The organism is Bartonella australis AUST/NH1 (genome assembly GCF_000341355.1).
Lineage (GTDB): Bacteria > Pseudomonadota > Alphaproteobacteria > Rhizobiales > Rhizobiaceae > Bartonella > Bartonella australis.
Map to the genome: position 1 here is coordinate 1252501 of NC_020300.1, position 100000 is coordinate 1352500.

74 protein-coding genes, 2 tRNA genes, 2 rRNA genes and 2 pseudogenes (2 of these 80 running past the window's edge) are annotated in these 100000 nt (G+C 42.6%); 47 read left to right on the top strand and 33 right to left on the bottom strand.

The window, feature by feature from the left end:
* Both BANH1_RS05425 and BANH1_RS05430 read left to right on the top strand, forming a co-directional pair.
* Positions 1 to 1019, top strand: the 3' portion of a protein-coding gene (locus tag BANH1_RS05425; protein ID WP_015398375.1) for an HlyD family secretion protein. 67 nt of this gene lie to the left of the window's left edge; only the last 1019 of its 1086 coding nucleotides appear in the window; the start codon falls outside the window, past its left edge; its stop codon occupies positions 1017 to 1019.
* Positions 1020 to 1045: 26 nt separating this feature from the next.
* Positions 1046 to 2617: a DHA2 family efflux MFS transporter permease subunit gene (locus tag BANH1_RS05430; RefSeq protein ID WP_015398376.1), complete on the top strand. Its 1572-nt coding sequence runs from the start codon at positions 1046 to 1048 to the stop codon at positions 2615 to 2617.
* 542 nt (positions 2618 to 3159) lie between these two features.
* Here BANH1_RS05430 and BANH1_RS05440 read toward each other — a convergent pair.
* From BANH1_RS05440 to BANH1_RS05455, 4 genes are all read right to left on the bottom strand, one after another.
* Positions 3160 to 3762, bottom strand: a complete 603-nt coding sequence (locus BANH1_RS05440) for a GNAT family N-acetyltransferase (RefSeq protein ID WP_015398377.1) — start codon at positions 3760 to 3762, stop codon at positions 3160 to 3162.
* Between the two features lie 62 nt (positions 3763 to 3824).
* Complete coding sequence (locus tag BANH1_RS05445; protein ID WP_015398378.1) at positions 3825 to 4958, bottom strand: type III PLP-dependent enzyme; 1134 nt, start codon at positions 4956 to 4958, stop codon at positions 3825 to 3827.
* A 599-nt stretch (positions 4959 to 5557) separates the two neighbouring features.
* Positions 5558 to 6475: an oxygen-dependent tRNA uridine(34) hydroxylase TrhO gene (gene trhO / locus BANH1_RS05450; protein ID WP_015398379.1), complete on the bottom strand. Its 918-nt coding sequence runs from the start codon at positions 6473 to 6475 to the stop codon at positions 5558 to 5560.
* Positions 6476 to 6607: 132 nt separating this feature from the next.
* Positions 6608 to 7438, bottom strand: coding sequence for a ferredoxin--NADP reductase (locus BANH1_RS05455; RefSeq protein WP_015398380.1), 831 nt, complete (start codon positions 7436 to 7438; stop codon positions 6608 to 6610).
* Between the two features lie 785 nt (positions 7439 to 8223).
* Here BANH1_RS05455 and alr point away from each other — a divergent pair.
* Positions 8224 to 9372, top strand: a complete 1149-nt coding sequence (gene alr / locus BANH1_RS05460) for an alanine racemase (protein ID WP_015398381.1) — start codon at positions 8224 to 8226, stop codon at positions 9370 to 9372.
* 294 nt (positions 9373 to 9666) lie between these two features.
* On the opposite strand, the gene gcvP is transcribed toward alr, so the two are convergent.
* Genes gcvP through gcvT form a run of 3 tightly spaced genes read right to left on the bottom strand, consistent with a single transcriptional unit; the run spans position 9667 to position 13967 of the window.
* On the bottom strand, positions 9667 to 12465 hold the full coding sequence (gcvP, locus tag BANH1_RS05470; RefSeq protein ID WP_015398382.1) for an aminomethyl-transferring glycine dehydrogenase: 2799 nt from the start codon (positions 12463 to 12465) through the stop codon (positions 9667 to 9669).
* 5 nt (positions 12466 to 12470) lie between these two features.
* Complete coding sequence (gene gcvH / locus BANH1_RS05475; RefSeq protein ID WP_015398383.1) at positions 12471 to 12839, bottom strand: glycine cleavage system protein GcvH; 369 nt, start codon at positions 12837 to 12839, stop codon at positions 12471 to 12473.
* 6 nt (positions 12840 to 12845) lie between these two features.
* Positions 12846 to 13967, bottom strand: coding sequence for a glycine cleavage system aminomethyltransferase GcvT (gene gcvT, locus BANH1_RS05480; RefSeq protein ID WP_015398384.1), 1122 nt, complete (start codon positions 13965 to 13967; stop codon positions 12846 to 12848).
* Positions 13968 to 14754: 787 nt separating this feature from the next.
* Between gcvT and BANH1_RS05485 the strand changes: the two genes are divergently transcribed.
* From BANH1_RS05485 to BANH1_RS05495, 3 genes are all read left to right on the top strand, one after another.
* On the top strand, positions 14755 to 15420 hold the full coding sequence (locus BANH1_RS05485) for an LON peptidase substrate-binding domain-containing protein (protein WP_015398385.1): 666 nt from the start codon (positions 14755 to 14757) through the stop codon (positions 15418 to 15420).
* A gap of 13 nt (positions 15421 to 15433) precedes the next feature.
* Positions 15434 to 15625 carry a Trm112 family protein gene (locus tag BANH1_RS05490; RefSeq protein WP_015398386.1) on the top strand — a complete coding sequence of 64 codons (192 nt, stop codon included), beginning with the start codon at positions 15434 to 15436 and terminating at the stop codon, positions 15623 to 15625.
* A gap of 1027 nt (positions 15626 to 16652) precedes the next feature.
* Positions 16653 to 17684: an aspartate-semialdehyde dehydrogenase gene (locus BANH1_RS05495; protein ID WP_015398387.1), complete on the top strand. Its 1032-nt coding sequence runs from the start codon at positions 16653 to 16655 to the stop codon at positions 17682 to 17684.
* A gap of 78 nt (positions 17685 to 17762) precedes the next feature.
* Here the strand turns inward: BANH1_RS05495 and BANH1_RS05500 are convergent, their stop codons facing one another.
* Positions 17763 to 18371, bottom strand: coding sequence for an SH3 domain-containing protein (locus BANH1_RS05500; RefSeq protein WP_015398388.1), 609 nt, complete (start codon positions 18369 to 18371; stop codon positions 17763 to 17765).
* 546 nt (positions 18372 to 18917) lie between these two features.
* Between BANH1_RS05500 and BANH1_RS05505 the strand changes: the two genes are divergently transcribed.
* From BANH1_RS05505 to BANH1_RS05515, 3 genes are read left to right on the top strand one after another with little or no spacing between them, the layout of a single operon-like run.
* Entirely contained in the window at positions 18918 to 19736 is an 819-nt protein-coding gene (locus BANH1_RS05505; protein WP_015398389.1) for a MetQ/NlpA family ABC transporter substrate-binding protein, read from the top strand.
* A gap of 6 nt (positions 19737 to 19742) precedes the next feature.
* Positions 19743 to 20777: a methionine ABC transporter ATP-binding protein gene (locus BANH1_RS05510; protein WP_015398390.1), complete on the top strand. Its 1035-nt coding sequence runs from the start codon at positions 19743 to 19745 to the stop codon at positions 20775 to 20777.
* Positions 20770 to 21429 (top strand): methionine ABC transporter permease, encoded by a 660-nt coding sequence (locus BANH1_RS05515; protein ID WP_015398391.1) that lies wholly within the window; start codon positions 20770 to 20772, stop codon positions 21427 to 21429. Before BANH1_RS05510 ends, BANH1_RS05515 begins: the two co-directional genes overlap by 8 nt.
* Here BANH1_RS05515 and BANH1_RS05520 read toward each other — a convergent pair.
* Positions 21426 to 21914 (bottom strand): MaoC family dehydratase, encoded by a 489-nt coding sequence (locus BANH1_RS05520; protein WP_015398392.1) that lies wholly within the window; start codon positions 21912 to 21914, stop codon positions 21426 to 21428. The genes BANH1_RS05515 and BANH1_RS05520 overlap by 4 nt on opposite strands.
* Positions 21915 to 22080: 166 nt before the next feature.
* Here BANH1_RS05520 and BANH1_RS05525 point away from each other — a divergent pair, with 166 nt between their 5' ends.
* The 3 genes and pseudogenes from BANH1_RS05525 to BANH1_RS07635 all read left to right on the top strand — a co-directional run.
* On the top strand, positions 22081 to 23397 hold the full coding sequence (locus tag BANH1_RS05525) for an NAD(P)H-dependent oxidoreductase (RefSeq protein ID WP_015398393.1): 1317 nt from the start codon (positions 22081 to 22083) through the stop codon (positions 23395 to 23397).
* A 550-nt stretch (positions 23398 to 23947) separates the two neighbouring features.
* Positions 23948 to 24691, top strand: a complete 744-nt coding sequence (locus tag BANH1_RS05530; RefSeq protein ID WP_015398394.1) for a creatininase family protein — start codon at positions 23948 to 23950, stop codon at positions 24689 to 24691.
* Positions 24692 to 24709: 18 nt separating this feature from the next.
* Positions 24710 to 25171 (top strand): annotated as a pseudogene (locus tag BANH1_RS07635) (GTP-binding protein); the annotation flags it as partial.
* 236 nt (positions 25172 to 25407) lie between these two features.
* Here the strand turns inward: BANH1_RS07635 and BANH1_RS05540 are convergent.
* The 7 genes from BANH1_RS05540 to BANH1_RS07420 form a co-directional block, all read right to left on the bottom strand.
* The gene (locus tag BANH1_RS05540) at positions 25408 to 28248 is read right to left on the bottom strand and encodes an autotransporter outer membrane beta-barrel domain-containing protein (RefSeq protein ID WP_015398395.1); all 2841 of its coding nucleotides are present in this window, start codon (positions 28246 to 28248) and stop codon (positions 25408 to 25410) included.
* A 169-nt stretch (positions 28249 to 28417) separates the two neighbouring features.
* A complete protein-coding gene (locus BANH1_RS05545; RefSeq protein WP_015398396.1) occupies positions 28418 to 31318 on the bottom strand; it encodes an autotransporter outer membrane beta-barrel domain-containing protein in 2901 nt (966 codons plus the stop codon).
* A gap of 169 nt (positions 31319 to 31487) precedes the next feature.
* The gene (locus BANH1_RS07080; RefSeq protein ID WP_083878132.1) at positions 31488 to 34547 is read right to left on the bottom strand and encodes an autotransporter outer membrane beta-barrel domain-containing protein; all 3060 of its coding nucleotides are present in this window, start codon (positions 34545 to 34547) and stop codon (positions 31488 to 31490) included.
* Positions 34548 to 34716: 169 nt separating this feature from the next.
* Positions 34717 to 37689, bottom strand: a complete 2973-nt coding sequence (locus BANH1_RS07085) for an autotransporter outer membrane beta-barrel domain-containing protein (RefSeq protein WP_015398398.1) — start codon at positions 37687 to 37689, stop codon at positions 34717 to 34719.
* 159 nt (positions 37690 to 37848) lie between these two features.
* Positions 37849 to 40863, bottom strand: a complete 3015-nt coding sequence (locus BANH1_RS05560; RefSeq protein ID WP_015398399.1) for an autotransporter outer membrane beta-barrel domain-containing protein — start codon at positions 40861 to 40863, stop codon at positions 37849 to 37851.
* Positions 40864 to 41402: 539 nt separating this feature from the next.
* Complete coding sequence (locus BANH1_RS05570; RefSeq protein WP_041583078.1) at positions 41403 to 41708, bottom strand: hypothetical protein; 306 nt, start codon at positions 41706 to 41708, stop codon at positions 41403 to 41405.
* A 223-nt stretch (positions 41709 to 41931) separates the two neighbouring features.
* Positions 41932 to 42075 carry a hypothetical protein gene (locus BANH1_RS07420; RefSeq protein ID WP_187287492.1) on the bottom strand — a complete coding sequence of 48 codons (144 nt, stop codon included), beginning with the start codon at positions 42073 to 42075 and terminating at the stop codon, positions 41932 to 41934.
* Positions 42076 to 42462: 387 nt separating this feature from the next.
* Between BANH1_RS07420 and BANH1_RS05575 the strand changes: the two genes are divergently transcribed.
* The 10 genes from BANH1_RS05575 (at position 42463) to BANH1_RS05630 (ending at position 56921) form a co-directional block, all read left to right on the top strand.
* Entirely contained in the window at positions 42463 to 43383 is a 921-nt protein-coding gene (locus BANH1_RS05575; protein ID WP_015398400.1) for a siderophore ABC transporter substrate-binding protein, read from the top strand.
* An 89-nt stretch (positions 43384 to 43472) separates the two neighbouring features.
* Entirely contained in the window at positions 43473 to 44429 is a 957-nt protein-coding gene (locus BANH1_RS05580) for an ABC transporter permease (RefSeq protein ID WP_015398401.1), read from the top strand.
* Positions 44422 to 45372 carry an iron chelate uptake ABC transporter family permease subunit gene (locus BANH1_RS05585; protein ID WP_015398402.1) on the top strand — a complete coding sequence of 317 codons (951 nt, stop codon included), beginning with the start codon at positions 44422 to 44424 and terminating at the stop codon, positions 45370 to 45372. Before BANH1_RS05580 ends, BANH1_RS05585 begins: the two co-directional genes overlap by 8 nt.
* Complete coding sequence (locus tag BANH1_RS05590; protein ID WP_015398403.1) at positions 45369 to 46127, top strand: iron ABC transporter ATP-binding protein; 759 nt, start codon at positions 45369 to 45371, stop codon at positions 46125 to 46127. Before BANH1_RS05585 ends, BANH1_RS05590 begins: the two co-directional genes overlap by 4 nt.
* Positions 46128 to 46194: 67 nt before the next feature.
* A tRNA-Gln gene (locus BANH1_RS05595) sits at positions 46195 to 46268 on the top strand.
* Between the two features lie 1675 nt (positions 46269 to 47943).
* The gene (locus BANH1_RS05610) at positions 47944 to 50241 is read left to right on the top strand and encodes an autotransporter outer membrane beta-barrel domain-containing protein (protein ID WP_015398404.1); all 2298 of its coding nucleotides are present in this window, start codon (positions 47944 to 47946) and stop codon (positions 50239 to 50241) included.
* A 732-nt stretch (positions 50242 to 50973) separates the two neighbouring features.
* Positions 50974 to 51222: a hypothetical protein gene (locus tag BANH1_RS07425; RefSeq protein WP_187287493.1), complete on the top strand. Its 249-nt coding sequence runs from the start codon at positions 50974 to 50976 to the stop codon at positions 51220 to 51222.
* The gene (locus BANH1_RS07090) at positions 51201 to 53534 is read left to right on the top strand and encodes an autotransporter outer membrane beta-barrel domain-containing protein (RefSeq protein ID WP_051039105.1); all 2334 of its coding nucleotides are present in this window, start codon (positions 51201 to 51203) and stop codon (positions 53532 to 53534) included. Before BANH1_RS07425 ends, BANH1_RS07090 begins: the two co-directional genes overlap by 22 nt.
* Complete coding sequence (locus tag BANH1_RS07095) at positions 53510 to 54133, top strand: autotransporter domain-containing protein (protein WP_051039106.1); 624 nt, start codon at positions 53510 to 53512, stop codon at positions 54131 to 54133. The genes BANH1_RS07090 and BANH1_RS07095 overlap by 25 nt, the downstream gene beginning before the upstream one ends.
* Before the next feature lie 283 nt (positions 54134 to 54416).
* Positions 54417 to 56921 carry an autotransporter outer membrane beta-barrel domain-containing protein gene (locus BANH1_RS05630; protein ID WP_015398406.1) on the top strand — a complete coding sequence of 835 codons (2505 nt, stop codon included), beginning with the start codon at positions 54417 to 54419 and terminating at the stop codon, positions 56919 to 56921.
* 692 nt (positions 56922 to 57613) lie between these two features.
* On the opposite strand, the gene BANH1_RS05635 is transcribed toward BANH1_RS05630, so the two are convergent.
* The 3 genes from BANH1_RS05635 to BANH1_RS05645 form a co-directional block, all read right to left on the bottom strand.
* Positions 57614 to 58024 carry a hypothetical protein gene (locus tag BANH1_RS05635; protein WP_015398407.1) on the bottom strand — a complete coding sequence of 137 codons (411 nt, stop codon included), beginning with the start codon at positions 58022 to 58024 and terminating at the stop codon, positions 57614 to 57616.
* 1133 nt (positions 58025 to 59157) lie between these two features.
* The gene (locus tag BANH1_RS05640) at positions 59158 to 60159 is read right to left on the bottom strand and encodes a bifunctional riboflavin kinase/FAD synthetase (protein ID WP_015398408.1); all 1002 of its coding nucleotides are present in this window, start codon (positions 60157 to 60159) and stop codon (positions 59158 to 59160) included.
* Complete coding sequence (locus BANH1_RS05645; protein ID WP_015398409.1) at positions 60159 to 61004, bottom strand: TIGR01459 family HAD-type hydrolase; 846 nt, start codon at positions 61002 to 61004, stop codon at positions 60159 to 60161. The genes BANH1_RS05640 and BANH1_RS05645 overlap by 1 nt, the downstream gene beginning before the upstream one ends.
* Before the next feature lie 1055 nt (positions 61005 to 62059).
* Between BANH1_RS05645 and BANH1_RS05650 the strand changes: the two genes are divergently transcribed.
* From BANH1_RS05650 to BANH1_RS07100, 6 genes are all read left to right on the top strand, one after another.
* Positions 62060 to 63112, top strand: coding sequence for a metallophosphoesterase (locus tag BANH1_RS05650; protein ID WP_244427675.1), 1053 nt, complete (start codon positions 62060 to 62062; stop codon positions 63110 to 63112).
* A 773-nt stretch (positions 63113 to 63885) separates the two neighbouring features.
* Positions 63886 to 65448: a murein biosynthesis integral membrane protein MurJ gene (murJ, locus tag BANH1_RS05655; protein ID WP_015398411.1), complete on the top strand. Its 1563-nt coding sequence runs from the start codon at positions 63886 to 63888 to the stop codon at positions 65446 to 65448.
* Positions 65449 to 65521: 73 nt separating this feature from the next.
* Positions 65522 to 66592 carry a tryptophan--tRNA ligase gene (gene trpS / locus BANH1_RS05660; RefSeq protein ID WP_015398412.1) on the top strand — a complete coding sequence of 357 codons (1071 nt, stop codon included), beginning with the start codon at positions 65522 to 65524 and terminating at the stop codon, positions 66590 to 66592.
* 42 nt (positions 66593 to 66634) lie between these two features.
* The gene (locus BANH1_RS05665) at positions 66635 to 67126 is read left to right on the top strand and encodes a universal stress protein (RefSeq protein ID WP_015398413.1); all 492 of its coding nucleotides are present in this window, start codon (positions 66635 to 66637) and stop codon (positions 67124 to 67126) included.
* 46 nt (positions 67127 to 67172) lie between these two features.
* Positions 67173 to 67751 carry a NifU family protein gene (locus BANH1_RS05670; protein WP_015398414.1) on the top strand — a complete coding sequence of 193 codons (579 nt, stop codon included), beginning with the start codon at positions 67173 to 67175 and terminating at the stop codon, positions 67749 to 67751.
* A 339-nt stretch (positions 67752 to 68090) separates the two neighbouring features.
* Complete coding sequence (locus BANH1_RS07100) at positions 68091 to 68453, top strand: tetratricopeptide repeat protein (protein ID WP_144050550.1); 363 nt, start codon at positions 68091 to 68093, stop codon at positions 68451 to 68453.
* A 262-nt stretch (positions 68454 to 68715) separates the two neighbouring features.
* Here BANH1_RS07100 and BANH1_RS07255 read toward each other — a convergent pair.
* The 4 genes and pseudogenes from BANH1_RS07255 to groES form a co-directional block, all read right to left on the bottom strand.
* A pseudogene (locus BANH1_RS07255) lies at positions 68716 to 68998 on the bottom strand (PhnA domain-containing protein).
* 145 nt (positions 68999 to 69143) lie between these two features.
* A complete protein-coding gene (locus BANH1_RS05685; RefSeq protein ID WP_015398417.1) occupies positions 69144 to 69749 on the bottom strand; it encodes a leucine-rich repeat domain-containing protein in 606 nt (201 codons plus the stop codon).
* Between the two features lie 421 nt (positions 69750 to 70170).
* Entirely contained in the window at positions 70171 to 71814 is a 1644-nt protein-coding gene (gene groL, locus BANH1_RS05690) for a chaperonin GroEL (protein ID WP_015398418.1), read from the bottom strand.
* A 59-nt stretch (positions 71815 to 71873) separates the two neighbouring features.
* Positions 71874 to 72170 (bottom strand): co-chaperone GroES, encoded by a 297-nt coding sequence (gene groES / locus BANH1_RS05695; RefSeq protein WP_015398419.1) that lies wholly within the window; start codon positions 72168 to 72170, stop codon positions 71874 to 71876.
* A gap of 237 nt (positions 72171 to 72407) precedes the next feature.
* On the opposite strand from groES, the gene fumC reads away from it, so the two are divergent.
* Positions 72408 to 73796: a class II fumarate hydratase gene (gene fumC / locus BANH1_RS05700; protein ID WP_015398420.1), complete on the top strand. Its 1389-nt coding sequence runs from the start codon at positions 72408 to 72410 to the stop codon at positions 73794 to 73796.
* Between the two features lie 8 nt (positions 73797 to 73804).
* Here fumC and BANH1_RS05705 read toward each other — a convergent pair whose 3' ends face one another.
* Positions 73805 to 75433 (bottom strand): alpha-D-glucose phosphate-specific phosphoglucomutase, encoded by a 1629-nt coding sequence (locus BANH1_RS05705; RefSeq protein WP_015398421.1) that lies wholly within the window; start codon positions 75431 to 75433, stop codon positions 73805 to 73807.
* A gap of 216 nt (positions 75434 to 75649) precedes the next feature.
* On the opposite strand from BANH1_RS05705, the gene BANH1_RS05710 reads away from it, so the two are divergent.
* Positions 75650 to 76174 carry a peroxiredoxin gene (locus tag BANH1_RS05710; protein ID WP_015398422.1) on the top strand — a complete coding sequence of 175 codons (525 nt, stop codon included), beginning with the start codon at positions 75650 to 75652 and terminating at the stop codon, positions 76172 to 76174.
* Positions 76175 to 76286: 112 nt separating this feature from the next.
* Here BANH1_RS05710 and hisS read toward each other — a convergent pair whose 3' ends face one another.
* Positions 76287 to 77783 (bottom strand): histidine--tRNA ligase, encoded by a 1497-nt coding sequence (gene hisS, locus BANH1_RS05715; RefSeq protein ID WP_015398423.1) that lies wholly within the window; start codon positions 77781 to 77783, stop codon positions 76287 to 76289.
* A gap of 561 nt (positions 77784 to 78344) precedes the next feature.
* Between hisS and BANH1_RS05720 the strand changes: the two genes are divergently transcribed.
* Positions 78345 to 79400, top strand: a complete 1056-nt coding sequence (locus BANH1_RS05720) for a TIGR04086 family membrane protein (protein WP_015398424.1) — start codon at positions 78345 to 78347, stop codon at positions 79398 to 79400.
* Between the two features lie 225 nt (positions 79401 to 79625).
* Here the strand turns inward: BANH1_RS05720 and BANH1_RS05725 are convergent, their stop codons facing one another.
* From BANH1_RS05725 to BANH1_RS05735, 3 genes are all read right to left on the bottom strand, one after another.
* A complete protein-coding gene (locus BANH1_RS05725; protein ID WP_015398425.1) occupies positions 79626 to 80864 on the bottom strand; it encodes a type II toxin-antitoxin system HipA family toxin in 1239 nt (412 codons plus the stop codon).
* Entirely contained in the window at positions 80861 to 81073 is a 213-nt protein-coding gene (locus tag BANH1_RS05730) for a type II toxin-antitoxin system Y4mF family antitoxin (protein WP_015398426.1), read from the bottom strand. The genes BANH1_RS05725 and BANH1_RS05730 overlap by 4 nt, the downstream gene beginning before the upstream one ends.
* A 1127-nt stretch (positions 81074 to 82200) precedes the next feature.
* Entirely contained in the window at positions 82201 to 82908 is a 708-nt protein-coding gene (locus tag BANH1_RS05735; protein WP_015398427.1) for a nuclease (SNase-like), read from the bottom strand.
* Positions 82909 to 83045: 137 nt separating this feature from the next.
* Between BANH1_RS05735 and BANH1_RS05740 the strand changes: the two genes are divergently transcribed.
* The 16 genes from BANH1_RS05740 to BANH1_RS05810 all read left to right on the top strand — a co-directional run bounded on the left by BANH1_RS05740 (position 83046) and on the right by BANH1_RS05810 (position 94527).
* Complete coding sequence (locus BANH1_RS05740; protein WP_015398428.1) at positions 83046 to 83366, top strand: TrbC/VirB2 family protein; 321 nt, start codon at positions 83046 to 83048, stop codon at positions 83364 to 83366.
* A gap of 13 nt (positions 83367 to 83379) precedes the next feature.
* Positions 83380 to 83706, top strand: a complete 327-nt coding sequence (locus BANH1_RS05745; RefSeq protein WP_015398429.1) for a VirB3 family type IV secretion system protein — start codon at positions 83380 to 83382, stop codon at positions 83704 to 83706.
* Between the two features lie 2 nt (positions 83707 to 83708).
* The gene (locus tag BANH1_RS05750; protein ID WP_187287507.1) at positions 83709 to 86066 is read left to right on the top strand and encodes a VirB4 family type IV secretion/conjugal transfer ATPase; all 2358 of its coding nucleotides are present in this window, start codon (positions 83709 to 83711) and stop codon (positions 86064 to 86066) included.
* On the top strand, positions 86063 to 86770 hold the full coding sequence (locus BANH1_RS05755; RefSeq protein WP_015398431.1) for a type IV secretion system protein: 708 nt from the start codon (positions 86063 to 86065) through the stop codon (positions 86768 to 86770). Before BANH1_RS05750 ends, BANH1_RS05755 begins: the two co-directional genes overlap by 4 nt.
* A 3-nt stretch (positions 86771 to 86773) precedes the next feature.
* Positions 86774 to 86959 (top strand): EexN family lipoprotein, encoded by a 186-nt coding sequence (locus BANH1_RS07260; RefSeq protein WP_244427661.1) that lies wholly within the window; start codon positions 86774 to 86776, stop codon positions 86957 to 86959.
* A gap of 188 nt (positions 86960 to 87147) precedes the next feature.
* Complete coding sequence (locus BANH1_RS05760; RefSeq protein ID WP_015398432.1) at positions 87148 to 87420, top strand: EexN family lipoprotein; 273 nt, start codon at positions 87148 to 87150, stop codon at positions 87418 to 87420.
* A gap of 323 nt (positions 87421 to 87743) precedes the next feature.
* A complete protein-coding gene (locus BANH1_RS05765) occupies positions 87744 to 88013 on the top strand; it encodes an EexN family lipoprotein (RefSeq protein WP_051039107.1) in 270 nt (89 codons plus the stop codon).
* 330 nt (positions 88014 to 88343) lie between these two features.
* On the top strand, positions 88344 to 88565 hold the full coding sequence (locus BANH1_RS05770; RefSeq protein WP_015398433.1) for an EexN family lipoprotein: 222 nt from the start codon (positions 88344 to 88346) through the stop codon (positions 88563 to 88565).
* Between the two features lie 375 nt (positions 88566 to 88940).
* Entirely contained in the window at positions 88941 to 89162 is a 222-nt protein-coding gene (locus BANH1_RS05775) for an EexN family lipoprotein (protein ID WP_015398434.1), read from the top strand.
* A 47-nt stretch (positions 89163 to 89209) separates the two neighbouring features.
* A complete protein-coding gene (locus tag BANH1_RS05780) occupies positions 89210 to 90118 on the top strand; it encodes a TrbL/VirB6 family protein (RefSeq protein ID WP_015398435.1) in 909 nt (302 codons plus the stop codon).
* 3 nt (positions 90119 to 90121) lie between these two features.
* Complete coding sequence (locus BANH1_RS05785; protein ID WP_015398436.1) at positions 90122 to 90433, top strand: hypothetical protein; 312 nt, start codon at positions 90122 to 90124, stop codon at positions 90431 to 90433.
* Positions 90414 to 91085, top strand: coding sequence for a VirB8 family type IV secretion system protein (locus BANH1_RS05790; RefSeq protein ID WP_015398437.1), 672 nt, complete (start codon positions 90414 to 90416; stop codon positions 91083 to 91085). The genes BANH1_RS05785 and BANH1_RS05790 overlap by 20 nt, the downstream gene beginning before the upstream one ends.
* Positions 91085 to 91948: a P-type conjugative transfer protein VirB9 gene (gene virB9 / locus BANH1_RS05795; RefSeq protein WP_015398438.1), complete on the top strand. Its 864-nt coding sequence runs from the start codon at positions 91085 to 91087 to the stop codon at positions 91946 to 91948. The genes BANH1_RS05790 and virB9 overlap by 1 nt, the downstream gene beginning before the upstream one ends.
* Before the next feature lie 4 nt (positions 91949 to 91952).
* On the top strand, positions 91953 to 93116 hold the full coding sequence (gene virB10 / locus BANH1_RS05800) for a type IV secretion system protein VirB10 (protein ID WP_015398439.1): 1164 nt from the start codon (positions 91953 to 91955) through the stop codon (positions 93114 to 93116).
* A gap of 6 nt (positions 93117 to 93122) precedes the next feature.
* Positions 93123 to 94175 carry a P-type DNA transfer ATPase VirB11 gene (gene virB11, locus BANH1_RS05805; RefSeq protein ID WP_015398440.1) on the top strand — a complete coding sequence of 351 codons (1053 nt, stop codon included), beginning with the start codon at positions 93123 to 93125 and terminating at the stop codon, positions 94173 to 94175.
* On the top strand, positions 94144 to 94527 hold the full coding sequence (locus BANH1_RS05810) for a hypothetical protein (RefSeq protein ID WP_041583091.1): 384 nt from the start codon (positions 94144 to 94146) through the stop codon (positions 94525 to 94527). Before virB11 ends, BANH1_RS05810 begins: the two co-directional genes overlap by 32 nt.
* 383 nt (positions 94528 to 94910) lie before the next feature.
* On the opposite strand, the gene BANH1_RS05815 is transcribed toward BANH1_RS05810, so the two are convergent.
* From BANH1_RS05815 to BANH1_RS05835, 5 genes are all read right to left on the bottom strand, one after another.
* Positions 94911 to 95114: a 2-hydroxymuconate tautomerase family protein gene (locus BANH1_RS05815; protein ID WP_015398441.1), complete on the bottom strand. Its 204-nt coding sequence runs from the start codon at positions 95112 to 95114 to the stop codon at positions 94911 to 94913.
* A gap of 386 nt (positions 95115 to 95500) precedes the next feature.
* A complete protein-coding gene (locus BANH1_RS05820; protein WP_015398442.1) occupies positions 95501 to 96673 on the bottom strand; it encodes a YbfB/YjiJ family MFS transporter in 1173 nt (390 codons plus the stop codon).
* A gap of 1165 nt (positions 96674 to 97838) precedes the next feature.
* Positions 97839 to 97915 (bottom strand) — tRNA-Met (locus BANH1_RS05825).
* A gap of 122 nt (positions 97916 to 98037) precedes the next feature.
* Positions 98038 to 98152, bottom strand: a 5S ribosomal RNA gene (rrf, locus tag BANH1_RS05830).
* A 70-nt stretch (positions 98153 to 98222) separates the two neighbouring features.
* Positions 98223 to 100000, bottom strand: a 23S ribosomal RNA gene (locus BANH1_RS05835) (it continues 1034 nt past the right edge of the window).

The following is a 100000-nucleotide window of genomic DNA, read 5'->3' on the forward strand; positions in this document are numbered from 1 at the left end:
TCCGTCTACTTCTTATCATTCTTGCGCTTTTAGTGCTTTGGTTCGGCTATAAGTGGCTGACACACTGGCGCTATATGCTTACCACCGACGACGCTTACGTGCAGGGAGATATAGCCGCTATAGCCCCTAAATTAAGCGGATATATCGAAGAAGTTTCCGTTAGAGCTAACCAACCTGTTAAAAAAGGTGATATTTTATTCCGCTTAGAAAGTGGTGATTACCAAATAGCCTTGGAGCAAACAACAGCTCACCTCGACACCCAGCAAAAAACTCTTCTGCGCATTGATGCGCAAATTACAGCAGCCCACAGTGTTTTAGACGAAGCTCAAACTCAGAAATCCGCTGCCGCTGCCGTAGCAACCAAGACGCAATTAACTCTAAAACGCGTCACAGAGCTTAAAGCTAACCGTTATGTTTCTCAATCCGATGTTGATGACGCCCAATTAGCCTATGAGCAAGCTATTGCCAATGTCGCTCGTGTAAACGCACAAATAGCCACAGCACGCGCTAATATTCAAGTGCTGGAAGCGCAACGAGACGAAATAAAAAGCCAGACTCAGAGCCTCGAGCTCACGCGTGATAAAGCAAAACGTGATCTTGATGCGACTATCCTACATGCTCCGTTTGACGGAACTATTGGGAATTTAACAGCAAAAATCGGCGATTTTGTTGTTAATGGCCAACGCCTCGCAGCATTAGTACCTATCCACGCGCTCTACGTCGAAGCAAACTATAAAGAAACACAGTTGCAAGATATTTACAGCGGGCAAACAGCTTATATTTCCCTCGATACCTTTAAAAAGGATATTTTGAAGGGAACAGTGCTTTCCATCGCGCCCGCAACAGGGGCCGTTTTCTCTCTCTTGCCACCACAAAATGCCACAGGTAATTTCACTAAAATCGTCCAACGCGTACCGGTACGCATTTCTATTCCTGAAGACGCGCTAAAAAGTGGGCGCATCAGAGCCGGAATGAGTGTTTCCGTAGAAATAGATACACGCCAAAAATCCACACAATAAAAGTCTTTAACAATAACGGCCCTATCATGCCCCCTCCTACACATCCACCTTCCTCTCCCCAAGAACGCGTAACAATGCGCAAAATCATAGTTTTTATCGCTATGACCTTCGGCATGTTCATGGCTATTTTAGATATCCAAATTGTTTCATCATCTTTGGCTGAAATTCAAGCTGGCCTATCAGCCAGTTCCACCGAAATTTCACAGGTCCAAACCTCTTACCTTATAGCCGAAGTTATCATGTTACCACTTTCCGGCTTTTTGGGGCGTATGCTCTCAACACGAGTCTTCTTCAGCTTATCTGCTGCCGGATTTACCATTACATCCGTTCTTTGTGCAACGGCAACATCCCTTGGAGAAATGACTTTTTACCGAGCTCTTCAAGGTTTTATAGGAGGTGGCATCATTCCCAGCGTCTTCGTCGTCTCTTACACGATTTTTCCCCCTTCTAAACAGTCAATTGTTTCTCCTGTCGTTGGGCTAGTAGCAACGTTAGCACCTACTATCGGCCCAACAGTGGGAGGCTATCTTAGTCACGCTTTATCATGGCACTGGCTCTTTCTCATCAATGTACCATTCGGGATCATTATCTCGATCATCACTTGGAAATTGATTGATTTCGACAAAGCTGATCGATCCCTAATGGCCAAATTTGACTGGTTTGGCTTTATCTCTATGGCAGTCTTTTTGGGATCTTTAGAATATGTTCTAGAAGAGGGCGCCCAGCATGATTGGTTACAAGATAATCTGATATTTAGCTTTTTTATTATTACAATTCTATCTGCCAGTCTGTTTTTTTGGCGCGTCTTTACTGCAAAAGAGCCAATTGTTGACCTCTCTACTTTTTCCGATGGCAATTTTTCAATTTCATCAATTTTTTCTTTTATGCTTGGAATAGGTCTGTACGGCCTCACCTACCTTTATCCTTTTTATCTTAGCCAAATCCGTCATTATGATGCACTCATGATTGGAGAAACGCTCTTTATTTCAGGGTTAGCTATGTTTGTTGCTGCTCCTCTCGCCGGATTTCTTTCAACACGAATTGACCTACGTCTCATGATCGCGATAGGATTTATCGGTTTTGCATGGGGCACTTGGCTAGCTACCGGTATTACAGACGATTGGGGTTTTCGGGAGCTTTTGTGGCCTCAGATTTTCCGTGGCGTTTCTATTATGTTATGTATGGTTCCTATTAATAATATTGCCTTAGGATCATTACCACCAGAACGAATAAAAAACGCCTCTGGGCTTTTTAATCTAACACGTAATCTTGGAGGCGCAGTAGGACTCGCTATTATAAGCACTCTTATGACGCAGCGTGCAGACCTCCATTATGGACGAATAGCTGAGACCGTCCAGGAAGGAAATGCCCAAGCGACTGAATTTCTTTCGAACCTTACCGCATATTTCAGCTCCGTTACTTCTGATCCTTCCGCTCTCGCTTTGTTTCAACTTTTTAATATGGTTCGCGCGCAAGCAATGGTTATGGCTTTCAGCGATATATTCTTTATGATAACCACCCTCTTCAGTGCCTTAACTTTCTTAGCCATTTTTCTTAAAAAATCGGCGCCATCTACCGGTGTCCTTCATAATCACTAAGCCCAACGCCCCGAATTATGCAGAATTTTTTTCCTCCGTTTAAGTAAAAAAGTGACCTCTTTTGGTGTTATTTCGGTTGCTAACAGTACAAATATTAAAATTCAATTCGTGTATTACCTTTTATTATCATGGGCAAAAACGGTAATATCGTGCCCTCCGGAAGGGAACGACCAAATAGATAAAAGAGCGGTCTTTATTCGGGCCAAAGAAACTAATATCGGCAAACTTTTGTCTCCTCCCCCCCAATTTTCTTCCCCTCCTTATTGCTATTCTGGTGCAAGCTAGAAATAATGCGGAAATTTCTGAGAGCGCTCATCTGCCTAAGTTCAACAACAAAATTGATTAGCGCGTCGTTGATCAATGCTCATACCTAATCCTCACTATACTGGCTCTACAACTTTAACTAAAGTTATTGCTTTCCCACACTAACAGCACGTGCCATATCCATACGTGCATCCAAACTGCTGATAGCCGATGTTTCTCCCTTAGTTAACCTGTCAAAAACATCTTAGTAAAAACATAAAAAGAAGGAGATAAATTCCTTAAGCTACTTTATGAGGCTGTAAACAGCCTGAATCTCGTAGCTCTCCGCTCGGTGTCACAACACCGTGGCATGAAGTAAGGTATCTAGGGATTAGTTCCAATGCTTGAAAACGGTGTTTTTCATAAGGGCCGGGCATTGCCAAATTTTCTGTTAAACGGCTTGAAAAACCAAAACGTGCATAAAACTCAGAATCGCCCACGAGTAAAATAGCACCATGACCCAATCTCTTAGCACTTTCAATCGCGTGCCACATGAGGACCGATCCTATACCTATGCCAGAATATTGGCTTGAAATAGCGAGAGGTCCTAGGAGTAAAGCATTTTGAGTTCCATTTTTCCCTTTATGAAAAGTAACGTGCCAAAGACGCACACTACCTACAAGCTCGCCAGACGCATTTTTGACAATGAAGGAAAGCCCGTCGGCTGCAAATCGGCCACAACGTAAAAATTCTGATGATTTACGCTTCCGCCCCTTTCCTAAAACCGAATCAAGCAAATTTTCCCGGTGAAACCCGTCGGCTTCTTGCTCAGATGCGAGTGTAAAAAATGTACCATTTTTTGCCTGAAAACGAACCATATTCATCACTGTCAAAAATCCCATTGTAAGCCCGTCATTAAAGGGGAAAAAAAGATGTAGATACCGCCGCATTTAAAAGGAAAAACTCAGATCACATAAGACCGTAAAGGCTCAAAGCCATTAAATGCAACAGACGCATAACTCATTGTGTAGGCGCCGGTCCCGTGAATCAGCAACTCGTCACCCACCGTTAAAGATAACGGTAAAAGATAAGGCATTTTTTCGTACATAATATCTGCTGAATCACATGTCGGCCCCGCCAAAATACAAGGCTCCATCGTCTTATCATCATGAGTTGTCTCAATAGGGTAACGGATGGCTTCATCCATAGTTTCGACAAGACCATTAAACTTTCCCACATCAAGATAAACCCATCGCACGTTATCGTTATTTGCCTTTTTCGAAATAAGGACAACTTCTGTGCGAATGACACCAGCATTACCGACCATCGCGCGCCCTGGCTCAATGATCGTTTCAGGAATATGATTACCAAAGTGCTTTTTTAATGAATCAAAGATTGCCGTACCATAAGCTTGCGTCGTAGGAACGTCCTTCAAATAACGCGTCGGAAAACCGCCCCCCATATTAACTAATTTTAACTGAATCCCCTCTTTGCCCAAACATTCAAAAATTTTTGCGGCATCCGACAAAGCGCGGTCCCAGGCATTCAAATCTGTCTGCTGAGATCCTACGTGGAAAGAAACGCCGTGTGCCTGCAAGCCTAATTGATGTGCCCGACGCAACACATCAACGGCCATAGCGGGAACACAACCAAATTTGCGCGATAATGGCCACTCCGCGCCTCTTCCATCAGTCAAAATCCGGCAAAAAACACGAGATCCTGGCGCAGAACGGGCAATTTTTTCTACTTCTTCGATGCAATCGACCGCGTAAAGCGAAACGCCGAGCGCATACGCACGCATAATGTCACGTTCTTTCTTGATAGTATTTCCAAAAGAAATACACTCAGATATTGCCCCTGCTTTCAGAGCCATCTCAATTTCTGCTACAGAAGCTGCGTCAAAAGACGACCCTAAAGAAACAAGTAAACGCAAAATTTCAGGAGCCGGATTCGCCTTTATCGCGTAAAAAATACGCGACTGAAGAAAAGTCTTCTCAAAATTTAAATAATTTTCACGGACAACATCAAGATCCACGACTAAACATGGACTTTCAGAACAATGCGTCGCAAGAAAATTGCGAATACGTTGCGTTGCCATCTGCAATTCTCCTCGGAAAATAAAATCTTCCTGACTTTATGCCGGCAAATAGAACAAAGCTGCCAACAACTCAAGAACAGAATACATACAACCACTACCGGTAACCCGATCCTCCGATGATTAAGGAGAAATCAGCGTTGCATGCAGCGAAAGAACACCGCGGAAACCGCGTGCTCTGCTTGTCTGCCTTTTTGATTGGAGTCGAAAAACATTCCGCACTGAAGGCAATGAGGTGTGCCTCTATAGTTACTCCGGCATTTGGAGAGCCCGGAGACACCAGAAAGGCCCGCACCGTCGTTGCTTCAAGATGCCCTCACTCTTTCGGTTGGCCGTAAGAATGACTGGAGTGGTTAGTTCCAGGTACCATACCGGTTAATCTCACCATTCGAGAACCGGCGGACACCCACAGGCACGTGCGACTTTGGGCAGTACCGCATATAAGACCAATTCTTGGCTATTTCAATCATTTTTTTAATTTTAAACATAAAATGGTGAGAAAGAGGCGCGCGCAAATATATGGACCGTTTTATGCTTCCGCTTCTATAAACAAAACAACAAGAAAATACTGCCCAGCCTCTCAAAGGCAAAAAAACAGCGCCTCACTGCTCTTGATAAGAGTGAGCCGTGCACGATCTTAATAATTGAAATTGCTTATGGCGCTCCCGGAAACGCTCCCTGTCAGCTTCACTACGCGTGCTATAACAAGAATCGCAAGAGACACCCTCTTCATAATAAGGCGATAATTTACTTCCAGCGCCAAGAGGGTAACGACACGCCCGACATAATTCACGCCCAAATTCTTCAAGACCATGGCCTACAGAAACACGCTCATCAAAAACGAAGCACTCGCCCTGCCACAAACTTTCCTCTTTTGGAATTATTTCCAGATATTTAAGGATACCACCTTTTAAGTGATAAACCTCATTATAACCAAGCCCACGTACATAAGCTGTTGATTTTTCACACCGAATACCACCTGTGCAAAACATAGCGATTCTTTTTTTCTTTTTCAAATCGCCTTCACGCTCAGCCACCCATTTTGGAAATTCACGAAATGTTTTAATATGAGGATCAACTGCTCCCCGAAAACTGCCAAGTGCATATTCATAATCATTGCGCGTATCAATTAAAAGCGTGTCTTCATCTTGAATAAGCGCATTCCAATCCTCAGGAGCAACATAAGTACCGACAATTTTTAACGGATCGACCTCTTCAATCCCCATCGTCACGATTTCTTTTTTCAGCCGTACCTTCATACGACGAAAGGGCATTTTCGAGGCCCACGAATATTTGATCTCTGATTTTTCAAACGCCGATTCTGCGGTAATAAAGTGCACTAATGCCTCAATCGCTGCACAAGAGCCAGCAACGGTCCCGTTGATTCCCTCTTTCGCCAAAAGCAGGGTACCTTTAATTTCATTTGTCTGGCATAAATCCAGCAAAGGCTTCTGTAATTGGCGATAATGTTTCAAATCTGTGAAACAATAAAGAGCAACAATTTTAAACTTCTTTTCCATAATTTTGCCATAACGCGCGTTTCATTCAATTTCAAGACTTATTCACTTTATACGTCATATATCCGATGAATAACTATACACACCACAATGATCTTACAAAAAAGCGCCATGCGCCGCAATATAACGCTCTATTTAGCCTACAAAAGCACGTTCTACAACATAAGTGGACGGCGCGTTATTGGCCCCCTCGACGAGACCAAAGGCTTCGCACATTCTTGCACAATCCTTCAACATTTCCATTGAACCGCAAATCATCGCCCGATCTTCATCGGGATTGATCTTCGGTAAGCCAGTCGCTTCAAAAAAAGCACCGCTCTCCATAGCAGTCGTAATACGGCCCACATGCTCTGAAGGTTCGCGCGTAGTCATAGGATAAAATTTTAACTGCTCTGCATACTCGCCAATTAGTGGATCTTGTCGTAAAGAAGCCACAATATCTTTTGCGTACGCAAGTTCCTTCCGTTCGCGTACCGTCTGAATAAGCACCACTTGAGAAAATTTTTCATACGTCTCAGGATCACGAATGAGGCTCACAAAAGGAGCAACACCTGTACCTGTTGAAAGAAGATAAAGGCGTTTTCCAGGGATGAGAGCATCAAGAACTAACGTTCCAGTGGACTTTTTGCGCATTAAGACTGTATCACCAATTTTGATCTTTTGGAGATGTTGAGTCAGCGGCCCTCCCGGAACCTTTATTGAAAAAAACTCGAGTCGTTCGTCCCAAAATGGACTAGCAATTGAATAAGCACGATAAATCGGTTTTTCTGCGTTTGGCAAACCGATCATAACAAATTCACCTGAACGAAAACGAAAACTCTCTGGACGGTTAAGACTAAATTTGAACAAACGGTCCGTATAATGGAAAACTTCCCGGACAGTAAGCGCAAAAACATTTTCAGGAATCAGAAAATTTGACGCGACGCCGCTGATGTTTTGTTTAACATTGGTGGCAGGTACGCTCATAAAACTCTTCCTAGTATCTTTATCAAAAATTAAATGCAGAATTTGTAAGCAATGTAACGCCTCTTCACTTACCTGCCAATATCTTTCTTAAAATATCAGGTGCTCAATGAGCACTTCTTGTGCCTAAAGTGACTGAATAGAAAAATAAGACAGGCACACACCGCACCGCAGATGCAATAGCACTTCATGATGAATCAGTCTACCCACATTGCCATCTTCAACGCACACTCAATGAGGAGGTTCCCCCTATCTCAAATAATAATCCCAATCGCAGAACGCACGTCAATAATGACTTTAAAATAAAAATATTCATTCATTTTTCACGATACGAGAATTTTATTATTTTATCGCAGCTTAAATAAATTTTTGCAAAAATAGCACGCCATCAACATTATATGAGGACAAAAACAACACAATATTTATACTAAATTTTCTCCATTATCAACTACGCAGTATGGAGAATATTTGTCCCCCAAGCATATCCCTACCGCGAGCAAATAGGCAGTAAAAAGCACCGCTTCCGCCGATTATAAATTGGCCATATATTCATCATAATACACGCGGAGAATGCGGGTTTTTATTAAAGATTAGGTTTGAGCATTTTCGTTTTATTGCAAAAACCGGCTTTGGCCCGTAATGCAGCGTAAACCGCCAATGATTAAAAAAATTAAAACATTCTTCAAATCTCTGTAGTGTACTACAGTTCTATATTATAGAGAGGCGCGCAACGAAGACAAAGTCAGAGGGGGGGCTCTGCGTTCTACCGACACAGATAGGATTTTAAAATGGATAAACCCGACAATTATGAGAAAAACGCGCTATTTTTCTACACAGCTGTAGCAACCATTGATCTTGGTGCTATCGCTGAAAATTACACGATTTTATCTCAACGCACCGCCCCAATAGAATGTTCAGCCGTCGTAAAAGCCAACGCTTATGGAATGGGTGTTGAAAAAATTGCTCCCACGCTTTATCACGCTGGTTGCCGCACTTTTTTTATCGCCCAAATTACAGAAGCGCTTCAGTTAAAAGCTATTTTACCGCCTGATGCTACCCTCGCGCTCCTTAATGATATTCCGCCCACCGCAGAAGAATTTATAGCTCAATCCGGTATCGTGCCCGTTCTCAATTCGTGGCAAACGATTGAAAGCTGGCGAACACTTTGCCAAAAAACAGGGAAAAAATTTCCGGCAATCGTTCAAATTGACACCGGTATGAACCGGTCAGGACTTAATCAAAAAGAATTACAACAGCTGATCAATGACCCCTCTCTTTTTGCAAAAGCAGATATAAAATATGTCATGAGCCATCTTGCCAATGCAGATGATGCTACACATCCCTTCAACCGCGTTCAATTAGCGGCTACAAAAACAGCACTTGCACAACTGCCCGCTTGTAAAGCTTCCCTTGCCAATTCTGGAGGCATCTTTCTGGGTCCAGATTTTTATTTTGATCTTGTCCGTCCGGGTATCGCACTTTACGGGATTGATCCTCACAAAAAATATCCTACGTCCCTCAAACCTGTTTTAAAACTTGAGGCCCAAGTCATGCAAAGCCAAAATATCGATGCAGGAATGCCAGTTGGCTACGGAGGCAGTTTCATTACCCGCCGATCAAGTGTCCTGGCAACCATTTCTGTCGGTTATGCAGATGGCTGGCTACGCGCCCTTTCCAACAAAGGAGCTGTTTATTTTAACGGACACAAACTGCCTATTACTGGACGAGTCTCTATGGACTCCATAATCGTTGACGCAACCGACCTCAAAGATAAAAAACCTGAAAGAGGCGACTGGGTGGAGCTCATTGGAACACACCAGACCATTGAAAATATTTCTGCGGATGCAAACAGCATTCCTCATGAAATTCTAGCTTCCCTTGGTTCTCGTTGTAAACGTATTTACATTGAAGCTATCCAAAAACGATCAAAGCTATAATCATCGTCCCTTCAGAAAATGGTCTTATGGGTGCCCTCTTCACAGGCATCCTAAAACGGCCAAAGAGCATCGTGAATATCTTGTTTAACCTACCCATCAATGCCGGACATAGGACATTCGATCGAAATAATGATAAGAGGAGGAATAATTGGCGCCCCCTTCATCAATGATGTTTACACATTAAAAATAGATAAAAAGCCTAACAAATTTAGCGTCATGCATCATCAACAAATAACTCCCAAAGACAAAATAAGATCTCGAATGAGCTTTTCTGATAAAATATGAGCGAATAGCTTAATAGTCGTTCACTAACGGTGGGCAAGAACAAATTAATGTTCTATCACCGGAGACATTATCAATGCGCGAAACAGGCGGCCAGTATTTATTCGCTGGATCAAGATTGCGATTAGGAAACGCAGCTTCTTGCCGCGAATAAGCATGATTCCAGTTGTCGCTCAAAGTATCTGCCAGTGTATGCGGGGCATTCACCAATGGATTATCCTCCTTCGGCCAGATACCCATACCGACTTTTTCTGCCTCTTCAGCAATAGACAATAAAGCATCACAAAAACGATCAATCTCTATCTTTGGCTCTGATTCAGTTGGCTCAATCATTAAAGTTCCAGGAACTGGAAACGACATAGTTGGCGCATGAAATCCGTAGTCAATCAAACGCTTTGCAATGTCATCGACACTCACTCCATATTGCTCCTTTAGCAAACGCGTATCTACGATGCATTCATGGGCAACACGACCATATTTACCTCTATAAAGAATAGAATAAGCTTGTGAAAGACGTACTGCGATATAGTTAGCGTTTAATATTGCCGTTTGCGTCGCATATTTTAAGCCATCAGCCCCCATCATCCGAATATACATCCACGTAACAACCAGAATAGAAGCGCTTCCGTATGGAGATGCTGAAACTGCATGTGTCGTCTTATAGTGCGCATGACCAGGCAAAAACGGCTTTAAATGCGCCTTTACCCCAATTGGACCAACGCCAGGACCGCCACCACCGTGAGGAATTGCGAATGTTTTATGCAAATTCATATGACAAACATCTGCCCCCATATCCGCTGGACGCGCGAGACCTACAAGCGCATTAAGGTTAGCCCCATCAAAATACACCTGCCCACCATTTTCGTGGACAATAGAGCAAATATCCTCAATACTTTCTTCATAAACACCGTGTGTTGAAGGATAAGTAATCATTAAAGCCGCTAAATTATCCTTATATAATTGAGCTTTTATTTTAAGATCATCCACATCAACATCGCCATCGCTTAAACATTTAACCACAACGACTTCCATACCTGCCATATGAGCTGAAGCTGGATTGGTGCCGTGCGCAGATGCAGGAATAAGACAAATATTACGTTGATGATCGCCGCGTGATTGATGATATTGGCGAATAGCTAAAAGCCCGGCATATTCACCCTGAGCACCAGAATTTGGCTGAAAAGAAACTTGCGAAAATCCTGTTATTTCACACAACCACTGGTTTAATTGCTCGATCATTTCCTTATAACCCGATACATCTTCTTCGGGAGCAAAAGGATGTACATTAGCTACCATAGGCCAACTGATGGGCATTAACTCAGCTGCTGCATTAAGTTTCATTGTACAAGATCCAAGAGGAATCATCGCGCGATCGAGTGCCAGGTCTTTGTCCGATAACCGGCGTAAAAAACGCATCATATCTGTTTCTGAATGAACCGCATGAAAAAATGGCTGCGAAAGAAAAGCCGCATCACGTTCTTTACCCAAAAATCGCACAGCTGTCGTCTGATCGTCTAATTGCGCACCAAAAAGCTGCGCTAAAGCGCAAGCATCTTCTTCCGTCGACAACTCATCAAAATTAACTGCGACTCTATCATTATCGAGGACGCGAACAAGACGCCCACTCGTTTTTGCTCGTGCGGCAATTTCTTGAGCTCTACCCTCAACTAAAACGCTAACACAATCAAAAAAGTCCTCACCTTCGAGACGCACACCTGCTGCCTCTAACCCACCGGCAAAACGGCACGCTAGATGGTGAATCCGCTTAGCAATTGCCTGTAAACCTTGCGGGCCGTGCCAAATAGCGTAAGCTGCAGCCATATTAGCCAACAAAACCTGCGCCGTACATATATTTGATGTCGCCTTATCGCGCCGAATATGCTGTTCGCGAGTTTGCAACGCTAAACGGAAACCAACGCGCCTTTTTGTGTCCATCGACTGACCAACAACACGCCCTGGAATTAAGCGCGTTAAAACAGAACTTACTGCAAGATAGCCTGCATGAGGACCGCCAAAGCCCATCGGAACACCATAACGTTGCATAGAACCCACAACAATATCAGCGCCCCATTTTGCCGGTGGTTCCATAAGGGTAAGGGCTAGAGGATCAGCAACGACAATCACCAGCGCTCCTTTTTCCTTCGCCTCTTTGATAATTTCACTATAATCGTTGAAACAGCCCCTCGTATCTGGCCAAGACAAAACAACAGCAGCCGTATCAGCGCCGATTTCATCATTTTCAGCGATACGAATGCCTTGTGTTTCAGCACGCGTTTGCGCAACATCCAAAATCTGTGGATGTAAGAGACTCTGCACCGAAATTTTTGTTTTTTTCCCACGTGAAAATCGTACTGCTACCGCATTAGCTTCAGCCAAAGCTGTCGCTTCATCAAGAAGAGAAGCAGCAGAAACAGGCAAACCAGTAAGTTCGCTCACCAATGTCTGAAAATAAAATAAAAGCTCTAAACGGCCTTGGCTAATCTCTGCCTGATAAGGCGTATAAGCGGTGTACCAAGCTGGATTTTCAAAAAGATTACGCAAAATAACAGGAGGCACATATGTTCCATAATAGCCCTGCCCGATAAAACTCTTACGCACATGATTGCGCCCCATCATCTCAGAAAGCTCTTCCAAAGCCTGTCCTTCATTCACCGCTTCCGGTAAATCGAGCGAACGCTCTAAATAAATGGACTTTGGAACAGCCTGCGAAACCAGTGTTTCAATTGAATCAAGTGCTAAAACATTCAACATTTTTTGCACTTCATCAGGGCGAGGTCCAATATGCCGAGAAAAAAAACGACGTTCTTGCATCACTCTCACCCAATCAATGCTTTATAAGCGACCCCATCCAGCAACGCGTCGAGCTGCGTCTCATCTCGCAGTTTCATTTTCCATAACCAACCTTCAGTTTCGGCTTTTTGGTTCACTAATGCGGGGTCAGCCGCCAACGCTTCATTAATTTCGACAACTTCGCCGTCGATAGGCGCATATACATCCGAAGCGGCCTTAACCGATTCTACAACGGCGGCGGAGTCCCCTTTGGAAAAAGATGTCCCCTTCTGCGGTAAATCAACAAAAACTAAATCGCCTAACTGCTCTTGAGCATAATGAGTAATACCAATAGTAGCTATATTTCCTTCAACGCTGAGCCATTCGTGATCGTGTGTAAAATAAATTTTAGGCATGAAAAATTATCCTTTAAAATAATGCTGTTCAACGAAAGGAAGTAAATGGACAGATAACGCGATTTTTTTGCCACGCACTTCAGTAAAAACTTCTGTCCCCTCACTCGTCCAATCAATAGGAACATAGCCCATAGCCACGGGTCCATCGAATGAAGGACCAAAGCCACCTGATGTCACCACCCCGATCTGATGACCTTCATCATCTAAAATCACCGAACCCGCGCGCACAGGCTGGCGAGTTTGCGGCTTTAAACCAACGCGGCGACGAGACGGCCCTTTTTCATAGGCTTCAAGAAAAGCCTTTGCTCCATAAAACTTAGCTGCTTCTCGAACATTTTTGGAGACAGCCCATGTTAACGCAGCCTCAATGGGAGTAATATCCGGTGTGATATCATTCCCATGTAGGCACAAACCTGCTTCCAGACGGAGGCTATCGCGCGCTGCGAGGCCGACCCACGCAACACGAGAATCACGGAGCAATTTTTCAGCTAAGAAAGAGGCCTGATTTTCAGGGAGCGCAATTTCAAAACCATCTTCTCCCGTATAACCGGAGCGTGTTACAAACCAGCCTTGCTGTGTCTCAAGGCCGTTCATAAACAACAGTTTATTAACGGGTAAATCTACATCAGCTGCAACAGCTGCTGCTTCCGGACCCTGGAGAGCAAGCAGCACCCTCTCAAGCGCGACCACTTGGCAATTAAAACCAGCGGCACGTCTTTTAAGTTCAGCGAGATCAGCTTGTGCATTGCCTGCATTGGCAACTAACGTAAAACGATATTCTTCTAAACGGGTAAGAATAAGATCATCAAGAATACCAGCCTTCTCATTAAGCAAGTAACTATATCGCGACTGGCCTTTTTTCAACAATGCGGCATCAACGGGCAGAGCGTAGGATAAAAATTCAACCGCTTGCGGACCCTCAATAGCGATCAATTTCATATGGGAAATATCAAAAAGACCAGCGTGAGCACGGGTATGAAGATGTTCTTTCAAAACGCCAAGAGGGTAGGTCAAAGGCATCTTCCAGCCAGAAAAGGCACCAAACTTTGCACCCGCTTTTTCATGTAATTCATGTAAGGGTAGTGTTTTTAAAGGAGATGTTTCAAGATCCTGCGGCATTACGCTCATAATTCCTCCAAAAAGCTGTGTCAACCACCGCAAGATGCGGCAGCCCCACACCTCTCTGTCATAACTCTGAGAGATTACGAGCCATCCCCCCTTCGGTAGCAGGCGCTAAAATTGGCAGTCTGCCCCCTCACGCTAAAAAAAGAGGCGACGACGCTCCTTCTTATATGTCCCAGTCTATAACTCATCTTCTTCACACTGTCATCAGTAAATTAATCATAATGTCACAAATATTGTGGACTTATACAGACTATAGTCAAAGGACGCACTGTTCCTACCTTTCAAACACCATAAAAACCGAAAATAACCCCGTACGACAAAAACAAAACAAGAAAAACTACAATGATTACAAAAATCCCGTTTTAAGGGTAATTCAAAATCTCACTAATTCAAAAATCAGAAAATGACGCTCTGTCTTATACAATTTGACCATAATGACAAAAAGAGTGAATCTTTTTGTCTAGCCAATATAGCGATCACATCAAGCAATGACTCTTAAGAGATTCCCGTAATAATTTTGGCTCAAAAACCTTGTAATCAACATTCAAAATAGCCGGTGTAACCCCAAGCTCCTTTTTGATGCAACCTACACTGTTGCGATCATTCTCATTTGTCCCTATAATAAATGTGGTGTACTTTTGTAATTTTTCTTACTTATCGGATAAATCAGAAATATCTTACAACGGCGACCCGGCCCGTGATAATATAATCTTCCCTGCGGCCGAACAATGTCGTAAACTGCAGCTGTTTTATGTGCGAAACTGCATCGGATAGAGGTTACGGAGTACTCATGAAAGCCGGCAATGTTTGCTATAATTGTGAAAACGATCTCCCTGAGAAAATCGCTCTATTTCCCTTAGAAGGTGCGTTATTACTACCGGGGGGTATTTTATCGCTTAATATTTTTGAACAAACCATACTCGAAATGATTGAAGATGCTATGGTATCCAATCGTCTGTTAGGGATTATTCAACCACTTTCGTCAAGTGTGGAAGACGACCTACCTATACAGCTTCACAAAATAGGTTGCATAGGGCGCATTACTGCCTACAGCGAAATAGGAAGTGGACGGCTTCTCATAGTATTACAAGGCGTTTGTCGTTTCACTGTAAAACAAGAATTAACACGTACAAAATCTTACCGGATTGCCGTCATCCAATCAAACATAGAGGACTTGCAAGAGCATAATATTTCGGAAAATATTAATCGAGAAAATTTATTAAATGTCATTGAGGACTATCTTAGCATACATGATGTAGAACATAACTGGAACAGCATTTTGCAAACACCTACACACGTGCTCGTTAACACCCTATCAGCTCTTATCCCTTTTACACCGGCAGAGAAGCAAGCGCTGCTGGAAGCTCCGGATACTGCGAGCCGTGCCCAGACTCTTCTCGCTTTAACTGAACGCTCACTCATGAAACAAACGGGAGCACACTACCGCTTGAATTAATGGATTTCAAAATATGGAAAAAATGAACACTGATCCTAAAATGCTCGAATTGCTCGTCTGCCCAATCACAAAAGAAACACTCTCTTTAAACCGGGAAACGCAAGAATTAATCTCACTCAAAGCGAAACTTGCTTACCCTATCCGCAGCGGTATTCCCATCATGCTAGCCTCAGAAGCCCGCCCTCTGCAGCATAATGAAACATGAACCAACTTTTCCACTTCGCCGCAAATCAATCTTAAATCGCCTAGGCAGACGCTTCCCAAAAACGGACAACACGCCACGAGGACGCGCAGCGGTAAAATTTATATGAGAGAACCCACGACAAGCTGCTTTTAAATTCCTCCCATATACATGGACGATAAAATTACCTCAGCGAAAAATACCATCTAACTATTCTGATGCAACCGAATCTCTGAATGAAATTAGATAATCAATACACCCCACCCTAATGCTAGAATTAAAAATGCGCACAAAAGATAACAGCCAATCTTAGAAGAACCTAATCCACCAAGCTTCTAAAAATTCAAATTACGCCGATCAACAATCACTTGAGCAATTTTTGTCCCAAATACCGCGATAATCTCACTGGACTGCCCGGGGAGAATCGCTTGGCACACTGCTCTCTTTACCTACCAACAAAAAACGAAATCCCATAAAACCGTATACGGCCCCTGTAGTCCAAATCCCCTGTTTTTAAAGACTCCAATAACACCACCACTCGAATCACGCCTTTAGGCATATGCGTGTGCTTTTCTCGCTGCCCCCTCATTAACAAGCCAAAAGGTGAAAAAGTGTTTTAGCAGCCCTCTATAATATCTTCCACAAGAACTAACGTGAGTAACGATAAAACGTAAAATTCGTCGGCGTGATGAATAATTCAATCACCGCGGAACTTAAAAATCTCAAAGCGTGATAATTAACAGAAGATAATGCATTCACGAGGCTAAAACCTCACCGGGAAAACGCTTATACGGCTTGACGTAAGATATTCAAGCTTTTATCAGCTCTCAAAGGCACAAGAAAACCGTGCATTGCGCGACAAGCTAATGTAGTAGTGTAATCCGCGGCCGCTGTGCGTGTGAAATCCAGTCCAAGAAAACGGCGATATTGTTTAATATTCCTTGGCCAACTTATTTTTTCCTAGATTTCGCTCGGAAAAAGCTAGGGGCGTGTGTTAGTTTTTAAGGTTGCGTATTAATTTTTTAAGTGAAGAAAGACGGGAGTGTCAAAAATGAGTTTTAAAGTTGCCGTTGTCGGTGCTACCGGGAATGTTGGTCGTGAAATGCTGACAATTCTGGAAGAGCGTGGTTTTCCCGCCAGTGAAGTAATTCCTTTAGCTTCACGGCGCTCATTAGGGCAAACTATTGCCTACGGTGACAAAACCTTAAAAGTAAGAGCGCTTGATACATATGATTTTTCCAACACAGACCTGTGCCTTATGTCTGCCGGAGGAAAAATTTCCAAAGAATACGCTCCCAAAATCAGTTCTTCTGGTTGTGTGCTAATTGATAACTCATCCACTTGGCGTTACGATGCTGACATCCCCTTGATTGTTCCTGAAGTTAACGCAGAAGCTATTAACGGCTTTTCCAAGCGCAATATTATTGCCAACCCTAATTGCTCGACAATCCAACTCGTCATGGCCTTAAAACCCCTCCACGATGCAGCAATCATCAAGCGCGTTATTGTATCTACCTATCAATCAGTTTCCGGAGCCGGTAAAGAAGGAATGGACGAGTTATTTGAACAATCACGAGCGGTTTTTGTCGCTGATCCAATTTCGTTAAAAAAATTCACCAAACGCATCGCCTTTAATATCATTCCCCACATCGACGTTTTTATGGAAGATGGCTATACAAAAGAAGAATGGAAAATAATGGCTGAGACGAAAAAAATTCTCGATCCCAAGATCAAATTAACGGCTACTGCTGTCCGCGTTCCTGTTTTTATCGGCCACGCTGAAGCCGTGAATGTTGAATTTGAAGAACCAATAAGCGCTGATGAAGCGCGTACTCTCCTACGCAATACGCCCGGCTGCCAACTGATCGATAAACATGAAGATGGCGGTTATATTACCCCTTATGAATGCACCGGAGAAGACGACACTTTTATCAGCCGTATTCGCGAGGATATTACCGTTGAAAATGGTTTAGCTTTCTGGATTGTCGCCGACAATTTAAGAAAGGGAGCGGCGTTGAATGCAGTTCAAATCGCTGAACTTCTCATTTCTAATGCTCTGATTAGACCTAAGTCATCAGCATAAATAAAATCAGCAATGAAGCGATAAACGCCTTGTCCCGTGGCATTTTCTGCTTCCTCTTAAAGCAGCGGCACGCTTCTTTTACCTCCGTGGAGCAGGATAGGTTACAACACGGTAACGCGTCTCGTTGCGCTCGGCATTTCTGAAATTAACATCATTTGGAAATAGAGGATTATAAGCAGCTACCCGATGTACAGATACAGTGCTCTCACCCAATAACGGATTCAAAATTGTTCGTTCATCGGTTTTTTTGACTCCTGTTGGCGTAATAATCACGTCTGTTCTGAAGTGTTTTTGCATCTTCGTCTTTGCAACGCCAGAAGCAATCTGATTCATTTTTCTCTTTGCTCCTGTCATTGAAGAGCTTAGCCGCGCCGGCGTAAGCGAGAGAGAAACTACGGGAACATTGCCGACGGCAAAATAATCCGCAGCTGCCCAACCAGCTATTCCATTATAGCGAAGCGAACACCAAGCTTTACCGGGTAAGCAGCCGTCAATTTGCACTTTTTCTCCGGTAGGAACTCTTGCTATAGCTTGGTAAGTCATAGCCGGTCCCTTTCGTAAAATGACATCACCGGTTTCTATACGAGCAACAACCCCAGAAATAGCACCAGAAACAGTCATTCCAAGCCCCAATCCCATCAAAGATATCCGGGTTATTGTTGTTGATAAAAAATTCTTTTTAAACATTATTTCTTTTTCCTATCCGTAATATCAGGAGCAAAATATTTGTCTTTACAAAGGTTGACAGTGTTGTACTAAAACGGCAGTCGGTTTCTCATCGTTTTAAATATCGACGACATTTCAAGAGAATGTTTCCTTATTTTCTCCCCACCGTTACGCACATAGCCTTCCCATACACACAGGCCGCTGCGCAGCCTGTTTGTCTCGACAACAGTGCTCGTCCTATAGATCATAGATTAGCGCTTCGGAGTGTAATCTGCTTCCCCACTCTCTCAGCGAATAGTCATCTAAAAAAGTTTTAAGAGCGCCATTGGTTCCACAAAAATATTCCACCACAGGATCTACAGTCTAAATTCTGTGTAAAAATTCTTAGTCAACAGAGTGTAACCATTAAAAAATAAACGCCCGTGGCATAAGATAAATTGTTTTTATTGCTTGAAGAAAAACAATTGAATATTCCGCCAAGCTTTTATATCTTTCGACCATATCAAAAATAGTGCTCGATGCATTGTCTCCTCAAAAAACTTTTTGATGTAAAGGAATATAAACGATATGGTATTAAATAAATTCTTCCAATCTATTGTCTTTGGATTGCTCTTTTCTCTCTTAGCACTTTTTTTTCATTCTTCCTTTGCAATGGCAGCAGATAAGACAAAAATCAGACTTGGTATTATGGAAGGAGAAGAAGCAACTATTTGGGGAGTTGCCGCCGAACAAGCTAAAAAAACTGGTTTAGACATCGAGCTTGTTTATTTTTCCGATTACTCTCTGCCTAATGATGCTGTTAATGCAGGAGACATCGATGCAAACGCTTTTCAACACAAGCCTTATTTCAGTAATCAAATTCAGCAGAATGGCTATAAGCTTTCAATTTGTGGAAACACATTTATCTCCCCCATTGGTGTCTATTCACACAAAATTAAAGATATAAAAGACCTGCCTGACAGAGCGGTCATTGGTATTCCCAACGACCCATCAAATGGAGGAAGAGCTTTGCTGCTTCTTCATTCCTTAGGTCTCATCAAATTAAACGATCCTAATGATTTTCTAGCATCCCCGCTTGATATCGTTGAAAATCGCAAAAATCTTACGATACGCGAATTGGATGCGGGCATTTTGGGGCGTGCAATCGATGATTTTGATATTGCGATTATCAATACAAACTGGGCTTTAGTTACTGGATTAGACGTGCACAAAGACGTCATCGCTTGGGAAAAAGCAGAAAATAACCCTTATAACAATATTATTGTCGTTCGCACCGCAGATAAAGATGAGCCATGGGTCAAAAAATTAGTTGCTGCCTACAATAGTGGACCCGTTCGCGCCAAAATTAAAGAAATTTTTGGTGCAACCGTCCAAACGTCTTGGTAATTGAGAATGGAAGATCCCGCACTTATATCTTTAAAGAATGTCAGCCGCCATTTTTCTAAAACAGCTGGCATTCCGGCGGTCGACAATTTATCTCTTGATATCCATGCCGGTGAAATTCTCGGTATTATAGGGCGCAGTGGCGCGGGAAAATCCACACTTATCCGCTGTTTAAACGGCTTAGAAAAAATTGACGAAGGATCCATATTTTTCGACGGTATCAATGTTTCAAATCTTTCGGAGGCAGAATGGGCGCCTTATCGTCAACGTATCGGGATGATTTTTCAGCATTTCAATCTGTTATCATCGCAAAACGTCATTGATAACATCGCATTACCCCTTAAATTAGCGGGTATAAATAAAAAACAACGTTGTGAGCGTGCCCTTGAACTCATTGAATTAGTGGGATTATGTGGCAAAGAAGGTCGTTACCCCGCAGAACTCTCAGGAGGACAAAAGCAACGCGTCGGTATCGCGCGCGCTTTAGCAGCTAATCCTAAAATATTATTGTCAGACGAAGCGACCTCTGCTCTTGATCCTGAAACAACACAATCTATTCTGGAACTCCTTTCCGATATTAATAACCGTCTTAATCTTACCATTGTGCTTATCACCCATGAAATGGAAGTCGTGCGCGCCATTGCACACCGCGTTGTTGTACTCAATAAAGGTCGCATTGTGGAAAAAGGATGCGTAAAAGATATTTTTACTTCACCGCAAGAAGATACAACCATTGCCATGCTCAAACTTGTAACACCACAGCTGCCTGTAGAACTTATGCAAAACCTTAAACCCACAGGCCAAGAAGCCGTCATTGAAATTAATATCGCTGGCGAAATTACTCAGCAACCTTTCCTGAATCTGCTCGAAGACGAAACAGGCTTAAGAGCACGTATTCTGCGTGGCGGCATTGACGTAGTCCAAGGAGAAATCATCGGACGACTTTTTTTAGCTCTTCCCGGACAAGACAAAATAGCTTTAGAAAAAGCTGTCAAATGGTTAACGGAAAAAAGCCGGTATTGCGAGGTTTTAGGCTATGTTTAACATCCTTTATCACGAACTTCTCACCGCGGTTTTCGACACATTATTTATGACGATTAGCGCTTCTCTGATAGCTCTTATCGTGGGGCTTCCGCTTGGTCTTCTGCTTTACACAACAGCACGCAGCGCTTTTTTTTCGTCACGCCTCATTAATCGTTCTCTGAGTATCCTTATCGACAGTATTCGCGCTATCCCTTTTATTATTCTCGCTTTTTATCTTCTCCCTATTACCCGTTTAGTCATGGGGCGCGGTGTAGGAGTTCCTGCAGTAATCTTCGTTCTTACTATTTCAGCGATCCCTTTTTATGCACGTATGGCAGAATTATCTTTCAAGACGGTTGAATACAGCTTAGTAGAAGCTGTCCGCTCTATGGGCGCCAGCCATTCTCAAATCATCAGGTACGTCCTCATTCCTGAAGCACTTCCTAGCCTTATTACTAGTTTTACAGTCATGATCATCTCGCTGATCAGCGCCACTTCCCTTGCTGGATATCTCGGCGGTGGCGGCTTAGGAGACATGGCAATCCGCTACGGCTATCAACGCTATAATACCACCATTATGACGATGGTCATTATTCTCTTGATTATCCTCAATATCATCGTTCAATGGTCTGGTGATCGGATCGCTCAAAAATTCGACAAAACAAAGCGTTAGCCCAATTCAGTAACCTGATTTTTTTCTCCGATCATGGCAATAACAAGCCACTGAGCAGTAAGAGCTGGATTCCTCAATTGTTCAACTTCTATCGTAGCTCCATAATGAAAAATAACCCGGCCAGAAGGACGAATCTTAGCATCATTTAATATAAAGCGGGCACGCACCCTCGAGCCCGTTTTCACGGGACTCATAAAACGCACTTTATCAAAGCCATAATTAATCCCCATGGTCGCACCTTCCAACTCCGGGAGCGCTTCATAAGCTAATGTGGACAAAAGCGATAACGTTAAAAACCCATGAGCGATAGTGCCACCAAAAGGCGTTCCCTTTGCTCTTTCTTCGTCTACATGAATCCACTGATTATCATCCGTCGCGCACGCAAACTGATTAACAATATCTTGCGTGATAAGGCGCCACTGCGACAAACCAATTTCTTTCCCGATAAAATTTTCTATATCTTGTACTGCTATTTTTCGCCACATAACGTTATCCCTGTTTTATTCAACAAAAGCCTCAACGCCCTCTTGCTTTTATAAAACCCATTGATTAGAGCATCAATAATAAAAGGGCAAATACCCCGCAACCGAATGCGTCTTATGAAGAAAAAACGGCCTTCCTGGGAAGGTAATTTTGAAATTGGAAGAAATAATGGCGAGCAATGTGCAACTGACGGGTCTAGCATATGATTTAAAACGGCGTGCAGAAAACCATCCGCCTATCCGTATCGGGCTTATTGGTTGCGGCGAAATGGGGACAGATTTGCTGTCAAGCATTGCTCAGATAGATGGTATAACCGTTGCTGCCGTCGCCACCCGAACACCATCACGTATTTTCGATGCTGCAGCACTAGCTTACGGTGAAGAGGGCCACGTACGCGAAGTCGAAAATGCCAATGCCTTAACCGAAACCATTGAAAAAGGCTTGATCGCTGCCACAGACGACCTCGATATCGTTTTGCACAATGAACAAATTGATATCGTCGTTGATGCAACTGGCTACCCCGAAACCGGTGCAGAAATTGGTTTCAAAGCACTCAAAAACAACAAGCATCTCGTCATGATGAATGTTGAAGCAGACACGACGATTGGTGCTTATCTCAAGTACGAAGCGGATAAACAAGGCCTCATTTATACGCTTGGTGCCGGCGATGAACCCTCTTCCTGCATGGAACTCATCGAATTTGTATCAGCACTTGGTCATAAGATTGTTGCAGCTGGAAAAGGCAAAAATAATCCGCTAATTTTTGATGCCACACCCGACGCTTATGAAGAAGAAGCATCGCGACGTAATATGAATGTTCGCATGTTGGTTGAATTTATTGATGGTTCCAAAACAATGGTCGAAATGGCAGCCATCGCCAATGCAACGGGACTTCTTCCTGATTGCCCAGGGATGCATGGCCCACAAACTGCACTTCAAGATTTAAATAAAGTACTGATTCCAAAACAGGACGGCGGTATTTTAAATAGATATGGCGTCGTGGACTACTCAACAGGTCCCGGTATTTCTCCAGGTGTTTTCGTGATTGCGGAAATAGTGCACCCACGTTTACGTGAACGTATGGAAGATTTAAAAATTGGCCAGGGGCCTTATTTCACCTTTCATCGCCCGTATCATTTAACTGCAATGGAAGTTCCACTTACATGTGCGCGTATCATGCTTTACGGCAAAACAGATATGGCACCGCTCAATCGTCCAGTGGCCGAAGTCTGCGCTGTTGCTAAAAAAGATTTACATCCTGGTGACCAATTAGATTTCATCGGCCTTTACAGCTATCGCGCTTGGACAATGAGTGCCGCGGACGCTCGTTTATATCAAGCCATTCCTTGTGGCCTCCTTGAAAACGCGAGGGTCACAGCTGAAATTAAAAAAAACGAACTTATTACAATACATAATACTGCCATTCGTGAAGACCGATGGATCGCGCGCCTGCGCGCAGAACAAGATCTGTTGTTCAATAATTAAGGTCTCGTATCATCCGGGAATTCCAATCGCCCATTTTGATATTTTTCCACTTGTGTCACATAATTCACCAAATATAACGCATTCATAAAACAGGTTATAACGAATATTCGCGACAAAACCCCTATAGTGCGTAATCAAGGACTTCTTGCAAATTGTAATGTAAAAAATATCAACCTCTTGTCGGCGATCTCACTCTCTACAAAAGTTGAATATTTTACTCAGATAACCAAAAAAATAAGTCATTCTCATAACAACTACGACGATACCGCGATTAGCGTAGATCACGATTAAGCGTTCATTTAATGTGCTTTCTAACCATAAACAACACTGCAATAATAGATAGACCTTTCATTATTGTGCTGAGGACCAACAACATATAACACTGCCTTCATTTTCACCATTTTTGACAAAATCTTAAGTTTGTCGCATACATATTTTACGCAAAAGCGCCCTCATTTGCATTTTACTCGTGTATAGACTAAAGTCGGGAAAATAGCCCATTAATATCAAGTCAATCAGCGCTTATCAGCTTTTCTTTGCAGCAATAAACATGGTATCTGACGCACCTCTCCTTGCTCTTTTGCCCTTGGGCGCACATGAATATCACGGCAATCATCTCCCCTTCGAAACTGATTGGATTATTGCTGAAGCCTTCGCAAAGGCACTTACCTCACAAACAAAGGAGCGATTTCATATTGCGCTTTTGCCCGTCGAAAAAATTGGCTATTCGATAGAACATATGGATGTCGCTGGCACACAAACACTTACTTTTTCTGACGCTATAGAACGCTGGATAAGTATAGGAGAAAATTGCTATCGTAAAGGCATTAAGCGTTTTCTTCTCCTCAATGCACATGGGGGCAATTCGCCTTTAATGAGCGTTGTTATCACCGAATTACGAAAACGTTTTTCTATGCTTGCGGTGGCGACAAGCTGGAATCGTTTTGGTTTACCGGAAGGCTTAATGGATCCTTCTCAACACCACCTTGATATTCACGGAGGATTTATTGAAACTTCCCTGATGCTTTATTTAGCACCAGAAAAAGTGCGTATGGAACAAGCAGATAATTTTCATAATAAGCAAGCTGATATGATTAACGATTATCGATATTTACGCGCCTATGGACCTCACGCCTTTGGCTGGATCATGCGTGATCTCAATGTGCGTGGAGCAGCAGGTGACGCAAGTAAAGCAACATCTCAAGCAGGGGAAGCAATTTTCTCCCATGTTCTTTGCGGGCTCTGTCATTTACTTGATGATATCAATCGGTTCCAAATAAGGACGCTACGCTGAAAAATAAAGCTACAGAATATGCCAAAACTTCCTGTTACCATTCTCACTAGTCATCTTGGATCAGGAAAAATGATATTTCTCAATCGCATTTGAAGCAAACGTCACGCAATCATTCTCAATAAATTTGACGAGTCAGCATCAACAATTATCTTATCGTTAATCCGACGAGAAAATTTATGAAATGAATAATGGCCGTGTTTTACACTGTGCGTGGCGGTTTTATTCGCATTCTAGAAAGCCTGATGATACAGCGCCCTCATCGATTTTATGCCATCGTCGTAGAAACAACAGAGCTTGCTGACCTTATTCCAGCGGTATAAACTTTTTTACGGACAGCGCCGTACATGAAAAAGCTCCCTCGACAGTGTTATTGTAGTAGTTGATGCAAAACACTCTCCATTGTGACTTAAAAAGAACCATGAAGCAGGAAATCAAATTGCTTCCTCTGATATTATTTTGCCTGATAAAATAGATCCTGTCGGTACCATCTTATTCTACCCAGACAAAAAAATCGTGGTAATAAGTCTTAATGATGGCCTAATTTTATGTGGATATTTTAACGGCGCAAAAGGAAGTCTTCTCAAAGGCTGCAGCAAAAGTGCCATTTCGGCCCTAAGTTGAAGCCAAGCGGGCCGTGATTCAGCCTCCAGCGGAGAAAGTGATGTTATAAACATCGCTACTTAAGGGAAAGTATCCTTGACAAAGGACCGCCACAGCTAAAAATGGTAGCGCAAACCACCAGAGAAATTCATTCCAGAAAATCCTGCGCTAGTCAGCCTATGCTGATAGGAAAGATCGCCGTAAAGTGCAAGCTTCGAAGATAATTGCGCATGAACACCCGCGCCAGCTTCAAGCGATGAACCAAGCGCGCCTAACTGGAAATCATCCCCGAAAGACGCGAACTGCCTATCTTTAAAACTGTTCGAAAAATACGCTTTACCATATAAAGAAGCAGAACGCGCTTTTTCAGCGAATTTAAGCCTTTTACTCAAACGACCGCCGACACGCATCGTCCACTGTTCAGGTTGCCCTATATCAATATCAAAATTATCTATATCGCGCGCCTTATCAAAGAAAATCCGTTGATAAATAAGCTGGACCTGGGGATCAAATACAAGACCTCCGGACTCTACCGCAAAAGCCTTACCACTGGTAAGCGAAGCGCTCAGAGGTTTGCCCTTTATGCTGGCAGTTTTACCTCGCGCATCAGTAGAAACATCACCCTCAAACAGACCATAAGACAAAAGTCCATTTACGTAAAAGCCCGTATTATGCTGCAAACTTCCATACACCGCGGCCGACCATTTCTCAAACTTACTCTTCTTGCTCTCTTCGACGTCTTTAGGCTGGAGGGAGAATTTTCCGTAAGTTCCCGTCGCTCCAAAGAACAATGAGGCATGCTCGCTTTCTACCGCTTTCAATGAAATACCTGCCTCTAAGGCATTATAACTGAGATTCGCACCATACCCGTATTCCATATTTGATAAATTTGAAGCATAGCCGTATTGTCCGCCGTAAGCTCGAGCGAAGGGGGCTTGTCTTTTATCTAAAAATCCACGAAAAGCGGTGCCCATTGCTTCTATCTGCCTGTTTTGATTGCTTACGTCCATCAAGCCAACCTGGAACAAAGCATTTGGGAGAAGCAGATAAGTCGGAACTTGCGGGACAACAACCTTAACTTGTTGATCAGAAAGGAAATTGGGAGAGCCAGGAGCAGGCTCGACATACTCATGCTCAAGTCGAACATCCCAAAATTCGTCTTCATACAGATTCCGCGCGTTCGCAGATAATTGCTGATCTCCATCAGCTGCTTCAATATAGGCTTTTTCAATGTAGATTTTCAAACCATAAGCGTGAAGGCGGTACTGATAAGGTAAACCGTTCAGTGTAGTATAACCGCTACCTAATATAAAGGAATCCTCCTTTGCTTTTCCAAAAACCTGAATGATCGGAATACCTTCATTATTTTCGTCATCTTTCATATTGCGTTGAGATCCTTCTGGAGTAGCTCGCACGTAAATCGTAGTGGTCCCAGAAACGTCACCATTAATTAAAAGTTGATCGGATCTTTGATCCCCAAGTAAACCCCCAATATTGAAATAAAGTCGCGCATTATCATTCGTAGTATAAACCTCTCCAATTCCAGTCCCGACGGAGAGCGTCTGGTATCCTGCGGATGTTGGCTTTTCAAAAATAATAGAACTATCAGAAAGACTTACTAATGAAATAGATGACGATAAATCACTCAAATCTGGAGCGGAATCTTGAATTTGCGAACCTCTTCGCTTCTTTTGTGTCAAAGTCCATGTTGAACCATCGCTCAAATAAAGATGAACATCAGCTTCCTCAACAACGCGGCTGCCGCCTTTGAGCGAAGAAGCAGTGGCTTGGATGAATATAGAAGATCCCTCTTCAGCTTGTACTAATAAATTACCAGAGACGCTCGCTCCTTGTGACAAACCAATATAAGCGTCAGCACCATTACTATAAATAGCCACGTTATCTGGAACAATGAGACTTGCCCGTCGTCGCAAACTAATAACCTCCGCTCCGTGCGCAATCTCTTCCTGCTTTGACTCAGACGATGCCCCTGCTTCTTCCTGGAAAAGGTATATACCATGGGCTTCGTGGCCTTTCACAGTGATAATTGAATTCTCGATATTAACCCTATTAGAGCTAAAATCCACGCCACGAATCACCGGACTTTCAATCAATAAACCATGAGAATTGAAAGCATCCACGCTTCCATTCTCAAAATGGAGATCACCCCCGTTAGATACGTTAAAAACTGCGTAATTGTATTTTCCAGCGTTATTTTCTACCCTCTGAGTATTATTTAAAGTAACGGCAGTACCATCCAAAACAATCGCTCCCCCATAACTTGCGTGAAATACGTCGGCATTCACCACATCAACCGCTCCCCCCGTCATCTTCAAAGATGCTCCCTCGGTTACCCTAGCGGCCGCGGATAAATAGTCAGTCAGCTGCGGCTGGTGGTTATCTATCTTAATTTTCACGTCATTTAAAATAACAGACGCTTCTTCCTCACGTTCTCTTGCAAGTACGCCCACCTTGGCCTCAAGCGCCCCGCCATTCACCTCAACCGTTCCACCGTAAGCTATAAAACCCACAGCCATATCCTTAAAGGTCGAATTATTCAGAATAACCTTTCCATTCTCTGAGACAAATACACCATAATCCTTCGAGACTAATAGATCGTCATCTATGTACATGTACCTGGGGTCTTTGGATGCACTGGAATCTTCTGCAAGATTTACAGTACCTATCACTTCTATGTTAGTTGCATGAATAACCGTCCCCTCCCGCGCCGCCGCTATGGCAACGGGAGGATCTGCATCTTCGCTATTAGTGGATTTTAGCTGATAAGATCCGCTTTCTAACATATGCATTTTGCCATCATCACACATACAAGGAACCCCATGTCCATTACATTGAGATGGCCCATCATTTACGTTAGCACTTACATTTGGCAAAAAAGAAAAAAGGAACGTCGTAAAAGCACATAAATAAACATGACTTCTGACTATCGGAATCATAATCTTATTCTAAACTTTCTCCCCCTCCCTATTAAAATAAGAATATATCTACAAAAGAACACATCGATAAAAATATAATCCACTATAGACCCAGTGTAAACATCAAATGCGCAATAAAGACACAATTCGCACTCCTTAGCCTTATTCTGCATCCAACCGAGAAGCCAGGTTAAAATCTATAGCGCATACCACCAGAGAAACTGGTTCCCGAAAATCCTGCACTGGTCAGCTTATGCTGGTAGGAAAGATCGCCATAAAGTGCAAACTTCGAAGATAATTGCGCATGAACACCCGCGCCAGCTTCGAGCGATGAACCAAGCGCGCCTAACTGGAAATCATCCCCAAAAGATACAAACTGTTTATTATGAAGATCATTAGAAACATATAGCTTGCCATATAAAGAAACAGAATGTGACGCACTGTTCGTCATTAATCTCTTGCTCAAACGACCGCCAACGCGCATCGTCCACTGCTCAGGTTGCCCCATATCAATATCAAAATTATCTATATCGCGCGCCTTATCAAAGAAAATCCGTTGATAAATAAGCTGGACCTGGGGATCAAATACAAGACCTTCAGACTCTACCGCGAAAGCCTTACCACTGGTAAGCGAAGCGCTCAGAGGTTTGCCCTTTATGCTAGCAGTTTTACCTCGCGCATCAGTAGAAACGTCGCCCTCAAACAGACCATAAGACAAAAGCCCATTTACATAAAGGCCTGTATTATGCTGCAAACTTCCATACACCGCAGCCGACCATTTCTCAAACTTACTCTTCTTACTTCCTTCAACATCCTCGGGCTGAAGAGAAAATTTCCCATAAGTTCCCATCGCCCCAAAAAACCCTACAACAGACCCGCTCTCCACCGCTTTCAGCGAAATACCCGCCTCTGCGGCATCATAATGAATATCGCCTCCATACCCATATTCCACTTTTGATAAATCTGACGCATAGCGCTGTCTCCCTCCGTAAGCATTCGTAAAAAAGGACGTTCTTTTATTCAAAAATTCCTGAGGAGCAGCGCGCATCGCTTCTGCCTGTTTGTTTTGATTGCTCACATCCATCAAACCACTATGGAATACAGCATTTGGCAAAAGTAAATAAGTCGAGACTTGAGGGACGACGGCCCTGACCTTCGCTTCAGAATGGGAACCAGAAGAAGACTTAACATATTCATTTTCAAGACGGAAATCCCAAAACTCCTCTCCGTCTTGGTCTCCCACATCTACAAGCAACAGCTGCTGCTCGTCGATGTCCGCTGAGAGCGACCGTCTCTTCCTCTCCGCCCCTCTTTCTCCCTCTAAAGAAAATCTCGTACCATAAGCATGAAGGCGATACTGATAGGGCGAACCATTTAGCGTAGTATAGCCACCACCTAATATAAAGGAATCCTCCTTTGCTCTTCCAGCAACCTGAATGATCGAGGCACTTTCATCATTTTCACCATCATTCATATTACCTCTGGAATCTCCTGGAGCAGCTCGCACATAAACTTTAGTAGTTCCCCAAACATCGCCGTAAATTAAAAGCCGATCAGATCTCTGATCGCCGCGCAAACCACCAGCGTTAAGATAAAGTCGCGCATCCCCTTCCGCGATGTAAACACTTTTTTCATCTCCTTTTCCGATCGAGAGTATTTGATAACCGTTAGATGCCGGCAGCTCAAAAATAATAGAACTATCAGAAAGAGTTACAAGTGAAACAAATGATTCTGAACCGCTCAAATCTTGATCTCGTGAACCTGCATGTCTTCTTTGTGTCAAAGTCCACGTCGAATTATTACTTAAAGATAATTCAGCACGAGCACCATTATCAGAGTAAATGCCGCCTTTAAGCGAAGAAGCATCAGCACGAATTGACACAAAAGAATCACCAGAATTACCTACAAGCATTAATAACAAATCGCCCGAAATATCTGAGCCCTGTGATAACTCAACATAACCGCTGGTCCACTCATTATAAATAGCGATACCATCCGGTACAGCAAGACTTGCTCGTTTCAAAATAACAAGCCCCTTTTCATATTCATCGTTCCCGCCTTGAACACCGTAACTCCGCGACTCTAACAGTCCTTCTTCTTCACCGAGGAAAAAATGTATACCATGGGCTTCATCACCCTTTATAGTGAGAGTTGAATTTTCGATACTCACCTTATTAAAGTCAGAATATTCGTCCTTCATCATCAAGTTTTCGATCAATACGCCGTCAGAGTTGATGCCACCAGCATTCCCATTCTTAAAATCAATAGTACCACCACGAGCCACGCTAAAAACCGCGCAACCTCCTCCATAAGGACCATCTTCTGATTTACAATTTAAAGTGATGGCAACGCCATCTAAAGCGACTCTCCCTGCATAACTTGTGTAAAAGACGTCAGCATTCACTACATCAATCGCTCCCCCCATCATCTTAAAGGATGCTCCTTCAATTATCTTAGCGGCTGCAGATAAATAATCAGTCAGCTCCGGCTGGTAATTCTCTATCTTAATTTTGACATTATTTAAAATAACAGACGCTTTTCTATTTAAAATAACAGGCTTTTCTGGCTCATACTCGGTTGTCGCAAGTACACCCACCTTGGCCTCAAGCGCCCCGCCATTCATCTCGGCCGTTCCGCCATAAACCATAAAACCCACGACCATATCCCTAAGAGTCGAATTGCTTAGGACAACCTTTCCATTATTTTCCACAAATACGCCGTAATCTTTTGATACTAATACGCCATCGTCTAGATACAGGTGCCTGAAATTTCGGGACTCGCCGGGATCTGCTGGGGGTTTTGCGGTGCCTATCACTTCCATATTATTCGCGTAAACAATCGTCCCCTCCTGCGCTGCCGCTATAGCAAAGGGGGGCGTAGCGTCCTTATCATCCTCAGAACTTTCAGGTTTCAACCAATAAGATCCGCTTTCTAATATATGCGTTTTACCATCATCACATTTATAAGGGATTCCATGTCCATTGCACTGAGATGACCCATCATTTACGCTAGCACTTACATTTGGCAAAAAAGAAAAAAGAGACGTCGCAAGAGCACACAAACAAATATGACTTCTGACTACCGGAATCATAATCTTATTCTAAACTTTCTCCCCCTCCCTATTAAAATAAGAATATACCTACAAAAGAACACATTGGTAAAAATATAATCCACTATAGACCCAGTGTAAACATCAAATGCGCAATAAAGACACAATTCGCACTCCTTAGCCTTATTCTGCATCCAACCGAGAAGCCAGGTTAAAATCTATAGCGCATACCACCAGAGAAACTGGTTCCCGAAAATCCTGCACTGGTCAGCTTATGCTGGTAGGAAAGATCGCCATAAAGTGCAAACTTCGAAGATAATTGCGCATGAACACCCGCGCCAGCTTCGAGCGATGAACCAAGCGCGCCTAACTGGAAATCATCCCCAAAAGATACAAACTGTTTATTATGAAGATCATTAGAAACATATAGCTTGCCATATAAAGAAACAGAATGTGACGCACTGTTCGTCATTAATCTCTTGCTCAAACGACCGCCAACGCGCATCGTCCACTGCTCAGGTTGCCCCATATCAATATCAAAATTATCTATATCGCGCGCCTTATCAAAGAAAATCCGTTGATAAATAAGCTGGACCTGGGGATCAAATACAAGACCTTCAGACTCTACCGCGAAAGCCTTACCACTGGTAAGCGAAGCGCTCAGAGGTTTGCCCTTTATGCTAGCAGTTTTACCTCGCGCATCAGTAGAAACGTCGCCCTCAAACAGACCATAAGACAAAAGCCCATTTACATAAAGGCCTGTATTATGCTGCAAACTTCCATACACCGCAGCCGACCATTTCTCAAACTTACTCTTCTTACTTCCTTCAACATCCTCGGGCTGAAGAGAAAATTTCCCATAAGTTCCCATCGCCCCAAAAAACCCTACAACAGACCCGCTCTCCACCGCTTTCAGAAAAACACCCGCCTCTGCGGCATCATAATGAATATCGCCTCCATACCCATATTTCATCTGCGATAAATTTGAAGCGTAGCAGTGTCTTCCTCCGTAAGCATTCGTAAAAAAGGACGTTCTTTTATTCAAAAATTCCTGAGAAGCAGCGCGCATCGCTTCTGCCTGTTTGTTTTGATTGCTCACATCCATCAAACCACTATGAAATATGGCATTTGGCAAAAGTAAATAAGTCGAGACTTGAGGGACGACGGCCCTGACCTTCGCTTCAGAATGGGAACCAGAAGAAGACTTAACATATTCATTTTCAAGACGGAAATCCCAAAACTCCTCTCCGTCTTGATCTCCTACATCTACAAGCAACAGCTGCTGCTCGTCGATGTCCGCTGAGAGCGACCGTCTCTTCCTCTCCGCCCCTCTTTCTCCCTCTAAAGAAAATCTCGTACCATAAGCACGGAGGTGGTAAGGATAAGGTAGACCATTCAACGTTACATAACCAGAACCCAGCCTAAAAGAATCTTCCTGTGCTTTTCCTGAAACCTGAATAAGCGAAATGACCGGGCTATCTTCCTTATTTCTCATATTCCTCTCGGAACCTTCTGGAATAGAGCGCACATGAATAGTCGTCGTTCCAAAAACATCACCATGAATGAAAAGCTGATCAGATGCCTGATTTCCAGGTAAACCACCAGCGTTTAAATAAAGCCGCGCGTCACCATCTGCGACATAAACCTCTTTAACTCCGTTTCCGATAGAGAGTGTCTGGTACCCCGTGGATGTTGGTCTTTCAAAAATAATAGAACTATCAGAAAGACTTACGAATGAAATAGATGAAAATGAGTCCCCCACATTGGAGGCCGAATATCGAACTTGCGGACCTTTCCATTTCCTTTGCGTTACAATCCACGTCGAACCATTGCTCAAAGAAAGATGGGCGCTAGCTCCTTTACCGACGCGGCTACCACCTTTAAGCGAAGAATCATCGGCGAAAATCGATACAAAAGAACCACCATTAACATCCAACAATAGATCACCAGAAATTTCTGCTCCTTGCGATAAATGGATAGAATATTCAGCATCAGAAGCATAAAGAGCTACATTATCAGGGACTGAAAGAGATGCCCGTTCTAAACGAATAAGCCATTGATCAGACGACAGTTTCTTTTTATATTCATCACCTTCCTCATCATAGCCATTATCGTATTCTTCCACATCATCTTCCTCCTCCTCTTCGTAGTCGTCATCATCATCTTCTTCCCCCTCATCGTCGTCTTCCTCATCTTTCTGCATCTGATCATCATATTCATCTAAATAATATTTTTTAAATTTTCCCGCGGAGAAATAGATACCGTAAGACTTACCGCCCTTTACAGTGATAGCTGAATTTTCGATATTGACATCATGAAATTTAATAGTACCGCCAGCGCCATCCTCTGGTTCTCGGATTAATAAGCCAACAGCGTTCGTAGCGACGGCGCTTCCATTCTTGAAATTAATCCCACCGCCTCGAAAATCAAAAAGTGAATGGAAACCGCTTTTTTCTGTTACACGGTATTCTGGTTCCTCTTCGTCATTTTGCTGCCCCTCTGCATTACTTCTCCATACCGATGCATTATTTTTCCATACCAATGCATCATTGTGCGAAGTGACGGCAACGCCATTTAAATGTAAATATCCTCCAGCATTTACATGAAACCCACCAGTATTTTTTATATCAACCAGCCCATCTTCCATCTTAACATACGCATTATCGAGCGCTGTAACAGCCGCATAAGGAAAATTTGGTTCTGGATTATTTGCTTTAATTTTTGTGCCCGTTAAAACGGCAAATGCCCCTTCCCCGCTCGCAAACACGCCGAACTTAGCCTCAATCATCCCCCTGTTGACTATAACGGATCCCCCGTCAGTTGCAATGCCTACAACTACATCCTCAAAGGCCGAATCACTCAGGACGACTGATGCCCCATTTCCTATGAACAGGCCATAATTCTTGGGCACGATCGCCGTTTTACTTCGCATCTGAAAAGGTCCGGTAAACATATTAGAATCCGCTAAATCTGCAGTACCGATGATATTTATATTCTTAGCATTAACAGAAGTGCCACGCTCCTCTACAGTCATAGCAACAAGAGATTCCGGAGAATCCTGCTGTGCTCTCGAAGCTCCATCGATGTGGTAGGATTTATTTCCCAATATATGCTTTGCGCCATCATTGCAGAAATAAGACTGCCCTTTTTCGCCACATCCAGGCGGCTCAACAGGCTCAGCGCTCATCGCAATATTGATACCTAGTAAAAAAGAAAAAAGGGACGTTGTGAGAGTACATAAATACACATGACTTCTGACTATCGGAATCATAATCTTATTCTAAACTTTCTCCCCCTCCCTATTAAAATAAGAATATACCTACAAAAGAACACATTGGTAAAAATATAACCCACTATAGACCCAGTGTAAACATCAAATGCGTAATAAAGACACAATTCGCACTCCTTAGCCTTATTCTGCATCCAACCGAGAAGCCAGGTTAAAATCTATAGCGCATACCACCAGAGAAACTGGTTCCCGAAAATCCTGCACTGGTCAGCTTATGCTGGTAGGAAAGATCGCCATAAAGTGCAAACTTCGAAGATAATTGCGCATGAACACCCGCGCCAGCTTCGAGCGATGAACCAAGCGCACCCAACTGGAAATCATCCCCAAAAGATACAAACTGTTTATTATGAAGATCATTAGAAACATATAGCTTGCCATATAAAGAAACAGAATGTGACGCACTGTTCGTCATTAATCTCTTGCTCAAACGACCGCCAACGCGCATCGTCCACTGCTCAGGTTGCCCCATATCAATATCAAAATTATCTATATCGCGCGCCTTATCAAAGAAAATCCGTTGATAAATAAGCTGGACCTGGGGATCAAATACAAGACCTTCAGACTCTACCGCGAAAGCCTTACCACTGGTAAGCGAAGCGCTCAGAGGTTTGCCCTTTATGCTAGCAGTTTTACCTCGCGCATCAGTAGAAACGTCGCCCTCAAACAGACCATAAGACAAAAGCCCATTTACATAAAGGCCTGTATTATGCTGCAAACTTCCATACACCGCAGCCGACCATTTCTCAAACTTACTCTTCTTACTTCCTTCAACATCCTCGGGCTGAAGAGAAAATTTTCCATAAGTTCCCATCGCCCCAAAAAACCCTACAACAGACCCGCTCTCCACCGCTTTCAGCGAAATACCCGCCTCTGCGGCATCATAATGAATATCGCCTCCATACCCATATTCCACTTTTGATAAATCTGACGCATAGCGCTGTCTCCCTCCGTAAGCATTCGTAAAAAAGGACGTTCTTTTATTCAAAAATTCCTGAGGAGCAGCGCGCATCGCTTCTGCCTGTTTGTTTTGATTGCTCACATCCATCAAACCACTATGGAATACAGCATTTGGCAAAAGTAAATAAGTCGAGACTTGAGGGACGACAGTCCTGACCTTCGCTTCAGAATGGGAACCAGAAGAAGACTTAATATATTCATTTTCAAGACGGAAATCCCAGAACCCTTTGTAACCTTCTCGTCCCAATAAATTGCGATCAGCCTCTGCTGGCCCTAAAGAAGAATCTGGACCATAGGCACGAAGGCGATAAGGATAAGGTAGACCATTCAGCGTTACATAACCAGAACCCAGCCTAAAAGAATCTTCCTGTGCTTTTCCTGAAACCTGAATAAGTGAAATGGCCGGGCTATCTTCCTCATTTCTCATATACCTCTCAGAACTTTCTGGAACAGAGCGCACATGAATGGTCGTCGTCCCAGAAACATCACCACGAATGAAAAGCCGATCAGATGTCTGATTTCCAGGTAAACCACCAGCATTAAAATAAAGCCGCGCGTCGCCATCCGCGACATAGACCTTTTCAACTCCGTTTCCGATAGAGAGTGTCTGATACCCCATCGATGATAGTCTTTCAAAAATAACAGAACTATCAGAAAGATTCACGACTGAAATAGATGAAAATGAGTCCCCCACATTGGAGGCCGAATATCGAACTTGCGGACCTTTCCATTTCCTTTGCGTTACAGTCCATGTTGAACCATTGCTCAAAGAAAGATGGGCGCTAGCTCCTTCACCAACGCGGCTGCCGCCTTTAAGCGAAGAACCACTAGCAAAAATGGGTATAAAAGAACCACCCTGAACATCCAACAATAGATCACCAGAAATTTCTGCTCCTTGTTCTAAACTTATAGAATATTCAGCATCAGAAGCATAAAGAGCTACATTATCGGGGACCGAAAGAGATGACCGCGCCAGACGAATAAGCCACAGCTGGGACGGGAGGTCTCCTTCATAGCCCCCGCCTTCGCCGTTTCCGTTTTCATCTTCCTCGCCTTCGTCTTCCTCTTCATCCTCTTCGCCTTCCTCATCTCTCTGCATCTCGTAATTATTTTTCCCTTTTTCCCCAGAGAAATAGATACCGTAAGACTCACTACCCTTTATAGTGATAGACGAATTTTCGAAATCGACATCATTAAGCTCAACACCTTCTTTATTATCATTCACCGGTTCTCGAATTAATAAACCGACAGCATTCTTAGCAACAGCACTTCCATTCGTGAAATTAATCTCACCCCCTCGAAAATCAAAAAGTGAATAAAAATCGCTCGGGTCTACTATACTATATTCCTGTTTTTCGTTGCCATCTTGCGACTCTGCTGCATCACTTTGCCACTCCACTACATCATTTTGCCACCCTATTGCGCCATTTGACCGTCTCACTACATCATTTTTTAAACTAATAGTGGCACCATCTAAAATGAGATGTCCTCCAGTATTGATATGAAACCCGTCAGCATTTTCTACATCAATCAATCCGTCATTTACCTTAGCATATGCGTCATTGAGCACCATAATAGCCGCATAAGGAAAATCTTGTCCTCGGTCGCCCACTATTTTAATTTTCGTATCTGTTAAAACGGTAAACGCTTCTTCCTTCTTTACGAACGCGCCTATCGCGGCCTCAATTACCCCTCTCCTGACCTTAATTGCCCCACCATCGACCAAAACGCCCACCGCTACATTCTTAATAGTTGAATCGCTGATAATGACCGATCCCCCATCTTTTGCAAATACACCGTAACTTTTCGGCGCGATAAAAGTACCCTTCGAATCAGGAGACTCTTCATACATAGCAGAACCCAATAAATCCCTAGTACCAGCAATCTTTATATTTTTAGCATCAACAGCGGTATTACTCCCCTCTACTGTCATAGCGACGAAAAATTTTGAGCCTCCCTCCCCTTGAGGAGATTCACCGAGATAGTAGGATTGATTTTCCAATATATTCTCTTTACCATTATTGCACTGATAAAACTGCTCTTTTTCACCACATATAGCTTCTTTAGCAGGCTCAGCATCCGCAGCGGCACCCATATTTGGCAAAAAAGAAAAAAGGGCGGTTGTAAAAGCATATAAACGCATACGATTTTTAAACACTGGGGTCATAACTCTGCTCTAAACTTTCTCCCCCCTATTAAACAAAAAACGCCCACCGAAGGGCGTACACTCTATAATTCATAATGAATTATATGTAAAGATCAAACGCACAATAAAAACACAATTTGTAAAATATAGCCTTATTTTGCGTTTGATCGAAAATATCAATTAAAAGTGATAACGCAAACCACCAGAGAAACTGGCTCCAGAAAATCCTGCACTTGCCAGCTTATGCTGATAGGACAAATCAGTATAAAGCGTCATCCTCGAAGATAATTGAGCGTGAACACCCACCCCTGCTTCCAAAGAGGAACCAAGCGCACCCAACTGGAAACTATCTCCTAAAGACACAAACTGTTTGTCCTTAAAACTGCTGGTAAAGTGCAACTTCCCATAAAGAGAAATAAAACGCGTTCCTTCAGCGGCGGAAAATCTCTTATTTAAACGACCGCCAACACGCATTGTCCACTGACTGGGTTCCCCTATCTCAATATCGAAGCCGTCAACATCACGTGTCTTATCAAACAGGAGACGTTGATAAATAAGCTGAATCTGAGGATCAAATACAAGACCTCCACCTCCTATCACCGAAAGCTTACCGCAAACCAGTGAAGCACTTAAAGGTTTGCCCTTTAAATGAGCTGTTTTACCCCGTGCAACGGTAGAAATATCACCCTTAAATAAACCATATGATAAAAATCCATCTACGTAGAATCCCGTATCATGCTGTATATTACCATGTGCCGCGACCGACCACTTCTCAAACGTATTTTTTTGACTATCTTCGACATCCTGAGGCTTAAGAGAGAACTTGCCGTAAGTACCCATAACCCCAAAAGATGTAGCAAAATATCCACTCTCTAACGCTTTCAACGAAATGCCCGCCTCTACAGCATCGTAATTAAAATCAGCGTTATACCCATATCGAAGGACCGATAGGTTGGAAGTATAATGGTAACTTTCTCTATGAGCGCGTACAAAAATGGCCTCCTGTTTATTATTTAAAAACCCATTAGACGCACTTCGCATTATTTCCAATTGCTTACCTTGACCGCTGATATCTATTAAACCTGCGTGGAACAAAGCATTCGGCAAGAGTAAGTAGGTTGAAACTTGTGGAACAACAGCCCTAACTCTTTCCCCAAAATGAGAACGAGAAGGAGAAAGCTGTGTGTATTTTTTCGCGAACCTAAAATCCCAGAAATCTGCATCACCTCGGTCAATTTCTTCATAAATTTGACGATTTCCATCAATCAATGCCTTCATGCCGCTAGTTGCTTTTCCCAGAGAAGAACTAGGACCATAAGCATGAAGACGATGTTGATAAGGCAAAGCATCCAGCGTCATATAACCGCCATCTAATATAAAGGAATTTTCATCTGCTTTCCCAAAAACTTGGATGACTGAAACACCCCGGCTATTTTCGCTATCACTTACCTCATCAAAACTTTCTGAGATAGATTGTATATGGACTTTAGTCGTCCCAGAAACATCACCGTAAATTAACAACTGGTCGGCTTTTTTATTATCATTTGAACGACCCACATTGAGATAAAGTCGCGCATTACCATTTGCCTCCCAACTAAGACCACCCTCATCTTCTCCAACGTAAAGCACCTGATATTTCCCAGACATTGGTCGCTCAAAAACAACCGAGCTGTCAGAAAGGCGCAGATATGAAACAAGTGACGTCGAATAATCTGAGTCTCGGAATTCTGGGTCTTCTCGTTTACTCGGTGTCAAAGTCCATTTCGAGCCATTTGTTAGAAAAAGGTTGGCAGAAGACCGCTCATCAATATGAGTTCCGCCTTTAAGCGAAGAAGAATGAGCCTGAATTAATACAAAAGAGCCCTCCGTGGCCTTTAATAATAGATCACCGGAAATCTCCGCTCCCCGCGATAAGCCGACGGAATTGCGGGCTCCATTACTATAAATGGCCGTACTATCTGGAACCGTGAAAGTCGTCTGCACCAACCGAACAACTCCCCGTTCAAATACGGTACCCGGATCTTCCTCTGTATTCTCTTCCCCCCCTTCACTCAATATTGAGGCTTCATCTGCCTGCATTTGCCTATTTGGCTCTTCCTCTATATGATGCGAAAAGAAAAACATACCATAGGCCCCACCGCCGTTCACAGTGATGGTCGAATTTTCAATATCAATCCCGTTGATTTGCTCAAATTCTGCGTCGCCGACTACTCCATTCCCGATTAATAGGCCGTGAATATTCGTAGCATCAATCTTCCCATTCTTGAAGCCAATAAAACCAGTTTGAGAAACACTCAAAACTGCATAATTCTCCTCATTTAGCACCTGTTCACCATTTGGCACTTGCGCACCATTCAGAACATGGTTACCATTTAGCACCTGTTCACCATTTGCGGTAATGGTTACACCGTCTAAAGTAGCCTTTCCTTTTGCCGTCAAAAAAACCCCGTCGGCGTTTATTATATTGATTGATCCGCCGACCATTTGGACGTTCGCGCCCATCCCCATCCTAACAGCAGCACCCAAACGATTAATCACACTATATTCCCTCAAATTTAATATCTGATTCCTCGCCTGAATTTTTGTATCGGTCAAAATAACAGATGTTTCATGCTCTGCTGCTACCTCCCGCTCTCCTTCTGCTTCTACTTCTTGCCCAGCTACTACCTCTCGTCCCATTGCAAGAATACCCGTCTCGGCCACAATTGACCCACCATTCACCTCAACGCCCCCGCCGTTAACCGCAACACCTACCATCACGCCACTTAAACTCGGGTTATTTAAGATAATCTTTCCGCCTGATAACGCAACCGCACCATAATCCCCTGACCCTGACGGCACAAATATATCCTCAATATTCAAACTACCACCAATATCTATATCTGTTGCCTCGATAACCGTACCTGCATTGCTCGCGACCATAGCAGCAAGGGAGCCTGAAATAGAAGGAGGGAGGGGAGGAACAGGCTGTGAAGAACCTCCAGGTTCCCCAAGAAAATCGAATTTGTAGGATTTACCCTCCAATGTATGTATTTTGCCATCACTACAATCATAAGGGAGCTCTTGCTTTTCACATTGAGGCGACTTAGCCGCAGACGATTCAGCCCTCACATAAATACTCGTATTTGATATAAAAGAAAAAAGAGCCGTTGTAAGGGCATACAAACGCACATGATTTCTAAACACTGGGATCATAATTCCGTTCTGAACTTTCTCCCCTCCCCATCAAAACAAAAAACACCCATAAAAGGGCACATCTAGGGCTTAGGGTATAATCCATTACGGATTTTGTGTAAAGATAAAACGCAAAATAAAGACACAATTGGCAATATTTCACCTTATTTTGCACTTTGCGTTTAACCAAAAATATCGATTAAAAATGATAACGCAAACCACTGGCAAAACTCGTTCCAGAAAGCTCTGCGTCGGTAAGCTTATATTTGGTAAGCTGAATTACCGTAAAACGCTATCTTCGAAGATAACGGAACGTGAATACCCCCCTGCTTTAAGAAAGAATCAAGTGCACCCCACTAAAATCATCCCCAAAAGATGCAAACTACTCGTCCTTAAAACCGCTGCTAAAATGCAACTTCCTATAAATGGAGGAATAAAACTATTCCTTCGGCAGCAGAAAACTCCTCATTGAAGCGCCTACCAACGCGCATTGTCCATTGATTAGGGTCTCCTATCTCAATATCAAAGCCTTCAATATCATGTGCTTTATCAAATAAAATTTATTGATAAATAAACCAAACATGCAGATCAAAATAAGATCCCTGGGCCATACCGCAAAAGCCTTGCCACTGTCGCGTGAAGCGCTCAGAAGGCTGCTCTTTGTGTAAGCCGTTTTCCCCCTGTGTGAGTAAAAACATCACCCTCGAAAGACCATAAGATAAAAGCCCATTTACATAAAACCCCGCATTTTCTACTTTCTGGTTATCCAGCACCGTTTTTTTTACCACTGCCGGTAATATTAACGCCCCCCCTGAATTAACAACTCCTTCAAAAATTGAACTGGTCCTGCTCCACTGGAAAAACAAATAGCCACCCGTCCACCGCTATTGGATCATCATAACTCGCTGACCTCCCACGACTCTCACTCCCCCACCCCAATTTCTGTAGCGGTTAAATTAACACGCGCAGTTCTTAAAGAGATCTACCCCAATAGCTACATTAAAAGCTTTGATTGCCCCGCTAATCATCTCAATCATTCCCACCTGTTTTAACCATAAACCACACTGTACAGATTGAATGGCTGAATTTTTAGGCATCCCTTCCCTGTAATGCTGCAAAAACACCATTTACTTTTTTACCAGAAGCCACCGCGCCAACGACAGCCACATTCTTTGCTCCAATAATCATACACGCCTTCTGCAAAGTTATAGCATTCTCACCGTTCTGTATCATGAAAAGAATTTATTATCGATTTTACGTGCGTTATCGTCCTCGCATAAGTAAGAAACTGCTGAATGCAGACTACACAGCTGCACCGCGCGATAAAGATGAAGGAATTTCCTCATAAATACCCATATTTTGCAGAAAGCTAAAAAGGCTCACTGTAAGAACAGGCAGCTATATATAGTTATAAAAACCTTATGCATAATCAAGTTGCTTTCCTCCATAAAATAAAGCTTGCAAAAATACCTAAATAAACCTTAATCTACTGATTAATAGCGCATTATTGAAACAATTTACAACATAACGTATTCTGTAGCATTACACGTAGATAAAAGATCTTTGTTAAGGATTCTTTGCCTGTACATTGTAATGTTTTCGAAGCAAAAGGATAAAATGATGACTACCAAATGTATAAAATGGGTGGCTTTTGTTTTAGCTGCTATAATAAGCTTTGCAACCATTTCATGGGCAAATGTAAATATCGATCATGTTTCAGGCACCACCTCTATCACTACTACTCCCAAAAAGGTCGTGGTTTTTTGTCTTGCAACACTCGATAATATGAACCGCCTTGGTATCGAGGCAGTCGTTGGGGTTCCCGAAGGAAAAAAACCCGCGTATTTGGAACAATTTGACGATGATAAATATGAAAAAATCGGCACTCTCTTTGAACCAAATTACGAAAAAATCGCCAATCTTCGGCCTGATCTCATTATCGTCTCCGCGAGGACGCAATCTAAATATAAAGAATTGTCCAAAATTGCCCCAACTATTGACCTGACAGTGAGAAATGAAAGTGCCCTCCAAGACATTGAACATAATATTACCGTCCTCGGAAAAATTTTTAATAAGGAAAAAGAAGCTCTGCAGGAAATTGAAAAACTCCGCGAAAATTTAGAAGTAGTTCGTAAAAGTGCTGAAGGAAAAGGCAAAGGACTAATTTTGATGACCTCTGGCGGAAAAATAAGCGCTTTTGGTCCTGGGTCACGTTTCGACATTTTACATTCTGGGTTTGGAATTGCTCCTGCAACCCGTGAACTAACCGTACAAAAACACGGGCAACTCGTTTCACCTGAATTTATTCTCAAAACAAATCCTGATTGGTTATTGGTTATTGATCGGGATGCCGCAATTGGGCGGGAAGGACAATCTGCAGCCCAACTACTTGACAACGATCTTATCCAGAAGACAACAGCAGGGATGAAAGGCCAGACCATTTACTTGGATTCTTGGAGTTGGTACCGTGCTAGCGGTAGTTTAACCGGACTAAATGAAGCTGCCCAACAGCTCAATGAGGCCTTCATGAAGAGCAAATAATTCTGCGAATAGGTTATTCGTTAAAACATAAAATTTGATAGCGGAGATTATTGTAAAAGATCTCTGCTATTGTTTTGAAAGAATTCAGCGTGAAAAATTACTGGGTAGCTGTATCAATTGTCGCTCTGCTCTCTGTCCTTAGCATTTTCGTTGGTTATTCTGATATAACGCCTTCCGTCCTATTGTCAGGGGATCCAGATGCGTGGCTCCTTTTCTGGCAGACGCGCCTCCCGCGCACGATGGCAGCGCTTTTGGTAGGCATGGGGCTTGCGCTTTCAGGCCTGATTATGCAACTTCTTACAAATAATCGTTTTGTTGAGCCCGCAACAACTGGAACTGTTGAATCAGCGTCTCTTGGTATTTTATTTGTCATGATTTATGTTCCAGACGTACCCGTTCTGGGAAAAATGGCCGTTGCTGCAGCTTTTGCGATGGCTGGCTCATTGCTTTTTGTGTTTTTATTGCGCCAAATCCCTTTAAAATCTACCCTCATTATACCACTCACAGGCATTATTCTTGGATATGTCATCGGCTCCTTAACCAATGCCATTGCCGACCATGAGATGCTCCTTCCTTCTCTTCAAGCTTATTTATTTGGCAGTTTTTCGATGATTCTTGAGGGAAAATATGAACTCTTGTGGTTTGCTTTCCCCTTATGTATCCTTGCCTATTTTATTGCTGATCGCTTCACAATAGCCGGGCTCGGAGAAAATTTGGCACATAATCTTGGTCTTAATTACCGTGTCATTATGTTTTTGGGCCTTTTAATTATTGCGTTAATTACCGCTGTGGTGATCTGTACCGTTGGCCGTGTTCCTTTCGTTGGACTCATTGTCCCAAACCTTGTTGCAGTCTTCGTGGGCGATAACATGCGTCGCAGTGCTCCTTGGGTAGCAATCAGCGGCGCAGGATTAGTACTGAGCTGCGATCTTTTAGGGCGAACAATTTATCATTCTGCTGAAATCCCCATTAGTACCATAATGGGCGTTATTGGTAGTTTTATTTTCATTATACTCCTTTTACGCTGGAGAAAGCGTCTTGGATAAACAGAAATCGACTAAGCTTATACTGACAATACTCATCGTCATAGCATGTGCCGTAACCGGTCTCTATATGACATGGAATGTAAATGCTTATACGTGGACCTTTCGTTTAACAAAACTTGTTTCTCTTCTGCTCATTGCCTATACAATCGCCATTTCTGCCGTTCTATTCCAGACGATTGTCAATAATCGCCTCCTTACCCCTTCTATTATGGGGTTTGATCAGCTTTATATTTTAATTAAAACCGTTATGATCTATTTTCTTGGCTCACTTTCTTTGCCATTTTTGAACGAAGAAGCGCAGTTTATTCTCGAGTGCCTTATTTTGGTCGCTTTTTCAGTGAGCCTTTTTCTATGTTTTTTCTCAGGAAATCTTAAAGGACTTCACCTCACCCTATTGATTGGTGTTGTTTTTGGCGGATTTTTTTTCAGTTTACGTATGTTTATGCAATTGCAGTTAGATCCAGACAAAGTTATGAATTTAACAGATATCATGTTCGCCAATTTTAATAAATTCAACCCATCATTAATTAGTTTTTCCGTAGTTATTATCTTGATCTTTAGCCTGATTGGTTGGCGTCTACGCTATCTTTTTGATATTCTCGCTCTTGGACGCGACTCCGCCCTCAATCTTGGAGTTAATTATCAAAAAAGCGCCATGACTATCCTCATTTTTATTTCCGTTTTTGTATCTATCTCCACATCGCTTGTTGGACCAGTCACATTTTTCGGATTGCTGGTTTCTAACCTCGCTTATGGACTTTCACCTCAAGCAAAACACAGCGTTGTTGTACCAATTGCAGTATTATTGGCCGTCATTTGCCTAGTCGGCGGACAATTTATTTTAGAGCAAATTCTTAATATGGCAGGGCGCTTGAGCTTCATTGTTGAATTTTGTGGTGGAATCGTCTTCTTAATATTGTTGACGAAGGGAAAATTAAAATGATTGAAATCAATCATCTTTCCAAAATTTATGACGCACGATTAGTGATAAACGATCTATGCCTTCGTCTCCCTAAAGGGGGAATTATTTCCCTCATTGGCCCTAACGGTTCTGGAAAATCAACACTTTTGATGATGATAAGACGTCTATTGCCGAAAAATAAAGGCACCATAAACATCGATGGCATCGATATTTACACAACACCACACGATATCTTAGCGAAGAAATTATCACTATTGCGCCAAGACAATCCTCTCTCTGTTCGTCTTACCGTCTATGATTTAGTAAGCTTTGGGCGTTACCCCTATTCTAAAGGCCGATATAATAACGAAGATAAACAATTTATCGATAGTGCTATCCGATATTTTGGCTTACAAGATTTAAAAACACGGTTTTTAGATGAGCTTTCCGGCGGACAGCGCCAGCGCGCTTTTATCGCAATGGTCATCTGTCAAGATACTGATTATTTGCTATTAGACGAACCATTGAATAATCTTGATATGAAACATTCTATCGCCATGATGAAGCAATTACGCTGCACAGCTAATGAACTGAAAAAAACCGTCCTCATTGTCATGCACGATGTCAATTTCGCCTCCTCTTATTCAGATATAATCGTCGCTCTCAAAAACGGTAAAGCAGCCTATCACGGAAGCCCTCAAGAAATTATGCAGCCAGAAATTCTCAAAGATATTTATGATGTGGATATTCAAGTCAAAACAATCGATGGCGTGCCGATCGCTATTTATTATCAATAATTCTATGTACTTCTTTTGGGGCTTGCTCGCGCTTTAAAATCTGTTAAAAACAACATAATTCGCGTGCTGGGGAATAGTTTAATGGCAGAACAGCGGACTCTGACTCCGTTAATCTTGGTTCGAATCCAGGTTCCCCAGCCAAATTTTGATTGAAGCAGCAAACATATAAAATTTAGATATCTCCGATTTTTCGCTTCTATTAACTCAGTTTTATATTTACTCTTTTTATATTTTCCCTGAGCCTTTGCTCGGTTTATCTGTATCCTTAGTCCGTTGCTCACGAACTAATTTGGTGTAAGATGATGCTCTATGATCTACATCTAAGCTAAAATATCTACCCACAAAGCTGTAGCTTTTACGTAAATTGGTGTTTTGAGGTTTAAGCACCCTTTTAGATCTCTATTAACGCGCCTTTAGAAATTGCCAAATTACCGGATTCTTGTTTTCTCCTATTTCAGCTTGGTTTATATGAATGATATTTTTGCTGAGCCTCCAGCGTCTGGGCAATAGGCGAAAATATGTTTCAAAGTTAGTGAGTTTTACGGTCCTCCAACCCAAAACAACATAAACATTCATGATCATCATATTGCAATAGTCACAGATGGAATTTGGAAAAATCACAGTGCTCTTTAAAAGTCCCCTACTGTTTGATCGTCATAATGAAACGAGAAATTATAACTTTAGGTGGTGTAGCATTAGCCATCCCAAAAGACACAAACATCGATGATCAGCGCGATTAAATAGCTAGAGCTACATATGAGTGCCACAATAATAGAAAACTTAGTTGCCTGATCTCGACGCAGAGCGATTGATCTTAAAAATTCAAATAAGAACTGTCACAAATCAATTGGGTGCTGTTGCTCTTGCCTGCCCAAAAACCCGAAACGACCACCGGCGACGCAGCGCCTATCGGTTAAATTCCGTAAAAGACGGCACCTACATAAAAATTCCCGCAGCTCAAACACTATTTTTGGAGTTAATACGGGCTATGCTCATCGATAGTTAATGAGTTAATGCAGCTCGCCGAGTATTTAACAAAAAATTTTTCCTCATTCAAGAGGGCAAGAGATGCTCTCTACAGCGCAGTAAACTTTATCAGGGCTTTTGGCGATGGTGGAATAATAAAGATGCAGGAGATTTTCCTTTAGATTCGTCCCTCCCCTTGCATTTCACGAAGTCTCTAATTGAAGATGAAATTGCCGTAAATGCGCGAGCTTTCCACAAGATCGCCTTTCACAGTAATATCAATTATTAGCGCAAAATTCAGAAATGAAGTGCGTCTAGCACAGCTGCCTTTGGAGGAGGTACTACCATTTCATATGTTTATTTTGATCGAAAAACAGTGCAATATAATATGCTCACTTTAAGCGATCAAAACTACATATTTACACTTAAAAAGTTCTTTTTTATGAAAAAAATAAAACTTTTCCGCCATTTTAGTTAATTGAGTGAAAACACCTAACACATCATAATTTCCGTTCATTGAAAAACAAATTGTATAAAAATTTTTAACGGCAACGTAAAAAAGCAGCCGAGCAATGTGCTTTCCTCGATTTCGTGAAATCCCCAATTGTGAAAAATACTGTATTAATGCGTAATAATACGCTTCACAGTCATTAGCACAAATTTCGATGATGTTTTAAGCTGCTTTTTTAAGAATGCACACCCCGTTTTCTGAAGGCATTTTTCCGTATAGCTTTTGCAATTCATAAGCACAATATGTGCTAAATTTTAGCTTTACATAAAATACGTAATGAGTTAGTAATTCGCATCAAAATTTTATTATCAATAAAAAATAAAAACTAGGAGCACGTGCATGTGCAAAAGGGGCGTTTTGTTGCGTACAGTTGCTGGATTTTTATTTTTCTCTGATTGCAGTGTCAGCTATGCAAATGGGGGTCAGGTCGTACATCCTATGTTTGAGGTTAAAAATGATACTAAGATCGTGCGCAATTTTAGTATCCGAGACAGAAATGGCGGTGTATATGCAAACGGCCAGAATGCAGTGGCCACAATCATAAACGGAGCGATTACTTCGGAATTTTTTGCACTAAATGCGTCAAATGGAGGAACCATTGATGCCATGGCAATCGATGCAAAGACGACAATAACTGGTTTGCAAAGCGCAGGCGGTACGATTAACCTTGAAGATTCGACCGTAATTGTTAAAGGCGATCATAATGCCCGTGCTATTGCTTTCCAAACGCAGAGCCAGCCTTCTCCCGATGGGGTAGTCCCTAAGAATACAGTGATTCTTACGAATACAAAGCTTCTCGTCGAAGATGGTATCGGCATTATCGGATCCTCTGCAAACAACATAATCAACCTTAAAAATTCGGCGATCCACGCTGATGTTTTATTAAAACATAGAAAAAATGCGCCTGGGTCTAACCTCACACTCACTGCAGACCGTTCTTTTTTAGAAGGCAGGACGAGACCTGCGAGTGACAGTACAATAGTTTTTAATCTAAATAACGGTAGTCAGTGGCTTTTAAAAATCAGTAAAAATGAACCAGATAATGACAAAAACCCCCTGAATTTTGCGCTTTCTTCTATTAAAGAAAGGGCGCAGTCTAAGGTTTCTGTACTTAATCTCGATGATAGTGCTCTTATTTTCGAAGAACCAAAAGAAGGTTATTATCAAACATTGCATATACACCCTGAAGACCCCGGTGCCGCAACAGTCTACACTGCAACCGGTAACGCAGAGATTTATTTAAACACTGAATGGCGGGATGCAACCATTTTAGCCGATCAGAAAATTGATCGGCTTATGATTAATGGCAATGTTTCAGGTAGTACAACGATTAATGTAAGAGCCATTAAAAAAAGAGAAGAAATAGAAAAAAACGGCCCTGTTTTAGGCCAACAGAAAATACCTTTTCCACGGAACGCACAAGGTGTTTCGGTTGTCCAAGTTTCTGGGCAAGCAGACGGAAATTCTTTCAAATTAAAACATGGTTATACAACGTTTGATTATTTGCCTTATAAATATGAACTCAATGCTTACGGGCCAACATCGAGGCACGGTGCGGCTAATGCTGAAGAAAAAGGAGCGGAGCAAACTCTCTCTTTCCCTCTTAATGAAAGAGATAGGCCTTTTTGGGATTTCCGCTTGCAAAATGCCTATCTTGATTCCGATGCGAAGATAAAAGCTCTCGTGCCACAAGTCGCCAACTATTTACTCATGCCCAATGCTTTATTCTTCGCCGGTTTCACAGATTTTAGTAATCAGAGTGCCATTTTAGCGAATATGCAAGTAGCTGAACTAGAAGCAAAAAAAGATAAAAGAGGAAGATTTTTCTTATCTTCATATGGCAGTAAAGCGACTTTATCTTCTGATCGTATTCCATCGCAATACGCTTATGAGGCAGATGCTCTCTATGCTGCGGTACAAGCAGGCACTGTATTTTCCTTACTAGAAAATCAGGATATTACTGCGCAGCTAGGTTTTGTGGGCACCTATGGCCAACTTTCTTTCTCCCCGAAGAATGTGGGGGATTCTAATAAAACCACTCTGAATAAATGGTCATCTACGGTCTATAGCGGTGTAGGGCATAGAAGCGGTTTGTATATGGATGCGCTTCTTTCCTACGATGTTGTGAGAGGAAATATTTCTAACGCTCTCGCAGGAAATACGGCAAAGTTGGATGATGGGAAGATGTTGAGGGCCTCAACCACTATTGGCCAAAAATTGATAACCGATATTGGACGACTGGTATTTGTACCGCAAGCACAGCTCATTTATCAGCGTTTAATGTTGAAGCCTATTTCAGATGCCGACAATTTCGAAGTTGATATGGGTGATCCTCAACAATGGTTAGTGCGTGTTGGTGGATATGTAACAAAAGATTTTGTCCCTGTTGGAAACGGTCAAATCCTCTCCTTTTACAGTAAATTGAATTTTATTAAAGCTTTTGGTGATGGAGGAACGATGCGTATCGGTGACGTCTTTTCCTTTGATTCCACTGGATCTTCGATTGAAGCAGGGCTTGGTATTAATGCACAGCTGTCTCAGATCGCACTTTATGGTGATTTTAGCTATCGGCGCAAAATTCAAAAATTAGGCGTATCCGGAGCCGCTATCTCAGGGGGTATGCGCTATCGTTTTTAAAAATACTTTAATGTACAGCTTTTAGAGGGCGTAAAAACGGTTATGTAACGTTTTTCGCGTTTGCATAAAATACATAATGTATCAAACTACCCTCGAAATTTCATTGCAAAGAAAAGAAATGCAAATTAGGAGCATAGGTTATGTGTAGAAAAGACCTTTTATTATGTACGGCTGCAGGAGTTTTATTTTTCCCTTATTGTGAGTTAGTTTATGCAAATTCGTATAACTCCTCCTCCCCTACGTCACCCGCACCCGAACTTCCAGAATCTCAACACACTACGAGTGCACAAGCACACACTACGGGGATGCCGCCCTCTATATTATACCCACCCAGCGCTAGTGCTAAAACCCCGTATGCAATTACAGTTTCATCAATGCAACCCACAACTATAGATACGCAGCCATATGTGTCGCACATACCAAGTGCTAATCCTGAAAACTCATATCTAATTAAAGTCTCGCAAACAACAGGAGACGGAGTTACATATCATACTGGGTCCGGAACTTGGTATGGAACAAAATACGAAAGCCTGCAGGGAAGCAGACCTGGAGCCCGATATGCATCCGGGTATACGGATGGATATGGATCTGGATACAAAATTGGGTATAGAACTGGGTTTTTGGCCGGATATGGAGCCAGATACGGGGCTGTATATTGTCCTGCTCTTAGCTCTAAACATGGATCTGGACACAAAAACGTACATGTATATTGCCCCATATCCGGATCTAGATATGGGTCCAAACTTGGGTCTATGTCCGGGTCCAGTGCCGGTATGTCCGGAACTAGCTTCACGTCTGGGGCCGCATCTGGAGCCGAATCCGACCCATTATATGGGGCTGGACCTAGAGCTTATCACGGCCCCCACTCTGATCCCATACATGGATATGATGGATATAATGGATATAACGGATTCAATGGGCACAGAGTCAGAAACGGAACCCCATATAGAACTTCATCCATGGTTGGGCATGGAGCTGTGAAAGTTACGGCCGTTTCTGGGTATGGAGCTAAATATAAAAGGGAATCCGGGGATAGACTTAATACACAGTATGGACTACAGGGAACTATGTATGGGCCGTTTGGAACTAGGTCCGTGCGCTTAAGTGGGATAACTGGAGGCAAATCTAGACTCTCTGGTATGTCTGGGAGCGGATCTGATATTCTACCTGATCTATCTGGAAATGGGTCTGTGACTCTGACTGGAATATCAGCAGGTGGTTCTGTAACTTTATCAGGAGTATCTGGTGGTGGATCTGAGATCCCACCTGATCTACCTGAAAATGAATCTATAACTCTCCCTGATCTATCTGAGGAAGTGCCTGCGGCTTCGTCACAGGTGCCCGGGGCTGCACCTGTTTCCTCATCTGTGACCAAATTTGAACCCTCAAGGGCCAGGTCTAGAAGGAGCACCGAAGAATCTCTACCCCTTGAGCCTTCTGTGTCCCCTATATCCTTACCTGTAACTCTATCTGCGCGGTCCATGCAAAATCCGCAGACCCTATCTTCACGGGAAACTACAATTGTGATGATGCCCGGACAATATGAAGCCGGTGTTATACCCCGGCCTAGAACTATAGCTATATCTGGACATCCAGTGCTCAGCGTAAATGGACAGTCTCACTTACCTGTAGAAGCACGCTACATAGTTGGAACCCAAAATAATATTTCGAATTCACCTAATCCTTACATCCATAGCGAGCATAATCAGATAATTGCAGACGGGGAGCATGTGAATCTCATTATGCCAAAAGGCTCTATTATCTCAGGTTCCTTCGCATTATACGCCATAAACGATGGAAGCATTAATGGTAAGAATGTTAACGGAGTAGTGCAATTTTACGGCTTATTGGTTGAGAAGGGTCGGATTAATCTCACAGACGCAAACATAACTGTCACAGATGACACGGGCCCTGATTCTGCTGGTATTATCTTCCAGTGGCAAGAGGAACAAAACCTTGTTGGTGCAATAGCGCCTGTCAGGGACGTAATGCTGACCAACACAAAGGTCTTTGCTGAAAAGACCGCTGGTATCGCCGGCCCTTTTTCAAGTGGTAGTATCAATCTCAAAAATTCGCAAATTCGCGCCGACGTTTTATTAAGAGGCACAGGGTTTTACCCCCATGCAGCTCAAAATGAGAACCCTGCTCCTCTTCTTACTTTAAATGCGGATCACTCTATTTTAGAGGGCGGGTCAAGGCCTTTAGAGGGAAGTAGGACAATTCTCAACCTCAATAATGGTAGTCAATGGATCTTAAAGATCAGTAAGAACGAAAAAGTAATGAAAATGGCACCACGTAATAGCGAAGAACAACCTATTTACGAAGTGATTCCTATTGAAACAAGGGCAAAATCGGAGATTTCTGCTCTGATGCTCGATAATAGCAGCATCCTTTTCGAAGGTCCCGTAGAAGGTCATTATCAGACGCTATATATAGGAGAGAGCGTTCTAGATACTAAACAAGTCTACAAAGCGAACGGTGATGCAAAAATTTCTTTAAACACTGAATGGCGTGGCCCTACTGTAAAAGCTGATCAAAAAATTGACCAACTTCTCATTCACGGGGAAGTGTTAGGTAGCACAAAAATTCACGTGAAAGCCGTTAAAGAGAGTGAAAAAACAAGAAGAGATAATCCTGTTTTAAATGAATCTGGGGCTCCTCTCCCTCCAAATAATACGCGGGGAGTTTCGGTTGTTCAAGTTCTTGGACAAGCGAACGAAGACTCCTTTAAATTAGAAAATGCTTATACGACGTTTGATAATTTGCCTTATAAATATGAGCTTAATGCCTACGGCCCGACATCAAAACACGGCGCGGCTGATAAAAAGGGAAATAAATTTAATCAAGAAGGTTCTTCTAATCAAAAAGAAGAGCCATTTTGGGATTTCCGCTTGCAAAATGCATATGCTGATCCCAATGCAAAAATCAGAGCTCTCGTGCCGCAAGCTGCCAGCTATTTGACCTTGCCAAATGCTCTATTCTCATCTGGTCTTACAGATCTGAATCATCAGAGTTCAGTTTTGGCTAATATGCAAATAATGGCACCTGAAATGAGAGAGGGCGGAACAAAGGGATTCTTCCTATCCTCCTACGGTGATAAATTAACCATTTCTTCCAAGCGCACACCACTGCAATATGGTTACGATGCTGATGTGCGTTATGGAGCGGTACAAACAGGTCTCACCTTCACGGCTTCGGAAGATCAAAATACTACCGTGCATTTGGGTCTTTTGGGCTCTTATGGTCGAATCTTTTTACTCCAAAAGAGATGGAGGCATCTCGCGAAAGCATAATCGATAAATGGTCGCTCACAGCTTATAGCGGTGTACAGCATCAGAATGGTTTATATATCGATGCTCTCTTGTCCTACGGTTTGCTGAAGGGGAATATCGCCAATGACATCATCGGAGAAACAGCAAAAATCAATGATGGGAAAGTGTTCAGTGCTTCTGCTACCCTCGGCCAAAAACTGGGGACCTCTGCAGAAGGATTGATATTTGAGCCGCAAGCACAACTTGTTTATCAGCGCTTGATGTTAAAGACCATTTCGGATGCTGATAATTTTGAAGTTGATATGGGACAGCCTCGTCAATGGTTGATGCGGATTGGTGGGCGTTTAACGAAAGATTTTGCCACTATTAAAGAAGACAACACGCTCTCGTTCTACAGTAAAGTCAACTTTATCAGGGCCTTTGGCGATGGTGGGGTGATAAAGATGGGTGAGAACTTTCCTTCAGATTCTATGGGCTCTTCGATTGAAGGTGGAATTGGCGTCAATGCGCGGTTTTCTCACAAAATTTCCCTTCATGGGGATGTGAGCTATTGGCGCAAGATTCAGGAAACAGGCATATCTGGTGCAACTGTCTCAGGGGGTGTGCAATATCGTTTTTAAATTTTTCCGACTTATTCGCAAAAAAGCTAAATATATTAAATTTTTTGGCTTCGTCCCCCCTCCCCTTTAAGCTCCTCTCTTTAAGGCTCTATTGTAAGGAAAAAGAGATAAAACGGAGAGACCTTCTTGAGGGAGGAATTGTTTTCAATTTTTTTATTGCGTACCTTAAAAAAGACAAAGACGCAATGCATTTTGCCCCGCTTTTGGTGAAATATGTAACGGGCTCAATGTCCGCCCTTGAACTTCGCTGTGAAGGAAAAGGAAAAAATTAGGAGCGTGCATTATGCAAAGGAGAGATTTTTTATTATGTACGGCCGCGGGAGCTTTATTTTTCTATTTAGGCCCAGTTTGCGCGAGCACTGATGCGTCTTCCGTGCAAAGTTCGCAAGCCCCGTCTTCGCGGGAAGCCGCGGTTGTGATGGTGCCTGTACCACCAGAAGCTGGCGCTGTACCTGAAACGATGGGCAGATATGGGAGCCGGGCTCAGGGTCCTCGATCTGATTCTGTGAAAAAATACTCTAAGATCGAGGCCGGAAGGGAAGGTGATGTTTTGACTCTACGGAACGTTGATGTTTACGATAATTATGCCACTATAAGGGCGCAAGAAGGAAGATCTTTGGCTCTCACTATGATAGGGGGGACCGTTACTTCAGGAGCTATCGCCTTCTACGCCACTGACGGCGGAAGCATTAAGGGCACAGGGGTCACTGCGGTGGCCAAGTCAGTTGGTTTATTGATGCAGAATAGTCAAATCAGTCTCACAGATTCAAATATCACCATCACAGATGACGTAGGCTCTGGTTCTGTTGGTATTTCCTTCTTGCGACAACAACCACTAACATCTGCAAAAGAACCGGTGAAACCCACGCTTACCAATGAAGTGATGCTGATCAATACAAAGATCTTTGCTGAAAAGGCCGCTGGTATCGCCGGTCCTTTTTCGAGTGGTAGTATCAATCTCAAAAATTCGCAAATTCGCGCCGACGTTTTACTGAGAAGCACAGGTTTTTACCCCGAGGAAGCTCAAAATGAGAGCCCTGCTCCTCTTCTTACTTTAAATGCCGATCATTCTATTTTAGAGGGCGGGTCAAGGCCTTTAGAGGGAAGTCGGACAATTCTCAACCTCAATAATGGCAGTCAATGGATCTTGAAGATTAGTGAAAATGAAAAAATGGGAGAAATGGCACCGCGTAACAGCAGAAACCGGCGTATCTACAAGTTGATTCCTATTGAAACAAGGGCAAAATCGGAGATTTCTGCTCTGATGCTCGATAATAGCAGCATCCTTTTCGAAGGTCCCGTAGAAGGTCATTATCAGACGCTATATATAGGAGAGAGCGTTCTAGATACTAAACAAGTCTACAAAGCGAACGGTGATGCAAAAATTTCTTTAAACACTGAATGGCGTGGCCCTACTGTAAAAGCTGATCAAAAAATTGACCAACTTCTCATTCACGGGGAAGTGTTAGGTAGCACAAAAATTCACGTGAAAGCCGTTAAAGAGAGTGAAAAAACAAGAAGAGATAATCCTGTTTTAAATGAATCTGGGGCTCCTCTCCCTCCAAATAATACGCGGGGAGTTTCGGTTGTTCAAGTTCTTGGACAAGCGAACGAAGACTCCTTTAAATTAGAAAATGGTTATACAACGCTCGGTGATCTTCCTTATAAATATGAGCTTAATGCCTACGGCCCGACATCAAAACATGGCGCGGCTGATAAAAAGGAAAATAAATTTAATAAAGGAACTTCTGGTGATCAAAAAGAGGGGCCATTTTGGGATTTCCGCTTGCAAAATGCATATGCTGATCCCAATGCAAAAATCAGAGCTCTCGTGCCGCAAGCTGCCAGCTATTTGACCTTGCCAAATGCTCTATTCTCATCTGGTCTTACAGATCTGAATCATCAGAGTTCAGTTTTGGCTAATATGCAAATAATGGCACCTGAAATGAGAGAGGGCGGAACAAAGGGATTCTTCCTATCCTCCTACGGTGATAAATTAACCATTTCTTCCAAGCGCACACCACTGCAATATGGTTACGATGCTGATGTGCGTTATGGAGCGGTACAAACAGGTCTCACCTTCACGGCTTCGGAAGATCAAAATACTACCGTGCATTTGGGTCTTTTGGGCTCTTATGGTCGAATCTTTTTTACTCCAAAAGAGATGGAGGCATCTCGCGAAAGCATAATCGATAAATGGTCGCTCACAGCTTATAGCGGTGTACAGCATCAGAATGGTTTATATATCGATGCTCTCTTGTCCTACGGTTTGCTGAAGGGGAATATCGCCAATGACATCATCGGAGAAACAGCAAAAATCAATGATGGGAAAGTGTTCAGTGCTTCTGCTACCCTCGGCCAAAAACTGGGGACCTCTGCAGAAGGATTGATATTTGAGCCGCAAGCACAACTTGTTTATCAGCGCTTGATGTTAAAGACCATTTCGGATGCTGATAATTTTGAAGTTGATATGGGACAGCCTCGTCAATGGTTGATGCGGATTGGTGGGCGTTTAACGAAAGATTTTGCCACTATTAAAGAAGACAACACGCTCTCGTTCTACAGTAAAGTCAACTTTATCAGGGCCTTTGGCGATGGTGGGGTGATAAAGATGGGTGAGAACTTTCCTTCAGATTCTATGGGCTCTTCGATTGAAGGTGGAATTGGCGTCAATGCGCGGTTTTCTCACAAAATTTCCCTTCATGGGGATGTGAGCTATTGGCGCAAGATTCAGGAAACAGGCATATCTGGTGCAACTGTCTCAGGGGGTGTGCAATATCGTTTTTAAATTTCTAACGAGTGCTAAAAATAAATCCGTTATCTCTTGCGTTTCGCCTTTGGGCGGGGCGCGTATGTGTGAAACGGGCTCTCCTCCCCTCCGAAACTTCGCTGTAAAGATAAAGGGGTGAAAGCGAGGGGGGTGTTATACGTAAAAAATTTTATTGTAACTGTGTGGGGGGGTCTCATTTTTCTTTTATCGGGACTCAAGTTATGCAAAGTTGAGCGGATTTAAAAAAGAAGCGGCGCTATTGCCTGCACCTAGGCGAAGTTAAAAATAAAGAGGCGGCCGACCGTCCTATTCTCTGCGCAAAGCGAATTTAGGGTAAAAGCCCGCTGCTTTTTTAAAACGACAGTTCCCCCTTTATTAAAGACAAGAATTCACGGCTTTATTGAACGACAGAGCTAAAACCGGGTTTCGTAGAAGTAATTAAATCCACCACGAATAATCGTTTTGCCCATTAACTGAACGATTCAGGGCCGTTGCTACAATATAAAATTGCGCAATCCCGCGCGATTCGGCCGACTAAGGACGTGAACCGGCAAACTTTTTCTTTTCAAAATTAATTTTGTTTTACAATGAGAAGAAGCCCTGCCTAAGACATTGCACCGACATTTCTACGTCAAACAGTCGCGTCCAAAAGTCGCTCAACAAATCTGCACGCCTTATCAATCATAATGCTCAATATGGACCAAAATAAATTATGAGGCGCCATCTATTTTTTCGGTACTGTTTGCTGCCTCCATTACTTGCGAAAGATTCTTCACTGCGTCTAAGTGGATTTGAAGCAATTCACTATTACGGTGCAATTTTTCCTGCAAATCCGATAACAAGGCTTCTACTTCATTTTCAATATCTTGATCCATATAGCGTTTCATATCACTCATGGACTTATTAAGATCGCTTAAACCACGTGTTTTCCGCAAATTTATTTCTTCATAATCTGGAACACCGCGGCTTTCCAACATGTTACTCTCATAATCGACAACTTCAGCTAACCCTTTAACGGCAGCCACAAATTTCGTCATCGCCCAATCACGACCAATAAGATTATTGTTCAGAGTTTTTTCTTTCAATTCAACACTTTCATTTTTATGTTTTGCTGCAAACATTTTTCACCCCCCAGCAATAATAGCCTAATCCTCATCCTAAACGAGGACGTACCGAAATCAGTTCATTTTGCGAACAACAGCGCCAGCGATAACGCAGTGCAGCCCTCGACTGTTGAAGGTCTGTGTTGTTCTCAACCTGCCCTGTACATCCCCGTTCCTCTCATCCCTTTACAAACAAACACCCACTCAGCGTAAGTCCTGTCAAAAGTTACAAATCCCTTTGCCCATTATTCAATCACCATAAATTTTTAAGTTTATCCCACTCATATTTTACGAAAACCGATAATATTTTGACAATAGACATATTTTTAACAAAATCTTATAGCAGAAGCGCCCCGGAATTTTGGAAAACTTCAGTAATTTTAGTCCTCCGCGGTTCATGTTTTTGTGTGTAGAGCGCGTAATTCTGTCGGTTTGTCGGAGGTTGTTTTCGTTGTCTGGCGGAACCTTCCCCCTTGTACACGGCAGTCCGCGCTTGTGTAGTATTTTGCACAGAATGCGATTTGTCAACAGGAGAACAGTATTCGGACTTACCAACTGCGTAAAATACATGATAGTGGTATTTGAAAGTGGTCCGATAGTCGCTTATTTTACCTGTTTTGTAGCTGTATGCTCCGCGCGTCGTTCTTATTCACTGGACCGTCCGTGTATTTCGTGCCTGAAAGTGCTTTCCAAATATATCAGCTTCGCCGGAGGTTGGAATGCATCCTTTTTCGTGTAACAGGCAAATTCTGATAAAGAAAAAGCAAATTGTTACATTTTTCTTCATCAATCCGTGTCATCGGTATAGAACTCCTAAACTGCCCATTTTCGGGATCAACCTTATAGGCTGAGGACATTCGGTGAAAAAAACAGAAATATACGACTTTCCTTAGTAAATTTTCGCTATTTAGCATATCTTTAAATTTATATTAACCAGTCAGAAAGAAACAAGCGTTGAATTCCTCAGTGATAGAGAAAACCGTTAAAATTCACGCGAGGGGTAAAGGAAGAGGTAAAGGTTAAATCGGATCTCTAAATATTTGATTCCCCTGCCCATAAACGAAAACTTCACAACGTTTTGGGATATATCTTTGTGCTTATGGCCAGCTTGAGCGCCATAATGTCTGCTCTCTTATCCTTTTTAGACCATATTAAAATTTGTCTTTAAAAGTCAAAACTCTATCCAATAGTGAAAACGGCTGTGCTGTCGCTAAAATTGCTCGTGCTGCCTTTTCGTCGTGTTTCATTTGCGTTACCAAAGGTTCTAACCCGTCAAATTTTTGTTGTTCTCGCAAAAATTGTAAAAAAGAAACTGTGCAGTTTTCTCCGTAAAGATCATCGTCAAAATCAAATAAATAAGTTTCCAAAAGCGGTACTCCATCAACAACAACCGTTGGACGACAGCCGAAACTCGCGACTCCATCATGCAAAGTACCATGAGCACGACGTAGTCGTACTGCATATACACCGTGCGCCAAGCCAGTTTGACGAGGTAACATTTGATTAGCAGTGGGAAAGCCCAAAAGGCGGCCAAGTTTTTCGCCATGTATAACATTTGAGCGCACCCGATAATGGTATCCTAATAAACGGGTCGCTTTTTCCACTTTCCCTTGCGATAAAAGCTGACGAATAAAACTAGAAGAAATCATTTTCTTTTGTGCATCTTGGGAAATGCACAAAGAAGGAATTTGAACAACCTCAAAGCCATATTCCTTTCCTCTTTGGCGCAAGAGGTGCGAATTGCCGCCTTTTTGGCGACCAAAGTGAAAATTATCCCCCGTCACCACGATTGAAACGTCAAAGGCCTGTTTTAAAACCACGTCGATAAATTGATCCGCTGAGAAAGCAGAAAAATTTGTATCAAAAGATTGTTCAACGACACCATTAAAGCCAAGAATTTTAAAGATTTCAGCCTTTTCCTCTGCCTCTGTCAAACGATCAACTGGTGCTGAACAGTGAAAAAAACTTCTTGGATGTGGTTCAAAAGTCAAAACAAGCGCTGGTTTATTTCTCATATGCGCAAGGTCAAGAGCCTTTTGTAGGACCACTTGATGACCGCGGTGAACACCGTCAAAATTTCCGATAGCTAGCACTGCACCCCGCCAAGCCGAAGGGAGCATATCATACCCTTGAAGACGCAAAAAGTCGGACATTATTGAAGCGCCCACATTATCGCTTTTGGTCGATAACCATAATGATCAAGAAAAGCGTGCAAAGCTTGTTTATCCAGAACACCATTTTGCGTATAATCACGACGATGAATTCCCCCCATAATATAAAGGGTATCAAGGCCAAAATCGATAGCACCCTTGATATCAGTCAAAAGGCCATCACCAATAGCCAAGATACGATTTTTTTCCACCGACCCGCGTATCTTCTGCAATTTTTCGAAGGCAGAATTATAAATAAATGCGTGTGGTTTACCAGCGATACGTACCTCACCCCCCAATTGTTGGTAAAGGCGCGCTAAGGCGCCAGCACACCAAAATTCTTGATTTCCGCGATGAGCAACAATATCAGGATTAGCACAAATAAAAGGAAAATTCCGCGCCCGTATACGATAAAACATTTCTTTGTAAGAAGACGGTGTTTCGTGTAAACCCTCAAAAAAGCCGCTACAAACGACCACAGAAGCTTCCCATTCTTCAACCAATTCGCATTCCAACTCATCAAACAAAGCCAAATCACGCTGCGGACCGATGAAAAAAATTTTACGTGGAGCTTCGCGAATGAGTTCACGCGTTACATCACCCGAAGTAATAATCTCATCATAGTAACGTGCACCAACTTTCATTCTTTTCAATTGAGCAACAACACCTCCTCGTGGCCGAGGTGAATTAGTGAGCAAAATGACATTTTTTCCCGTTTGTCGAATTTTTTGTAACACTTTCAATGCTGCTTCAAAAACGTGCACACCGTCATGTATGACTCCCCAAATGTCACAAAATACAGCGTCATAACGTGCTATAAAAGTATCGATATGGGTGAGTTCTTCCATTCTGCACCTATTTATATATTTTCTATTGATCAGATTGCTCTTTATTTAAGAAATACTTATCGAAAGATAATTCCCCTGTCACCTACTTTCTCAAAGCGGCGTTTTCGACTCTGCAAGTTGTTAAACCTCTATACAGACTTTCTAATTATTTTAAGCAAATAAAGCCCCCTCAGTGATATACCGCGACAGCTAGCAAACGACATAACACTACCCTTTTAACGTATCCGAGAAAACTCATAGCACCTGCACTAGGCAAAATCCGGCACAAAGACCGCTTTTGCCCCGGGCAGCTTCCCGTTGTAAAAAATAATCTCAAAGACATAAATCGCCGAAATTGGCTTTCAGAAAGCTCCATAATATGGCCATAAAGTGGAGATTTTTTGAATATCGAAAAAAATTTCACAGGAATGTTAATCTATGAGATACAGATACACTGCGGTCATTATAAGTTCTTTTGCTTTTTTTGTCGGTATAAATCTTCATTCTGGAAATAAAAAAAAACAGCTTTTTATACGCAGCCGTGTGAGGCTCACACAAAGACGTCTAGTTCTCATTCAATGTCTGCGGCAACCGGTGGTCAGTTCATAGATCACCCCCCTGGCGTCAATGATGAAAAAAGGAGGAAAAATGAGCTCAGCCCTGTTATGAAGTCTGGCCAAACAGGGAACGCGGTTATATCACCCGCCGGCGCATCTAATAAAACGGGAAGACGGATCAAATATAAAAAAAAACCTAGCACAGCCGCCCAAAAACCTCGACGGTACGGTTCATATATAAAAAGAAGGAGTGGCTTTGCTAAAAAAACTAACAAAAATCCCTCTTTTGCGGCAAAAAACAATAGTGTTGAAAGTAATGAGATTGATGGCCACGCAGAGCAGAAAAAGAACGAACCTTTCTCCGTTATGGAGTCTGGCCAAATAAAAAACATGGCTACAATCTCCACAGACATGTCGGTTAAAGGCAGATGGGTTAAATATAAAACACGAACCGGCGGGACTGTTACAAAATTTCAGCAGTACGACTCCCGCGTAAAAAGAAATAAAGGTCATCCCTTTATGTCAAAGGAAGACGGCGTCGGTGATCAGGCGGAACGAAAAAAAGACTCGCCTCCTCCCAAAAGCTATAGCGTTGCGATCATGGCTGATCCACAGCCGTGGCGTACAGACTCAGGCGATCCTAACTCAGAAGCGAACAGGGCATCATGGAAAGAAACCAATAAGAAAGTTGCACAGGCGATACAATCACAGCAAGCTACATTCCATATCGTTAACGGTGACTTAACTGAATTTGGTCGAAAAAAAACTTATAGTGATTATAGGGAGGTGTACGGACAATCTCTTTCTCCTCTGTACGAGGGACTGGGCAATCATGATTACGCCAATAATGTCGGCGATTGCGCTGAGCCCTGGGAGTGGAATTTTTCTGGAGATGCATGTGCCATCAGCGCAGTCTCCAGAATGGTATCGGAAATAAAAAAATATAAAACTTATTTACTTCATTTTAGTGCAGACTTGCATGAAGCTTCTGATATCAGTACTCCAGGTTGGCGTACTCGCTTAATAAAGGGAAGTTTAAGCTATTCATGGGATTATGAAGATATTCACTACGTACAGCTCCACAATTACCCCACTTATGTTGCCCATTTACAGGAAGCCTACACCGACGTGAAAATAACAAAATCTTTAGATTGGCTCAAAAATGATTTACATCAAGCTGACGTCAGAGGAAAAACCACTATTATCAATTTCCATGATGCTCATGCCCCCCGTTATCGTGGCGACAAAAACTCACATTTTCTTGATCCAAAAAACGCCGCAGATTTAAAAATCTTTAAATCAATAATTACGCGTCATAACGTAAAAGCCATCTTTGTTGGACATGCACATCGGCCGAGTTATTGTCGTGCAGAAGATGATAAAGTGTTCGGCAATATCCCCGTATACACAGCAGGCGCGCTATTTTATGGGGACTACTATCTCATTGATGTGAAGGGAAAAGATATTTATGTTAAAGCTTATAATGGGAAAACAGGCAAACCCCGTTTAGTGAAAGATCTCGGTGCGGTCGGGGAAGACGCGGATTTTTCCGCCACGTGCAGTCGTATATAAAGAAGCACCTGTCTCTTTCCTTTCTGAAAGCAAAATATGTCGCGTGATCTTGATAATATAAGAGGACCCATTCATAGCCATCTTAGTGTCATACTTGGAGACGCTCCCTTTCTTTGGCTATAAGGGCGAATTTACTGAGAATCAACGAAGACCATTTACGCTGGCTCACAAATATTTGGTATACAGGATACCGCCTACACAAAAAACAAGCGCGCAGATCTTTCTGCCAAAGACCGGTGTTTTCGGTGATATTATCAAATGGAATGACACTTAGAATACATCACCCCACATCTTTGCCTTCAACCATTGAAGACACGACTAAGATGCATCAGCTTTTCTCAAACGTGAAAAGAAAGAGCAAAAAAACAAGCTACAAAAGCCCTCAACGTAATATTCAACATCATATAAAGCGCAACAAATAAAAATTTGCTAAGACAAGCCAGGATAAGCAAAATTTATAAAAAGCGCGGTGCAAATAGCCCCATTTTTTTCTTCAGTGACACTACCCAGAGCCCAGATTGCAAGCTTTCATCTCCAACTTTAGAGAAAAATGCTTAGCTATCTTATACGCGCCCTATAACCTCACCCTGCAGTGATGCAGCTTCTCATTAAATCACAGGATTGCCCTTATTATTAACAGAAAAATAAACATCATCGCAAAATATTTCACGAAATAACATTATATTAACGTACTGGTCGCATCTTTATAGTCTAAGGTGATTTTTGTTCACTGCGTTATTCTCTTTTCTTTGTTACAAACCCGATGCATCTTTATGGGCCTAATTAAAAAATTCGCAACTGTTGCTTCCGGAACTTTGATGAGTCGCTTTTTTGGCTTTTTGCGCGAGATGCTAATGGCAGCAGCCCTTGGCACGGGCCCTGTTTCCGACGCTTTTAACGCTGCTTTTCGTTTTCCAAACACATTCCGCCGTTTTTTTGCTGAAGGCGCCTTTAATGCAGCCTTTGTCCCCCTTTTTTCAAAAAAAATTACTAAAGATGGGACGGAAAATGCGTGCAAATTTGCAGAAGAAGTTTTTGGGGTTCTATTTTCAATTCTCTTAATCTTAACCATTGCCATGGAAGTGAGCATGCCTTTTTTGGTGCGGACTCTGATTGCTCCGGGATTTACAGAAGACGCAACAAAATTTAACGCAACAATTCGTTTTACCGCAATTATGTTTCCCTATTTAGCGTGCATGTCTTTAGCGGCGATGATGGGTGGAATGCTCAATGCCTTACAACGCTATTTCGCTGCCGCCATTGCGCCTGTCTTCTTAAATATTATTCTTATTGGTGTGCTCGCTTACGCTTGGCTGTATCAGCTTGACACTTGGCGTATTGGCCTCAATCTTTCTTGGGGCGTTATGGCTGCAGGCCTCCTCCAGCTCATTTTAGTTACAATAGCTTTGTACCGAAGTGGAATAAAAATCTTCCCGCGCCGCCCTCGTTTCAGCCCTGACATCCGCCGGCTTTTGACGTTAGCGCTCCCCGCAGCTATAACAGGGGGGATTACTCAAATCAATTTATTGATCAACACCAATATCGCCTCCGGCCAATCGGGGGCTGTTTCTTCCTTGGTTTATGCCGACCGCCTTTATCAATTACCGCTGGGAGTCGTCGCAATTGCGATCGCCACCGTTCTTTTACCTGAATTGACCAAAGCTCTACGCGACAAAGAAACTAAGGAAGCTCACGATTTGCAAAACCGTGCTATTGAGTTTACCCTCTTTTTGACTCTGCCCGCATCGATTGCTTTTTTACTTATCTCTGATCCCATTGTCAGCTTCCTTTTTGAGCGCGGTCAATTTACCGCCGAATCGACATATGCTGTCGCGCAATTGGTAAAACTTTATGGGCTAGGACTTCCAGCCTTTGTGCTTATAAAGGTCTTTATCCCGAATTTCTTTGCGCGTGAAGATACAAAAACACCGATGATTTTTGCGGGCATTTGTGTTTTCATCAATATTAGCTTGGCCTTAATATTATTCCCGCTTTTATCGGCACGAGGCATTGTTATCGCCGAGATCACCGCTGGGTGGGTCAATGCGCTACTGCTGTGCAGCATTCTTATCAAACGTGGTTATTGGAAATATGATGCGCAACTGATGAAGCAAATTATGCGCTTAATCCTTGCCACTTTTTTAATAGCTGTAGCCTTATATTACGCTCTTGGCTTCTTATCTTTTCCTTTATCCTCGCAAGCGCCGTTTTTTCTACGTGCTGGCACGCTAGCGGGGATCATGATCGTCATCATATCAGTTTATTTTACAGTGTGTTTTTTGCTCGGTACCGATTCCTTTTCCCTCTTGCGCAAAAATTTGAAACGGCATCCGTAATTTTATCTTGCTTTCAGAAATATGCTTTGTCACAACGCGTAAGCAGATGGTATCATTGAGAAAGGCTTATCCTATGGACACTTTCGCACCGCTTGTTTTTTCTGGTGTACAACCAAGTGGTCATTTACACCTTGGTAATTACCTTGGAGCCATTAAAAACTGGGTTGAATTACAAAGGTCTTATAACTGCCTTTATTGTGTTGTCGATATGCACGCGCTGACAGTCAACCCTGACCCGCTTATGTTGGCGGAATCCACACGCACAGCCACAGCTGCTTTTTTAGCGACTGGCATTGATCCAAAAAAACAGATTATTTTCAATCAATCACGCGTTTTTCAGCATGCCGAATTAGCATGGATCTTAAATTGTATTGCCCGCATTGGCTGGCTCCAACGCATGACGCAATTTAAAGATAAAGCAGGAAAAGATCGCGAGAAAGCATCCTTAGGGCTCTTTGCCTACCCCTGTCTCATGGCTGCCGATATTTTAGTCTATCGTGCGACGCATGTCCCCGTGGGTGAAGACCAAAAGCAGCACATTGAGTTAGCGCGTGATATTGCACAAAAATTCAATAATGATTACGCTGAACGCATTATGGAATCAAATTTTGGTATCCCCGTTCAGGTAAACGATAAAGAGGAGCGAGTTTTTTTTCCAGCACCGGAAGCCCTGATTGAAAAAACGGCTATGCGTGTTATGTCTTTGCGTGACGGCACAAAAAAAATGTCAAAATCAGATCCTTCAGATTTGTCGCGTATTAACTTAATTGATGACGCTGATCTTATTGCAAAAAAGATACGCAAAGCAAAAACTGACTCAGCTCCTCTCCCCGATACGCTCGCCGCCTTAGAAGGGCGCCCAGAAGTTGAGAACTTAATTAGTATTTACGCCGCCTTCGCAGAAATTAGTAAAGAAAAGGCTCTTTTAGAGTTCTCAGGTCGTCAATTTTCGATTTTTAAATCGGCCCTAGCTGATCTAGCCGTCCACAAGCTTGCCCCTATCACACAGGAGCTGCGCCGTCTTAATCAAGAGAGTGCTTATATCGACTCTGTTTTGCGTGATGGTGCAGAGCGTGCCAGTATATTAGCGGAAAAAAATATGAAACAAATTCGTGAAATCGTTGGATTTTTGCACAATATATAAAATAACGAAACTCTAACCGTAAAAAGTAAAAACAAAGGCCATATGACCCTTAAGCGGAAAAAACAAAAAACGGATCACAGACGAAAAATTTTGGTCGTCATTGACGGGACGCCGGAATGTCGGCGCGCTGTCGCTTTTGCCGCGCGACACGCCCAAAATACGAACGCTACTTTGGTATTGCTCTCTGTTATTGACAACTCAGAATTTCAACATTTTTTGGGTGTAGGCGACATTATGCGGGCAGAATCAACAGAGCGTGCCTCCACGATTTTGGAACAAATTGCTGATGAGGTGCAGGCCACCCGAGCTCTTGAAACAGAAATGATTGTGCGTGAAGGCAAAAAAATTGATGAAATTTGTGAACTAATTGACAAAGATAAAAAAATCGCACTCATAGTTTTAGCTGCGGGTGCCAGTGCAGAAGGGCCCGGACCGCTTGTCCAATCAATTGCCCACAGGGGGGAGGCGTTTCCCATCCCTGTTACCATCATTCCAAGCGGGCTTGCAGATGAAGATATTGAAACATTCGCTTAAAGCGGTCGTTTTCTGTGCTTTAGTAACGAAGGGACAACGATAGCACATGTTTATTCAAACTGAAACAACACCAAACCCTGCAACGCTCAAATTTCTACCGGGCCGTGTGGTTCTTTCTGAAGGCGTACTGGAATTTCGTGACCGCGAGGAAGCCGCTGAAAGTTCGCCTTTGGCCGTAAAGCTCTTTAATATCCCAAATGTCAGTGGTGTTTTTTTTGGCCACGATTTCATTACTGTGACCAAAAATAACGGTGAATGGCAACATCTTAAACCAGCAATTTTGGGGACAATTATGGAGCATTTTCTTTCTGGCGACCCTGTTATCACTACAAACGCGACGACACAAGCACAAACCCACGCGCTTAACGAAGAATTTTATAATGAAAAAGATGCTGATATTGTCGCAACAATCAAAGAACTTCTCGAAACGCGCGTGCGCCCAGCTGTTGCCAATGACGGTGGAGATATTACCTTCCGTGGCTTCGAGAATGGCATTGTTTACCTCAATATGCGAGGCGCTTGCTCTGGCTGCCCATCTTCAACAGCTACACTGAAATATGGCATTGAAAATCTTCTACGGCATTTTATTCCGGATGTTGTAGGTGTTGAAGCTATGCCGCAATAAGGATTTTCAAAAATAAGAGGTAATGAATAGCGAGAAGCTTTTGTCTTTTTGAGTCCTAATAGAAAATTGTAAATTTTCTTGTTTTTTGGGAAAAGAGTAGCAATAAGCGGGCTTAAATCTATCAAACCGGGGGAACGCTAAGAAGGAATATATGGGGTATGTGATTATAGCGGGGATCGCTTTGGGCATATTGTATTTCCTCGTGTCTAGGGGAAATGCTGCGCAATTCAAGAAGGTTTATCATGCTGCATAACGGGGGAATGCAGATGCACAGTGCAATTTAAGCTTGATGTATAATCAAGGGAAAAGTTTAGCATAAGATTATGCTGAAGCTTTCAAGTGGTATCAGCTTGCCGCAAAACAGGGTCAGGCAAACGCTCAATCTGCTTTGGGGCGATGTATGATTACGGCCAAGGTGCAGCACAGGATTATCCTGAGGCCGTCAAATGGTATCAGCTTGCTGCCCAACAAGGTCATGCGTTAGCACAACATAATTTAGGCATAATACATCGTGACGGTCTGGGCGCCGCACAAAATTATGAAGCAGCCTATATGTGGAGTATAGTAAGCCTGTCTCAGCAACAGAATTTCCGCACTTTAAGATTGAGAGATCATGTTGCCTCACAACTTTCGCAAAAACAAATTGCTCGTGCCCAAAAGGCCACGCAATTATGCATAAATTCTGATTACAAAAATTGCTAGATTTAGTAAGGAGGGGCATATTCATCGAGGGCCATTATATGTCTCATTGAGCCGTATATGGGGGCTTTTTTTGAATTATATCGGCAATAAATTTGAGGAAAATCAAAGAGAAAATATTGTCACTTATTTTTTGTCTGCTCGATGTATTTTTTCGGACAAATCGAGTCTGTTTGCGGTCAAATATTTGCAATAAAAAACAGGCAAGCGAGCGTATTTTTTTGAACCAATTCTCTTCGTGGAGAAGAGAGCCGTTAATAAACTACTATGCGCTATTTTTTTTGGAAAATCTCGATTTTAAGCTGATTTGTCCAATTTTTGCGCTCTTACGATCGATAGTATGGCAGCCCTCTGTCAAGCAGATATTTTTAATCTTAGTGCCACTCTTTAAAATAGATACCGCACCCTTCGCTTCAAAGATTTTTAATCTGCATAGCGTTGCCGCCGTCCATCAATCTACGACCGTTAGCATTGTAAACCGCACCCGAAAAAGTGAGATTCTCGCTCTTTTGTGGCCACTCATGAGCGCATTCAAAACAAAGAAAAATATCACTCTCTTCATAAGTATAAAGACCATCACATTAAAGGCACTTAGAGAGCTGATATATTTTTATTTCACTTTTTGCCTGTAAAAATCACCCATAACGGACGCGCAAAAGGGGGCCCCCCTTTTGCGTGCCATATATTCAAAATTTATTGTTCGCTAGGCTCTGTTTTAAGATTCTCTTCCGGAGCGCTTTCTGGAGAACTCTTCAGAGTATCTTCTGAAGCACTACCTGGAGCACTTTCTGTAGAATTCTTCAAGGCATCTTCTGGAGCAACACTACCTGGAGCGCTTTCTGGAGAATTCTTCGTAGCATCTTCTGGAATAACACTGCCCGGAGCACTTTCTGGAGAACTCTTCATAGCATCTTCTGGAGCAACACTATCTGGAGTGCTTTCCGCAGAATTCTTCAAGGCATCTTCTGGAATAACACTACCCGGAGCGCTTTCTGGGGAACTCTTCAAAGCATCTTCTGGAGCAGCACTACCTGGAGCGCTTTCTGGAGAACTCTTCAAGGCCTTTTCCAGAATATCGTTCACTGTGCTTTCTGGAATGCTCTTCAAGGTGTTTTCCGGAGTGCCTTCTGGAATATTTCCTGTGGTATCATTTTCCGGGGTATTTACCGACGGCTTTTTATCTAAAGAATTTTCATTTCCTTTTTCTTGTTGCGCTTTATGTTTGTCTTCCGCGCTGCCACAACTGACTACGGACAACGAAACGATCGAAATTATGCATAATAAAAGAAGTTTCTTCATCTTCCCCTCTTTCCAACATCCTGGATAAATTTCCCGAGATTGGGCTTTAAATTTAAACTCTCCCCACTTTGGAAAGTGAGGATTTTGCTATACTCGGGCATAAACTAAATTATTCTAGTACATTCCTACTTTAATGAAGTAGATATTAACAGGCTACGTCGTTAACTCAAAAAATGAATTTAAGCAACAGAAGAGACTCTATTTCTTTAAGTATTTCCCTATAAAATCTTTAATATCAGTTTATCTTCTCTCTGCTAAAAATTATCTCTATACCTCGCCCACTGCCGAGAGGGCGCCCTCTATTGCATAAAACGAAAATTCATCAGAGAAACAAATATCGAGGCATATTTCAGAATAGATCGAAAATATAAAAAAACGGGCCACTCGGCCCGCTTCTTTTTTTATTTGGTTTAAGAAGAGCTTAGAAATCCATTCCGCCCATTCCACCCATTCCGCCACCGGACATAGGAGGCATAGGAGTATCTTTTTTCGGAACTTCAGCAACCATTGCTTCTGTCGTAATGAGAAGGCTCGCAATTGACGCGGCATTCTGCAAAGCAGAACGTACAACTTTTACCGGATCAACAATTCCAAGAGCAATCAGATCACCAAACTCACCTTTTGCAGTGTTATAACCGAATGTGTCTGAATTATTCTCAAGTACTTTGCCAACGATAATCGCTGCTTCTTCACCTGCATTACTAGCAATTTGGCGTGCAGGCGCTTGCAAAGCACGACGCACGATGCTAATGCCCGCCTCTTGATCAGGATTGCTTCCTTTAACAGTAAGCATACTGGCCGCGCGTAAGAGTGCAGTTCCACCGCCGGCAACAATACCTTCTTCCACGGCAGCACGTGTTGCATTCAAAGCATCATCGACACGGTCTTTCTTTTCTTTCACCTCAACCTCTGTTGCACCGCCAACACGGATAACAGCAACACCACCAGCGAGTTTAGCAAGTCTTTCTTGCAGTTTTTCGCGATCATAGTCAGAAGTTGTTTCTTCGATCTGTACTTTGATCTGATTCACGCGAGCATCAATTTCGGCCTTTTTTCCAGCACCATCAATAATCGTTGTGTTTTCTTTGGAAATAGCGACTTTCTTTGCACGTCCGAGCATATCTAAAGTGACATTCTCGAGCTTAATACCAACATCTTCAGAAATAACCTGGCCTGATGTCAAAATCGCGATATCTTCCAACATAGCTTTACGGCGATCACCAAATCCTGGAGCTTTAACAGCCGCAATTTTCAAACCACCGCGCAACTTATTAACCACGAGCGTTGCCAGAGCTTCGCCTTCCACATCTTCAGCGATGATAAGAAGCGGTTTACCGGACTGAACAACAGCTTCAAGCACAGGAAGTAAAGACTGTAGATTAGACAATTTCTTTTCGTGAATAAGAATATAAGGATCATCGAGATCAGCCACCATTTTGTCGGCATTTGTAACAAAATAAGGCGAAAGATATCCACGGTCAAACTGCATCCCCTCAACAACTTCCAGTTCAGTTTCAGCAGTTTTCGCTTCTTCCACAGTAATGACACCTTCATTGCCGACCTTTTCCATGGCATCAGCAATCATTTTTCCGATTTCTGCAGCGCCATTAGCAGAGATCGTCCCTACTTGCGCAATTTCTGCTGAAGTTTGAATTTTCTTCGCTTTCTTGAAAAGATTTTCAACCACTTCTTCAACAGCAGCATCGATGCCGCGTTTAAGATCCATTGGGTTCATACCAGCAGCAACAGCTTTTACGCCTTCTTGTACGATAGCTTGTCCCAGAACGGTCGCGGTTGTTGTTCCGTCACCAGCGATATCGTTGGTTTTTGAAGCAACTTCGCGCAACATCTGCGCACCCATATTTTCGAACTTATCCTCTAGTTCAATTTCTTTCGCAACCGATACACCATCTTTCGTGATGCGAGGCGCACCAAATGATTTATCGATCACGACATTACGACCTTTAGGGCCGAGTGTAACCTTAACAGCATTAGCAAGGATATCAACGCCGCGCAACAGGCGCTCGCGCGCTTCACGGCTAAATTTGACTTCTTTAGCGGCCATTTAATTTCTCCTTGGAGTTATCTTAAGAATAGTACAAAATGAAATAATTGGGGAGCTAATTACCCCAAAATTCCCATAATATCGGACTCTTTCATAATTAAGAGTTCTTCACCATCAATCTTAACTTCAGTTCCAGACCATTTTCCAAACAGGATACGATCCCCTTCTTTAACTTCCGTAGGCACGCGCTTCCCGCTATCGTCGAGAGCACCATTGCCAACAGCGATCACTTCACCTTCTTGGGGTTTTTCTTTTGCTGTATCGGGGATAATGATCCCGCCAGCGGTCTTGTTTTCTGATTCAACCCGGCGAACGACAACACGATCGTGAAGCGGGCGGAATTTTATGTTAGCCATGTTCTAAATCCTTAAACTTAATATAATCGAATTAATCTTAAGTTCTTGTTAGCACTCCTCTATTAAGAGTGCTAACGCTGACCGGAATATAAAAATCTCGCTCTACAATGTCAAGGTTTCTTTCTGAAATAATTATTCTCGACGCGCTTCTTGCTCTTGCCTCTTTTTTCTATTTTGCGCTATCTATTTTTTGCTATCTACCTTTTGATTAATAAGTGAACATAAAAGGATTTTATTATGGTTGAAACACGTCAAGAAACTGATAGTTTCGGAACGATTTCGGTGCGTCAAGACCGTTATTGGGGAGCGCAAACTGAACGTTCTCTGCACAATTTTGATATTGGCACAGAAAAACAGCCTCTCGCTTTGATCTACGCTTTAAGCCTTGTTAAAAAGGCTGCCGCTCTTGTCAATATGGAAAAAGGGAAGCTTCCGCAGAATATAGGGCAAGCCATTATTACCGCTGCTGACGAAATATTGGCTGGCGCTTTTGATACGCATTTTCCACTCTCTGTTTGGCAAACAGGTTCTGGCACGCAAAGTAATATGAACGTCAATGAAGTGATTGCTAATCGTGCCAGCGTGCTTTTGGGGGGAACTCTTGGCAGTAAATCGCCCGTTCATCCTAATGATCATGTGAATATGAGCCAATCATCTAACGATTCCTTCCCCACAGCACTTCATATTGCAACGACGCTGCAAACACGCCAACATCTTTTACCGATCCTTGATGATCTTATCGCTGCTTTGCTGGAAAAAGAAAAAGAATTTGCAGACATTATTAAAATCGGACGCACCCACACCCAGGACGCAACACCTTTAACCCTCGGGCAAGAATTTTCAGGATATCGAGCCGCGCTAGAAGCCAACCGTCAACGAATTGAAAAAGCTCTCGATGATGTCCAAATGCTTGCCCAAGGAGGCACTGCTGTCGGAACGGGTCTCAATGCACCACACGGCTTTGATGTTGCATTCGCAAAAACAATGAGCACCCTCACGGGAATAACCTTCAAAACCGCCCACAATAAATTTGAAGCTCTCGCCCATCATGGAGCTCTTGCGCATTTTCACGGAAGCTTAAATGCATTAGCTGCAGATCTTTTCAAAATTGCCAATGACATTCGTTTTTTAGGATCAGGACCACGTTCAGGCTTAGGAGAACTGGCCTTACCAGAAAATGAACCAGGTTCTTCTATTATGCCAGGAAAAGTCAATCCTACTCAATGCGAAGCATTGACTATGGTCGCCTGCCAGGTTTTTGGTAACCATACCAGCGTAACATTTGCTGCCAGCCAAGGCCATTTTGAACTTAATGTCTATAAGCCCGTTATCGGTTATAATGTTCTACAGTCGCTCGGCCTTCTTGGTGATTGTATGCGCTCTTTTAACGTGCACTGCATCAAAGGGCTTCGTGCTAATCAAGATCATATTCATGCTCTTATGGAACGCTCCCTTATGTTAGTGACGGCCCTCGCACCAGAAATTGGCTACGAAAAAGCGGCTGAAATCGCCAAAGCTGCCCATAAAAATGGCACGACTTTGCGTACTGAAGCTTCAAAAGCTGGTGTTTCTGAGGCCGATTATAATCGCTTGGTTAATCCCGAAAAGATGACCCATCCACAATGAGAAATTTCTTATGTTATAATATCGGGTTGTTCACGGCCTAAGTATTTTTTTATATTCAACAATTCAAGTGCCGCGCGTTGTAAAGGCTGGATCACCTTTTGCGGCTCTTGGTCGTGCTTGCATGGATCATTTTCATATTGCTCAAAATAAAGCCGTACTGTCGTGCCTTTTGTTCCAGTCCCGGATAAACGCACGACTATCCGCGCGTCATGATCAAAAAAAATACGCACTCCTTGCTGCATAGTAATAGTTTGATCAATCGGATCATGATAGATAAAATCATCCGCCTTTTTGACCGTCAACCCACCGATTTTGGTCCCTGCCTCCGGCAATTGTGCGCGCAATTGGTCCATCATTGCGTGAGCTTTTGGCGTATCAACTTCTTCATAATCGCAGCGTAAATAATAAAAGCGCCCATAACGACGCCAATGCCGTTGGGCAATTTGTGCTACAGTTTCCCCCGTAGCAGCTAAAAGATTCAACCAAAATAATACGGCCCATAAACCATCTTTTTCGCGCACATGGTTAGATCCCGTTCCAAAACTTTCCTCGCCGCAAAAGGTCACTTTTCCAGCATCCAAAAGTGTCCCAAAGAATTTCCATCCTGTTGGGGTTTCAAAACAATTTAACCCCTCTTCTTCGGCAACCCGATCAACAGCACGCCCCGTAGGCATAGAGCGCGCAATACCCGCAATGCCTTGCCTATACCCTTTTATTAAAGGAGCATGAGCCGTCATAATAGCGAGGGAATCAGAAGGTGTAACAAATTGTTTGCGCCCAATAATAAGATTACGGTCACCGTCGCCATCAGAAGCCGCGCCAAGATCGGGCCCTCGGTCGGACATTAACAGACGGTAGAGATCTTTTGCATAAACTAAATTTGGATCTGGGTGACCTCCCCCAAAATCTGGTAATGGAACACTATTAATCACTGTTCCCTGAGGGAATCCCAAATGTTTTTCGAAAATTTCCTGCGCATAAGGTCCCGTCACTGCATGCATGGCATCAAATCGCAAGGTTAAGCCTTTTGAAACGGCCTGAGCGATGCAATCAAAATCAAAAATTTCTTGCATTAAAGAGACATAATCAACCACAGGATCAATAATTTCCACCTGCATGGACTCTATAACGGTTTTTGCCTCCACTTCTAAATCGATTTCTGGCGCCTCTACAATTTTATAAGAAGAAAGACGTTGCGACGTTGTAAAAATAGCATCGCACAGAGAATTGGGTGCTGGACCACCATTAGAAATGTTGTATTTTATACCGCAATCACCGTTCGGTCCGCCGGGATTATGGCTCGCCGAAAGGATAATACCACCATGAGCGTTATATTTGCGAATAAGATGCGAAACAGCAGGAGTAGACAAAATACCGCCTCGCCCCACTTTAACGTACCCCACACCATTGGCAGCCGCCATTTTCAGCACAGTCTGGATGAGCGTGCGGTTTAAGTAGCGGCCATCACCCCCAAGAATTAACAATTTTCCCTCAAAGGACCCAACATTATTGAAAATAGATTGAATGAAATTTTCTACATAGTGAGGTTGTTGAAAAACTGATACTTTTTTGCGCAAACCAGATGTTCCCGGTTTTTGATCATCAAAAGCCGTTGTCGAAACTGTCGTCACGGTCATTGTGGCCCCTTTATATCTTCTTTTTTAACCCTTAGAGTGAACATCTGCCAAAGTCGATGATTAATTCTGCTTGACGTAAGCATGAAATATTTGCAAATTTACCTTGGTATATGGCTATCCACGGTGCATGTTTGAGCGCACTCGGTATATAGAGTACGTACTTGAACACAGAAGTTGTTTTAACCCATAACTCCCAGAACATACAGGAGCATAATTATGATGAAAAAAAGAGTCCCCGACGTAACTTTCCGCACACGCGTGCGTGACGAATCAGTTGGCGGGAGTAACCCTTACCGGTGGCAGGATGTTGACAGCAATGCGTATTTTAAGGGAAAACGGGTTATTCTTTTTTCTCTTCCTGGCGCGTTTACCCCTACTTGCTCAACCTTTCAGCTCCCCGATTTTGAAAAACTCTATGATGAATTTAAGCAAGCCGGCATTGATGAAATCTATTGCCTTTCCGTCAATGATGCTTTCGTCATGAACGCATGGGGAAGACAGCAAGATATCAAAAATGTGAAACTAATCCCTGATGGTTCTGGTGAATTTACGCGCAAAATGGGAATGCTCGTCGCCAAAGATAATATCGGTTTTGGAATGCGGTCCTGGCGCTATGCTGCTGTGATTAATGACGGTGTCATCGAACAATGGTTTGAAGAAGAAGGCTTTTCAGATAACTGCACTGAAGACCCTTACGGCGTATCGTCACCACAAAATATTTTAAAAGCCCTTCGGGGATAAATTTAAAAAATGACCTGCTCAAATGGCACAGATTTTCCCAGAAGGGGGAGGTTGTGCCATTTTTCGTAGGCGTTTGCGCCGTTTGTCAACTGTTTGAGAGGTAGCTAAGTGGCTAAAATTTTTGTGATTTTTGAGCTGCCAAAATAGCCTGTACTGTTTCCACCAATTGATTTTCGTCAACAGTTACCTGGGCTGGTCGACTTTCGCGCCATGTTTGGTTATCTTTGATTTCACCTGCTAAGCGCGCACCTTCAACCAAATCTTTGATCTGAATTTTCCCTTCCTGGCGTTCTTGAGATCCCTGGATCACAACACAGGGTGCGTGGCGTCGATCCGCATATTTCATTTGTGCTTTCATACCCGACGCTCCTAAATATAATTCAGAACGAATGCCAGCGGAGCGCAATTGCATTACCATTTTTTGATAACGCGCAATAACCTCAAGCTCTTTATCCATCACCAATACCACAACGGGCCCTATTGTTTCCTTCACGGGCAATCTTCCGAGATTTTGCAAAGCCGCTATCAAGCGCGATACACCGATTGAAAACCCCGTCGCCGGAACATCTTCACCACGAAAGCGCGCGACTAACCCATCATAGCGCCCTCCCCCGCCAATTGATCCAAAAACAACTTTTTGTCCCTCGTCATTGAGAATATCAAAAAGCAACGCAGCTTCAAAAACAGGCCCTGTATAATATTCCAACCCTCGTACAACTGATGGATCGATCTTGACGCGATGTTGGTAACCATTTTCAGAAAAGATCGCTTGCATTTCCTCGAGTTCACGCACCCCTTCAAGCCCCTGAACATTGTGCCCTACTACTTTTTTAAGATTATCCAGTGTCTCTTCCGCCGTTTCTGCGCTTACAGAAATCAATGTGAGAATACGGTCAATATCTTGCTCGCCCAGCTCCGCTCCTTTGGTGAAATCACCGCTTTCATCCAAACGACCACGCCCCAAGAGCAAACGCACCCCTTCCGTCCCGAATTTATCCAGCTTATCAATTGCTCTCAGAACAGTTAAGCGTTTTTCAACCTGCCCGCTCCCTCCTAAACCAATGAGTTCTAGAACACCATCTAGAATTTTCCGGTTATTAAGGCGAATAACATAATCATGGAGCGGAATTCCTAATTTTTCTAAGCTATCCGCTGCCATCATGCAAATTTCTGCATCAGCTGCTACTGTTGGTGTCCCCACAATATCGGCATCAAATTGCGTAAACTGCCGAAAACGCCCTGGCCCCGGCTTTTCATTACGAAAAACAAAGCCAAGGCGATAACTACGGTAAGGTTTTGGCAAAATTTCGAAATTCTCCGCGAAATAACGCGCAAGAGGTGCTGTAAGGTCATAACGCAAAGACATCCATTGCTCATCATCATCGCGTAAAGAAAAAACGCCTGCGTTTGGCCGATCTGAATCGGGCAGAAACTTACCGAGAACATCAGTATATTCAAAAATCGGCGTCTCAAGCGCTTCAAAACCATAAAGCTCATAAACTTCACGAATCTGAGCAATCACTGTTTCAATTCCGTATAATTGTGCACTCGTTCGATCGACAAAACCGCGCGGTAAACGGGCTTTAGTTTTTTCTTGTTTTGTAACCATTATTTTTCTCTAACAGCAAATTTTCACGGATCATTGTGTCTATCTCATAGGAACGAGTGCTGCAATGACTTTATAACACAGCGGCCAAGTAGTAGCGCTGCAGCTGCATGGTAATGTCGCCGCGCTTTTGCCCTTCATAAGGCTCGATCTCCTTTTACCGATCGGAGCCCTAAACGCCGACATGCTCCCTCAAACTTCTCACTCTACATCATAATATAATAGGTTAGCAGTTTTCCTGGGAGAAAATTTAAAGGTGCAAGACCTATTGTCTAATCTCAATTAAGAAACTTCCCCTTCCACTCAGCAGTGAAGCACACGAGCGTGCAAACTGTATTGGGCAACATACCGCCGCTGGAAAAAATAGTCTGGCCCTATTTCCGGAAGGACGACCTAATCTATTTTGGAGGGATAGTCCTACCCGTAGGGGGGAATGACCTGTACCTATTTCTGGAAGAACGTTCCAGCCTAACTTTGCATAACTTTTCGCATCCTAAACCACTTATTGGAACATAATTTTCCTCTGCGCATTTTATCCCCAGCATCATTCAAGGAGATATACATATGGAAACGCGTATTCCAATAGACGCATCGTCAGACACTCATTTCGCAGGAAGCTTTGCACTGGAAACAGAGTATTCAACCGGCAACCAAAATATTTCATGGTCTGCTATTCTAGCCGGCTTCATTACCGCTGTCGCCATCTCAATCTGCTTTTCTTTTTTGGTCGCAGCTTTAGGCCTGGGGAAAATCGATCTCTCTTTTTCTGCTCCCTTCGAAGGGGCCCTAACATCAATGGGTATTGGTTCTATTGCTACCATTATTCTTAGTCTTGCAGGTGGGGGCTTCGTGGCTGGACGTTTCGCAAAAGGAGCAGGAGCAGCTCACGGCTTTTTAACTTGGGCCCTCTTAACTCTTGCGGTAACACTGCAAGCTGCCCTGTTTCTTTCAGGCGCTGCCAATCTAGGTGCTCAAACTGTATCAGGCGCTGCTTCTTCTCTTAAAACAGGAGGACAGGCCATCCTCTCCGCAACAAATTCTCAGTCTTTGGAGCGCTTGCTGGATGATCAAGTCAGCCCTGTGGCCGATTTTGATAAACTCCGTGGCGATTTACGCACACTTCTGAACAAAAACGAGATCTCTGCTTTGGACCCTGAACGCCTGAACCAGGCCTATGAAGGAGCTCTTGGAGATATTCGGTCAGCTCTAACAGCTTTCAAAGATGACCCTTCTCATTACCGTACATATCTCAGAGACCTCGGTTCCAACCTTTCTGAGCGTGCACAAACCTTAAAGGCGTCTATCAACCGTAATGATATTGTTCGTACTCTCGTGAACGATGGCATGACCCAAGCTGAGGCTGAGCAAACAGCAGACCGCGCCATTCGTACTTATCAGGCTGCAAGAGAAAAAATTGAACAGGCGATCGAAACACTAAGTGAGCAAACTGGCCATATTGAAACACTTGCCCAAAACGCTCAGACCGCCGCCAATAAAGCTATTGGGACAGCTTCAGCCATTGGATGGTTGAGCTTCTTAGGTAGCCTCATTGGAGCTATCATCGCCAGCGTCTGTGGCTATTATGGTTATCAAAGCCGCCAAAATTATTTCATTTTTTGAAAATAGTTTGACCACCATCTACCCTCCAAAAAGGCTGCACAAACTGTGTGGCCTTTTTGGTTTTAAGATTTTCTCTCTATCGATCATGAAAAATAAGCTCACAAGTCTTTCACTAAAGGATGTGAGCACAATTTCACTTCGCGACGGTCATTCTATCTCCTACAACCTTTGCGGCAGGCGTACAAAGCTCCGCACAGGTGCGCCCTTTTTAAGATCATATCTATCTTATTTTTGTAAATGCGAAACACGTGTCTTGATCAGTTCAATAATCTCACCAAAAATGTCTGACTTTAAACCACCAGCTTCTAATTCTTTTTTTAAAGTTTCTGCTGCGTAGACAATACGTTTAATATATAATTCAATATAATAATCTACCAACACTCGCGCCGTTTTTGTATCATCAACCAAGCGGTAAAAATGGCGCCGATAAATATTTTCTGGATCATATTCTCCACCAATTTTCATAGCCATTTCTGTCGCAAGATTAGGGTAAATAGCCGTACTCAAAAGGTCGTAAGGCGGCGCAAGAGACGGTTTCTTTTCTGAATATAAAAGAGAGAAATTTTTGCCGTGGGCGTCATTATTGCCAATCAAATAGTTGAAAAGAATTATTTTAAATAATTTAAGCTGAGCGAGCGCAGGGCTTTCCGCATTTTTTGTCATTATCTCTTGGCAACGTTTAATCGTCGGCCCTCCCTCGCGCTCATATTTCAACTCAGGTGGAATACCTAACGCTTGACAAAAATCTTCTTGATGAATGCGGATAACTTGTCCTTTGTCATCAATCGCACGGTCATATCGTGCTATAAGACAATAAGGAATTTCCCCTGCAAAATGAAGGGAAACCTTAGGCACACTCAACCACATATGGAACGCGAGTCTCATACAAAAGAATTCATTATGCGCGCTGTCCTTAATATGTTTAATCATTGGCTTTAAAATATGGGTAGTGGGTGCTCCTCCTTTCATGAGTTGAATCTGCCCATTTTTATAACCAACGGCCAGCTTGTCTTGGGCCCCTGCAAGGGATAAGCGGTAACCACCGTCCCCCGCCAACATGGGGCGACGGTTAATAAGCTTTAAAATGTCATACAAACGTTCAGGACTTAAATTTTCAACCTCTTCTGTTGCCTCTTCAGGTTTTTCTCCTTGCGGGTAAAAAGCTAAAGCCCCTGCGCAATCCCCTCCAACAGCTTCCAGCAAAGCAAAAGGATTTTTCTCTGAAAGACCTAAATTTTGGGCAAGACGTTTTCTCACCTCTTCATCGGGTAAAAGCCCGGAAAAAAACGCCTTCACCTGAGATGTATCATAAGGCTCTTTGCGCAAAGGCAGCGAAAGTGAAACGGGGAGCCGTTTTTCATCAACATAAGCGTGGTCATAAGCAAAACTCAATTGGCCACTCGTTTCTTGCGTGAGAGTGCCAACAAAATAACCTTTCAAATAAACATCTAAAACGCGGCTCATAATAGTTCACCACCGATTTCAACCGTGAGGCCCAGCATCTGAATAATCACTAAGGCTTTACCGATATGGCAAGATTCTTTCCCTTGTTCTAATTCGCGAATAAAACGCACCCCAACACCACTTACACCCGCCAGTTGCTTTTGCGTTAGCCCTTGCATTTTTCGTGTTTGCCGAATAAGGCTGCCTAATTTTTGAACTTGCGTATCCATTAGATTTCAACCCTCTCGGGATTATTTAAGCGTAAATAAGCGCTATATCAACAAAAAGAACCCGATCGGGTTTATTTTATCCCTACGGCGCATTATTTTGGCAATATAATCCCGATCGGGTTCTTTTTATGACATCAACATCTGTCTTATTCAGAATCATCTTCCCAATTGGGCACAATTTTTTACTTAAGAGCCCATTTCTTAAACAAATCGTTTACGCCCACTGCATAAAAGCATCTTCGCCCCGATCTGTTTTTGCAAAAATTTTTCAATTTTAGCCGCAAAGCTTTGATCATTTTCAATCTTTATGTGCATTATATCTTCGTTGATATGAAATATCGAAAATTATATAAATACTTCTCACGCCATATTGTTCAGCCAATTTTGATCAATTGGCAATATTTTCAACCAGTGGTGTTACTCCTGCCCGCAGCGGATATACACACAGCCTCACAACAATTAAGCCCTAATTATACCCCGCACTGATCGTGATTTTAATTGGCAGAAAAGCTGAGTAATATCTTTTCAGATAAAACAGCCATCCCTCTCGCACCGAATATCAATCAGAATATGCGCATATCCGGACAATCTTTTGTGGGTTTAAGCCACTCCTCAGCATAAGCACGGCGCGTTATAATCACCCATGGGGAAAACTCTTCACAAGCGAATTATAGAACTTTAATTGCCGACTATCAATCTGAAAATCAATTAGAAATTCCCTATAGAAGCCAATTTTTTACAGCCATTAAGTCACATAATTTCGAAGAAGACAAACGCAAAACAGACGATGAATCTCAGGAATCCTAATATTTAGGAAGCGCAGCAAATATTAACTTTATTATGTACAGTGCCCATTTGCGCTTGTTAGCAGCAACGAATAACCGGACCAAAAAACTTTAGGCAATCAAAAAGTTCTGCAATATTTGCCCTCAATCACGCCTAAAAGAGGCTATCCACCTGCAGCTTAAGATTTTTCAATAAAAGAACAACAATTTGATATTGAAAATTTTACGCCCTTCCAAATAGGTGGGCTTCTGTTCGAAAACTTTACCACCAAAATTCTTCGCATATTTCACTCCCAGAACAAAGAGAGATTAAAACTCCCATCATTTCTGAGAATTTGGTACTTATTGCGGATCAAGAGGATTATAATTGCCATATTGCCGTCGCCAGGCTTCAGGGCGATCAAATTCACTTGACCATATCCCCACCCCAGCAATTTTGGCCGAATACTCAGTCTGTTTATACTGCGAAGGTGAAGGAAAATCCTTCTGATCTAGTGACAAGATCATCATACCTTCGGAAAGACCGAGGCGAGCGATGTCTACACCACTAACCAGACACTGAGCATAGTGAATTTGATTTACGACTTTTGCTGTTTGACAAACAACATTTTGATTCAACGTCTTTGTGACAAGCCAAGCGGTTGCAACGGAACCGCAAGGCCACTTAATGCCATTATACACAGCAAATTGACGCGGTTCACAAGATTCTACACCATATAAACGTACACGCCGCATAATTCTTTTCCGCCATGGTTCATCAACGGGTGTTATCATCTTGAAACTGCTTCCACTTGTTACCTGGATAAATCCAGAATAGACGGGGAGAGTCTCGTCTAATTTTATTGAATTATATATCGCCGTATCGTCCTCAACTTTTTTCTTTGTAGTCGTAATTTGATCTTTCATTATATTTTTTGATTGATAATCAGTAAGCAATTTTTGAGCAAAATTAGAATTTTGACTCAGTGTATAAAGGCCGCCTGCTATAATATAAACTAATATAATTCGTCTAAATAATGATTTTGATTTATTTCGATAAATTAACCGCATAATAAAATTTTGAAACGTCTAGTTTTGGAATTAGTAAAAAAATGAATCATTTATTAAAATCAAATGTAGCATAAATTAAAAGATTAGTTTATGAGGCTGCCATCCATCAATTAATTCAGTAATAAAGGGGGGGTCAAATGACCGTCAGTGGAAAAACAGTTGCGTTAAACACAAAAAAGAAGTGGTTCACGACGATATTTTTTTTGTTATTGTCGTTGGCCGTATTTATTGAACCATCATTTGCTCAAGGCCTTGGCAAAGTACAAAGCGCGCTTGACAAAATTGTTGATGCAATGACCGGCGGTATTGCAAAATCGATTGCGATTATAGCGGTTGCAGGTACCGGTATTGCATGGATTGCAGGCTATATAGAACTGCGTAAAGCTTTCTTTGTTTGTGTAGGTATTGCCATTATTTTTGGCGCCCCACAAATCGTTAATATGTTAATCACTACATAATCGGTTTCAGAGAATGAAAAAGCGTGATCAGCTTACAGAAGATACGCTCTTTTTGGCTTGCACGCGTCCAGCTATGATTGCTGGTGTAACCGTGGAAGCCATGGGCTTAAATGTGATAGCAACGTCCATAATCTTCATCATGTCAAGCAATATATTTCTTATTAGCTTTGGTGTTGTGACGCATTTCATTATGAAGGAAATCACCAAGAATGACCATAATAAATTCCGTATTCTTATGGTGTGGTTAAATACTCGTGGTCGCTCAAAAAATAGCAACCGTTGGGGAGGAGCAAGTGTCGCGCCGCTTCGTCTTATTCGTAATTATAAGGATATGAAATGAATATGACGCAGCGCAAGCGCGATCTCCAACCCGAATCAGTCATCCCTTATATCCGTCATGTGAATGATCACATTATAGCATTATCGTCGCGCGCTCTTATGACGGTTATTTCTCTTGAAGGAATTAATTTTGAAACCGCTGATATACGCGGTCTCAATATATTGCATGAACAATTGAATAATCTCTTTAAGAATATAGCCGATGAGCGTGTTGCAATTTACACTCATATCATTAGGCGGCGTGAAACAATTTACCCGGGCGGAACATTTAAATCGCAATTCACAAAACAATTAGATGACCATTATCGCGAAAGAATGGTGTCACAAGAATTATACAGAAACGATCTTTATCTCTCTCTTTTGTGGAATCCCAGTGTCGATAAAGCCGATACGCTTACTAAGTTTTTTAACCGTTTGCAAAAAGCTAAGAAAGACGGCACGGAAGCTGATGAAAACTCAATTCGTAAGCTCGATGAAATCACCACGGATTTAACGCAAGGCCTTGAGCATTATGGCGCAAAGAAGCTTGGCCTTTATGAACATGAAGGCAATATTTTTTCAGAACCTAGTGAATTTCTGCACCAATTAGTTGGCGGACGCTATGAAAGAGTACCTCTTACATGGGGAACGATAGCTTCTACTATTTATTCAGACCGCGTTATTTTTGGCAAAGAAATTATAGAAATTAGACATGAGGCGGGTTGTAAATTTGCCGGTATGTTTGGTTGGAAGGAATATCCGGCTAAAACCCGGTTAGGTATGACGGACGGCCTATTAACGCTCCCATTTGAATTTATTTTTACTCAGTCCTTTGTGTTCAAAAGCAAAAATACTGCAAAGCAGATTATGGGACGAAAACAAAATCAAATGATTAATTCAGGTGATAGAGCGGGGTCACAAATCGCTGAATTAGATGATGGGCTGGATGATCTTGAGTCTAACCGCTTCGTTTTAGGTGAACACCATTTGTCACTAGCGGTTTTTTCTACTAGTCCCCAAAATTTGAGCGATAATTTAGCGAAAGCCCGTGCTACTCTCACAGAAGGAGGAGCCGTTGTTGCGCGTGAAGATCTAGGACTAGAGGCCGCATTCTGGGCACAACTGCCTGGTAATTATTCCTATCGCGCGCGTTCAGGCGCTATCACCAGCCGAAATTACACCGCACTCTCGCCATTTCATTCTTTCCCAATTGGCAAAATTGATGGAAATGCTTGGGGGCCTGCTGTTGCTCTTATGAAAACATCAGCAGGTTCTCCATATTATTTTAATTTTCATTTTGGTGATTTGGGCAACACATTTGTCTGTGGGCCTTCTGGTTCTGGTAAAACTGTTATTGTTAATTTTCTGTTGGCACAGCTTCAAAAACATAATCCTCACATGGTATTTTTTGATAAAGACCGTGGCGCGGAACTTTTTGTGAGAGCGGGCGGCGGAAATTATATGTCGCTGAAAAATGGCAAACCGACGGGTTTAGCGCCTTTAAAAGGGTTAGATTATGAAAACCCTGAAAATAGAGTTTTTTTGCGTCAATGGATTACAAAACTTGTCTCAATTGGCGGGCAGACTGTCACGGAATTAGAGCGTCAAGATATTGCAACGGCTGTTGACCAATTGGCCCTATTGCCTAAAGAACAACGTACAATTTCCGCCTTGCAGATGTTTTTTGATACGACCCACAGAGAAGGTATAGCTGGACGTTTAGAACGCTGGCGCAAAAGTAGTGCACTAGGTTGGGTGTTCGATAATGATGACGATAGCGTAGGCGTTGATTCGAAATTTATCGGTTACGATATGACCGATTTTTTAGACAATGATGAAATACGGCCACCTTTAATGATGTACCTCTTTCATCGGGTGCTAGATCTGATAGACGGACGCCGAATCATTATTGTCATAGATGAGTTTTGGAAAGCGCTTGAAGATGATTCGTTTAAGGCATTTGCACAAGACCGACTCAAAACAATCCGTAAGCAAAATGGCTTAATGTTATTTGCAACACAATCCCCTAAAGACGCTCTCAATTCGACCATTGCCCATACCATTATAGAGCAGTGCCCGACACAAATTTATTTCCCCAACCAAAAGGGTAACCATGCAGATTATGTGGAAGGCTTCAAATTATCAGAGCGCGAATTTGAACTTATACAAACGGAACTGACCCGTGAGTCGCGGCGCTTTGTTGTTAAACAGGGGCATAATTCCGTTGTTGCGGAACTGAATTTGCGCGGCTTTGACGATGAAATAGCCATTCTCAGCGGCACTACACAAAATATCGAATTACTTGACGAAATCATCGACGAACTAAAAGACGACAACCCAGATATATGGCTTCCAATCTTTCAGGAAAGGAGAAAAAGGTGAATAGAATTATTTTAGCGGGGATAATCTTTTTGTCCTTTATTGGGACGATGCCAAGCGCATATGCGCAGCTTGCTACCTTTGATGCAGTTGCTGTTTCTAAGATGCTTGAGCAAATTGAGCAAGGTAAGAAACAGCTTGACCAATTAAGATCTCAAATTGGCGAAATGAAAAAGCTCTATGGGTCTCTCAACGGCATTACTGATCTGTCTTCGCTCCGAGATATGTTGAATAATAAAAATATCCAGGCAGCACTCCCACCCAATTTTAGCGATTTTGAAAAATTATTGAACGGCGAAAGCGATAAAGCAGCGAAATGGGGTGATAAATTTTCCTATAAAGAGCCCCCAGGTGGCGCAGGCTCAAAAGCCGCTGTTGATGAGTTTTACAGAAATGAACTTGCCAAAACAAAAAAGCAAAATCAAGGAATGGCTGCAACTGCTGAGACCGCTTATGATGCCGCTATCGAGACAAAAAATACGATAGAATCTCTGGCTCAAAAACTTAAAAATGCAGAAACCACTGCAGCGAAACAAGATATTCAAGCACAGCTAGCCGCCGCGCAAGCAATGCTGCAAACACAGTTATTGACATTGCAAGCGGCTACAATTCTAAAGCAATCTCAAGTTGAAGCGGCGAAAGTGCGTCAAGACGAAGAACACAAAGCGCGTTATTTAGATTATGCAAGACAACTCCGGGGAGAGTAATTTATGAAAAAATATTTTTTAATGATAACTATTCTTTTAGCACCATTATTCACAACTGCTTGTGAAAAAACATACTCGAAAGAAGAATTTAAAAAAACGAAACACTGCTCAATGAATGGTTGGCAAAATGCGGAATGGGGGGAACCTCCGAAAACTGTCAAAACGCAAGACTTGCTATTCAAGAAATAGAGCATGATCGTCTTTTTGGACCAAGCGAAGACTAATGCAAAAACGCTAATAGTAATTCGTACATGATGTAGGAACAACTGCAATTCTTCAACGATCTCAAGTTAAAGTGGCGAATGTCCGCTGACAAGACCAAGAACGCAAAGTGCGTTATTCAAATTTTACAACAACAACTCCGCGGAGGGTAATTTATGAAAAAATATTTTTTAATGATAACTGTTCTTTTGGCACCATTATTCACAACTGCTTGTGAAAAAACATACTCAAAAGAAGAATTTAAAAAAAACGAAGCATTGCTTAATGAATGGTCGATAAGATGCGGATTGGGAGGAGAATCTAAAAACTGTCAAAATGTACGATTAGCAGAAATGGAATTAAGGCGAGAACATTATTCAAAGCTTGCGAGAGAATTACGCGGAGAGAGTGATGAAAGCGAAAACAAAAATACGAATGATAATAAGTGAATGAAGTAGGAATAACTGCAATGCCTCAAATGACTATGTTTGGCACAATCTATAAAGCTTTAATGAAAGCTGTCGTGACAATCATGGATCAAGGCATTGCAGGATTTTTCCACGCTCTATCTGCGCCCGTAATAGTTTGTCCAACAATATATAGATTTTAACCAAACAAGATATGCAAGAACAGCTAGCTGCTTCGCAAACAATCTTGCAAGCAGCTACAATCCTTCAACAATCTCAAGTTGAAGCGGCGAAAGTGCGTCAAGACGAAGAACACAAAGCGCGTTATTTAGATTATGCAACAACAACTCCGCGGAGGGTAATTTATGAAAAAATATTTTTTAATGATAACTGTTCTTTTGGCACCATTATTCATAACTGCTTGTGAAAAAACATACTCAAAAGAAGAGTTTAAACAAAATAAAACATTGCGCAACGAATGGATAGCAAGATGCGGATGGGGAGGAGAATCTAAAAACTGCCAAAATGCACGATTAGCGGCAGAGGAATTAAGGCAAGAACGTGCTGCAGAAGCTATAAAGCGATTGCGCGGAGAGAGTGATGAAAGCGAAAACAAAAATACGAATAATCAATAAGCGAGTAAAGTAGACATAACTGCAATGCCTCAAATGACTATGCTCGGCACAATCTATAAAGCTTTAATGAAAGCTGTCGTGGCAATCATGAATCAAGGCATTGTAGGACTGTTCCCCACTCTATCTGCGCCCGTAATAGTTTGTCCAACAATATATAGATTTTAACCAAACGAGATATTCAAGAACAGCTGGCCGCTTTGCAAGCAATATTGCAAGCGGCTACAATTCTTCAACAATCTCAAGTTGAAGCGGCGAATATTCGCCAATGAGAAGAAGAACGCAAAGTGCGTTATTCAAATTTTGCAACAACAACTCCGCGGAGGGTAATTTATGAAAAAATATTTTTTAATGATAACTATTCTTTTAGCACCATTATTCACAACTGCTTGTGAAAAAACATACTCAAAAGAAGAGTTTAAACAAAATAAAACACTGCTCAATGAATGGTTAGCAAAATGCGGAATGGGGGGAACCTCTGAAAACTGTCAAAATGCAAGACTTGCGATTCAAGAAATAGAGCGTGATCGTTTTTTTGGACCCAGCAAAAAATAATGCAAAGACGCTAATAGTAATTAGTATATGATGTAGGAATAACTGCAATGCCTCAAATAATTATATTTGGCACAATCAATCAAGCTTTAATGAAAGCCTGTCGTGACAATCATGGATCAAGGCATTGCAGGACTGTTCCCCACTCTATTTGCGCCCATGATAGCTTGTCCAACAATATATAGATTTTAACCAAACAAGATATTCAAGCACAGATAACTGCTGCGCAAACAGTACTGCAAACATAATGATTAGCATCGCAAGCGACTACAATTCTTCAACAATCTCAAGTTGAAGCGGCGAATATCCGCCAATGAGAAGAAGAACGCAAAACGCGTTATTCAAATTTTACAATAACAACTCCGCGGAGGGTGATTTATGAAAAAATATTTTTTAATGATAACTGTTCTTTTGGCACCATTATTCATAACTGCTTGTGAAAAAACATTCTCAAAAGAAGAGTTTAAACAAAATAGAGCGTTGCTCAGTGAATGGTTAGCAAAATGCGGACTGGGGGGAAGCTCTGAAAATTGTCAAAATGCAAGAATCGCGATTCAAGAAATAGGCTACGATTTTTTTTTGGGAGCTAGTAAACAATAACCCAAACATATAAATAATAATGAGTGAATGAGGTAGGAATAACCGCAATGTCTAGCGCAACTAAAATAACCACGTTTGACACAATCGATAAAGCTTTAATGAAACCTATTGAGGCAACTATGGACCACGGCGTCGCAGGGCTTTCCGCCGCTCTATCTGCGCCCGTAACAGCTTGCGCAACAATATATATAGCCTTTATTGGCTACAATGTCATATATGGTCACTCATCAATGCCATTACGGGACTTTATATCAACAACTGTGAAATTGGCGATTATCGTCATGCTGACAACAAAAGCAGGCGAATATAATGTCTGGGTAAAAAATATATTCTTTGTCGACCTTCCTAATGCCATTACAGGCGTCATGAAATCTTCAACACCAGACTCAAATACGTGGGATACAATGATAAATAACGCAACTTCTGATATCGTTGAACAAACGACCGAAGCATCTATGCCGTGGGCTATAGGGACATGGATTGGCGGTACACTATGTATTCTTATTGCTTCAATCTTTTGCGTCATTGGGTTCATCGTTGCCACATTCGCCCAAATTGGACTTTCACTCATCTTATCATTAGGTCCATTGTTCATTAGTCTCTCTATGTTTTCAACGACACGACGTTTCACTGAAGCATGGATCGGCCAAGTAGCTCACTTTGTTATTCTGCAGATTTTAGTCATTTTACTTGGCGGCATATATGTTGATATCGCTATGGCGCTATTTAAAGGAGGTCTCAAAGAGGTTGCCACAACGCTGATGCAATTTACGATTATCGGAATATGTGGGGCGTTCCTTTTCCTGAATTTGCCTGCCATAGCATCAGCATTAGCTGACGGCGGTGCCTCACTTTCGAGTGGCGGTTTAAGCCAGAAAATTGGCAATACAGCGCAAAGAGGAGCAGCAAAGGCCGTAAGCAAAGGCCTTAATTTTGTAAAACTATTGAGGGGGTAGGTAATGCTACTTAAAAACATTGGGACCGGCTTATTACTCACCATTTTCATGAGCGGATGTGCTTCTTGGGATAAAATGGCATATCCGCTACCCAAATGTAACGGATATGCGAGGCGGCCGTTGAATAAATCAATGTGGGATTGGGACACAAAAAATCCACCATCAACGCCAATGCTGATGAACAATGATGCTGAAGCCTACCAATCCGGACAAGACGGTAGATTGAGTTCAATCTTGTCCAAAGACCTGACGCCAGAAGAAATTGAGTCATATAAAAATTGCGGGGAATGGCACGGTGAAAAGAAACGAATTTGAACGATATAAAGCTGAAGCGCGCTCCTTTGATCAAGATAGAATGCTCACTTTACACCGCATTACCCGTGCATCGCTTTGCGTTGCGGGCGTTGCGGTCGTTGCCGCTATTGCTTCTTCTCTTGCGATAATAGCTTTAACTCCATTAAAAACAGTCGAACCATTTGTTATCCGTGTTGATAATTCAACTGGAATTGTTGAAGTTGTGTCAGCCTTAAAAGATGGCCCCCAAAATATTGATGAAGCAGTAACAAGGTACTTTGCAGCGCAATATGTTCGTTCTCGTGAAGGGTTTGTTAATAGTGAAGCGGAAGAAAATTTCAAAATAGTTTCTCTCTTATCATCCCCCGAAGAACAACAGAGGTTCGCTCAATGGTTTGGGGCAAACAATCCTCAAAGCCCTCAATTATTATATCAAAATGCTGTGGCTACTATTTCTATCAAATCCATTTCATTTGTGAGTAAAAACGTCGTACAGGTCCGTTATTTCAGGACAATACGCAATAATGATAACAATACAGAAACAATCACGCATTGGGTTGCGACCCTGACTTTTGAATATGTCAATGCTTCAATTTCAACTCAAGATCGCCTTGTAAATCCATTAGGCTTTGTTGTGCGCGAATATCACGCTGATCCAGAGGTAGTAAACTAATGCTGAAGAAAATTTTATTCCCTGTTTTTTTTGGCGTTATTGTTATTTGTTCTAATATAACAATAGGATATAGCGAAGTTTCCCCCATACGGGCTAAAGGAGATAATAGAGTTCGTTTTGTCAATTATGATGCTTATAATGTAACTGAAATTGTTGGTTCTATTAGGTCCTCTGTACAAATTGAATTTGCACAAGACGAAGAAATAGCACATGTAGCAATAGGCAATTCAATCGCCTGGGAAGTCGCCCCCGCGGGAAATATAGTTTTTTTAAAACCTCGTGAAGTTCAGCCAATAACAAATCTTCAAATTGTCACAACGAGACGCGATGGATCAAAAAGGTCGTATCAATTTGAACTGAAGGTAAGAGATGGCCCTGTATCATTAGGAAATGAGACATATTTCCTTGTAAAATTTCGCTATCCAGAAGATGAAGCAGCACAAAGGCGCTTAGAAGCACAAATAAGAAAAACCGAACTAAAAGAACAATGGGCTGACAACGTCCTTAATATTCATGAACAATATGGCCCGCGTAATTGGGCTTATTCGGCTCAAGGGACATATATTCTTGAACCAAAATCTGTCTATGATAATGGCAAAACTACAACTTTTACCTTCTCGGGCAATGAAGACATACCGGCAATTTACGTCGTTGGCTCAGATGGCAAAGAATCCCTCGTTCCTAAATCAATAAAGGGAAATATGGTTATCGTCCACGCAATTGGACCCCAGTTTATCCTAAGACGTGGGAAAGATGTTTTGTGTATTTTTAATGAAGCATATCGCCCGGAAGGAATAAATCCAGAAACGGGGACCATTTCACCGTCGGTTAAACGCGAAATTGCTATCGGTAACGCAGGATAAATCAATGATTAATGATAATGATGAAATAATTACCGAAGATCGCGGAACAATTAATGACGGCCGCAAAAATACATCAACCCAACCTAAAACAAAAGCTGTCGTAGTCTTAGTGATTATAAGTTTCTGCGGCTATATGCTTTGGAATATTCTTTCTGCTAATACAACTCCAGAAACCGTGGAAATTCCAAAACAAGGTGAAATCGGCCAATCTAATGGTTTTATCGCTCCACCTCCCCCGCCCGAACCGCTAGTATTAGCAACACCATCCTCCACACCTCCCTTAGGACACGTAATATTGCCAAGACCTGGAGAAGAGAGAAATTCTAAAATTGAAGAAACCGACCCATTACTTGATTCAGCACGTCGCGCGCCCGTACTTGCATTTTCTAATAATTCTCACGCAGAAACTCATGGAATAAATGAGAATATTTTGCCTACTATACCCCAAATACCCAACAAAGATGCAATGAGCTTCGCCAGCCTCCTGGAGCCAAGACAAATTAGCGGCACAAAAGCCCAATATATAGGCAATAGAAACTATATTATCTCTATGGGAACATCAATTCCATGCATATTAGAAACAGCGTTGAACAGCGATCAACCGGGCTTTACGAGTTGTGTCATCAATCGCGATATTTTATCAGATAATGGCCGTGTTGTTTTGTTGGATAAGGGAACTCAAGTCGTCGGTGAATACAGAGGCGGCTTGCATCAAGGCCAAGCGCGCCTTTTTGTTCTTTGGACAAGAGCAAAAACGCCAAATGGAGTTGTAGTCAATCTTGATTCACCTGCTACTGATAATTTAGGGCGTGCTGGATTTGATGGCCGCGTAAACCAACATTGGTGGCAAAGATTTGGGTCAGCATTACTCCTCTCCGTAGTCGGCGACGCAACGAAGATGCTTGTCGACAAAATCAAAAATGACAATATTCAAATCAATGGCCTGAGCAATGCAGGAAAAGAAGCAGCTAGCATTGCTCTTGAAAATCAAATTAATATTCCCCCCACACTAGAAAAACACCAAGGTGAATTGGTCAATATCTTTGTCGCACGAGACATAAATTTTTCTTCTGTCTACAGATTGGCTGTAACTGAGAGAAAAAACACAATTTATAAACGTGCTGTATTTGGCAATTTTTACCCTAATCCTTCAGTTTTGCAAAAGTAATCAACTATGTTAGATGCTCAAAAATCCGAACGCGCCGCCGTTGTATTAGCCAAATTGCGCCTGCTAGATGATTATCTCAATGACGAAGAATTGTTTGAAATTGTCGTGAATCGTCCCGGTGAAATTATGGTAGAAGGACCTGGAGGTTGGCAAACCCACCAACTTGAAGCGTTAACTTATGATGAGTTAGCAGGAATAGCAAAAGTCGTCGCTGCCTACACAATGCAAAAAATCAGCGCTGAGAACCCTATCTTATCCGCAACATTGCCTAATAATGAACGCATTCAAATAGTGCTTCCCCCCGCCATGGCGCCAAACACTATAAGCATGACAATCCGTAAACCATCATCGCGAACCTTTACACTTGAAGAATTGGACGATAAAGGATTATTTTCAGTAACTGAATGCGTAAGTTTTACGCCCATAGATCAAATGGCTGAACGGCTAGAGGAACTGAAAGACGACGAGCGAGAATTAACTCGTTTATTTATCGAAAAAAATTTTTTAGGTTTTTTAGACAAAGCAGTCTTTACACAGCAAAATATTTTAATTTCCGGTAAAACCGGTTCTGGTAAAACTACACTCTCAAAAGCTTTAATCGCCAAAATCCCCGAAGATGAACGAATTTTAACCATCGAAGATACACCAGAACTTATTGTTCCCCACGCAAACAAAGTTCAATTATTCTACTCCAAAGACAATCAAGGTCTAGCAAAAGCTGGTGCCAAAGAATTACTTGAATCTGGTTTACGGATGCGGCCGGATAGAATATTGCTGCAAGAATTACGTGACGGCACTGCTTTTTATTATATCCGCAATGTCAATTCTGGACACCCTGGATCAATCACAACCGTTCATGCTTCGTCGGCTTTATCCGCATTCGAACAAATGACACTCCTTGTAAAAGAAAGTGACGGCGGTGGCGATTTAGCGAGAGATGATATCCGTGGTTTATTGATTTCAATGATTGACGTCATCATTCAATGTAAGCGTTTGGAAGGAAAATTTCGTGTAACTGAAATTTATTTTGATCCCTTTAAACGTAGAGACGCATTTTAAGCCGCAAACTACCAGTCCCTATTCTGCTGAAGCAAACAAACCAGCAGATATTTTTTGCGACTTTTTCTATCTTAAAGCGATGAAAGGAATGTTTCCTCACCCCTTCGCTTCTACCCCCCGCCGAAGCGGGGAAGCGGCTACCATATCTGATGGCGTATTTGTTGAAAAATATAGTTTTTTGCCACTATCTGTTAAGGAATTGGGTGCGGTAGATTATGTAACAATAGCCCTTCAATATTTCAGTTCTGATTACCCCCGACACTTATCGAAATTGAATGATGCAGAAAAACTTAATCCTACCTTCTCAGATGAAAATGCCGTCCGCATTACAGTTGAAAATCAACTAGAGTAGCTCGTCCCCAAGCAATCTTTATAGGCTCAAGTCACTCAATGAAAAAAGAGCTTATTACGCAGGCCTGCCTTTTAGTTAAAGCTACCGCTTGTACATATTAAAATGCAAAAGATTGGAGATAAAAGCGGCAAGAAGAAATACACGCAGTGCCTAAGTCGCTCTTCGCGCCGGCTTTCAACTAGAAGCGATATTTAAAAATCACCGCTTGGACGGACTCAGTCGCGTCGATGATATATGTATATATCACTACCCTCTGTGACTAACCACGGCAATCAACCCTGGATTACAAAGAGACTCTTCCCAAGAAGCATTATGAGATATCTCCTTGAGAGAGAAAAACTTTAAAGCTAATTGGCTCGCTTAAAAAATCGACTTGGCGAATTTTATTGCGTAGCTTGTCTTAACTGCGTCACAGGAATTCCACCTATTCCCCAATTATCCGTTTCTACTTCCTCGATAATGACGACTGTCGTCTTGGGGTTTTTACCTAAGACGTCCACTAATAGTTGCGTAGCGCCCTCCATGAGCCGACGTTTTTGTTCAGCAGTAACACCTTCTTTGATAATTTTAATATTTACGTAAGGCATAAGTCTTTTGTTCCTTAAACTAAAATTTAAAACCAATTAAATATTCTAAACTTAAATCTTCATTTCTCCAAAACCTCGCTGTACTACCCATTGATAAAGACAAAGCTCTCCAGGAGCAGGATCAAAATTTTCGACTATATCATCACAGTATGTTGTGATTTGGCGTACAACTATATTCACAAAAAGATGAAAAAGCTGATCCACTGCACGAAAACTCGCACCTATATCAGTTTAGATCAATCAATGAGGGCTCTATGGGGTCTTAGGTAAAAAAACTCATACAGAATGGTCATGCCTTCCAAGACACTTAGACCACAAGTTCTCGCTCCTATAATAGCAACAATTTGTCGCCTCTTTCCCCTCTTTGCACTTTGATTCAAAGTGTCTTATTTCTTCGCTTCTTGATAATTTCGTATAAAAATACCAAAGCAGATCCCCGTACCGGCAAACAGCGCAAGCGCTCCACACAAAATAGAAAAATTAATGTCTCTCGCCGCAAACCAGCTAACAAATAAAGGCCCCGAAATTTGACCAATACCGTAAGTAAGCGTTACCAGCCCAAGTAAATTAATCCCACGAGGTGCATCTAACCGCCGGGCCAAGGGCATAACCAACGAAGTGGTCCCCACAAAGGTAACACCAAAACCGATAGTGCTCAGCAAAACTAAAAAAGAAGAAGTATGGAAGGATATAAGGAGAACACTCATACCCTGAAGAAATAAATTAACCGAAAGACAGATTAAAATATTCCAATATTGCGTAGCCCATAACCAAACAAAACAACTAGGGATAACAGCTAAACCAACTAAAGACCACACATGCTTCGCTAAAAATGGAGACGGATAGGTTTGTGCAATTAAAGGTAAATAAGTTGCGACAATAATATAACCAAACCCTGCCAACCCGTATAATAAAGCTAGTAACCACCAAGAAATTTTTTCATGACCTGGCCGGATACTCAAATTTTGGGCGTTTTGATCATAATTTTGTGGCGCTAAAAAGAAGAGTAATAATAGCAAAATAAGAGAGATGATACTCCCGCCTATCCATAACTCTACCGAATTTAGAGCCTGTCCTACCCCAGCTATTACAAATTCGTTTCCCAATAAAATCCCGGCACCTACTCCTGCATAAAGCGAAGCAATTACATAAAAATTATGTGTATGCCGCATAACGAGAATTGATCCGAAAATCATCATGGCTGAGCTAGCAATACCTGCAGCAAAACGAAAAGCTAAAAGTAATGGAAAAATCGGCGTAAGTGCCATCGCAAAAAGCAGTACGCTCGTTGCAATAGCCGCAGCACATAACATCCGCAATGTATGAGAATTATGCCCAAACTTAGTAAAAGCGAAAAATAAGCTGCCTACTAAATAACCAATATAGTTAGCACTAGCGATATAGGATAACTGAGCAAGATTCAGCCCTTCTTCTTTCAGCATCACAGGCAATATGGGGGTATAAAGAAATCGCCCTAAACCTATTCCAACAGCTAATATAACCGTGCTAAATATAATAATTTTGAGATAATAATAAACGTCCCCACCCTCGCTTTTCATACCATATCCTACGTTTTTAGAATCGACAAATAAGTTATATTAGTGATTTTCCTAGCCAAAAAAGTACTTCCCTTACATGCTGCTTTTTAGTTGGTCAATTTATTAAATTTTGCCCTCTCATTCATCCACCGACTTTTTTCCACCGATGGAGTAGTTTATATTTCTGGGCCTCTGCTGAGAAAGATGCTTTGAGGCTATGAAGTGATTTGATTTGGGTTTAGTTTTTTGGCTATGCGGAGATGGGGATTTGAGTTTTGGGCTTTACAAAATAGTCGCAACAACAAACGCGGCGAGAAAGACAAAGCTTGATTGCTACTCAAATATTTTAGCAACGAACCTCTAATCAAGGGCGCTATCGCAATAATTTTATAGCGACGATTGAGTGGTAAGCTCACTTTTTGGCTTTCCATGAGTTTAAAGGGACGCTTTCAGGGCTTGCTTTCTGTAGTTTTTTGTTTTGTTTAGAGGGTGCAGCATTATAGTTTGGAGGAGATTTGTTAGACAATATATAGGAGATGATCTGTGAAGCGCATCCATTCTCTGCAAAAAACGGGAGAGGAGAAGGTTGTTAATGTTTGTTCTATAAATAACTCTTATAGTCGTTAATAACTATAAGAATAGCTCTCAATCAGTGCCTATCTCCCTTCCCAAGCCTATCACTTTTACACTTTAGTTTATTTTCTAGAGGATTTTGGCCTTATAGTGGTATATTCAAGGTAAATTCCGCATAAATTATGCTGACAGCCCCCTCACGTAAACTAACCTTTATATTTAAACAAAAACAATATTATGATACGTACTTAACTTCATTTTTAATATAAAGTATAAATCCAACAATACATAATAACGCTGGTAATTAACGACTATATGATGTTTCTTCTCTTATATTTTATTTATAAGAACTGCAGTCCCTAACTGCGGGGATCCCGTAACAGCTGACGCTTTGGAATGGGAAGAGAAGGCAAGTTCTGTTCCAAACGCTCATAAAAATCCATCACTTATCGTGCTGTTGATAATCTGGCCAATGTCTATCTAACAGCGCTGTTTTCAACTTGGTTGGACTGGATTTTTAGGGATAAGGCTTGCACAGTGGGATTGATTGGTTGCTCTCATCTGACGAGATCGGCATCTCATTTGATGAGAGCTTTTTTGTGGTTGTATAATTTGGTTGCGGGGGCAGGATTTGAACCTGCGGCCTTCAGGTTATGAGCCTGACGAGCTACCGGGCTGCTCCACCCCGCGACACGAGGTTTTATCGAAGATAAAAACGGCACTATTCCAAAGATGGCGGTGACATTTTTGATTGTCTTTTTCTTCGCCTTTTTTTGAGATTGCGAGAGATTTTCTTTCTATGCGCTTAGCAGACCTGGCAGCGACTTACTCTCCCGTGCCTTAAGGCAAAGTACCATCAGCGCTGGAACGTTTCACGGCCGAGTTCGGGATGGGATCGGGTGCAGGCGCTCCGCCATAACCACCAGGTCAGCGAAGAGCATAGAAAGGGGAGAAACTGGTAATTTGCTTATATTGAGAATGAACAGAGGAAATGGGAACGATCAAGCCTATCGAACGATTAGTATCAGTAAGCTTCATATGTTACCATACTTCCACACCTGACCTATCAACGTGGTGGTCTACCACGGTTCTCAGGGAATACTCGTTTTCAGGTGGGTTTCCCGCTTAGATGCCTTCAGCGGTTATCCCGTCCGTATATAGCTACCCTGCTATGCGGCTGGCGCCACAACAGGTCCACCAGAGATACGTCCATCCCGGTCCTCTCGTACTAGGGACAGATCCTGTCAATATTCCTACACCCACGGCAGATAGGGACCGAACTGTCTCACGACGTTCTGAACCCAACTCACGTACCGCTTTAAATGGCGAACAGCCATACCCTTGGGACCTGCTCCAGCCCCAGGATGCGATGAGTCGACATCGAGGTGCCAAACAACCCCGTCGATATGGACTCTTGGGGGTCATCAGCCTGTTATCCCCGGCGTACCTTTTATCCGTTGAGCGATGGCCCTTCCACACGGGACCACCGGATCACTATGACCGTCTTTCGACTCTGCTCGACTTGTCAGTCTTACAGTCAGGCAGGCTTATGCCATTGCACTCAACAAACGATTTCCGACCGTTCTGAGCCTACCATCGCGCGCCTCCGTTACTCTTTAGGAGGCGACCGCCCCAGTCAAACTACCCACCATACACGGTCCCGAATCCGGATAACGGACTGCGGTTAGACATCCATATCGGTAAGGGTGGTATTTCAAGGATGACTCCACAAAGGCTGACGCCCCTGCTTCAAAGTCTACCACCTATCCTACACATACAGACACAAATGCCAGTGTAAAGCTATAGTAAAGGTGCACGGGGTCTTTCCGTCTAACCGCAGGAACCCCGCATCTTCACGGGGAGTTCAATTTCACTGAGTCTACGTTGGAGACAGCGGGGAAGTCGTTACGCCATTCGTGCAGGTCGGAACTTACCCGACAAGGAATTTCGCTACCTTAGGACCGTTATAGTTACGGCCGCCGTTTACTGGGGCTTCAATTCAATGCTTGCACATCTCCTCTTAACCTTCCAGCACCGGGCAGGCGTCAGACCCTATACGTCGTCTTGCGACTTCGCAGAGCCCTGTGTTTTTGGTAAACAGTCGCTACCCCCTGGTCTGTGCCACCCTCTACCGGTTGCCCGATAAAGGGTCACGCTTCTTCCGAAGTTACGCGTGCATTTTGCCGAGTTCCTTCAACGTAGTTCTCTCAAGCGCCTTAGTATTCTCTACCAGTCCACCTGTGTCGGTTTCGGGTACGGTCTATAAGTGGGAGCTATTTCCTGGAACCGCTTCGCTGCAAGATCAATCCAATAAGACCTCACAACATACGCGATCCGTCACTTCCCACAGGTCCACGAATATTAACGTGGTTCCCATCGACTACGCCTTTCGGCCTCGCCTTAGGGGCCGACTCACCCTGCTCAGATTAACTTTAAGCAGGAACCCTTGGACTTTCGGCGAGGGAGTCTCTCACTCCCTTTATCGTTACTCATGTCAGCATTCTCACTTCCGATACCTCCAGGAGCTCTCACGAGTCTCCCTTCACAGGCTTACGGAACGCTCCGCTACCACTTACTCATAAGAGTAAATCCACAGCTTCGGTGTATGGCTTTAGCCCCGTTACATTTTCGGCGCAGGGACCCTTATTTAGACCAGTGAGCTGTTACGCTTTCTTTAAATGATGGCTGCTTCTAAGCCAACATCCTGGTTGTTTTGGGATCCTCACATCCTTTCCCACTTAGCCATAACTTGGGGACCTTAGATGGTGGTTAGGG

What these genes read in the sequence shown, in the direction of transcription:
- BANH1_RS05705 (WP_015398421.1), bottom strand. Translation starts at nt 75,433, where the DNA reads ATGACCGTGACGACAGTTTCGACAACGGCTTTTGATGATCAAAAACCG.
- BANH1_RS05485 (WP_015398385.1), top strand. Translation starts at nt 14,755, where the DNA reads ATGAAAGCCGGCAATGTTTGCTATAATTGTGAAAACGATCTCCCTGAG.
- gcvH (WP_015398383.1), bottom strand. Translation starts at nt 12,839, where the DNA reads ATGCCTAAAATTTATTTTACACACGATCACGAATGGCTCAGCGTTGAA.
- BANH1_RS05670 (WP_015398414.1), top strand. Translation starts at nt 67,173, where the DNA reads ATGTTTATTCAAACTGAAACAACACCAAACCCTGCAACGCTCAAATTT.
- BANH1_RS05785 (WP_015398436.1), top strand. Translation starts at nt 90,122, where the DNA reads ATGCTACTTAAAAACATTGGGACCGGCTTATTACTCACCATTTTCATG.
- BANH1_RS05665 (WP_015398413.1), top strand. Translation starts at nt 66,635, where the DNA reads ATGACCCTTAAGCGGAAAAAACAAAAAACGGATCACAGACGAAAAATT.
- BANH1_RS05530 (WP_015398394.1), top strand. Translation starts at nt 23,948, where the DNA reads ATGGTATCTGACGCACCTCTCCTTGCTCTTTTGCCCTTGGGCGCACAT.
- BANH1_RS05490 (WP_015398386.1), top strand. Translation starts at nt 15,434, where the DNA reads ATGGAAAAAATGAACACTGATCCTAAAATGCTCGAATTGCTCGTCTGC.
- BANH1_RS05775 (WP_015398434.1), top strand. Translation starts at nt 88,941, where the DNA reads ATGAAAAAATATTTTTTAATGATAACTGTTCTTTTGGCACCATTATTC.
- trpS (WP_015398412.1), top strand. Translation starts at nt 65,522, where the DNA reads ATGGACACTTTCGCACCGCTTGTTTTTTCTGGTGTACAACCAAGTGGT.
- BANH1_RS05545 (WP_015398396.1), bottom strand. Translation starts at nt 31,318, where the DNA reads ATGATTCCGGTAGTCAGAAGTCATATTTGTTTGTGTGCTCTTGCGACG.
- BANH1_RS05745 (WP_015398429.1), top strand. Translation starts at nt 83,380, where the DNA reads ATGAAAAAGCGTGATCAGCTTACAGAAGATACGCTCTTTTTGGCTTGC.
- BANH1_RS05455 (WP_015398380.1), bottom strand. Translation starts at nt 7,438, where the DNA reads ATGAGCGTACCTGCCACCAATGTTAAACAAAACATCAGCGGCGTCGCG.
- BANH1_RS05540 (WP_015398395.1), bottom strand. Translation starts at nt 28,248, where the DNA reads ATGATTCCGATAGTCAGAAGTCATGTTTATTTATGTGCTTTTACGACG.
- virB10 (WP_015398439.1), top strand. Translation starts at nt 91,953, where the DNA reads ATGATTAATGATAATGATGAAATAATTACCGAAGATCGCGGAACAATT.
- BANH1_RS07425 (WP_187287493.1), top strand. Translation starts at nt 50,974, where the DNA reads ATGGGTCCAAACTTGGGTCTATGTCCGGGTCCAGTGCCGGTATGTCCG.
- BANH1_RS05505 (WP_015398389.1), top strand. Translation starts at nt 18,918, where the DNA reads ATGGTATTAAATAAATTCTTCCAATCTATTGTCTTTGGATTGCTCTTT.
- BANH1_RS05765 (WP_051039107.1), top strand. Translation starts at nt 87,744, where the DNA reads ATGAAAAAATATTTTTTAATGATAACTGTTCTTTTGGCACCATTATTC.
- BANH1_RS05815 (WP_015398441.1), bottom strand. Translation starts at nt 95,114, where the DNA reads ATGCCTTACGTAAATATTAAAATTATCAAAGAAGGTGTTACTGCTGAA.
- BANH1_RS05525 (WP_015398393.1), top strand. Translation starts at nt 22,081, where the DNA reads ATGGCGAGCAATGTGCAACTGACGGGTCTAGCATATGATTTAAAACGG.
- BANH1_RS05610 (WP_015398404.1), top strand. Translation starts at nt 47,944, where the DNA reads ATGTGCAAAAGGGGCGTTTTGTTGCGTACAGTTGCTGGATTTTTATTT.
- BANH1_RS05740 (WP_015398428.1), top strand. Translation starts at nt 83,046, where the DNA reads ATGACCGTCAGTGGAAAAACAGTTGCGTTAAACACAAAAAAGAAGTGG.
- BANH1_RS05445 (WP_015398378.1), bottom strand. Translation starts at nt 4,958, where the DNA reads ATGGCAACGCAACGTATTCGCAATTTTCTTGCGACGCATTGTTCTGAA.
- BANH1_RS07080 (WP_083878132.1), bottom strand. Translation starts at nt 34,547, where the DNA reads ATGATTCCGATAGTCAGAAGTCATGTGTATTTATGTACTCTCACAACG.
- BANH1_RS07085 (WP_015398398.1), bottom strand. Translation starts at nt 37,689, where the DNA reads ATGACCCCAGTGTTTAAAAATCGTATGCGTTTATATGCTTTTACAACC.
- BANH1_RS05820 (WP_015398442.1), bottom strand. Translation starts at nt 96,673, where the DNA reads ATGAAAAGCGAGGGTGGGGACGTTTATTATTATCTCAAAATTATTATA.
- BANH1_RS05645 (WP_015398409.1), bottom strand. Translation starts at nt 61,004, where the DNA reads ATGGAAGAACTCACCCATATCGATACTTTTATAGCACGTTATGACGCT.
- BANH1_RS05575 (WP_015398400.1), top strand. Translation starts at nt 42,463, where the DNA reads ATGACTACCAAATGTATAAAATGGGTGGCTTTTGTTTTAGCTGCTATA.
- BANH1_RS07095 (WP_051039106.1), top strand. Translation starts at nt 53,510, where the DNA reads ATGGAGGCATCTCGCGAAAGCATAATCGATAAATGGTCGCTCACAGCT.
- BANH1_RS07260 (WP_244427661.1), top strand. Translation starts at nt 86,774, where the DNA reads ATGAAAAAATATTTTTTAATGATAACTATTCTTTTAGCACCATTATTC.
- BANH1_RS05685 (WP_015398417.1), bottom strand. Translation starts at nt 69,749, where the DNA reads ATGAAGAAACTTCTTTTATTATGCATAATTTCGATCGTTTCGTTGTCC.
- BANH1_RS05520 (WP_015398392.1), bottom strand. Translation starts at nt 21,914, where the DNA reads ATGTGGCGAAAAATAGCAGTACAAGATATAGAAAATTTTATCGGGAAA.
- gcvT (WP_015398384.1), bottom strand. Translation starts at nt 13,967, where the DNA reads ATGAGCGTAATGCCGCAGGATCTTGAAACATCTCCTTTAAAAACACTA.
- BANH1_RS05515 (WP_015398391.1), top strand. Translation starts at nt 20,770, where the DNA reads ATGTTTAACATCCTTTATCACGAACTTCTCACCGCGGTTTTCGACACA.
- BANH1_RS05630 (WP_015398406.1), top strand. Translation starts at nt 54,417, where the DNA reads ATGCAAAGGAGAGATTTTTTATTATGTACGGCCGCGGGAGCTTTATTT.
- BANH1_RS05760 (WP_015398432.1), top strand. Translation starts at nt 87,148, where the DNA reads ATGAAAAAATATTTTTTAATGATAACTGTTCTTTTGGCACCATTATTC.
- virB9 (WP_015398438.1), top strand. Translation starts at nt 91,085, where the DNA reads ATGCTGAAGAAAATTTTATTCCCTGTTTTTTTTGGCGTTATTGTTATT.
- groES (WP_015398419.1), bottom strand. Translation starts at nt 72,170, where the DNA reads ATGGCTAACATAAAATTCCGCCCGCTTCACGATCGTGTTGTCGTTCGC.
- groL (WP_015398418.1), bottom strand. Translation starts at nt 71,814, where the DNA reads ATGGCCGCTAAAGAAGTCAAATTTAGCCGTGAAGCGCGCGAGCGCCTG.
- BANH1_RS05720 (WP_015398424.1), top strand. Translation starts at nt 78,345, where the DNA reads ATGGAAACGCGTATTCCAATAGACGCATCGTCAGACACTCATTTCGCA.
- murJ (WP_015398411.1), top strand. Translation starts at nt 63,886, where the DNA reads ATGGGCCTAATTAAAAAATTCGCAACTGTTGCTTCCGGAACTTTGATG.
- BANH1_RS05635 (WP_015398407.1), bottom strand. Translation starts at nt 58,024, where the DNA reads ATGTTTGCAGCAAAACATAAAAATGAAAGTGTTGAATTGAAAGAAAAA.
- BANH1_RS05780 (WP_015398435.1), top strand. Translation starts at nt 89,210, where the DNA reads ATGTCTAGCGCAACTAAAATAACCACGTTTGACACAATCGATAAAGCT.
- BANH1_RS05510 (WP_015398390.1), top strand. Translation starts at nt 19,743, where the DNA reads ATGGAAGATCCCGCACTTATATCTTTAAAGAATGTCAGCCGCCATTTT.
- BANH1_RS05725 (WP_015398425.1), bottom strand. Translation starts at nt 80,864, where the DNA reads ATGAGCCGCGTTTTAGATGTTTATTTGAAAGGTTATTTTGTTGGCACT.
- BANH1_RS05430 (WP_015398376.1), top strand. Translation starts at nt 1,046, where the DNA reads ATGCCCCCTCCTACACATCCACCTTCCTCTCCCCAAGAACGCGTAACA.
- BANH1_RS05640 (WP_015398408.1), bottom strand. Translation starts at nt 60,159, where the DNA reads ATGTCCGACTTTTTGCGTCTTCAAGGGTATGATATGCTCCCTTCGGCT.
- BANH1_RS05560 (WP_015398399.1), bottom strand. Translation starts at nt 40,863, where the DNA reads ATGATCCCAGTGTTTAGAAATCATGTGCGTTTGTATGCCCTTACAACG.
- BANH1_RS05590 (WP_015398403.1), top strand. Translation starts at nt 45,369, where the DNA reads ATGATTGAAATCAATCATCTTTCCAAAATTTATGACGCACGATTAGTG.
- trhO (WP_015398379.1), bottom strand. Translation starts at nt 6,475, where the DNA reads ATGGAAAAGAAGTTTAAAATTGTTGCTCTTTATTGTTTCACAGATTTG.
- BANH1_RS07420 (WP_187287492.1), bottom strand. Translation starts at nt 42,075, where the DNA reads ATGATACAGAACGGTGAGAATGCTATAACTTTGCAGAAGGCGTGTATG.
- hisS (WP_015398423.1), bottom strand. Translation starts at nt 77,783, where the DNA reads ATGGTTACAAAACAAGAAAAAACTAAAGCCCGTTTACCGCGCGGTTTT.
- alr (WP_015398381.1), top strand. Translation starts at nt 8,224, where the DNA reads ATGGATAAACCCGACAATTATGAGAAAAACGCGCTATTTTTCTACACA.
- BANH1_RS05650 (WP_244427675.1), top strand. Translation starts at nt 62,060, where the DNA reads ATGTCAAAGGAAGACGGCGTCGGTGATCAGGCGGAACGAAAAAAAGAC.
- BANH1_RS05750 (WP_187287507.1), top strand. Translation starts at nt 83,709, where the DNA reads ATGACGCAGCGCAAGCGCGATCTCCAACCCGAATCAGTCATCCCTTAT.
- BANH1_RS05730 (WP_015398426.1), bottom strand. Translation starts at nt 81,073, where the DNA reads ATGGATACGCAAGTTCAAAAATTAGGCAGCCTTATTCGGCAAACACGA.
- BANH1_RS05495 (WP_015398387.1), top strand. Translation starts at nt 16,653, where the DNA reads ATGAGTTTTAAAGTTGCCGTTGTCGGTGCTACCGGGAATGTTGGTCGT.
- virB11 (WP_015398440.1), top strand. Translation starts at nt 93,123, where the DNA reads ATGTTAGATGCTCAAAAATCCGAACGCGCCGCCGTTGTATTAGCCAAA.
- BANH1_RS05710 (WP_015398422.1), top strand. Translation starts at nt 75,650, where the DNA reads ATGATGAAAAAAAGAGTCCCCGACGTAACTTTCCGCACACGCGTGCGT.
- gcvP (WP_015398382.1), bottom strand. Translation starts at nt 12,465, where the DNA reads ATGCAAGAACGTCGTTTTTTTTCTCGGCATATTGGACCTCGCCCTGAT.
- BANH1_RS05735 (WP_015398427.1), bottom strand. Translation starts at nt 82,908, where the DNA reads ATGCGGTTAATTTATCGAAATAAATCAAAATCATTATTTAGACGAATT.
- BANH1_RS05440 (WP_015398377.1), bottom strand. Translation starts at nt 3,762, where the DNA reads ATGGGATTTTTGACAGTGATGAATATGGTTCGTTTTCAGGCAAAAAAT.
- fumC (WP_015398420.1), top strand. Translation starts at nt 72,408, where the DNA reads ATGGTTGAAACACGTCAAGAAACTGATAGTTTCGGAACGATTTCGGTG.
- BANH1_RS05770 (WP_015398433.1), top strand. Translation starts at nt 88,344, where the DNA reads ATGAAAAAATATTTTTTAATGATAACTATTCTTTTAGCACCATTATTC.
- BANH1_RS07090 (WP_051039105.1), top strand. Translation starts at nt 51,201, where the DNA reads ATGGTTGGGCATGGAGCTGTGAAAGTTACGGCCGTTTCTGGGTATGGA.
- BANH1_RS05500 (WP_015398388.1), bottom strand. Translation starts at nt 18,371, where the DNA reads ATGTTTAAAAAGAATTTTTTATCAACAACAATAACCCGGATATCTTTG.